This window comes from Thermosediminibacter oceani DSM 16646 (genome assembly GCF_000144645.1).
GTDB lineage: Bacteria > Bacillota > Thermosediminibacteria > Thermosediminibacterales > Thermosediminibacteraceae > Thermosediminibacter > Thermosediminibacter oceani.
In genome coordinates this window covers 342742-458084 of sequence record NC_014377.1, presented here as the reverse complement: position 1 = coordinate 458084, position 115343 = coordinate 342742, and the positions used below count along the sequence as shown (strand labels likewise).

Annotated in this window: 112 protein-coding genes, 1 other RNA gene, 3 pseudogenes and 2 riboswitches (2 of these 118 only partly in view); of the genes and pseudogenes, 20 read left to right on the top strand and 96 right to left on the bottom strand. The window is 47.7% G+C overall.

Translation table 11 applies throughout. The features are described 5' to 3' along the window. Nucleotides 1–314, bottom strand: partial view of an ATP-binding protein gene (locus TOCE_RS02325; protein WP_245523162.1) — the 5' end (the start) only. The gene continues 880 nt to the left of window position 1, outside the view; 314 of the gene's 1194 nt are visible here — the first part of the coding sequence; the start codon lies at nucleotides 312–314; its stop codon lies off the left edge, out of view. A gap of 539 nt (nucleotides 315–853) precedes the next feature. Between TOCE_RS02325 and TOCE_RS02320 the strand changes: the two genes are divergently transcribed. Beyond that, nucleotides 854–2104, top strand: coding sequence for a 2-hydroxyacyl-CoA dehydratase subunit D (locus TOCE_RS02320; RefSeq protein ID WP_041424010.1), 1251 nt, complete (start codon nucleotides 854–856; stop codon nucleotides 2102–2104). Nucleotides 2105–2129: 25 nt separating this feature from the next. Then, nucleotides 2130–3758 (top strand): acyl-CoA dehydratase activase, encoded by a 1629-nt coding sequence (locus TOCE_RS02315; protein ID WP_013275283.1) that lies wholly within the window; start codon nucleotides 2130–2132, stop codon nucleotides 3756–3758. 57 nt (nucleotides 3759–3815) lie between these two features. Here TOCE_RS02315 and TOCE_RS02310 read toward each other — a convergent pair whose 3' ends face one another. Further along, a complete protein-coding gene (locus tag TOCE_RS02310; RefSeq protein ID WP_013275282.1) occupies nucleotides 3816–4256 on the bottom strand; it encodes a MarR family winged helix-turn-helix transcriptional regulator in 441 nt (146 codons plus the stop codon). A gap of 280 nt (nucleotides 4257–4536) precedes the next feature. Here TOCE_RS02310 and TOCE_RS02305 point away from each other — a divergent pair, with 280 nt between their 5' ends. The 5 genes from TOCE_RS02305 to oxlT all read left to right on the top strand — a co-directional run bounded on the left by TOCE_RS02305 (nucleotide 4537) and on the right by oxlT (nucleotide 11420). Beyond that, nucleotides 4537–6663: a CDC48 family AAA ATPase gene (locus TOCE_RS02305; RefSeq protein WP_148218368.1), complete on the top strand. Its 2127-nt coding sequence runs from the start codon at nucleotides 4537–4539 to the stop codon at nucleotides 6661–6663. Between the two features lie 171 nt (nucleotides 6664–6834). Beyond that, a complete protein-coding gene (locus TOCE_RS02300; RefSeq protein ID WP_013275280.1) occupies nucleotides 6835–7782 on the top strand; it encodes an oxalate oxidoreductase subunit delta in 948 nt (315 codons plus the stop codon). 20 nt (nucleotides 7783–7802) lie between these two features. Further along, nucleotides 7803–8990, top strand: coding sequence for an oxalate oxidoreductase subunit alpha (locus TOCE_RS02295; protein WP_013275279.1), 1188 nt, complete (start codon nucleotides 7803–7805; stop codon nucleotides 8988–8990). A 25-nt stretch (nucleotides 8991–9015) separates the two neighbouring features. Then, nucleotides 9016–9963 (top strand): oxalate oxidoreductase subunit beta, encoded by a 948-nt coding sequence (locus TOCE_RS02290; protein WP_013275278.1) that lies wholly within the window; start codon nucleotides 9016–9018, stop codon nucleotides 9961–9963. 170 nt (nucleotides 9964–10133) lie between these two features. Further along, nucleotides 10134–11420, top strand: coding sequence for an oxalate/formate MFS antiporter (gene oxlT, locus TOCE_RS02285; RefSeq protein ID WP_013275277.1), 1287 nt, complete (start codon nucleotides 10134–10136; stop codon nucleotides 11418–11420). 142 nt (nucleotides 11421–11562) lie between these two features. Here the strand turns inward: oxlT and TOCE_RS02280 are convergent, their stop codons facing one another. The 3 genes from TOCE_RS02280 to TOCE_RS02270 form a co-directional block, all read right to left on the bottom strand. Continuing rightward, complete coding sequence (locus tag TOCE_RS02280) at nucleotides 11563–13065, bottom strand: cobyric acid synthase (RefSeq protein WP_041424008.1); 1503 nt, start codon at nucleotides 13063–13065, stop codon at nucleotides 11563–11565. A gap of 315 nt (nucleotides 13066–13380) precedes the next feature. After that, nucleotides 13381–14301, bottom strand: a complete 921-nt coding sequence (locus TOCE_RS02275) for a PDDEXK family nuclease (protein ID WP_013275275.1) — start codon at nucleotides 14299–14301, stop codon at nucleotides 13381–13383. A 100-nt stretch (nucleotides 14302–14401) separates the two neighbouring features. Further along, nucleotides 14402–14722, bottom strand: a complete 321-nt coding sequence (locus TOCE_RS02270) for a hypothetical protein (RefSeq protein WP_013275274.1) — start codon at nucleotides 14720–14722, stop codon at nucleotides 14402–14404. An 805-nt stretch (nucleotides 14723–15527) separates the two neighbouring features. On the opposite strand from TOCE_RS02270, the pseudogene TOCE_RS12855 reads away from it, so the two are divergent. From TOCE_RS12855 to TOCE_RS02255, 4 genes and pseudogenes are all read left to right on the top strand, one after another. Beyond that, nucleotides 15528–15602, top strand: a pseudogene (locus tag TOCE_RS12855) (DUF6262 family protein); the annotation flags it as partial. A 103-nt stretch (nucleotides 15603–15705) separates the two neighbouring features. After that, nucleotides 15706–15766: riboswitch (Fluoride riboswitch) on the top strand. Nucleotides 15767–15829: 63 nt separating this feature from the next. Next, nucleotides 15830–16231, top strand: coding sequence for a fluoride efflux transporter CrcB (crcB, locus tag TOCE_RS02265; RefSeq protein ID WP_013275272.1), 402 nt, complete (start codon nucleotides 15830–15832; stop codon nucleotides 16229–16231). Beyond that, entirely contained in the window at nucleotides 16231–16596 is a 366-nt protein-coding gene (gene crcB / locus TOCE_RS02260) for a fluoride efflux transporter CrcB (protein WP_013275271.1), read from the top strand. The genes crcB (TOCE_RS02265) and crcB (TOCE_RS02260) overlap by 1 nt, the downstream gene beginning before the upstream one ends. A gap of 191 nt (nucleotides 16597–16787) precedes the next feature. After that, a complete protein-coding gene (locus tag TOCE_RS02255; protein ID WP_013275270.1) occupies nucleotides 16788–17129 on the top strand; it encodes a hypothetical protein in 342 nt (113 codons plus the stop codon). Nucleotides 17130–17990: 861 nt separating this feature from the next. On the opposite strand, the pseudogene TOCE_RS12850 reads toward TOCE_RS02255, so the two are convergent. Then, a pseudogene (locus TOCE_RS12850) lies at nucleotides 17991–18122 on the bottom strand (tyrosine-type recombinase/integrase); the annotation flags it as partial. 847 nt (nucleotides 18123–18969) lie between these two features. Here TOCE_RS12850 and TOCE_RS12250 point away from each other — a divergent pair. After that, a complete protein-coding gene (locus TOCE_RS12250; protein ID WP_187286583.1) occupies nucleotides 18970–19119 on the top strand; it encodes a hypothetical protein in 150 nt (49 codons plus the stop codon). Nucleotides 19120–19285: 166 nt separating this feature from the next. On the opposite strand, the gene TOCE_RS02250 is transcribed toward TOCE_RS12250, so the two are convergent. The 31 genes from TOCE_RS02250 to TOCE_RS02100 form a co-directional block, all read right to left on the bottom strand. Then, entirely contained in the window at nucleotides 19286–24757 is a 5472-nt protein-coding gene (locus tag TOCE_RS02250; protein WP_013275268.1) for a PKD domain-containing protein, read from the bottom strand. Between the two features lie 42 nt (nucleotides 24758–24799). Further along, nucleotides 24800–25780, bottom strand: a complete 981-nt coding sequence (locus TOCE_RS02245) for a copper amine oxidase (RefSeq protein WP_013275267.1) — start codon at nucleotides 25778–25780, stop codon at nucleotides 24800–24802. 40 nt (nucleotides 25781–25820) lie between these two features. Further along, complete coding sequence (locus tag TOCE_RS02240) at nucleotides 25821–26165, bottom strand: type II toxin-antitoxin system HicB family antitoxin (protein WP_013275266.1); 345 nt, start codon at nucleotides 26163–26165, stop codon at nucleotides 25821–25823. Next, nucleotides 26158–26412: a toxin HicA gene (locus TOCE_RS02235; RefSeq protein WP_013275265.1), complete on the bottom strand. Its 255-nt coding sequence runs from the start codon at nucleotides 26410–26412 to the stop codon at nucleotides 26158–26160. Before TOCE_RS02235 ends, TOCE_RS02240 begins: the two co-directional genes overlap by 8 nt. Before the next feature lie 469 nt (nucleotides 26413–26881). Further along, nucleotides 26882–27967, bottom strand: coding sequence for a hypothetical protein (locus tag TOCE_RS02230; RefSeq protein ID WP_013275264.1), 1086 nt, complete (start codon nucleotides 27965–27967; stop codon nucleotides 26882–26884). 4 nt (nucleotides 27968–27971) lie between these two features. Further along, nucleotides 27972–28325: a hypothetical protein gene (locus TOCE_RS02225; RefSeq protein ID WP_013275263.1), complete on the bottom strand. Its 354-nt coding sequence runs from the start codon at nucleotides 28323–28325 to the stop codon at nucleotides 27972–27974. A 60-nt stretch (nucleotides 28326–28385) separates the two neighbouring features. Then, nucleotides 28386–29033 carry a DUF6710 family protein gene (locus TOCE_RS02220; RefSeq protein WP_041423829.1) on the bottom strand — a complete coding sequence of 216 codons (648 nt, stop codon included), beginning with the start codon at nucleotides 29031–29033 and terminating at the stop codon, nucleotides 28386–28388. Nucleotides 29034–29079: 46 nt separating this feature from the next. Then, the gene (locus TOCE_RS02215) at nucleotides 29080–29409 is read right to left on the bottom strand and encodes a hypothetical protein (protein ID WP_013275261.1); all 330 of its coding nucleotides are present in this window, start codon (nucleotides 29407–29409) and stop codon (nucleotides 29080–29082) included. Between the two features lie 50 nt (nucleotides 29410–29459). Then, complete coding sequence (locus tag TOCE_RS02210) at nucleotides 29460–30395, bottom strand: M23 family metallopeptidase (protein ID WP_013275260.1); 936 nt, start codon at nucleotides 30393–30395, stop codon at nucleotides 29460–29462. Further along, a complete protein-coding gene (locus TOCE_RS02205) occupies nucleotides 30395–32179 on the bottom strand; it encodes a VirB4 family type IV secretion system protein (RefSeq protein ID WP_013275259.1) in 1785 nt (594 codons plus the stop codon). The genes TOCE_RS02210 and TOCE_RS02205 overlap by 1 nt, the downstream gene beginning before the upstream one ends. Then, nucleotides 32176–32820 (bottom strand): TraC-like domain-containing protein, encoded by a 645-nt coding sequence (locus tag TOCE_RS02200; RefSeq protein ID WP_013275258.1) that lies wholly within the window; start codon nucleotides 32818–32820, stop codon nucleotides 32176–32178. The genes TOCE_RS02205 and TOCE_RS02200 overlap by 4 nt, the downstream gene beginning before the upstream one ends. Next, entirely contained in the window at nucleotides 32821–33114 is a 294-nt protein-coding gene (locus tag TOCE_RS12845) for a PrgI family mobile element protein (RefSeq protein ID WP_013275257.1), read from the bottom strand. Between the two features lie 6 nt (nucleotides 33115–33120). Then, nucleotides 33121–33975, bottom strand: coding sequence for a conjugal transfer protein TrbL family protein (locus TOCE_RS02190; protein WP_013275256.1), 855 nt, complete (start codon nucleotides 33973–33975; stop codon nucleotides 33121–33123). 50 nt (nucleotides 33976–34025) lie between these two features. Then, nucleotides 34026–34268: a hypothetical protein gene (locus tag TOCE_RS02185; RefSeq protein WP_013275255.1), complete on the bottom strand. Its 243-nt coding sequence runs from the start codon at nucleotides 34266–34268 to the stop codon at nucleotides 34026–34028. A gap of 12 nt (nucleotides 34269–34280) precedes the next feature. After that, nucleotides 34281–36122 (bottom strand): VirD4-like conjugal transfer protein, CD1115 family, encoded by a 1842-nt coding sequence (locus TOCE_RS02180; RefSeq protein WP_013275254.1) that lies wholly within the window; start codon nucleotides 36120–36122, stop codon nucleotides 34281–34283. Continuing rightward, nucleotides 36112–38601, bottom strand: a complete 2490-nt coding sequence (gene mobP3, locus TOCE_RS12390; protein ID WP_013275253.1) for a MobP3 family relaxase — start codon at nucleotides 38599–38601, stop codon at nucleotides 36112–36114. The genes TOCE_RS02180 and mobP3 overlap by 11 nt, the downstream gene beginning before the upstream one ends. Beyond that, nucleotides 38598–38966, bottom strand: coding sequence for a hypothetical protein (locus tag TOCE_RS02170; protein WP_013275252.1), 369 nt, complete (start codon nucleotides 38964–38966; stop codon nucleotides 38598–38600). The genes mobP3 and TOCE_RS02170 overlap by 4 nt, the downstream gene beginning before the upstream one ends. 261 nt (nucleotides 38967–39227) lie before the next feature. Next, on the bottom strand, nucleotides 39228–39509 hold the full coding sequence (locus TOCE_RS02165) for a hypothetical protein (RefSeq protein WP_013275251.1): 282 nt from the start codon (nucleotides 39507–39509) through the stop codon (nucleotides 39228–39230). 467 nt (nucleotides 39510–39976) lie between these two features. Then, nucleotides 39977–41002 carry a ParM/StbA family protein gene (locus TOCE_RS02160; RefSeq protein WP_013275249.1) on the bottom strand — a complete coding sequence of 342 codons (1026 nt, stop codon included), beginning with the start codon at nucleotides 41000–41002 and terminating at the stop codon, nucleotides 39977–39979. Continuing rightward, the gene (locus TOCE_RS02155; protein ID WP_013275248.1) at nucleotides 40995–41684 is read right to left on the bottom strand and encodes an HD-GYP domain-containing protein; all 690 of its coding nucleotides are present in this window, start codon (nucleotides 41682–41684) and stop codon (nucleotides 40995–40997) included. Before TOCE_RS02155 ends, TOCE_RS02160 begins: the two co-directional genes overlap by 8 nt. Next, nucleotides 41674–42063, bottom strand: coding sequence for a prepilin peptidase (locus tag TOCE_RS02150; RefSeq protein WP_281054647.1), 390 nt, complete (start codon nucleotides 42061–42063; stop codon nucleotides 41674–41676). Before TOCE_RS02150 ends, TOCE_RS02155 begins: the two co-directional genes overlap by 11 nt. Before the next feature lie 19 nt (nucleotides 42064–42082). After that, nucleotides 42083–42292: a hypothetical protein gene (locus TOCE_RS02145; protein ID WP_013275247.1), complete on the bottom strand. Its 210-nt coding sequence runs from the start codon at nucleotides 42290–42292 to the stop codon at nucleotides 42083–42085. A gap of 456 nt (nucleotides 42293–42748) precedes the next feature. Next, entirely contained in the window at nucleotides 42749–43531 is a 783-nt protein-coding gene (locus TOCE_RS02140) for a hypothetical protein (RefSeq protein ID WP_013275246.1), read from the bottom strand. A gap of 10 nt (nucleotides 43532–43541) precedes the next feature. Then, nucleotides 43542–43985, bottom strand: a complete 444-nt coding sequence (locus TOCE_RS02135) for a DUF488 domain-containing protein (protein ID WP_013275245.1) — start codon at nucleotides 43983–43985, stop codon at nucleotides 43542–43544. Between the two features lie 67 nt (nucleotides 43986–44052). Beyond that, a complete protein-coding gene (gene cpaB / locus TOCE_RS02130) occupies nucleotides 44053–44697 on the bottom strand; it encodes a Flp pilus assembly protein CpaB (RefSeq protein WP_013275244.1) in 645 nt (214 codons plus the stop codon). A gap of 3 nt (nucleotides 44698–44700) precedes the next feature. Next, on the bottom strand, nucleotides 44701–45207 hold the full coding sequence (locus TOCE_RS02125; RefSeq protein WP_187286582.1) for a hypothetical protein: 507 nt from the start codon (nucleotides 45205–45207) through the stop codon (nucleotides 44701–44703). Then, nucleotides 45197–45622, bottom strand: a complete 426-nt coding sequence (locus tag TOCE_RS02120) for a hypothetical protein (RefSeq protein WP_013275242.1) — start codon at nucleotides 45620–45622, stop codon at nucleotides 45197–45199. Before TOCE_RS02120 ends, TOCE_RS02125 begins: the two co-directional genes overlap by 11 nt. A 43-nt stretch (nucleotides 45623–45665) precedes the next feature. Further along, nucleotides 45666–45869, bottom strand: coding sequence for a hypothetical protein (locus TOCE_RS02115; RefSeq protein ID WP_013275241.1), 204 nt, complete (start codon nucleotides 45867–45869; stop codon nucleotides 45666–45668). A 14-nt stretch (nucleotides 45870–45883) separates the two neighbouring features. Next, nucleotides 45884–46708, bottom strand: a complete 825-nt coding sequence (locus TOCE_RS02110; protein ID WP_013275240.1) for a type II secretion system F family protein — start codon at nucleotides 46706–46708, stop codon at nucleotides 45884–45886. Nucleotides 46709–46717: 9 nt separating this feature from the next. Beyond that, nucleotides 46718–47620, bottom strand: coding sequence for a hypothetical protein (locus TOCE_RS02105; RefSeq protein WP_013275239.1), 903 nt, complete (start codon nucleotides 47618–47620; stop codon nucleotides 46718–46720). Beyond that, the gene (locus TOCE_RS02100) at nucleotides 47608–48762 is read right to left on the bottom strand and encodes a TadA family conjugal transfer-associated ATPase (protein ID WP_013275238.1); all 1155 of its coding nucleotides are present in this window, start codon (nucleotides 48760–48762) and stop codon (nucleotides 47608–47610) included. The genes TOCE_RS02105 and TOCE_RS02100 overlap by 13 nt, the downstream gene beginning before the upstream one ends. A 316-nt stretch (nucleotides 48763–49078) precedes the next feature. Here TOCE_RS02100 and TOCE_RS02095 point away from each other — a divergent pair, with 316 nt between their 5' ends. Further along, the gene (locus TOCE_RS02095) at nucleotides 49079–50302 is read left to right on the top strand and encodes an IS110 family RNA-guided transposase (RefSeq protein WP_013275237.1); all 1224 of its coding nucleotides are present in this window, start codon (nucleotides 49079–49081) and stop codon (nucleotides 50300–50302) included. Nucleotides 50303–50338: 36 nt separating this feature from the next. Here TOCE_RS02095 and TOCE_RS02090 read toward each other — a convergent pair whose 3' ends face one another. The 3 genes from TOCE_RS02090 to TOCE_RS12050 are packed head-to-tail and all read right to left on the bottom strand — an operon-like array spanning nucleotide 50339 to nucleotide 52674. Further along, nucleotides 50339–51070: a CpaE/TadZ family protein gene (locus TOCE_RS02090; RefSeq protein ID WP_425358470.1), complete on the bottom strand. Its 732-nt coding sequence runs from the start codon at nucleotides 51068–51070 to the stop codon at nucleotides 50339–50341. Then, nucleotides 50952–52019 carry a helix-turn-helix domain-containing protein gene (locus tag TOCE_RS12385; RefSeq protein ID WP_223156831.1) on the bottom strand — a complete coding sequence of 356 codons (1068 nt, stop codon included), beginning with the start codon at nucleotides 52017–52019 and terminating at the stop codon, nucleotides 50952–50954. The genes TOCE_RS02090 and TOCE_RS12385 overlap by 119 nt, the downstream gene beginning before the upstream one ends. Before the next feature lies 1 nt (nucleotide 52020). After that, nucleotides 52021–52674, bottom strand: a complete 654-nt coding sequence (locus TOCE_RS12050; RefSeq protein ID WP_148218364.1) for a hypothetical protein — start codon at nucleotides 52672–52674, stop codon at nucleotides 52021–52023. A gap of 15 nt (nucleotides 52675–52689) precedes the next feature. Here TOCE_RS12050 and TOCE_RS12045 point away from each other — a divergent pair, with 15 nt between their 5' ends. Next, a complete protein-coding gene (locus tag TOCE_RS12045; protein ID WP_187286581.1) occupies nucleotides 52690–53058 on the top strand; it encodes a hypothetical protein in 369 nt (122 codons plus the stop codon). A gap of 125 nt (nucleotides 53059–53183) precedes the next feature. On the opposite strand, the gene TOCE_RS02070 is transcribed toward TOCE_RS12045, so the two are convergent. The 5 genes from TOCE_RS02070 to TOCE_RS02055 all read right to left on the bottom strand — a co-directional run bounded on the left by TOCE_RS02070 (nucleotide 53184) and on the right by TOCE_RS02055 (nucleotide 54997). Continuing rightward, nucleotides 53184–53513: a single-stranded DNA-binding protein gene (locus tag TOCE_RS02070; protein WP_083768454.1), complete on the bottom strand. Its 330-nt coding sequence runs from the start codon at nucleotides 53511–53513 to the stop codon at nucleotides 53184–53186. A gap of 92 nt (nucleotides 53514–53605) precedes the next feature. After that, nucleotides 53606–54136 (bottom strand): sigma factor-like helix-turn-helix DNA-binding protein, encoded by a 531-nt coding sequence (locus TOCE_RS02065; protein ID WP_013275234.1) that lies wholly within the window; start codon nucleotides 54134–54136, stop codon nucleotides 53606–53608. A gap of 192 nt (nucleotides 54137–54328) precedes the next feature. Beyond that, a complete protein-coding gene (locus tag TOCE_RS12240; RefSeq protein WP_013275233.1) occupies nucleotides 54329–54493 on the bottom strand; it encodes a hypothetical protein in 165 nt (54 codons plus the stop codon). Between the two features lie 94 nt (nucleotides 54494–54587). Next, entirely contained in the window at nucleotides 54588–54770 is a 183-nt protein-coding gene (locus TOCE_RS02060) for a hypothetical protein (RefSeq protein ID WP_013275232.1), read from the bottom strand. A 14-nt stretch (nucleotides 54771–54784) separates the two neighbouring features. Next, nucleotides 54785–54997 (bottom strand): helix-turn-helix transcriptional regulator, encoded by a 213-nt coding sequence (locus TOCE_RS02055; RefSeq protein ID WP_013275231.1) that lies wholly within the window; start codon nucleotides 54995–54997, stop codon nucleotides 54785–54787. A 139-nt stretch (nucleotides 54998–55136) separates the two neighbouring features. Between TOCE_RS02055 and TOCE_RS02050 the strand changes: the two genes are divergently transcribed. The 3 genes and pseudogenes from TOCE_RS02050 to TOCE_RS12840 all read left to right on the top strand — a co-directional run. Then, nucleotides 55137–55544, top strand: a complete 408-nt coding sequence (locus tag TOCE_RS02050) for a helix-turn-helix domain-containing protein (RefSeq protein WP_013275230.1) — start codon at nucleotides 55137–55139, stop codon at nucleotides 55542–55544. A 13-nt stretch (nucleotides 55545–55557) separates the two neighbouring features. Beyond that, the gene (locus TOCE_RS02045; protein ID WP_013275229.1) at nucleotides 55558–56010 is read left to right on the top strand and encodes an ImmA/IrrE family metallo-endopeptidase; all 453 of its coding nucleotides are present in this window, start codon (nucleotides 55558–55560) and stop codon (nucleotides 56008–56010) included. Beyond that, a pseudogene (locus TOCE_RS12840) lies at nucleotides 55991–57073 on the top strand (recombinase family protein); the annotation flags it as partial. The gene TOCE_RS02045 and the pseudogene TOCE_RS12840, both read left to right, overlap by 20 nt. Nucleotides 57074–57507: 434 nt before the next feature. On the opposite strand, the gene ssrA reads toward TOCE_RS12840, so the two are convergent. Together ssrA and TOCE_RS02035 are read right to left on the bottom strand one after the other, a co-directional pair. After that, nucleotides 57508–57856, bottom strand: a transfer-messenger RNA (tmRNA) gene (gene ssrA, locus TOCE_RS11820). 74 nt (nucleotides 57857–57930) lie between these two features. Beyond that, nucleotides 57931–58677 (bottom strand): SDR family oxidoreductase, encoded by a 747-nt coding sequence (locus TOCE_RS02035; protein WP_013275228.1) that lies wholly within the window; start codon nucleotides 58675–58677, stop codon nucleotides 57931–57933. Nucleotides 58678–58917: 240 nt separating this feature from the next. On the opposite strand from TOCE_RS02035, the gene TOCE_RS02030 reads away from it, so the two are divergent. The 3 genes from TOCE_RS02030 to TOCE_RS02020 are packed head-to-tail and all read left to right on the top strand — an operon-like array spanning nucleotide 58918 to nucleotide 60754. Next, nucleotides 58918–59304, top strand: a complete 387-nt coding sequence (locus TOCE_RS02030) for a GntR family transcriptional regulator (protein WP_013275227.1) — start codon at nucleotides 58918–58920, stop codon at nucleotides 59302–59304. After that, entirely contained in the window at nucleotides 59289–59984 is a 696-nt protein-coding gene (locus tag TOCE_RS02025) for an ABC transporter ATP-binding protein (RefSeq protein WP_013275226.1), read from the top strand. The genes TOCE_RS02030 and TOCE_RS02025 overlap by 16 nt, the downstream gene beginning before the upstream one ends. Then, a complete protein-coding gene (locus TOCE_RS02020) occupies nucleotides 59984–60754 on the top strand; it encodes an ABC transporter permease (protein ID WP_013275225.1) in 771 nt (256 codons plus the stop codon). Before TOCE_RS02025 ends, TOCE_RS02020 begins: the two co-directional genes overlap by 1 nt. A gap of 222 nt (nucleotides 60755–60976) precedes the next feature. Here the strand turns inward: TOCE_RS02020 and TOCE_RS02015 are convergent, their stop codons facing one another. From TOCE_RS02015 to murQ, 49 genes are all read right to left on the bottom strand, one after another. Further along, nucleotides 60977–61603, bottom strand: coding sequence for an ABC-2 transporter permease (locus TOCE_RS02015; protein WP_013275224.1), 627 nt, complete (start codon nucleotides 61601–61603; stop codon nucleotides 60977–60979). Nucleotides 61604–61607: 4 nt separating this feature from the next. Next, complete coding sequence (locus TOCE_RS02010; RefSeq protein WP_013275223.1) at nucleotides 61608–62483, bottom strand: ABC transporter ATP-binding protein; 876 nt, start codon at nucleotides 62481–62483, stop codon at nucleotides 61608–61610. 78 nt (nucleotides 62484–62561) lie between these two features. Further along, entirely contained in the window at nucleotides 62562–62939 is a 378-nt protein-coding gene (locus tag TOCE_RS02005; protein WP_013275222.1) for a GntR family transcriptional regulator, read from the bottom strand. A 186-nt stretch (nucleotides 62940–63125) separates the two neighbouring features. Next, nucleotides 63126–63707, bottom strand: a complete 582-nt coding sequence (locus TOCE_RS02000) for an HDIG domain-containing metalloprotein (protein WP_013275221.1) — start codon at nucleotides 63705–63707, stop codon at nucleotides 63126–63128. Nucleotides 63708–63796: 89 nt separating this feature from the next. Then, nucleotides 63797–65287 (bottom strand): glutamate--tRNA ligase, encoded by a 1491-nt coding sequence (gene gltX, locus TOCE_RS01995; RefSeq protein WP_013275220.1) that lies wholly within the window; start codon nucleotides 65285–65287, stop codon nucleotides 63797–63799. 53 nt (nucleotides 65288–65340) lie between these two features. Then, the gene (gene larC / locus TOCE_RS01990; RefSeq protein ID WP_013275219.1) at nucleotides 65341–66516 is read right to left on the bottom strand and encodes a nickel pincer cofactor biosynthesis protein LarC; all 1176 of its coding nucleotides are present in this window, start codon (nucleotides 66514–66516) and stop codon (nucleotides 65341–65343) included. Then, a complete protein-coding gene (gene larB / locus TOCE_RS01985; RefSeq protein ID WP_049817934.1) occupies nucleotides 66497–67222 on the bottom strand; it encodes a nickel pincer cofactor biosynthesis protein LarB in 726 nt (241 codons plus the stop codon). Before larB ends, larC begins: the two co-directional genes overlap by 20 nt. Nucleotides 67223–67254: 32 nt before the next feature. Further along, nucleotides 67255–68082, bottom strand: coding sequence for an ATP-dependent sacrificial sulfur transferase LarE (larE, locus tag TOCE_RS01980; protein ID WP_083768518.1), 828 nt, complete (start codon nucleotides 68080–68082; stop codon nucleotides 67255–67257). Nucleotides 68083–68117: 35 nt separating this feature from the next. Beyond that, nucleotides 68118–68903, bottom strand: coding sequence for an IclR family transcriptional regulator (locus tag TOCE_RS01975; RefSeq protein WP_013275216.1), 786 nt, complete (start codon nucleotides 68901–68903; stop codon nucleotides 68118–68120). A gap of 186 nt (nucleotides 68904–69089) precedes the next feature. Next, entirely contained in the window at nucleotides 69090–69320 is a 231-nt protein-coding gene (locus TOCE_RS01970; protein ID WP_013275215.1) for a MoaD/ThiS family protein, read from the bottom strand. A 64-nt stretch (nucleotides 69321–69384) separates the two neighbouring features. Beyond that, nucleotides 69385–71271 carry an aldehyde ferredoxin oxidoreductase family protein gene (locus tag TOCE_RS01965; protein WP_013275214.1) on the bottom strand — a complete coding sequence of 629 codons (1887 nt, stop codon included), beginning with the start codon at nucleotides 71269–71271 and terminating at the stop codon, nucleotides 69385–69387. A 19-nt stretch (nucleotides 71272–71290) separates the two neighbouring features. Then, nucleotides 71291–71746 carry a 4Fe-4S dicluster domain-containing protein gene (locus TOCE_RS01960; RefSeq protein WP_245523160.1) on the bottom strand — a complete coding sequence of 152 codons (456 nt, stop codon included), beginning with the start codon at nucleotides 71744–71746 and terminating at the stop codon, nucleotides 71291–71293. A gap of 55 nt (nucleotides 71747–71801) precedes the next feature. Next, nucleotides 71802–73052 (bottom strand): benzoate/H(+) symporter BenE family transporter, encoded by a 1251-nt coding sequence (locus TOCE_RS01955; RefSeq protein ID WP_013275212.1) that lies wholly within the window; start codon nucleotides 73050–73052, stop codon nucleotides 71802–71804. A gap of 70 nt (nucleotides 73053–73122) precedes the next feature. Further along, nucleotides 73123–74568: a hypothetical protein gene (locus TOCE_RS01950; protein ID WP_041423999.1), complete on the bottom strand. Its 1446-nt coding sequence runs from the start codon at nucleotides 74566–74568 to the stop codon at nucleotides 73123–73125. 6 nt (nucleotides 74569–74574) lie between these two features. Next, nucleotides 74575–75189, bottom strand: a complete 615-nt coding sequence (locus TOCE_RS01945; RefSeq protein ID WP_013275210.1) for a 4Fe-4S binding protein — start codon at nucleotides 75187–75189, stop codon at nucleotides 74575–74577. A 2-nt stretch (nucleotides 75190–75191) separates the two neighbouring features. Then, nucleotides 75192–76211 (bottom strand): 4-hydroxy-2-oxovalerate aldolase, encoded by a 1020-nt coding sequence (dmpG, locus tag TOCE_RS01940; protein ID WP_013275209.1) that lies wholly within the window; start codon nucleotides 76209–76211, stop codon nucleotides 75192–75194. Continuing rightward, nucleotides 76208–77083: an acetaldehyde dehydrogenase (acetylating) gene (locus TOCE_RS01935; protein WP_013275208.1), complete on the bottom strand. Its 876-nt coding sequence runs from the start codon at nucleotides 77081–77083 to the stop codon at nucleotides 76208–76210. The genes dmpG and TOCE_RS01935 overlap by 4 nt, the downstream gene beginning before the upstream one ends. A 22-nt stretch (nucleotides 77084–77105) precedes the next feature. Beyond that, nucleotides 77106–77879 carry a 2-keto-4-pentenoate hydratase gene (locus TOCE_RS01930; RefSeq protein WP_013275207.1) on the bottom strand — a complete coding sequence of 258 codons (774 nt, stop codon included), beginning with the start codon at nucleotides 77877–77879 and terminating at the stop codon, nucleotides 77106–77108. Further along, a complete protein-coding gene (locus TOCE_RS01925) occupies nucleotides 77854–78777 on the bottom strand; it encodes a molybdopterin-binding protein (RefSeq protein ID WP_013275206.1) in 924 nt (307 codons plus the stop codon). The genes TOCE_RS01930 and TOCE_RS01925 overlap by 26 nt, the downstream gene beginning before the upstream one ends. 5 nt (nucleotides 78778–78782) lie before the next feature. Continuing rightward, a complete protein-coding gene (locus TOCE_RS01920) occupies nucleotides 78783–79583 on the bottom strand; it encodes a nicotinate-nucleotide pyrophosphorylase (RefSeq protein WP_013275205.1) in 801 nt (266 codons plus the stop codon). A gap of 299 nt (nucleotides 79584–79882) precedes the next feature. Further along, entirely contained in the window at nucleotides 79883–82072 is a 2190-nt protein-coding gene (recD2, locus tag TOCE_RS01915; protein WP_013275204.1) for an SF1B family DNA helicase RecD2, read from the bottom strand. Between the two features lie 102 nt (nucleotides 82073–82174). Continuing rightward, nucleotides 82175–83887 (bottom strand): sensor domain-containing diguanylate cyclase, encoded by a 1713-nt coding sequence (locus TOCE_RS01910; RefSeq protein WP_013275203.1) that lies wholly within the window; start codon nucleotides 83885–83887, stop codon nucleotides 82175–82177. 237 nt (nucleotides 83888–84124) lie between these two features. Next, complete coding sequence (locus tag TOCE_RS01905; protein WP_013275202.1) at nucleotides 84125–84580, bottom strand: glycosyltransferase family 2 protein; 456 nt, start codon at nucleotides 84578–84580, stop codon at nucleotides 84125–84127. A gap of 66 nt (nucleotides 84581–84646) precedes the next feature. Next, the gene (locus TOCE_RS01900) at nucleotides 84647–85288 is read right to left on the bottom strand and encodes a response regulator (RefSeq protein WP_013275201.1); all 642 of its coding nucleotides are present in this window, start codon (nucleotides 85286–85288) and stop codon (nucleotides 84647–84649) included. Then, entirely contained in the window at nucleotides 85260–86450 is a 1191-nt protein-coding gene (locus TOCE_RS01895) for a sensor histidine kinase (RefSeq protein ID WP_013275200.1), read from the bottom strand. Before TOCE_RS01895 ends, TOCE_RS01900 begins: the two co-directional genes overlap by 29 nt. A 121-nt stretch (nucleotides 86451–86571) precedes the next feature. Beyond that, nucleotides 86572–88032 (bottom strand): IS1182 family transposase, encoded by a 1461-nt coding sequence (locus TOCE_RS01890; protein WP_425358462.1) that lies wholly within the window; start codon nucleotides 88030–88032, stop codon nucleotides 86572–86574. Between the two features lie 123 nt (nucleotides 88033–88155). Beyond that, nucleotides 88156–89349 (bottom strand): methionine adenosyltransferase, encoded by a 1194-nt coding sequence (gene metK / locus TOCE_RS01885; RefSeq protein WP_013275198.1) that lies wholly within the window; start codon nucleotides 89347–89349, stop codon nucleotides 88156–88158. 22 nt (nucleotides 89350–89371) lie between these two features. Continuing rightward, on the bottom strand, nucleotides 89372–90961 hold the full coding sequence (locus TOCE_RS01880) for a HEAT repeat domain-containing protein (RefSeq protein WP_013275197.1): 1590 nt from the start codon (nucleotides 90959–90961) through the stop codon (nucleotides 89372–89374). Nucleotides 90962–91035: 74 nt separating this feature from the next. Beyond that, nucleotides 91036–91692: a class II aldolase/adducin family protein gene (locus tag TOCE_RS01875; protein ID WP_013275196.1), complete on the bottom strand. Its 657-nt coding sequence runs from the start codon at nucleotides 91690–91692 to the stop codon at nucleotides 91036–91038. A gap of 115 nt (nucleotides 91693–91807) precedes the next feature. Continuing rightward, the gene (locus TOCE_RS01870; RefSeq protein WP_013275195.1) at nucleotides 91808–92611 is read right to left on the bottom strand and encodes an S-methyl-5'-thioadenosine phosphorylase; all 804 of its coding nucleotides are present in this window, start codon (nucleotides 92609–92611) and stop codon (nucleotides 91808–91810) included. Continuing rightward, complete coding sequence (locus TOCE_RS01865; RefSeq protein WP_013275194.1) at nucleotides 92601–93422, bottom strand: arginase family protein; 822 nt, start codon at nucleotides 93420–93422, stop codon at nucleotides 92601–92603. Before TOCE_RS01865 ends, TOCE_RS01870 begins: the two co-directional genes overlap by 11 nt. Before the next feature lie 237 nt (nucleotides 93423–93659). Next, the gene (locus TOCE_RS01860) at nucleotides 93660–95165 is read right to left on the bottom strand and encodes a sodium-dependent transporter (protein ID WP_013275192.1); all 1506 of its coding nucleotides are present in this window, start codon (nucleotides 95163–95165) and stop codon (nucleotides 93660–93662) included. A gap of 234 nt (nucleotides 95166–95399) precedes the next feature. Further along, a complete protein-coding gene (gene fbp, locus TOCE_RS01855) occupies nucleotides 95400–96485 on the bottom strand; it encodes a fructose-1,6-bisphosphate aldolase/phosphatase (RefSeq protein WP_013275191.1) in 1086 nt (361 codons plus the stop codon). Between the two features lie 126 nt (nucleotides 96486–96611). Continuing rightward, complete coding sequence (aroB, locus tag TOCE_RS01850) at nucleotides 96612–97709, bottom strand: 3-dehydroquinate synthase (protein ID WP_013275190.1); 1098 nt, start codon at nucleotides 97707–97709, stop codon at nucleotides 96612–96614. A gap of 21 nt (nucleotides 97710–97730) precedes the next feature. Next, nucleotides 97731–98864, bottom strand: a complete 1134-nt coding sequence (gene aroC / locus TOCE_RS01845) for a chorismate synthase (RefSeq protein WP_013275189.1) — start codon at nucleotides 98862–98864, stop codon at nucleotides 97731–97733. 30 nt (nucleotides 98865–98894) lie between these two features. Beyond that, entirely contained in the window at nucleotides 98895–99644 is a 750-nt protein-coding gene (pstB, locus tag TOCE_RS01840) for a phosphate ABC transporter ATP-binding protein PstB (RefSeq protein WP_223156849.1), read from the bottom strand. A gap of 2 nt (nucleotides 99645–99646) precedes the next feature. Then, nucleotides 99647–100531, bottom strand: a complete 885-nt coding sequence (gene pstA / locus TOCE_RS01835; RefSeq protein WP_013275187.1) for a phosphate ABC transporter permease PstA — start codon at nucleotides 100529–100531, stop codon at nucleotides 99647–99649. Continuing rightward, complete coding sequence (gene pstC / locus TOCE_RS01830; RefSeq protein WP_013275186.1) at nucleotides 100531–101424, bottom strand: phosphate ABC transporter permease subunit PstC; 894 nt, start codon at nucleotides 101422–101424, stop codon at nucleotides 100531–100533. The genes pstA and pstC overlap by 1 nt, the downstream gene beginning before the upstream one ends. 121 nt (nucleotides 101425–101545) lie before the next feature. After that, a complete protein-coding gene (locus TOCE_RS01825; protein ID WP_013275185.1) occupies nucleotides 101546–102502 on the bottom strand; it encodes a PstS family phosphate ABC transporter substrate-binding protein in 957 nt (318 codons plus the stop codon). Between the two features lie 89 nt (nucleotides 102503–102591). Next, nucleotides 102592–104127: a glutamine-hydrolyzing GMP synthase gene (gene guaA / locus TOCE_RS01820; protein ID WP_013275184.1), complete on the bottom strand. Its 1536-nt coding sequence runs from the start codon at nucleotides 104125–104127 to the stop codon at nucleotides 102592–102594. Nucleotides 104128–104223: 96 nt separating this feature from the next. Then, nucleotides 104224–104787, bottom strand: a complete 564-nt coding sequence (locus tag TOCE_RS01815) for a 5-formyltetrahydrofolate cyclo-ligase (RefSeq protein ID WP_013275183.1) — start codon at nucleotides 104785–104787, stop codon at nucleotides 104224–104226. Nucleotides 104788–104928: 141 nt separating this feature from the next. Continuing rightward, complete coding sequence (locus tag TOCE_RS01810; RefSeq protein WP_013275182.1) at nucleotides 104929–105636, bottom strand: ECF transporter S component; 708 nt, start codon at nucleotides 105634–105636, stop codon at nucleotides 104929–104931. 20 nt (nucleotides 105637–105656) lie between these two features. Continuing rightward, nucleotides 105657–107330 (bottom strand): ABC transporter ATP-binding protein, encoded by a 1674-nt coding sequence (locus tag TOCE_RS01805; protein WP_425358469.1) that lies wholly within the window; start codon nucleotides 107328–107330, stop codon nucleotides 105657–105659. Next, nucleotides 107294–108223, bottom strand: coding sequence for an energy-coupling factor transporter transmembrane component T (locus tag TOCE_RS01800; RefSeq protein WP_013275180.1), 930 nt, complete (start codon nucleotides 108221–108223; stop codon nucleotides 107294–107296). Before TOCE_RS01800 ends, TOCE_RS01805 begins: the two co-directional genes overlap by 37 nt. Before the next feature lie 12 nt (nucleotides 108224–108235). Next, complete coding sequence (locus tag TOCE_RS01795) at nucleotides 108236–109096, bottom strand: DUF4430 domain-containing protein (protein ID WP_187286580.1); 861 nt, start codon at nucleotides 109094–109096, stop codon at nucleotides 108236–108238. Between the two features lie 75 nt (nucleotides 109097–109171). Next, the gene (locus tag TOCE_RS01790) at nucleotides 109172–112585 is read right to left on the bottom strand and encodes an S-layer homology domain-containing protein (RefSeq protein ID WP_013275178.1); all 3414 of its coding nucleotides are present in this window, start codon (nucleotides 112583–112585) and stop codon (nucleotides 109172–109174) included. A 241-nt stretch (nucleotides 112586–112826) separates the two neighbouring features. Next, nucleotides 112827–112945, bottom strand: a riboswitch (cobalamin riboswitch). Nucleotides 112946–113037: 92 nt separating this feature from the next. Next, nucleotides 113038–113568, bottom strand: a complete 531-nt coding sequence (locus TOCE_RS01785) for a GrpB family protein (RefSeq protein WP_013275177.1) — start codon at nucleotides 113566–113568, stop codon at nucleotides 113038–113040. A 207-nt stretch (nucleotides 113569–113775) separates the two neighbouring features. Then, complete coding sequence (locus TOCE_RS01780) at nucleotides 113776–115095, bottom strand: 6-phospho-beta-glucosidase (RefSeq protein ID WP_013275176.1); 1320 nt, start codon at nucleotides 115093–115095, stop codon at nucleotides 113776–113778. Continuing rightward, nucleotides 115079–115343 carry the end of an N-acetylmuramic acid 6-phosphate etherase gene (gene murQ / locus TOCE_RS01775; RefSeq protein WP_013275175.1) on the bottom strand. It continues 662 nt past the right edge of the window, so 265 of the gene's 927 nt are visible here — the last part of the coding sequence; its start codon lies off the right edge, out of view; it ends in the stop codon at nucleotides 115079–115081. Before murQ ends, TOCE_RS01780 begins: the two co-directional genes overlap by 17 nt.

The window sequence follows — 115343 nt, the reverse complement described above, 5'->3', positions numbered from 1 at the left end:
AAAGAAAGCAGCATTATAGCTCCAAATACATAGTTCTTTCGTTTATCAACATCTGATATTTTTACCAGAAAGGCAAATATCACATAATAAACTAATGACGGGTAATTAACAGCTAACGCCGTGTCAAAACTTATCCCTTGAAAAAATAATACCGCGGTTCTTACCGCAAATATCGCCAATCCGCTCAAAATTACAATCCAAAATTTCGATACATTATCGACAGCAAGGATGATAAGGTTTAATATAATAACTCCTGCGGAAAACTTAAATTTACCTTCAAAGGGATAAAAATATATTTCTGCGAAAAAAACCACCGGCAATAATAAATAACCGTACCGCTTGATCTTATAAATAAGATCCCTTCTTTCTATCTCAATTACCTCCCAGATAAACTTCGTATATTTTAATTATACCGTACAGCCCTCGGAATTAAAGCCTCCAGCCCCTTTGGCTGTTTTTCCCAAAAGCAGATTGTAACCTCTAAAAAACCATAAGCATATATTGTAATAGACACCATAATAAGGAGGGGTTTTTAAAATGGCTGAAGTCGGCGGCGGAGGCTTCGGAGGAGGCTTCGGAGGAGGTTTCTTCAAGGATCGCCAGGCTTTCCTCGTATTCCTTATCCTGATCCTTCTCTTACTGGGCGACAATTTTTAAACTGAAAGCCGTGCTTTAGAGCACGGCTTTCATTCTTTATATTACATTAACTGCCCGGCTTTATCCCTTCCGAAAGGGAGGGGGATGAAATCCAGGCATTGCTTGTTATCCGTCATTCTGATACAATACCGGTAAGGAATAATATACCAAAAGGAAGTCTTCTTGACGGGAAGGGGGGTAAGGGGTTGTGACAAAAATGGATCCGGTAAGGATGTACAGCAATATTATAAAAAGAAACATGAAAAAATCCGAAAAAGTAAATAAACTGATAAATTTCGGCCTTACCGTTGCTTATTATTACGTGAGCTTTTTCAAAGATAAAAGGCTCCCCAAATCCCTGCAATACCTGAATAAATGCTGCATAAAAAATATAAAAGATTCACTGGAAAATCCTCAAAATTCCGCATGGGTAAACCTTTTTTCCCCCTGCGAATTTTTAATAGCCATGGATATAAGGCCCTTATTCGTTGAAGCATATTCTTCTTTTATGTCGGGTTTTTTTATTGAAGATTACCTTATCGATACCGCCGAATCAAGGGGTATATCAAATACTTTATGCAGCTACCATAAAACTTTCATAGGGGCAAATGAGCTTAACATTCTTAAAAAACCCGGATTTATGATCACTACTTCCATGATCTGCGATGCAAATATACCCACCTTCAGGTATCTTTCAAGAAAAACCGGTGTTCCCCTTTACATCATCGATATTCCCTACAGGTATTCTAAAGAAGCCGTAGCTTATGTGGAAAACCAGCTTGTAGAAATGGTAAAAAGGCTTGAAGAAGCATATAAAAGAAGGCTCGATATTGACAAACTGAGGGAAGTCGTAAAAACAGAAAATAAGACGAGAGCACTCATGAACGAGTATTTAAATTATGCGGCAGAAAAAGCTCTTTTAACTACCATGACCTTTGAGATGTACATGCTATTTGCATCCCACGTATTCATCGGAAGCAGGGAGATGTTAAATTTTTACGAAATGCTCATCGACGACATAAAAAAAGCTCCCGAAAGAAGGGGAAAAAGTATATTTTTCGTCCACCTCCTTCCCATGTTTGAGAAAAATTTCAAAGACTACTTTAATTTCAGCGACAAGTTTCACATTGCCGGAAGCGATATAAACTACGATTTTCTGGGCGAAATCGACGAAAATGAACCATTCAGGGGAATCGCCGAAAAGCTTGTTTTAACCTCTTTTAACGGCGAAATAAATCGAAAAGTGACGAGAATCAGGGAACTGATAGAAAAGACAAAACCCGACGGCATCATACAGTTCTGCCACCTGGGCTGCAAACAGTCCATAGGCGGAACATTTATAATTAAAAATCTTGCCTCGGAAATGGGTATCCCGTTCCTTTACCTAGATGGCGACTGTGTAGATAAAAGGAATAATCAGGAAGGGCAGAACAGGACGAGGCTTGAGGCTTTTCTCGAAATGCTTTAGTAAAGCTCTTCAGGGGGGTCGAAGATTGATAGGATACGTTTGTAAATACACACCCGTAGAAATAATCGAAGCCCTTGGAGAAGAACCGGTGAGGCTTGATTCAGCGTGCAAGTCTTATGAACGCGCTGAAGCCCTTATTCATTCGAATATTTGCAGTTTCGCAAAGGGAGTGCTGGAAAATATTATTGAAAATAATATCGAAGAGGTCGTATTAACCAGCTGCTGTGACAGCATGCGGAGGCTTTACGACGTATTAAAAGATAGAGTAAAATTTATTTATATGCTGGACCTGCCGAGGAAAAAAGACTCTCTTGCAGTGGATCTTTTTTATAATGAAATAACTAAATTTATCGATGTGTATAAAGAATTTAAAAACAGGACTTTTGTTGAAGAAAACTTATTGAAAATTTTAGAAGGCAAATCTTCTTCAAAGAAAAAGCAACCCTCCGAAAGTATCGCCATATTAGGCGCGAGGCTGAAAGATGATGTCGTGGAAAAAATTAAAAATTCCTCTAAAGCAAATATAATAAATTATACGTGTACGGGTGAAGAAAGAATGTTTAATATTGAAGCAAAAGATAATTTATTAAAAGGCTACGCAGAATCGCTGCTCGATTTAACACCATGCATGAGAATGGCAGAGGACCGGAGTAAGCTTACCAATAAAGAATTCAAGGGAATAATATACAACACCATAAAGTTCTGCGATTTTTATTCCTACGAGTACGCCGAACTTAAGAACAAAGTAGATATTCCCCTCTTGAAAATTGAAACCGACTATACCGATTCCAACAGCGGGCAGATTTTAACGAGGGTGGACGCGTTTTTAGAATCAACCGGCATTAAAAAAGTTGAAAAAAAAGGAGCCCAAAAAGGCTATTTTGCAGGAATCGACAGCGGTTCCACTTCGACAAATGCGGTCATAATTGACGAAAATAAAAATATAATATCGTATTCCATTATTCCCACAGGCCCCAGGGCTGTGGAAAGCGCTTCTAAAGCTTTTGAGATAGCTTTAAACAACGCAGGGCTAAGTAAAAAGGATATCGCATCAATAGTTGCGACGGGATACGGAAGAGTAAGCATCCCCTTTGCCGATAGAATCGTGACCGAAATTACCTGTCACGGCAAAGGTGCATTTTTTATAGACAACGCGATCAGAACCGTTATAGATATAGGCGGCCAGGACAGCAAGGTGATAAGGCTCGATGACAGCGGCAATGTCGTTGATTTTGTAATGAACGATAAGTGTTCAGCCGGGACAGGCCGGTTTCTGGAAGTAATGGCAAGGACTTTAGGTGTTCCAATAGACGAAATGGCAAAAGTGCATAAGGAAGTAAAAGAAAATATTACAATCACCAGTATGTGCACCGTATTTGCAGAATCGGAAGTAATATCCCTCATTGCTCAAAATAAGGATCAAAGGGATATAATATACGCCCTCAACAAAGCCGTTGCATCAAAAGCAGTTTCCCTGGTCGAAAGAATTGGGAGAAAAGGAAAATACATGATGACGGGGGGCGTTGCAAAAAATTGGGGAGTGGTTCATGCCATCGAAAGCAAGCTGGGTGAAAAACTCATCATCCCACCCGAGCCCCAGATCATCGGGGCGCTTGGAGCAGCACTGATTTCCCTGGAAGGTAAATTAGGATGAGGCCGGCTTTCCGCACCGGGAAGGCCGGCCTCAATTTTAGGGGATACTCTCCTTTCTTTAACAGCATTTATTTTTTCGGACGGCGTCTATTAAGATCTGGAGGCTCTCGAGAACCTGCTCCCGCTTTTCTTCCGGTATGGTAGTGAAAATCCTTTCAAAATAAGCTTCCATGCTGCTTTCTACAGCCTCATAGACGCCGTAACCCTCTTTTGTCAGTCTTATCCTCACGTATCTTCTATCCTCCGGGTCCGTTTCCCTCACGACGAGGCCCTGCTTCACCAGGTTGTTCACGCTCCTGCTGATGGTACTGTTATCCAGGTTGAGCAATTCCGCCAGTTCGTTAAGCGATATTTCCCCCGCCCTCCCTATCTCAACGATCGTATGGCATTGAGAAAGGGTTGTGCCGCAGCAGGAAGCCTCGCTCTTTTCCAGCACGCCCAGGTTTCTTACCAGCATCCTTATCAATTCCCTCAAATAATGGCTGCCCCTATCTTCCATTCGGTCACCTCCCTATTACAATTGTATCATGAAATTGTTGCATATTGCAACTAATTTTCGGTATTTAATAAGGCTTTTGTGGCCGGCTGTCAGCATATTTTACTAACCATGACATACCGGAATGCCTGCGCCAGTATAAATATTTTTCATAAATTCTATAATTCGTTCATATATGTAAAGAGGACTACCTCGAACGTACCGCATCATGAGGAACGATGATGCGGACTTTACCGTAAGATCAGTTAGTCCCGATAGTATAGCACATGGGGTGATATGGCAAATGAGTGCAGAAAAGTCCCTCCAGTTTAGAGTTTGTGAGGCGGAAATCCAGGACGCACGTAAAGGGATAGTTCGGATACCAGCCGAGGCTTTGAAGGCCCTGGAATTAAACCCCAACGATGTGGTAGCGATAACGGGAAAGCGCACCACTGTTGCCCGGGTACTTCCCGGTTTTCCCGAGAGTTGCCCCGCCGGCTGTATTCAGATGGACGGGATCGTAAGGCAAAACGCTGCCGCCGGTATCGGAGAAATCGTTGTAGTGACCCCGATTGAGTGTGAGCGGGCTAAAGCCGTGGTCCTTTCACCTCTTTTGCCGGTATGGCAGGGTGCGGAGAAGGGGAGTGCTTTCCTCAAAAAAAGCATCCTGGGTCGGGTCGTGATTGTAGGCGATCAGATAACGATTTCACAGTTCAGCGGTGGCGATGAAGCTTTCATGGTGGAGGGCACGGCCCCGCAGGGCGCTGTTGTTATTACGCGCGATACGATCGTGCGCTTTAAAGGTGCGGATAATACCGACAGCAGCAGAGGGGGTGTAACCTATGAGGATATCGGGGGCCTTGCAAAAGAGGTCAAAAAAATTCGCGAGATTGTCGAGCTCCCGCTGAAGTATCCGCAGCTTTTCAACCGGCTAGGTATCGAGGCTCCCAAGGGAATTCTACTGTACGGCCCCCCCGGCACCGGCAAGACGCTGATCGCCCGCGCCATAGCTTCCGAGACGGAAGCCCACTTTTTACTGGTCAATGGTCCAGAAATAATGCATAAGTACTACGGGGAGAGCGAAGCGCGCCTGCGCCAGGTGTTTGATGAAGCGAAGAAAAAGGCGCCCAGCATTATTTTCCTGGACGAGATCGATGCCATAGCTCCCCGGCGCACCGAAGTATACGGGGATGTGGAAAAGCGCGTGGTTGCCCAGCTTCTGGCACTGATGGATGGCCTGGAAGCGCGCGGTAATGTCATCGTGCTGGCGGCTACCAATGTGCCGGATTTGATCGATCCGGCGTTGCGCCGTCCCGGCCGGTTTGATCGGGAGATCCTTATCGATGTGCCCGACCAACGCGGCCGGAAGGAGATCCTGGCGATTCATACCCGCGGTATGGCCCTGGCGGAGGACGTTTCTCTGGAATACCTGGCTGCCATCACCCACGGGTTTGTCGGTGCAGACCTGGCCGCTCTGTGCAGGGAGGCGGGCATGCACGCCCTGCAGCGGGTGCTGGAAAATTTACCACCCGGTTTTCCTCCTCCTGTCGAACTGGACCTTAAAGTGACCATGCGCGACTTTATCAGTGCCTTGGACGAAGTAGAACCTTCGGCGACCCGGGAATTTGCCGCCGAACTTCCCACAGCCCGCTGGGAAGATATAGGAGGTATGACGGCAATTAAAGAGCGCCTGCAGGCACTGGTCCAGTGGCCTTTGACCCACCCCGAGCTATTCAAACAGTTCGGGTTACGACCGCCCAAAGGCATCCTTCTATACGGCCCCCCGGGTACCGGCAAGACTTTAATGGTGCGGGCCCTGGCCGGAGAAAGCGGCATAAACTTTATACCCGTAAACGGTTCCCTCCTCTTTTCCCGCTGGCGGGGTCAGGCGGAAAAAATCCTCCACGAAGTTTTTCGCAAGGCTCGCCAAGCTTCGCCGTGCCTGTTATTTTTCGATGAACTGGACGCCCTCGTCCCGGTGCGCCGCGGCGGCGAGGAAACAGCCGGCCGCCTGGTGTCCCAGTTTCTGCTGGAGTTCGATGCTCTCGAAGAAATGCGCGAGGTGGTGGTCATAGGGGCTACGAACCGGATTGATCTTATCGACCCCGCTCTGCTGCGCCCGGGGCGTTTCGACGAGGTACTGGAGTTTCCCTACCCCGATGAGTCTGATCGGCAGGCTATTTTTGGCATCCACCTGGGCGCCCGGCCCTTGGCTGCGGATGTGGACCTGGAGCTTTTGGCCCTGCAGTCGGAAGGCCTCACCGGAGCCGAAATCGAAGCAGTCTGCCGGCGGGCAGCTTTCATGGCAGCAGCAGAATTTGCATCCCGAAGTGATGCGTCAAAGGAAAGCGGAGCCATCCGGAGACAGCACCTGGAACGGGCATTGGAGGAAGTGCGTAAAAAACGGGACTTGATCCCGGTAAAAGGGTAACCAAAACGGCCGGAGCAAGATACGGCATAACCAAATGCCAAAAATAAATAATTCTGGTTATAAATTTGATAATTGCATCATAAATTTATTTTAGAAAAGACTGATAAAACATAATATTATACCGGTTCAGTCGTATTTAGCATAAATCCATGAGGAGAGGAGGAACGCAAGTTGTCTTCCAATGAACTTTTTCTTGAACCCAATTTAAAACAGGTCACCGTCTGGTCCAGGGGCGTTATCATGAACAAGGACGCCCGTGACGTCGTGGTGGCCCTCACCGAGGCTGCAGCGAAGGAAGGCAAGTACGTCCAGGCCTGGGAGAATTACGTGGACCTACCTGACCGCATCAACGTGCCCGTTCGGGCGTACGCACGTATCAGCAGTGACCCTATAGCCAGCAGGTACGTGTACGAAAATGAAGCCCCAGATATTGTGGTAGTCCTGGAGGAAACTCTTGTAAAAGGCGTGCCGGTGCTTAAGGGTATCAAACCCGGCGCTACCCTTGTTGTCAATACCAAACGCAGCATCGACAGCATCCTGAAGTTCCTGGGTGATACAGGGAATCTGGGTCAGATAGCAACTGTAGACGCCAGCAGCATGGCTGAAGCCGTCGTGACCCTGTCCGGATCCGAGGGCGCCACCGATGCCACAGGTATTGGCGCCGGAATCGCCGCTCCCATTGCCGGAGCCGTAGCCCGGGTCACCGGCATTGTCGATGTAGAAAACCTAGCCCAGGTAGTAAAGAACCCGGCGGCGATGCGCCGCGGCTACGAAGAGGTTCAGGTGAGAAAGCTCGAGGTACGGCCTGTTGCAAGGGAAAGCCAAACGACGGCTAAAGAACTCCTCAAACAGATGCCTTTTGCCGGCACCGTTCCTTCACCACAGGAAGAAAACGAAGGCATGGTAACCGGTAACTGGCGCATGAAGCGGCCGATACTGAACACCGAAGCGTGTACCCAGTGCTGGACCTGCTGGATCTACTGCCCGGATACCTGCATTAAAAAAGGAGAAGACGGACCGCTCTTTAACCTGAAATACTGCAAAGGCTGCGGCCTGTGTGCTGCTGTCTGCCCGACAGGGGCTATAACCGAGGTGCCGGAGCTAGATTTCGAAGACTAGCGGTTCTGGAGGTGAAGAATATGGGTAAAGTAAAGAATATTTCCGGTTGCGTTGCAGTGGCCAACGGTGTCCGCCTGGCCGATGTCGACGTAATCTGCTCCTATCCAATCCGGCCGTATACGGGAATAATGTCCGAACTGGCCCGGATGGTTGCCGATGGCGAACTTGACGCCGAGTTTGTACACGGTGAAGGCGAGCACGCCCAGCTGAGCGTGGTGTACGGAGCCTCCGCCGCCGGCGCGCGTGTCTTTACCGGTAGTTCGGGAGTAGGCGTAACCTACGCTTTTGAGGTTTACTCCCCCATTTCCGGCGAGCGCCTGCCGGTTCAGATGGCGATTGCCGACCGCACCCTGGACCCGCCCGGTGACTTTGGCTCCGAGCATACCGATGCAGAATGCTGCCGGGATCAGGGATGGATTCAGGGTTGGGCTTCTACACCCCAGGAGGCTCTCGATAATACCCTAATCTTTTACCGGGTCGGCGAAGACCCCCGCGTGCTGCTGCCGCAGTTTGCATGCCTTGACGGTTACTTCGTAAGCCACATTCTGGGACCGGTAGACATACCGGAGCCGGAGCAGGTTAAAGAATTTCTACCGCCGTACAAGAACCATCATGTGCTCGATCCCCGCAAGCCGCAAATCATAGGTCCTCAGATCGAACCGGCAATGGGACCGCCGTTGCAGTACCAGCGGTATCAGGTCATGAAAAACGTCTTTAAGGTCCTGGAAGAAGCCTGCGACGATTTTGCCCGGATCTTTGGCCGCCGCTACGACCCTTACATGGAAGAATACTATACGGGAGACGCTGAAGTGGTCATCTTTGGACAAGGAGCCCACATGGAGACGGTCAAAGCTGTAGTAAAGCGCCTGCGCAATTTAGGGGAAAAAGTAGGCGCCGTCCGCCTGCGCACATTCAGGCCCTTCCCGACCGAGCAGGTGAAAGAGCGCCTGTCCCGCTTCAAAGCCGTGGGTGTCCTCGACAACTCCAGCAACTTCGGAATTTCCGGCGGTGGCGGCGTACTCCTGTCCGAGGTGCGCACGGCTCTGTACGACTTTGGAGACAAAGTCAAAACCGTCGGATTCGTTGCCGGTTTGGGCGGCGAAGTAATTACCCACGATGAGTTTTACCGGATGTTCCAAAAACTCAAGGAGATTGCAAAGACCGGTAAAGTAGAAAAAACAGCCTACTGGCTGCCCTTTGAGTTATAGAGGCTGCTTGGAAGGAGGGGAAAAAATGCTTGAACCCATTACTTCATTGCGTAAAGCACCGGAGGAAGAATATTACCTTCCCGGACACCGGACCTGCGCCGGTTGCGGCCCGGCTCTATGCTACCGGCTGGTAGCCAAAGCCGCCGGACCCAACACAATATTCGTAGGCCCGACCGGCTGCATGTATGTGGCCAATACGAGCTACGGGTGCGGTCCCTGGCGGGTGCCATGGATCCATGCCCAGATAACCAACGGCGGAGCGGTAGCCTCGGGTATCGAGGCGGCTTATAAAGCACTGATCCGCAAGAAAAAGACCGACGCCGAGTTTCCCAACATCATTGTTATGGCCGGCGACGGCGGTGCGGTTGATATCGGACTTCAGGCGCTTTCCGGTATGCTCTACCGCGGCCACGACGTGCTCTTCATCTGTTACGACAATGAATCTTACGCCAATACCGGCATCCAGACCTCACCCACTACGCCTTACGGTGCGGCGACAACCTTCACCCCGCCTGGCCCGGTGGTTCCGGAAGGCAAGAAACTGTTCCCCAAAGACAATCCCAAGGTCGTCGCCCACGGACATCCAGAGTTAAAGTATGTGGCAACTGCATCGATCGGCTGGCCCGTTGACCTCATGAATAAGGTTCGGAAAGGCCTGAACCAAAAAGGACCGGCTTACCTGCATATTCATGCACCCTGCCCGAAAGGCTGGCAGTTCCCTGCCAACAAGACAATTGAAATGGCGAAACTGGCCGTTGAGACCGGCATGTTCCAGCTCTATGAATACGAAAACGGCGAGTACAAACTTTCGGTTAAGATTGAAAAGCGCAAACCCGTCAGCGAATACATGCGCCTGCAGGGCCGGTTCAAGCACCTGAAGCCAGAACACATTGAAAAAATGCAGGCCTTCATTGACGCGCGCTGTGCGGAGGTCGGCCTGACCGTCCCCGTAGTAACCCCGAAAGCAAAATAACCGTAAATCCCGGTAGGTCGCCGCACGTTCCCGTTCTCTACCTGCCCCAGGCTTTTTAGCCTGGGGCAGATGTCCTTGTCAGGACCAGGTAGTCCATCATTTCAAAAGGCCAGCTAAAATTTTCATAATTTTATTAATTATTAATAATCACTAACAGGGAGGTGCTTTTGATGACTACGTCAACACCGCAAACCTCAGATCGGAAAGGGGTTTATGGTTCGTTCATCTGGAACACGTGGACGCAGCTTATCCTGGCTATGATCGGTATGATCATGATTGCCAATTTGCAGTACGCATGGACGCTCTTTGTTCCCGAGCTGGAGAAGGGGTTTAACGCCTCCCGCGCGGCTGTGCAGCTGGCATTTTCCCTTTTTATCGCCCTTGAAAGCTGGGGGCAGCCCATAGCCGGTTACTTCATCGATCGCTACAGTCCCCGTTTACTCCTCACCATAGCCGCGCTCATGGTAGGAATCGGCTGGACGGCGATGGGCATTGTTAAGACGCTGTCTGCACTGTATGTGGCCTACAGCCTGGCTGGCATCGGAGCGGCTTTCATTTACAGCGGCGCCGTAGCTGCAGGAGTGCGCTGGTTCGAGCCTTCGCGGCGCGGTTTAGCCTCCGGCCTCGTATCGGCAGCCTTCGGTTCAGGGGCGGCGCTTTTTATACCTTTCATCGCCATGGCACTCCGCAACCAGGGTTACGCATCAGCGTTCGTGACCACGGGGATTATTCAGGGTATTTTAATCTTTATTGCAGCCCAGTTGATGCGTGTACCTCCGAAAAAGCCAGCCAGCGGCGCCAAAGCGGATACGAGCACGGAACAGCACCAGTTTACGACCCTGGAGATGTTCAGGACTTTGCACTTCTGGTTAATTTACATAATGTTCCTATTCATCGTTACCGGGGGTATGGTAGTCACCGCCCAGACCAAACCTTTCGGACAGGATGCCGGCATCCCCGCGGGGATTATCGTCCTAGCCGCCACCGTCAACACCGTGGCCAATGGAGCCGGACGTATCTTCTGGGGTTCAGTCTCCGATAAACTCGGCCGCTATCAAACCATGTTCCTGGCCTTTACCTTAAACGGCGTTGCAATGGCGCTGGTGCCGTTCCTGGGGCAAAGCCCGGCCATGTTTGTCTTCCTTTTTGCGCTGATCATGTTCACATGGGGTGAACTCTATGCCCTCTTCCCGGCGGTGAACGCTGACATCTTCGGCACCAAGTACGCTGCAACCAACTACGGTTTCATGTACAGCGCCAAAGGTGTGGGCGGCATCGTAGGAAGCTACGTGGCAGCTCTTGTAGCCCAGTTGAGCGGTTGGTCCCCGGTGTTTTTCACCGGTGCCGCTATGTCTGCTCTTGCCGGGCTCGGTGCACTCGTCCTGCTCCGCCTGCCCCGGCCGGTGCCACCGAACACCAAAAAAGTCGATACCGGCGCTTCCACTCCGGTGCACTAATATGTCAGCTTAAAATCATGGTCGTATAACTTTTCCCATTAGAAAAAGAAAGAGAGATCCCATACAGCCTTCCCCTTGCCCGCATTCAACTGCTGCGAGGAAAGGGCTTGAGGTCTCTCATGCCGTTGTTGAGTATAACAGTTTATAAACCTATTATTCTATAGATTTCATCCATATTGAGGCATTGCCTTAAAATTTTGGCCCAGTTATTGAATTGTTCTTCTTTAAATCTTCTGAAATCTATATTTCCTCCGGCTTGTTTCAATCCTTTTCTTTCGCATAAATAGTTCATAAACCTTTTCGTAAACTCTCCGCTTTCAAATATTCCGTGGACGTAAGTTCCTATGATATTGCCCGTTTCATCCACGGCACCGTCGGGGAGGTGTTCATCTTCCCCTTTTCTTTTTATCATGGAAAAGTTACTTCCCCCCCTGTTTAACGTCCTCCCCATATGTATTTCATACCCTTCAAAGGGAGAATTTGAAAGATATGCGGCAAGCCCTTTTTCATGTTCCAGCACGTGCCCCGCGGCTTTTTTTGTAACTTTTTCTCCCAAAAGTTCGGTTTCCACGTCTAATAGTCCGATGCCCTCAATTTCCCTGATATCCCCTTCCACGCCGTGAGGGTCCTTTATCAATTTTCCTAACATTTGGAAACCGCCGCAAATGCCCATTATTACCGTTCCTTTTTTTGCCAATTCTTTTATTTCTCCATCCCATCCCCATTCTCTGACTTTTATAAAGTCGCCTATGGTGTTTTTTGTGCCGGGTATTATAACCGCATCCGCGTCACCTATGCTCTGACCCGGCCTTACATATTCGATAGATGCATTTTCAAAATTGGAAAGCGGAACGAAATCCGTAAAGTTTGATATATGCGGCAGCAGAAGGATTTTTATCACAACACCTTCACGAGACCCTTTGAGTTTCAACCTGTACATCTCAAAACCGGGGTTATCTTCCTCATCGATGTAGGAATGATCGAAGGGGACGACTCCCAGAACGGGCCTTTTTATCAAATCTTCCAGCATTTTGATTCCCGGTTCTAGAAGCTTTATATCCCCCCGGAATTTATTTATAATAACGCCTTTTATCCTTTCCCTTTCTTTTTCCTCAAGAATCATTATGGTGCCGTAAAGGGAAGCAAAGACTCCGCCTTTATCTATGTCACCCACCAGAACAACGGGTGCATCGGCTATCTCCGCCATACCCATGTTTACAAGGTCATTTTCCCTCAAATTTATCTCCGCCGGACTCCCGGCTCCTTCTATGACGATAACATCATACTGACTCTTCAATTCTTCGTAAGTTTCTGTCACTACCTTTTTTAACTTGGCTTTGAACTCATGGTAATCCATTGCTGATAAATTGCCGTAAACTTTGCCCCGGATGATAACCTGGCAGTTCTTATCGGAAGTAGGTTTGAGCAATACCGGGTTCATGAGAACCGATGGCTCAAGACCGCATGCTTCCGCCTGGGTAGCCTGAGCCCTGCCTATTTCCAGGCCTTCCCGCGTGATGTAAGAATTTAAAGCCATGTTTTGAGCTTTAAACGGTGCTACCTTGAACCCATCCTCTTTTAAGATTCGGCAAAGCCCAGTTACAATTCTGCTTTTACCGACGGATGAGCCGGTACCCTGAATCATAATGCATTTTGCTCCCACAGGATCTCCTCTCCCATCTTAATTTTTTAAAAAGGCTGGCTTTTGATAAAGGCGAACCGTGCTTAACGATACCTCTTTCCGTGTAAGAAAATATTCTTTGGGATAAATTCAAATTAAAAGAGTTAAAATATTAGTGAAGTTTCGATGATACGAGTGTCCCACTTGCCTTAATAAGTTAATTATATCAAATATTTACGGAGCCGAACAACAACGGCTTTTTTGTTTTCAGCTCATTTGATTGCCCGGCGTCCTCGGTATAATAAATTCTTACATAGCCAGCCAGTCCCGGCCGGCTATTTATTTTACCTCCTCTATATACTCCAACCAAAGGCGCACATGAGCAGGCATTATATGCTTAAAATTAAAGATGAATTTTTCAATATCATCCCTCTTTAAAGTTATTACATGCTCATAGGGATTGGAGGGGGTACTGTAACCGGCGGGACTGAACAGGAATATTTTATGCGGAAAGCGTGCGTAGTAATCGGGATTTAATACGATATTTGCACTTTTAACTTGTACAAAAGCCAGCTCTCCGGTCGACCTGTGAATAAGCTGAAGCTCATAAAAGGGTATGTCATTTCGGCTTGATAGCGAGCTTGGAATAAGCAAATACCCTTCATGTTGCAGGAAAAGGGCTACTATATCCTCTAAATCGGTTTCGGTAAGAAAACTAAAAATATCTCTTTTCCCATAAATTTCGTGTTTTGTATCGTAGATTTCTTGTCCTGCTAACTTATTATAAACAAAGCGTGAAAATAGATTTACCGTTTGGTCATTAATTCCCTGGACCGTACCTCTAGTACGAAAACTGTTGCTCACTCCACCGGGGACATTAGCACCGACTTTGAATAATTTACATTTGCGCACATTTACGATATCAGCCTGCATATATACGGGTTCATCCCGGTATTCCCAATCGCCTTCAATTCTTCCGAGGTAATAAATTCCCATTAAATCCCTTATCCACACCAGGTCACCTTCTTTCATCTGAAAAAGGAAGGGCGTTGCCGCACGTACCCAGTCCGCATCTTTAGCATATATTGCTTTTGCCTTTTCCCAATAGTCTTCCTTGGAAGTCGGCCTGCCGTATACGCGCCAGCCGATTCCGATAATCCCTTCATTAAGGCACAGCTTTACCGGGTCAACCTCTCTTTGAATATCGGGCTTGATATCGATCCGCCAAACATTTATAATTTTTGTTTCAGTAGTATACATAGTTCTTGACCTCCTTTAAAAAAGTGGCATTGCCGGGAGCGCCGCATCGTCCCTGCATGGAGGCAAAACTACCCGGCGGCAAGCCGGGTTGTCGCTTTATTTATTCTTTTATAATCTCCACCGCTCCGTTTTGTTCCATAATCTCCATGACCCGGGCGGCGTTTTTTTCCGGAACTTCCACGCTGACCAGAATACCGTATTTAATTCTGTCCGAAAAAGCATTCGTATAAGGCTCTTTTTCCCCAAGCCCTTCCCGCTCGGTTTTTATATCGATGATCTCGTCGGGATCTTCTTCAAACTTACTCTCTGACTTTACCATATCGGTAATGATCATATCTTTTCTCCTAAAACCCATATTTTCTAAAGAGTCCACCAGAGCACCCACCTGATCCTGCCTCGGGATTACTGCCGTTATCCTCATAAAAACACCTCCAAAAGTAGTTTCCCGAAAAATTTTTAGGGTTATTCCGGTACAAACAGCCTAATCCGGGACATAGGACGTTAATTTGCATTAACAAAAAAATAAAATCTATCCCCGGCGGGATAGATTTATCGCGAAGATATTGATAAAAAGGTATTGATAAATATAAATTAAAGGAGTTATAATATTAGTGAGGTGCCGATGAGGCAAGTGTGGAAAAGTTTAGCACGAATTTAAATTCTTTAAGTAGCCGTTTGAGCTACTTTTTCTTTATCTTAATTTTAACTTCGATTTCAATTTCCAGACCTAACAACGATAGAACGGCGTTTATAGCCCGTATCATATCCCCTCACCCCCTCCCTTGCAGTGTGGTAAAATTCCACACCGCCAAACACCGGCACCTCCTGGTGAGGCTTTTAGGCATTGAACCCTTAAGCCTCTCGAAAAAGGGAGGGTTTTTTTTTCCTGCAAATAAGCAACATAGAAGCACCATAATAGAACAATCTCACTATATGGGCTTTAATCAGATTTCGCCTTATTGTGCATTTTTGATATATTTTGCCAAAATCCTGCTTTGTACATAATCAGAAAAAACTAAAAGCCCGGAAGATGAAAACGTCTCCTCCAGGCTTATGTTCGCAAAGTTTGATTTTATGATGGAGGCAAACCGTGCCTGACAATACCCCTTTCCGTGGAATGGAAAATTATTTACTCCGGTAATTACGTTTAATCCTTGCTTATTCACCCAATCAATTGGCGGATTGAAAGTAAAGAACTTGATAATGAAAGCTGGTATGTGGAGATAAAGTTAGAAGACGATAACAAGCAATTACGAGAACAATTAAAAGTAGCTTACGCAGAAATTTATAAAAAATTATAAACTATTAGGCATGACATCGTATACCCTTCCTTGTTTAACTAAAGGACAGTTTAATTGAAATAGAGAATTGACTTTGTACCATATTTTCTATATAATAATTCGTAATCAAATAGGCGATGGAGTTCGCCCTAACCGTCCGTGCGACTAATGACTCCTACCAGCGATCTCTTGTTGCTGGTAGGAGTCTGGTTATTTTTAGAGGAAAATTAAGTTAGGGGGGTATTGATGTGGATGTATTTGCAGTAGGAGTTGGAGGTTTCTTTGGGGCTATCATGCGTTATTTGGTTGGAATGTGGATTCCAGTAACGAATAGTTTTCCGCTTGGCACATTAACCATTAACCTATTGGGGTGTTTCTTTCTTGCTTGGTTTTATACCATCACTGAAAAACGGTGGCATATCAATCCGACACTAAAATTAGCCATAGGCACAGGATTTACTGGGGCTTTTACTACATTTTCAACTTTTTCAGTTGAAACACTGAATCTTATAAAGAGTAACCATCTTGTAATGGCTTTAATTTATGTTCTATTGAGTATTCTTGGTGGTATTGGATTAGCCATTACTGGCTTTAAATTGGCGACATTGACTGTTCAACCATCTGGGGGAATGGAAGGAGAGTTAGAGTAATGTTCTTAGTCGGTGTTGGAGGCATAATTGGGGCAATTTCAAGGTTTGTGCTTGGGAAATGGATAACAAGCAAGGCATCGTCTGCCTTTCCTTTCGGGACTTGGATAATAAACATAAGTGGTTCTTTCATTCTGGGTATTCTTGCCGTTTTACATTTTAATAATGCAATTTCTGAAGGTTTATGGCTTCTCTTTTGTACTGGTTTTCTTGGAGCATATACAACCTTTTCAACCTTCGGATATGAAACTATTCTAATGTTGCAAAAAAAAGATACAAGAAATGCAGTAATTTATATTTCAACATCAGTATTATTGGGAGTTATATTCGCTTGGATTGGTGGCTCAATTACCCACATAATTCTCTGATTGTGCAACTAACGGGGATCTTTAGTTTAATAAAAGATAAAGGAGAACACATATTATATATACATGACTAATATGTGATCTCCTTTATCTTTTAAAGCTCTTTAAAATTTAGGTCTTGATAAGCAAAAACTGGGGTCTTTTTCTTTCTTACGGTTCTATTTATTGTTTTCATAAGTCTGTTGGCCACCTCTATGAATTCTTTATATTCTTCTCTGATCGCTCCCATGATTCAATGTGATAATAGACTGGCCGAACTAAAAGCAGCTAAATATAGCTGGCTGGATAGCGAAAAAATAATAAACTATTTAAAGCACTGTAAGGAATCCCCTTTAAGTGATAATCCTAAGGCTAAAAGGAAAATAATTGAGACCTTTGTAGATAAAATAATAATCCATCCCGATAGGATAGATACTTCTCTAAAAATAAATATTAAATTCGAAACGGAAAGGGGTAATCTTGGTGGAGGCGAACCGTGCCTGACGATACCCCTTTCCGTGGAATGGAAAATTATTTACTCCGATAATTACGTTTAAGCCTTGCTTTTCATCAATTGACGGATTGAAAGTAAAGAAATTGATAATGAAAGCTGATATATGGAGATTTAGATATTATTACTAAAAATTTAGAAGGTAGTATGATAAAAGATAAACTTTCCAACTCATTTTTCGTTAATAATTTATAGAAGGTTAAATTTGAAAGAGTATACTATAACACGAGGGTCTCAGCTGGCCAAGATAAAAAGCATAAAAGATATGGGCAATTGCTATGAAATCAGAATAAAGAGCCGGAGTTGAATCACTCTAATCCTTAGGCAATATAGTTTAGGGTAGTTTGTTTGCTTATCCGACCTTGGTGTAGGTGTGGGATTATCACAGTTCTTAAGCGATACGTTCTATAATACGGAAGCCCTAATAAAAGCTAATCTGAACTAAGTAGATGCAGTAACAATTGCCCAGGTTCTTGCAAAACTTTCAAAGGATGAATTTTTAAATTTTGTCTATCCTAAAACTTGATTTTTTTTTGAATCGTTTTCTATTATAAAAAAAGAGGATGCTATAATAAAAAAGGCAGGTAGTTATACCCTGGCAAAAACGCAGCAAAGGGGGTGGTAAAGATGACAATAACAGAAGTTATCCTCTTGCTTCAGCTAATTTTAGATGTTATCTCACTCACGATTATGGTCACGAACACGAACATAAAGACAGAAAAAAAAGCTGCCTAAAAGCAGTCTGAAAGTATCCTGTGTATTTATCATTAGTTGGGTATACTACCTACCAGGTTCTCCGATGTTGCTAGCATCGGAGAACCTTCAATACTATAATACAGTATAGAATATAATTCTTCAAGCACTGTCCGAGTTAAACTTCCAGTATATATTATTTTTAAAACTACACTTAGCTATACAATTCATCATAGGAGCCTGAGAAATTCCTATGTATCGTAGAGTGATTTTTTCAGATGAATGATTAAATAAGGCCAATGTTATACCTGCTGGCTTTATGGGTCCAGTGACCCCAGGTCTTTCTAGCTTTTACAACAGGGGCACTTCCGCCAGGGCGTAAGCCCGTTAAGCGGAGGTGCCCTTAAATCAGACCCTGCATGGAGCCGGTTAGAGGCTCGATGTTGGGCCGAGGTTTTGAAGGATACTTTTTATATACCAGATACCGACAGAACCTAACCAAAAAAGCTTCCGGGAAAAATCCCGGAAGCTTTATGTTCTCTGGAGCTGATGGTGGGATTCGAACCCACGACCTGCGCATTACGAGTGCTTGTATAACTTATTCTTTTATATCATGATTTATGGATATGCTAAGAATATCAAGGGTTTAACAATGGCGAATATCTGTTCTATTCGTTAATTTTTCCGTCCAAATTTTAATTTTGGGCGGAAAGACACCTTTCCACGAACCGTACCTAACGATAGTCTTTTTAAAAAACTATTGATAAATACGAATTAAAAGAGGTATAATATAAATGAGGTGCCGATGAGGCAAGTGTGGAAAATACTAGCGAGTCAGTTAGGGTATAGTAGCTTTCTCTAAGCTACTTTCTTTTTTATGATTATTTTTATTTCAATTTCGAACTCAATTTTCAGCAGCGATTTTGCAATGGTGAGTATATATTGCATATCGCATCACCCCCTCCCTTGCGGTGTGAGATTCCACACCGCCAAACACCGGCACCTCTAAGTGAGGCCGTCAGGCTTCGAACCCTTCGACCTCTCGAACAAGGGAGGGGTATTTAACCACTTGCCTTAACAATTTTAATTATACCAAAGTTTTGCAGAGCCGGACAACACCGGCTTTTTTGTTTTCACCTCCTTTCATTGCCCGGCACTCCCGACTCCGTCCCTGCCGGGAGCCGCCTCACGGCTTGGCTACCAAAGAAGGTCCCGGCCAGGCGGAGGCAAGGGGCGCGGGGAGGGATAATTGGAGGGGACCCGCCAAAGGCGGGGCGGAGGCCGTTTATGCTCACCGCGGCGAAGCGGACCCCTTGCCGGAGCTCAAGGCCGGGATGTTATAATAGCAAAGGCCGTGAGGCGATAATTTACCCGGCCGGAGGCCGGGGTTGTTGTTATTTTTATACCGCTTTTGTAAGAGGGCACTTCCGCCGGGGCGTAAGCCCGTTAAGCGGAGGTGCCCAAAATTTTGACCCCGCATGGAGCCCACCAGAGGCTCGCCATTTAATGTCAGAACCGCGGGCCGATGATCTGCGATTTCGAATGGTCGTATATCGTGCCCTTTACCCTCACCGTGATGGTGTCCGTCGCCGTCTTCGTCCCGCCGCCGGCTAACTGCTTATAGGCGGTGAATACTACCTGGTAGTTTCCGTCGGGCATGTTTTTGGGGATAATTACAACAACGTCTCTTCCTTCTGCCTTTGTGTGTTTCGTATGCCAGGTCATCACGTCCTGCGGAGGTGAAGTCAGGGGAGTATCCGGTACCAAGGTTGTAACGTTCGAGGAACTGAATTCATTCTTTGGATACCACATCCTGGCCTCCACCCGGTAAGCTTTTCCTTCGGTCCTGGCATAGAGTATCATGGCTTCTCCGGCTTTGTATGTGGTCTTATTGGAATCGCCGATTACGATTAAACGCCCCTGGACCTGCACAGTCACAACGTATGGGTCGGACCACATCGGCGTTAATGCCGGATGTCGACGGCTTGGATCATCCAAAACTCTTAATTGTATCTTATATGTTCCGTCGTCGCCGAAGGTAGGCTTCCACTGGTTTATCGTTACCCAGGTTCCGTCTGGCTTCTGCACTTTCCACTCTCTGGCCACGATGGGATCGCCGTCGGGGTCGTAGCTGGTGTCGCTTATGGTGTAAGGCTCGTCGGCTACTACGGGGTTGGGGCTGATGGTAAACCTCGCCACCGGCTTGTTGTTGTCCGCTATAACCGTTACCTGCTGGGTATACGGTTCAGACCACAAAGTCGTCCCGAATTGCGGATTGTCCCGGACTTTAAGCTCTATCGTATACGTCCCAACCCCCAGCGAAGGTATGTTAGTCGGCGGCGTGCTGCCGTAATTTATCCACGTCCCGTCAGGTTTCTGGACGCGCCATGACCATTCTGCGATGGGGTCACCGTTTGGGTCGTAGCTCATGTCCGATATGGAGATAGTTTTGTTTACTACCTGCGTATTCGGGTCGACCGTGAACATTGCTATTGGGGCAAGATTTACCTGCATCGTTGAAAGCACCGAGACGTAAGGATCGCTCCAGGCCTCTTCCTTGTCCTTAACCCTGAGCCATACGATATAAGTCTTGTTTACGCCCAGGGTTGACGGTTTACCGGAATTCCAGGATGTGGCTGTAACCTCTTTCCACTTCCATTCTTCCTGGGTGATACCTTTCCCCGGCTCCGACTGATGGTCCAGATCGTAAGAGGTCGAGCTAAGCTGGACGTTGTATGAGGTTATAACCCCATCATGCTGAACAGTGATATTATCTACATAAGCAGCGTCATCGTATCTGTTTACGGATCCGTCTTTCGTATATTCGAATTTAAACGTATATGTTCCGGGAGATAACGGGTAAGAAAAATATTTCCAGCTACCGTAACCTGAATCATGGATAAGCCTGTTCCCGTTTATATAGAAGTTGAAAAAATCATAGTTAGCTTCGGATCTTACGAGGTAATAAAAACTAATCTTTGCGTTTGTCGCGCCCGACGGTATAGTAAAAGTGAACTGCGTCGAGGTTGTCGAACTATGGCTTATTGAGGCGCTTTTATATGAGTACTGCCCTGCATACCTCTGAGCTGTGCTCCTGCCCCAATTACCGGAAAAACTAAACTCATAATTTGTATCCTCGAAATCTTCGATAATCGTCTGTGATGCGGTTCCGACCGGGGTTAAGTTTGCCGTGAATGAGGCAACCGGCTTTCTGTGGACATAAAGCACCAATTTATTAAGCGGCATGTAGCTCCAGAGACGGTAGTTGTCGAAGCGGTTGTCGGCCTTCGGGTTGTCACGGGCCTGGAATTGGACCTCGTATTTACCGACTTTATCGAAGACAGTTACTGGGCCGGAAAGATACTGGCCGCTAAAAGGCGCAAGGCCGAGGCTGTTTTCGAAATAGTTCGGGTCGTGCTGGTATATCCAGCGCTCCTGATATTTCGGGTCGGTTTCGGGATCGCTGTAATAAGTGTTGTAGGTAACTTCTTCGCCGAGGAGTACATACTGCTCCAGGAGCTTAGGTATTGACTCGATCACGCTGATAATGTAGTCTGCGGTCTGGTTTAATGCCGTATCCATGTTTGTGTTGTAGAAGAACGTACCTTTTCCGTCGTTCCTGGCAATGAAGGTTTGATACTGAGCCCTGTTGGTATCCGTCCCGAGACCCACGAAATACGCATCGGCGGAGAGCGTCCTGGATAATATGTCACCCAGTTTAATGGGGTCGTTGAGTTCTGGAAGCTCTATGTCGCTAATATTGACCAGGAACCGGATGGAGTTGTCCCTCCAGGTGGTAGTTTTAAGGGCTTCGTCGAGAGATTTGCCGTTTTCAAAGTTCATTACCAGGTTACCAAATATAAAGGTGGAGGTTTCGTCGCAGTCATGTGAATTATGGTCTGCCACTATACCAAAGCCTTCGCCTATTTTTTGAGGTAAGGTATAGTCAATAATCAAATTATTGTTATCCCAGACCTTTACTTTGATACCGTCTATTTCAACTTTAATATTGTGTACTCCTTTTTGCTTTGGAACACCTATAAGATGCACATACCCAAAGTCACCATCAGTATTGCTATACTGGCTCATGCTCACTCGTGGAATTCTTTTGATGCTGGCGGTAGATTGGTCAAATAGAAGGACATATCCTTCAAAGGTACCATCGGTATATTTTTTTGCCCCGAAAATAAAACCTCCACCATAGAAAGAATGATAATAAACCTGATTTTCATTAAGAACAAAAGTAAAAGTTTTTTTACCAGGTGTCTGATCGTCGCTATACCAGAAGTCCGAATAACCTCTTTGAGTGTAGCCGTAGAAATATATATCGTTTCCGATTACTTTACCCTTGCCATGGTCGTATTTCTCCCATGTGAAATTCGTCTTTGAGTCAATGATTCGTGTTTGTATTGATGAAATCTGGGCATCGATATTTTTGGCTGCTAGTTTTGGTTTAATATATTGATTAATCTTACTATCTAAATCTTGAGTTTTTTGACCTGCTTGCCCTATGGTAAATACCACATCAGCTTTAACTTTCTTCAATACCTCGAAGTCAACCACGGGCCGAAGGTTTATTAATTCGCATACCTTATCGTTTATCGGCTTATCCGAGGTGTCGGCGGTTCTATAGTCTGACGGTGATATGAATTCTGGTATGGTTTCTTCTCCGAATCCTTCCTTTACACTCAATTCAAAAAGATATTTCCCTACGTTTTTTGTCTTTAATATTGGTGACAGGTTGTTCCCATCGTCGAGGACAACCCAGCTTTCATCGTCGAAACTCCCATCATTGTCGCTGTCGTATTTATAGCGCCATATCCGCGAATTTATTGTATCCCCATCGGAGGAATAGCTTATGTCAAAAAGCTGGATGCTGGCGTAGTTTTCATCGTCGGGGTTCCGCAAGACCGTCTTATATACGTAGAAGTCGGCAATCGGTGGCAAGTCGGGATATATGGTGAGGACTTTTTCGTACCATTCGGAATAATGGCCGGCGCTGTTTTTCACCCTTACTCGAACGGTATAATCTCCGGCCTTCTTGAACAGCACCGTCCTGGTCTTCATGTCGGGCGACGAAACTATTTTTATGTCCGACTCCGACCCTCCGGCTGGCGGTATGATCTGCCACTCGGTGGCTTCCCACACCATCGGATAGCGTTCGGAAGTGCGGCTGCCGGAGGCGTCAAGCACTATTTTGCGGTTTTCTTTCAGGGTTCCAGAATAATCGAAGTATGCTACCGGAATTGCGGGTTTCACGGTGATTGTTTTCTGGGTTGTATCCTCAAGGCCGAATTCGTCCTCGACGGTAAGGCTAATAGTGTATTCTCCCGTTTTGTCAAACCATATTGTAGACTTTTCGCCGTCCAGCGTCCCCATTACTCCTTCTGAAGGCAATATTGACCACCGATGGGTGGATATCTCGCCGTCCGGATCGTAGGAATTGGAGCGTATTACCACATCGTCGCCCTGAATAACCTCAACTGGAGCCGATATGACTGCTTCAGGCGGCTCGTTCGTAACTTCGATGGTCTTCGTTGTGCTGTCACTGTCACCGAAGTCGTCCCAGACGGTAAGGGTAACATCGTAAGTCCCCGTTCGGTCAAAGGTTATCGTACCTCCGTCAAAGCCCAGATTTTCATCAACGCCGGAAGAAGGAGAAACGTCCCATTCGACGTCCACTATCTCGCCGTCCAGGTCATAAGACCTGTTCGTGACGTTTACGGTCGTACCCTGGCCGGTTTTCGATGGCATCGAGAACCTAGCAACAGGTGGGGTGTTGGTCGGCCCGGGGTCGGGCTCGGGTTCCGGTTCTTCCGGAGGTTCCACACCTTCTTCCAGAACAGTCCTTTGCGTCTCCGCCTCGCTGGATTTGTTGAGTGAATAATCGTGTACTTTGACCTTAGCCCATATTACGTCGCCGGGCTTTGCTTTTTTGGCCACAATTGAGAAGTATGGGCTTCCGTCGCCAGGGTTGACGCCATCGGAAGGCGTAATATACGTTCCGTTCAGCTTTACCCACCAGCGATATGCAAAAGGCCCGCTGCCGGTGGAAGTGCACCCGCTGGCGTCGAGTGAGACGTTTATATCCCCCGTTGTGCCAGTCTTCAATTTTGGCGGATTAAGAGTCATCTTAAGATCAGCATTGATGTTGCCAGGAGGTGGCGGGGGTGGAGATCCAGGCTGGACCGTGATGGATTTTGTATATGTCGTCGTCCTGCCTACACCGTCGGTTACCTTTAACACCAGGCTGTGGGTCCCGGCGGTCAGAGTCTTGGTTACGGAGTCGTTGAAGGTAGTCTTGGACAGTGTATTTGAGGCGGCTTTTTTCCCGTCTATGTAAAATTCATAACTGATTTTTTTAGTGTCAATATTAGCATAGGCCGTACCCCGCAGTTGAAAGGTAATATTGTCGCCTTCTTTGACCCCCGATGGAAAGGAAATGCCGCCGGTGGGAAATTGCGTTGTCTGGACATAGACCTCCTTTTTATTTTCATCGTATGTTATGCTGGCTACACCTGCTATCTTACCAGCTTCTCTTATATGAAGCCTCTGAGATGATTTGCCGCCATAAGTTATTGTTTTAATATAATATGGATCATAACTTCCTAATTTTTTGGAAAATGTTGCACCGGAGTAATACCCAGTGGGGCTGGGAACTGGAGTAAATGCGTCAAGCCATGCGTTTATGGTGTTCTTGTGGAGCATATTCCATAAATTACCTGTACGTGACAGTTTCAGATCGTCGACAACACACAGGTCGTCTCCGGTTAGTTCACCGTCTACATATATTTTCCAAAAGCCCGCAGAATACCAATCAGTGCTATTACCAACCTTTAACTGAGCCCCCGCAGGTGGGTTTATGTCTTTAGGGTCGCTGATTGTTGCCCCATAGACCTTGGACTGGTATACGAATGACGGTGGAAAAATCCCAACAAGTAAAATAACTATCAGAATGGTCGCAATTGCTTTCTTCGGCATTCATATCCCTCCCAATAAAAAAGACCCCTTTTAGAAAGGGTCTTATTTAGTCTTTATTAGATTTATGGTCCCGTCTTTATATGCAACGTCAAAACCGATATTCTCGGCTATAAACCTGAGTGGTATGAGAGTGCGCCCGTTTTTGATTATCACTGGCTGGTCTAAAATGACTTCTTTCCCGTCTATATAAGCCTTTTTAGAATTTACGGGTAATTCAATTTTATGACCGTCGTAAGTTACGGTTACAATATTTTTCTTAAAGCCGAGGTCGTAACCAAATTCGTCAATGACGCCGCGTATGGGCACCAGTGTCCGACCTCCTAGAGCCAGCGGAGCCACCGAGAGTGTGTTTACCTTTGAAATCCCGTTTTTAGTAATGGTAACTTTTGGACTACCAAGCTTCAGAACTGCTCCGTCTTTGACGTCTGTCTCTATTTTAACCGGTTTACCGCCGTTTAACGGGTTATACATGGAAATTCTATCTTCCCAGAGAACCGGAAAGGATAGAGAGGTTTTGCCCTTAAGTAAAATACTGGCTACGCCGTTGTATTTTGGGTTGCAAAAATACTTCCATGCCTCTCCGTTTTTGTCGTAGAGCAGGTCTCCCGGGTTCAAGTTGTTATGTACCGCTTCTTTTATGTGTTCGGCGTATTCCGTTATCTGCCAGGGTTCCCCGTTGATGGAAATTATTTCTACTGACGGATACATCCAAAAACCTGTTGTTTTACGTGAGAAAAATTCTTTTATGAGGAGATCTCGTTCTTCTTCATCATCCAAATCGTAAACTACACCACTTTCAAGTCGCCACTCCAGGAACTCTGAAAGGTAAGAAGCATAAATTCCCTCCGTGCCTTGTATGACCAGTACCAGATCATCATATTCCTTGCCGTTATATGTGAATTTCCTCATAAGTGCTTCTTTATCAAAGGCCTTATCAGGGGTAATCTCCTGCACTGCCAGCACCGGTGTTGATGCATACAGCATCAGGAGCGCCGACAAAAATAAGACTACAATTTTTCGCATTAGAAATCCTCCTTTAACATTGATTTTTCTGACTTTAACTTTAAACCACCTTTTTTAAAATCTCCTCAACATATTCATCTACAGTTTTCCCTTCTCTTTTCGCTCTATTTTCCATAGCACGATATAAGTCCCCAGGTATTTTTACAGCCTTTTTAGAGCTTCCCGGTTCCGGAATTTCATCGCCGTCCTCATAGGAAACTTCCAACCATGCGTTTTTGGCTTTCTGTGCATCTTCTATAGCTTCTTCAATTGTATCTCCGGTTCCTATACAGAAAGGAAGATCCGGAAATTCTACTGCAAAACCTCCGCCTTCTTCTTCAGTTAAGGGACGAACGATAAAGGGATATTTTAGATTAAGATAGTATTCCAGGTCCTTTTTACTCATTCAGATTCTCTCCTTTCTCTATCAAATCTATTATTTCTATAGCTTCTTTTATGTAAACAGGCTTAACAGGGTTTTCTCGCTTTATGACAAGTTTATGTGGGCCCATTCTATAAATATAATGACTCGAACCTTTGCGTGGCTGTCTTCTGTGAAAACCTATACCAACCAGTAGGTTATCAACTTCTTCAAACCTTATTCCTTTTGGATTTTCTCTCATTTTCTTTATTAACTTCTCTCTTTTACTCACAACCTTTCCTCTCCTTTTCATTTATTATATCACAATTGATAAAATTTTCTATTACGGCTGAAACTACCTTCATGCACCTGACCTCCTTTCATTGCCCGGCACTCCCGACTCCGTCCCTGCCGGGAGCCGCCTCACGGCTTGGCTACCAAAGAAGGTCCCGGCCGGGCGAAGGCAAGGGGCGCGGGGAGGGATAATTGGAGGGGACCCGGACCGCCAGGGACGGGGCGGAGGCCGTTTATGCTCACCGCGGCGAAGCGGACCCCTTGCCGAAGGCCCGCGCCGGGATGTTATAATCACCGGGGCCGTGAGGCGGATTAATACCCGGCCAGAGGCCGGGGTTGTTGTTTTCTATACCGCTTTTGCAAGAGGGCACTTCCGCCAGGGCGTAAGCCCGAAAGCGGAGGTGCCCTAATTTTTAGCCCTGCATGGAGCCCGAAGGTGCTCGATGCAGGGCCGAGGCCTAAAACAGTTAAAGTCCGAAAAGAGATTTCTTTCTTTTTCTATTTGGGAGTATAGGAGCAAGCAGTTTTAAAAAGAGTAAATCATTATCTTTAGAAAAAGGATTTGGACAGTGAGGTAGAGCTGTTCCTTTAATCCCGGCATAAAAAGAAAGGTCTTCAATATCATTCTGTGAAGCTAATGGAAAAATAATACTAAATTCAGAATCAATCTTATCAATAAGCTCTTGCCACCTCCATTTTGCCGCTGAAGCTACAATAAAAGCAAAATCGGCCTTGTAAATTTCTTTGACTCTTACAGGGTCTAAAACACCAATGTCGCGGACAATATACTCATATTGTCCCGCTCTAATCTTTTTAAGGAGTATATCATAATTTGAATTAACATCTGTTGCGCTTTCATCCAGAGGAAAAATGTCTAGCCCATGAATCATAAAAGAGCCCTGAACCCTCCCGCTTCTCGCTTTAAGAACGCTGCATAGAAACCCGAGCGAAGGCCTCTGGCTGTCTTCTATAATAGCCGCGGAATGCCCTAAACGCGCTAGAAAATAAGCTATGGAGAGAGCAGTATAAGTACATCCGAGGCCGTGGGCGGTACCGGCTACAGCGATAGTAACGACACCAGAAGGCCTCTCTTCGATAATAACCTGTTCCTTTACAGGTGGAATGCCTAAAAACTGCCCGGTGTGCCACCTGGCCGCCTGGGCGTAAGTGGCGGGCTGTCTAGCAAGGGCATCTTTGACCAGCTTTCCCCAGTCCGAATCTTTCGACCCTGATATTATATCGTATATACCTAATCCTACTAGGGAAGATACTATTACGTCTCCCGGCTCTCTTGCCGGTGCAAGAATGATAATTCTCGTATGAGGTCTTGCTATTCTGAAACTTTGGAGTGCGGCCACAATATCCCTCCCAGATCCAATATCCAGGTCAAGGATGAGGATATCAGACGCCACCCTCGCCGCAGAATTCAATACGTCTTTTATTCCCTGAGAGTCCAGTGTCCCTACCTGCTCAAGGATAATCTCTCCCAGTTCTTTTGCAGCTTCAATTACCTTTTCCGATCTTTGCTTTGTGAGAATTACTGATATAAGCAAAAATTTATACCCTCCTTTCCAACTCCCTCGCAAAAAGCCTCTCCAACACCCTAAAAACCCTGTCCACACTATATCCCTGCCCTACAGCCACAGACGCCGCAAGAAAAGCCATCTGCGGGGAGATGTTTTTCCTGCCGGGACCTTCACTTCCTCCAAAAAGAACTTCAGCCAGCATCAAAATCGGATGAGATTTCAATAGGGCGTATTCTCTCATAGATAGTTTCAGTATAGGATTATCAGGATCTATTAAAAGTAACTCTTGTCTTGAAATGTTTGCCTTTTCTCCGGCAATCCTTGCGGCGTCCAGGAAAGCACCGTAGAGTTTGGCATCCTCTTCATACTTTTCTAGCGCATCCATATTCAGCCCTCCATTAAATTTAAAAAGCACATCTGCAGAATCCATGCAGAAGTGCTTATCCTATTCAAGTCCTTTTTCTATTTGATATTTCAATTTCGAAAGCTCATAGATAATTCCAATACGGAAATCAAGCAGCTCATCTTCAAACTTCTGGTTGTTGTGGCTGTTGTACCAGTATACTCCATCCGTATACACATGTTTAAAAAGTCCGGTTACGTCATATTCAGGAGCTTCAATACATCCTTTTTTAAATCCTACACCAGCAGTTATAGAATGCTTCCCATTATATATAAAACAGATATTTACAGGTGAAAAATAGAAGGCTTTATGATTATATTTATCGTATCTAAATTCGTTACTTCCTATATTTTTAATACTTTCTCTCATCCTTCCCCTATGCCATGGAAAAACCAAAACACATTCTTTGGCCAAATCCACATTTTTTATTCCAATTTTCCTTTCAAAAATGGAAATCTTTTTTTCTGTTTCATCGTAATAAGAATACGGAAAAGGTGGGGGAATTCTTATTCCTCTATCAAAATATTCTTCCCGATAAAAGATATTTGTGAGAAAATCGTATTTTAGATCTTCCTTAATTACATCAAGCATGAAATCCAATATCAGAATCTTATCTTCCTTCATCTTCTCATTTTCTACAGCCTGATGGGCAAACTCAAGGGCATATTTAAACTCGTAGGCTCGCTCTATTTTATCCAGAAAAACTTTCTTTTTTAATATCTTTTTTATAAACCTCTCAAGTATAATCTTTCATCACCTCTTTCCCCAGCAGATTGAGAATGTTGTAATAAATCCTTCCCTGAAGGAAAGGTTCGTAATGCATTAGAGAAATAAGTTCATTGCACGCTCTCATGTACTTTTTTTCGTTAAGAGCTTTTTTAATTCTTACAAGGTAAGGAATATACGATAAATGCAGTATATTCTTTTCATACTTTCTAGAAGGTTTTAATTTTTTTAATTCCCTGTAAAAATCCTGCAGGGCCTTTCTTGCCTCCAAATTTTTCTCTTCTCCTTCATCATTACACCAGCTGTCATGAGGCTTTAAAATAGAATAAAGCTTATCCATCCCTATGCCTCCATTATAATTTATTTATCCCTTAATAAGCAATTTGAATGTTACTTGAAAAAATCTAAAGGATTTACAGCCTTTCCGCCGACCCTGACCTCAAGATGGAGGTGGGGGCCGGTGCTCTTCCCCGTCGACCCCACATAGCCTATGATATCTCCGGCCTTCACGACGGCACCCTGCCTGACGGCCGTTCCTGAAAGGTGGGCGTATCTGGTCTCCATGCCGTCCCCGTGCCAGATAAAAACTGCGATACCGTAGCCGCCACACCACCCTGCATAGGCCACCCTGCCATCAGCCGCCGCTACTACAGGTGTGCCTGTTGCTGCGGCGATGTCTATTCCGCGGTGAAAACCACTGCCTCCGTAAACGGGATCGATCCTAGGACCGTATCTTGAAGTGATTTTATAAACTCCCGGCAGGGGCCATTTTAAGCTTCCTTCCAAAGGTATCCATCCATCGAGAACACCGGAGTCGGCAACAAAGAGAAACGAAAGGTCAATACTTAGAAACTCTTTAACTTTTTCTTTTTCCTGTGCTGAAAATTTGAGATAATCCAGAACCTCATCCAGGCTCTTGAGCCTGTATATCGGATACCTTTTGGTAACCGGCGGGTCTCCTTCTTTTACCTCTATCTCATCAGTCTTCTCGATAAACATTTCAGCTAGTTTTTCGGCTCCGGCGGGGGTAGACTTGCTGAAGTCCTGCATGAACCTAACAGCGTCAATTGCCACAAGAGGCTTCCAGTCGACTTTGACACCTTCGCTGTATGGGTTTTTAGTGCTTTCGCTGACCTTCACTGCGGCATCGACATAAATTTTAATCTGGCTCGGAGTAGCAAGCGGGACCCTTTCGTATGCGGTTATGGGCCCCGCGAACAGCAGAATGAGCAGTAAAGCCGGTATAAAAAAAGCGATAAGCAAGAATTTGATGATCTTTTCCGGTTCCGGCAAGAAAGCCAAAATCAGTTTCCCAACAAAATGCATCAGCTTCCGCCTCCGGTAAGATACTGTAATTCATAGGGTGCGGCTTCGATTTTCAGATGGATCCTCTGGGAGCCGGCCACCAGGAGGCCTTCACCTCTTTTTGCTGTTGCAAGTAAGTCGTGTTCCGCTTCGGATAAGTTCAAGAGGCCTGTTATAGCCTCCAAATCCTTCTCACCCTGCGCCAGCAGGAGTTTGTAAGTCGGGTTATCGAGAAGTGCCTGGCCGTATCGCTGCACCTCCGGTGCGAGGAAGTCTATAACGTTCTGGCTTATGACAACGAGGCTCCCCATATACTTCCTGATGCGTTTCGAAGTATCGCGCAGAAAGGCCAGAGCCTGAGGCGTCTGCGGATCAACGAGTAGCCATGCCTCATCTACAACGAGAATTGTCCGTTCCTGGCGGTCCCTCTCTATTATGTTCCAGGCAAATGAGAGCACATTGAAATATTGAGCCTTCCTTACCCCTTCGTCGGCGTTCTGGAGGTCGTGAACATCGAGCACGATAAGATCCGACTCTGCTTTCGCCGTGCTAGGGCCTGCCCATAGATTGGCATCGGCACCTTCGGCGCACCTTTTCAAAAGCACCGCAAGTCGACCGTAGGTCTCGTTGTTCGTTTTTGCCTGTCCAATGCAATACTTGTAAAGCTCCTTAGTCGTGGGCCATTTATCCGAAGGGATATCTGCGGGATCGGTATCCCAAGTTATTCCAGCATCGCGGTATACCTCTACTAAGGCATCCTCCAATGCAGCCTTTTCAATATCCGTAAGGTCGCGAAGATACAGGCTGAAGAATGTCCTGAGGGTCTGAATATGGAGGGCGAGGGGACTTTGAAAGATAGCGTCCCCCTCTTCATCTTCACCTACCGGCCTCAGACGCACCTGAAGGGGATTTATCCTCCCTTCTCCACCGGCACAGTTGACCCACGAACCACCGAGCAGCCTGCACATTTCTTTATACTCCCGCTCCGGGTCGATAATTATTACCCTGCTGCCCTGAATGAATTCCCTTAAAAGGAGCATTTTCGCTGCAAAGCTTTTTCCTGCGCCAGGTTTAGCCAGGATAGTCCAGTTGGAGTTCGTCCGGTCGCCGCCGCGCTTCCAGATATCCACCAGCACCAGGCCGCCGTCTCTGTCTTTCCCTAACACAATGCCGCTGCCGTCGTTTATACCGCTGGCCGTAAAGGGAAAGCTAGCGGCCACCGTCTCCGCAGGCATATTCCTTGCCCCTGCTTCTTTAACCTCATCAGGCAGTATGCACCAGGGACCAACAGCTTTCAGACCGTCCTCCTGTCGGAATACCAGAGTCCTTCCCCTCATGCCGGAGGCGGCGAGGGCAGCCTCAACCTGCCTTGTCCTGCGGTCCAGAGTTTGCTGGTCCGGCGCAAGTACCATTAGGACGACGGTGACGTAGAAAACCTGCTGCTGTTCCTGGTCTATTTTCCGCAGAAGGTCCTGGGCATCTTTGAGGGCCTGTTCGGTTCTCTGGATGGTAAGGGCGTTGCCGCCCATCTCCAGCCTTCCGGCGTATTCGCCGATAGCCTTGTTTATGCTTAATACAAGGTTGGTAGGGTCTGTCGGCTCGATGTGGACGGCGCATACTACCCCAGGCATCGAGGCGATTCTTGAAAGCCAAGCTGCGTTTACCTTAGGTGGGTATCCTGAAACGACCATGATTCTCGCGAGTTGGTCGTTGAATGTAAGCTGACGTGCGTTGAATTTGAGGGCCTGTGGCGAAAGCATGTCTATGAGGCCGGTAAGGATGTTAGTGTTTTTTTGTCTTTTCATAATCTGTCACCTCCACTAAAGTATGTCGGCGGAAGATAGGGCCCGGTGAACGCCGGAGGTCTCTCGAACGCCGCCTGGGAAGGGTGAGAGAAGCAAAAGAGAAGGTCAATAATATCTTGATCGGTGCACATTTCCGCTTTCAGTCCGGATTTATCGAGATTTGCGGCAAGCTCGTGGGCTTTTGTCTTTAATTCATCCTTCTCTTTCCCGGAAAGCATGATAAAAAACCGCCTCTCTATCGCTTCGCCGCCAGTTGCAATAGAGGCCACGTATTTCAAATACTCCTGAAGTAACCTTTTCTTTGTGATGTTTATTTCCTCTCTCGATTTTGTATTGAGAGACTGGATATAGGGGTCGAGGTCTACGGGCCTGCCCATGGAGAATATCTGTAGAGGCTCTTTTAAGCCGTTTAGGGCCTCGAATACGGAGTGTATTATCCTCTTTTTCTCGTTGTCGCTTTTCAGCCCGATGTTGAGCGGCCTGACTTTTAAGATGCTTACGTAGCGACCGTCCTTAAGTTTAACAAAGTTTTCTGTAATGTCGATCACCGGTAGCCATTCCTGGACGGACTTCTTTTTCTGATCTTCTATTTTTGCCTTCTCGGCTTTCGATGTTTTATCTTTTAGGAGCTTTTTAAGCATCTACATACCCTCCTGAATATAGAGGTATTTTTTTTGTTTTTTACTCCACTTAAGGTAGCACTTAATAAGGCTTATTACGCTATTCCCGTCGGGGCCCGGGACTGATAAGAAATAAGAAAGCCCTGCCGGGACGAAGATCGCCAAATACCTCGCAGGAGACTGAGTAAAAATGCCTAAAAGCAAATAAAATAAAAAGCCCGTTAAAAGGCCTGCAAGGACAAAGAAAAGCTCCTTCCACCCAAAACCCGGGAAAAACTCAAACTTGGCAGATATATTTTTCGGCACCTGATACACTTATTATCATCCCCTCATCATCATTCTCCTCAGAATATACATACTGCCCGCCGTCTGGCCGGCATGACCTATGGCTGAGCCCATGCCGGAATGGTAGGCAAACTGCCGAAGCACCGCCGGTGTCTTAAACGCTACCCATAGCCAACCGATAAGCATCAGCATATTGAGCATCGGCGAAGAGAAGAAGATATTTGCCGCTGTGGAAAGGAAGCCGCGGATCATGAAGGTCTGCACGGCCTGGGAAAGGGACAGGACTATAAGCTCCCTCCACCATGCGGACCAGACTCCTTCGTCGGGGCGGGTAAGCCCTACCGCCATTATGGGACCCGACACTGCAAGAAATGCGATTTCCACTGCCCTTATGCCGGTCTGTATAAGTATCAGCGCCCAGATAATTACTGCTGCGAATGACGTCACGACGAGGGCTGCCGAGAATGACGCCGAAAGTGAAAATATCGTGTTCAATGGGTTATCTGCATTTGTGGAGGGTAGTTTTGCAACTGCCCTGGCAAGCTCTCCGCCGAATTTGTAGACATTAGTCACTGCCCAGGGACCTGCCCCAATCATAAAAGCTGAAAAAGCGGTGCGCCGGAGTAAGTTCAAAGGATCAGCTCCCGGATCTCCAGAACTGTAAAGTATGTAAGACTTCACCGCCTCGGCGGCCACTTTCACACCCAAAAGGCTCCCCGCCAGTGTCCTGGAAAGCGATATTGCGTTGACTACGTAAGGCGTTTCAAGGATTTTCAACGCCAGAGCCATTTCATCCCCGGCAAAAGCGACAAAAACGCTTAAGATGCTGTCAAGAAGATTGGTTATAAAGTCTGTAATAGCAGTATTAATAAGGTTAGATATAACGTTCATACTAAAACCTCCATTATAAGATAAAGGGGCCCGCTCACGAGCCCCTTTATTTATTGAAAGTAAGAGAGAAATACCTTTACAAGCGATGCGGCGCTCATGCCGATAGCCCCGCCGACCAGGACATTCCTTATGGACCTGTTGTGTGCGGCGGTGACAGACGGGTCGCCGTCCCCCATCTGCTTCATTAGGGCGTGATAGCCTATTGCCGCACCGCTGGCTGCAGGGATAATATATAGGATCCATGTTAAGACGTCGTTTAATAAATCAGCGGCACCGGAAATAAAATCAGGCATAAGATCTCCTCCTTACCTGAGTTTTGATAGTAAGTTTTCGTTTTCCCGGCTCGTAATTTCAGTTTTCTTTTCTTCCTCGCCCGCCGATACGCCGGGGACCCACACCGGCGGGGCGGTGACCACCTCCTTTTCCTTTTCCTCCGAAGAAAAAGATGGTGTTAAATCTTTTGCTGCAGGCCATTTTGATAAGTCCGGCAGTGGAAGCCACGCCGGATTGCACCTGGCCTGAAGCACCAGCGCCCTGTCAGCTGGCCACCTTAACACTTCGTCGGGCAGCAAAAGAGGCCTCCCTGTGAGGCCTTCAGTCGTACTGTGGCTATAGTCGGTATGTCGCACCTGAGATGAATAGCTTTCCGTCCTGACCGTGTACTGGCCGGTCTTCCCGCTTATTACCCTTGCCGTATCCAAATCCGTCGTAAGAATGTAAACCCATGTGGCGCAGTTGCCGGTGATGGTCTGCGAAAGCTCTTTATACTTTGCTTTAATTTGAGAGAGGTCTTGGACAGCCAAAAGGAATCTCATACCCCGGCCGGCGGCCACTGTAATTTTTCTATCGAATTCAGGAATTGGAGGGAGGTTGCCGAATTCGTCCAATAGAAAATTGACTTTCTGCGGCAATTTACCTCCGTTCGCATTCGCAAGGTCCACCAGAGCCTGGTAGCTCTGGGCTATATACAGGGCCGCAATGACATTTCGGGTGCCTCGCTCGTCGGGTATAACGATGAATATTGACGCCTTTTCTCTGCCGGCTATGTTCAAGTTATGGTCCTGACGTGACGTGAGCCATACCACAGCCGGGTCAGCCCAGAGCCTTAATTGGGCGGCAGTGCCGGTAAAAATTGAGCTCCTGAGCCTGTCTTCTGAAAGAGCCGCAACGCCGTAGGCCGATGATGCAGGGTGGCCTTTGGGCAAAGAGCGGAAATAATCATCCAGCATGTCGCCGCCGTTTGCACCGAGACGGTGCAGCATTTCATAGACGCTTCCGAGATGCTTACTGTCATCCGGCGCAAAGGAAGCGACGGCAAGGATAAGGGCGGCGGTTAGGCTTTCCTGTGACTGTGGCCAAATAGAATCGCCAACGTGAAGCTGTTGATTTGTCAATATATTGGCAATATCCCAGGCGGCCTGGCTGGCTGCTGAATAATTACCGTCCTGTAAGGCAGATGCTACAGACAAGAGAGGGTTCCACTGGTTACCTCTATAAGGGTCCCGAAGGTCTATGAGGATCACTTTATAACCAAGGCCTTTCAAGTAGCCTGAGGAAAAATTGAAAAGCTCCCCTTTGGGGTCGGTGATTATCATACTCTCTCCTGACCGCGCCAAAGTCCATATAGTGGGGAGTATTGTCCGCCTGGATTTGCCGCTCCTTGTAGACCCTATGACCATACAGTGGGTGTCTCCGGTGTCAAGCCACGCCTTGAAATTCCTGCCGAGTTCAGCTCCTACTACAAAACCCCCTTTCGGGGGGTTGTCGTTTTTCGTTTCCCATATTGTCAACGTATTTGATATTTCTTTCTTCGTCCTCCACCGAGCAGTGCCGTGCTGTCCCTGGCCGGCAGCCTCCGGCAGGCCCATCTCATCAGTTCTCCTTCTTCTACGGCCGTATATAGGGAAAAGGACTGAAAGCACTGCCGCGGCGACGGCGGGCTGGAGCCAGAGCCAGGGGGTGCGAATAGCTTCTTTATCTAGTAAAAATACACCCGATATGGGATTTTCTATTACGTAAGTTTTCCATGTCTGGAAGCCTTTCTGCAATCCATAATCTTTAGCATAAATCGGCAGGCTGCACAAAAAAGGCATAAAGAAAAGGTCGAAAATAAGTATTATTGCCGCTATTGCCATCCTAACCTTCACGGCTTTTCCCCTCCCTCTCGGCCTCTCTTTTTTTCCTCTGCATCTCCCTTTCAGCCGCAAGAAGGACCTGGGCCTCAGCCCTGAGCCTTTCCCGTTCCAGTGCCCTCCAGGCCGCCTTCCATACATCCGAGGCCACCCTGGCGGACATTGGTATAGGGCTGCCGACCGACCAGGGAAGGTCCGGTGCATCTTTAATGCCGAGATTGGCCATAAGCCTTTCCCAGCTTCGTTTACCGAGCCAAATATCATCCTTCGATATTGTCGTCCTATCCAGTACATCCTTCAATCTTGCTTCCAATATATCCACGCCAGCTCTCTCGCACCAGCCCCGCACAATCCTTTCCCGGCCAGCTTCATCTACCCCTAAAGCTTTGAGCACGGAAGTCATTGTGACCAATGTCCATCGAAGTTCCTTTAGATCTTCCGGCTTTCCACCAGCCTGTTCTAATACGGCAACGGCAGGAGAAACTCTATCTTCGATCAGAGTTACCTTTAATTCTTCTTTTACTCTCTGCTTTTCTTCAGCCTCATTTTCTTCTACTTTTTTTACACCAAACCAGGGGAACAGCAGCTCCTCTTCTTCTAAACCCAGATTTTCGGTGAGCTGCTGCCAGTCGTTCCGGCTCATATGCCTTTGATATTGACCCTTTTCCTGGGACTTGTCGGCTATAAATTGTATACGCTCAATCTCTTTTTCCAGGGCTTTTAGAATTTCATTATGTTGTAGTCCGGCTTCTTTCCCGAATCTCTCTGCAACCTCCCGAGCCTCTTTTTCTTTTCCAAGGTAAGTCAGAGCCCGGTATATGGCGCCTACCGTCCATCTTGCCTCTTCGAGGTCATCCTTGACAAAGTCCGACCGAACGCTTCGTAATTTATTTACCGCTTCTTCCGCCCGGCGGCTGTGGAGCACCATTTCAACATCAGGTACTTCTTTCGGCACAAGATCATAAGCTCTGATAGCTACCTGTTCCGCCATACGCCGAGTTAGCCGTTCGGCTTTTAAGGGGCCAATTTCAGAAAAACGATTCTGAAGTTCCTGGCGGGTAAGGAGCCATTCAGCCGTTTCCCTTGCTTTTTGTTTTAACTCATCAGGGAGATAAGTATATGCAGGTTTTCCCTGCAGGTCCGGCATTGAGCTGGCTATATCCTGGAGGCGCTCGGCTATCTCTTTTCTAAAATTTTCGTTCAGCCGCGGCTTCAGTATGTCGGCCCCCGGGTTTTCCTGGAGATATACCCTGTTCAAGGAATAATGCGTGGTCCTCCAAAGTCTTTTGGCTGCTTCATCGGCGCTGCCTGCACCTATCCTCCTTCCGCCTATAGTCCCTTCTTGTGGTATATTCTCTATTTCCTTTCTTTCTAAGGCCTGTTCCGAAATCTTAACCGCCTCATATTCGGTCGCTTCATGCTCGGTCATCTGCGGCCTGGACTCTATGAAGCTCTCGATCTGCTGGACTTTAACAGCACCCTGCAATACTATCTGAGCTACCCTGTCTCTCATATCTTCGTAAGCCTTCTGTGCAGCTTCGTTTAGCCTTTGCTCTTGAAAAGTATGATAGCCGGCCAGCTGTCTGGCAAGGTCCTTATATCTTTCCACAGACCCCGTAAAGCCAGGCTGGGACAGGATCCAGTCAGCTATTTCTCTTGCTTCTTTTTTCACTTCCACCGGCATGTATTTAAGGGCAACCCTGCCGTGTCCGGGCATGATTTTTGCCAAGCCGTTTAATTTGTTTATAAGCTCTTCTTGAGTAACAGTATGTAATACCGGAGGGAGGCCCGGTTCCTGTCCTGCAAGGGCCCTAACTTCCAGTCTAGCTTTCTCAATCTCTCTTATGACACTAAAAACGTCCTTTCTCGCCGTTTCTCTAATCAGGTCTCTGATGGCCGACTTTTTAGCCGTAAGAGCAAGTCTTTCTTCCGCATATATTTCACGGACAAATACCCTGCGAAGGTCCTTTCGTTCCCCTAAAGAAAGGACACCCCTTGTACGCTGGGGTGTCTTTTCCCACATGACCACGTGGACGTGGGGGTGTCCCTGGGCTTGGTGAAAGGCGGCAACCCATTTCAGATTTGACTCTCGAATACCCATTTTAGCGGCAGCTTCAGGCATCGTGGCCTTGAGGGCCTTCTCCCAGGATTCCCTTGCGGTATATCCCAGTCTTATGGCGTCTTCTTCCTTCAAAGATAAGACCATACGCCAGACAATCCCATTGTGATCTTTAAGTTCCCGCTGGACTTCCCTTAGGTCAGGCGTTTTGTTTTCGGGGCCGAACAGTCCGTGGCTGCCAGGCCTCTCGTCCATATACTTTGCATGGCCAGCGGCGGTACCGGGATCTGCATCTAGGTCGTCACCTATGTTGAATTCGCCTCTATCTGCGCCCGGCCTTGTGGCGATATACTGGATGTGTGCAACGTTTTTTGCCTGATTTTTTTGAGACGCCTTGTAAAAGGCTATTTTTATTATGAAGGGTGCTCGACTCATGCTTCTTCATCCTTTTCCCGAAGGTATGCGACGGCTTTTGTGCGGGCTATCTGATATAACTCCAAAGCATTATTCTTCCCTAAGTCAGCAATGCATTGTGTATTGAGATACATAGCCGTAGCAGCTGCTACCGCAGCCTTGGCTGCAAGTTTGGCTAAGCGGTCCTCGGTAGGCTTCAGGATGTCGCGCATAGCCCTTCTTACGGCGTCCGTTACGGCGTCTATCCCGTCTTTTGCAGCTTCTTCTGTCAGTCCTTTTTCAAGTATTTTTCTTGCGATTAATGACATAGATTCTTTTCTTTTGGAAGATAGATTGTTCAAGACATCGTATGTATTTTCTGAAAGATAAACCGTTACTTTCTTCAAAGTATACCTCCTTTCTGACAAACCGCTTAAAAGCGTCGCCAACGAATTAAATAGTATCAACATATGAACCTATCTTGCACCGCTTTTTTGCCGCTCAAATATCTCAAAAGCGGTGCAAAGTGCGTCGCTTATAAATGCAGGAACCAACAGGCTCTGCCTGTTGTGTGTCGTCGTCATGCGCGGTGCGCCTTATCCTGCATTTAAAAAGAAAGCCATAAAAAGAGAGATTTTACCCCCACGGGGCCGGCATATCGACAGGCCTTAGAAAGATAGGATATTTTCAAGGCTTTCGATAAGCATTTTTTCTGCCGTGTCATAGCCGGCCTGTTCCGGCTCTGCTTCTTCCCGTGGGCCCGGTGGGTAAAATCCGGAAGCTTCAATCTTCTCAAGCATTGCTTCTATTTTTGAAATTTTTTCACCGAAATCTCTATAAAACCGTAGCGCATTTTTTATGTATTGACTTCTCTCATTCCTAGCCAGCCCCTTCAGTAGTTGTTCAATGTCCTCATCTCCTTTTCCAAGCCTAAAGCTGTATACCTTCAATACTCTTCACTCCCATATAAGTTTACACTCTCTAAACTGCATCCAATAAAGGTAAATAGACTGTTAAATCGAAAAATGTATTACACCGTGCTTCAAACACAATTAGAATGTAATACAAAAACGAAAAAATAATCCTGTAAAACCATCTGTATTCAGCGGTTTGGAGGTGTAAACATAAGGTTAGGTATAGTTGTAATACAAATTAAAAATCAATAAACTAGAAACGGTATAAAGCCAGGGTTAGAGGATGTAAACATTATCCTTAATAGAAATGTATTACAAAAAACAAAAATAGCTCTCTTAAACCGTTGTATCATCTGGACTTAAGGCCGTAAACATGTTTATACTCTTCTCGCAAAGTCGAATGATATATTTAAATTCTCTCGAAGTGAGGTAGTTCTTCTCTCTCATATATTCTTCGGCCATCTGCTTCATGAGATTCCAGGCATTCTCGTAGGGGTTATATATCATTTGGCCACCTTCTTTTCCTCTAGCTCTGCTACCTTTAAAAAGCCTCTTGCGTTGGCAAGCTGGGGGTCCTTAACTATTACCGTGTTTTCGTATATATCCGTAAGGAATTCCTGTAGGTCCTTCGCACCACCGCCGGCCAGGAATACGGTGTTGAAAAAGTCTAGCTTATTTCCCCATACTGCTTTGAGTCTGTCCTTTATTACTTGGGCTATTTCAGCTTTTTTAGCCTTTAGTTCTTCCGAAAAATCCAATTGCCTGCCGCGGAAAAATATTCTGCCGTCGCATATGAGACGCATAAGTTCGGGGATATCCAGTTTACCGCCAGTCTTTTGTGTAAAAAGTTTATCGGCCATATTGTAGAGTGACGATATTCCGATATCAATAGTTCCTGAAAGATCCTCCCTGAGCACCAACCGATTATCTACAAGAAAAACAATAAAATCTGTAGTCTTAAAACCTATATCTATCAATCCTAAGTAACTTCCTCTGATAAGATAATTCTGGAGATCTCCCCAGATAGCGTAGTAAACGGCCCCTGCCGCTTGGGGAAAGATGGTGACCTTATCGAATTTGATTACTTTTACCTTTTCATCTCCTTTAAAGCATGCTAGAACCTTATATCCCTTTAACATCTCTTTAAACTCGTCTTTTTTATGGATATATTCCTCAAGTGGAAGTCCAGAAACTAAATGAATTGGTAAATCCTCTGCGGGAAACAAAAGAATTGACGCCGCGGCAAGAAGGGCCCTGGTATTCGGATGATTTATCTTGTTCTGGTCAAAAGCATACGAAACGTTCCTGCTTTCCCTCCTTGCCAACTCTCCAACAAAAAACTCCAGCTTTTCACCGTTCACAACTACCAGATGCATGTTATCAATTACTTTTTCCTGATTATTCTCAAATAAGCTTTTCAAAGGCCTTTCATATGCATTTCCTACAAGCGAAGGAAATACCGCAACTTTACCGGCCTCGTTCACGCCCTTCACGTACCCATACCCTAAGTCCAAACCAATTTTAAACATTTACGACCGCCTCCTCGTTTATAATTTCGACCATTACATTTACCACATCAGGATCAAACTGGCTCCCTGAATTCCTTAAGAGTTCATCAATTACCATTTTTCTACTAATAGCCGCTCTGTAATGTCTGCCTACCAACATTGCATCAGCGGCATCACAGACAGCAATTATCCTTGCTAAAAGCGGTATGTGGTCTCCTTTCAGACCGTCAGGATAGCCGGCTCCGTCGTACCTTTCGTGGTGATGTTTAACTGCTTCCGTCACACTTGCCGGAAACCCCCGACCCTTTAAATAAAAAGCACCCAGCACCGCATGACACTTGACCACCTCAAATTCTTCGGGCGTCAGCCTTCCCTTTTTCATAAAAACAGCACTAGGAATAAAGATTTTTCCTATGTCGTGCAAGAGTGCAGCCTGTATAAGTACTGTCGCTTTTTTTTGTTCCAAAGCTATATACTCAGCTACTTTAGCACAAAGTCCTGCGACTCTCGCCTGGTGATTGACGAAGTGTTCTTCGTAGAAATCAGCCTCATACGAGTTTACCGGCTTTAGAATATCTCGGTTTTCGTAGCACCTCCTGCAAAAAACGCATTTTCCGTCACAGTATCCCCTTGTGATTTCGACGGAATACAGCCCGTCCTCTCCTCTCGCCATAGTGGTGAAGAGCCTCATACTATCCTTCAAAAAAACACCCCCATGAAATGAGAAATGAGAGAAATAAATACGGCACTAATGGAATTGAATATCTCAATCCCTTTCCGGTGACCAAAGCATATATGAGCGTTGCTAACATTAACCCGGCCAACGACAGGGTTATAAGGAAGAAATCACGGCCCATCAAAAAAGCTAAGACGCTTATGAGCTTGATATCCCCGCCACCAATACTTCCGCTGGCCGCTATTGCAACCAATAAATGAGTAATAAAAACAAAGCCTCCTATAATAAAGCCTTCTTTAAGATTACGGCAAGCAAACAGGGAATAAATAAAGAGGGCAAGTACTGCCCAGTCCGGCACTTCCCTCTTTTTAATATCAACCCAACTTAAATAGCCTAAGACAACTATAACGAATAGGTATGTTATCTCAATTACCCCCTTTAAGGGATTCCAATTTACTTAATAGATCCTCCAGATACTTGCCGCTAGTGACGAAATGTTTGTTGTAATATTCTACCGCCCTTTTTAAAGGTTCAACCGCCTTCTTATCTCTTCTTTCGATAGCTTTTTCAAGAGCATCATGTATACCTCGCCATAAGATATAACTCAATTCGTAATCCATTTGATGACCTTTCATTTACACCCCTCCAACATTTTTACTTTTTTCCCCGTGCTTACGGCCTGGCTTCGAGAGCCGGGGGTTAAGGTGCTGTCGACGGGGTCATGCACTCCCGACCCCGTCCTTGCTGTGAGCCGCCTCACGACTTGGCTACCCAAAAAAAGGGCGCGGGGAGGGATAATTGGAGGGGACCCGCCAAAGGCGGGGCGGAGGCCGTTTATGCTCACCGCGGCGAAGCGAACCCCTTGCCGGAAGCCCGCGCCGGGATGTTATAATCGCCGGGCCGTGAGGCGATAATTTACCCGGCCAGAGGCCGGGGTTGTTGTTATTTTCTATACCGCTTTTGCATTTATAAAGGGCACTTCCACCAGGGCGTAAGCCCGAAAGCGGAGGTGCCCAAAATTTCGGCCCTGCATGGAGCCCGAAGGTGCTCGATGCAGGGCCGGAATCTCTAGTATATCCTAAATACCTTTTTTAACTTTTTGGGGGGTAAAATGTTCCTATAACTACAAAAGTGGCAAACCTATGAAATTTATGTACCGTTCCAACGTAAAAATATAAGTCTCGATTTTTGAAATAATCGAAATATTTGTTTTTGATTTTATTAAGTACCTTATCATTATATTTCTTTCTCCAGCTACGGTAACTTTGATATATTTCCCAATCAACATACGACAATATATGTTCCCTATTGCATTTTTTATCATCACAAATGAACTTATAAGCAAAAGACCAAGGTATTTTTTCTAAAACTTGTTTTTGTACCGATGAAAATAAGCTTATTTGTCTTAGGTATATTTCCTTTTCTGGCCTCCAATTTTCTGGTTCTTCTTGTATAATAAGATCAAGTACTTCTTTTGGTTTAATTAATCCAAGAGATATATTTTCATTCTTGCATTTTTCTATTAATTCTTCTAATGATTTATTTAGCAAGGGAAGAACAATCTTTTTCCTTTCAGCCCAATTATCTTTAGTGTCTACAAAATGTAATTTCCTTATACTATCTGGATCAACATGATAACTTTCGGGCCTCGTATCATCAGATGATTTTATAACTTTAGCTTCTATCCATTCATATTTCCTAAATTGCTTTTCTTGTGGGAGATCCCTGAATTGAACAGGATATAATCTTATCCATTTACCTTCATCGGTTATCCCTGCCACACATACAGCCTCGCCATATCTTCTTGAAGGCTGTGGATATGCTTTAACAGTAATTAATATTCTTTTTGTCTCCCATTTGTAGGTAGAACCCATTAAAACCACCTTATAAATGCTTTATTATCAACCCATTACCATCCATTTTTTTTATGTTCCATGCTAATATACTTCTGTGACATTTAGAATAGTTTTTTTCATAACACAATAGACAGCAATTTTCCTGATGAATCTCATTTAAAAGCTCTTCCAGCAAAGACATATTTGATTGCAGCATTTTCTCGTATTCATTAATAAACATAATAAAATCTTTTGTTCGGTATAGCTTTTCACGAAGGTCTTTTGGAGTCCCAAGTTCTTCTATATGCTTATATTTAATGCCATTTTCAAATAATATTTTATTTAAAATCGATTTAGAAAAACCTTTTTTTCTACTTACAGGATTCTTTCTGACATCTATAATAGTATCAATATGATTTTTCTTAATAATATTTATAAACTGTTCTAAATCAATTCCTTCGTATCCGATTGTGTAAACAATATTGACTGACATAACAAACACCTCTAGTTTATATTATCTTCTTCAAAAAAATAAAAAATCCTCCATCCCGGTTCTAATATTAATAACCTACCAGGAACAAGCTACCGATGACTTCGTGATACTTTATCATCACTGCTTGTTCCGGTGTAACAATTAAAGTTACCGCGGAAGGAATAAGCATATCTTTTTCATACTGATTCTTTTTATCGCCTTTTTTAGTCGTGTCTTCTCCCATTTTATTTACGACATCGTATATCTGAACTTTTTGAGCTATTACTTTAGAACCAGCGCCTTTTTCTTGCTCCTTAGGCACCCATCCCACATCCACCACATCACCCGGCCTAATCTTACCAGCCAGGGAAGATGTGAGGTTGACGCCTATAGTTACCCTCCTCATGCCGTTTTCCACTACAGGAACTTTTTCAGTAGAGACCATTTCTTTTAAAATATAGGATCCGGCGCTTATGTTTACCTTCGCATAACCGCTTACTTTCTCGTTCGGTAAATACATGCCTTTTACGTAAGCTGATTGAGGAATTGTTTTCAAGCCTATCCTTCCAGTTATATCTTCTCCAGCTTCAATGTCGGCTGCTGCAACAACTACCTGTATCTTTCTATCGCTTTCTGCCATACTTTTAAAATATCTGTACTGCAAAAACGTTAATCCCGTAGCAAGTAATAAACTAATCACAATTAAGACCGTTTTTCTTTTAAATGCAAACATCCATTACTCCTCCTGCAGATTGTAATAATTGTCAACATCCCGGTGTATAGTTATATCCACATACTCACCGAAAAGCCCTTTTAAAGCCGCCCTCCTGGTTTTAAACCTCACCACCACATGGATGGCCGTGTTTTGTATGTAAGTTCCTCGGGAGCAAAATGTAGGGTAGCTTCCCGGATTATATACCGTAAACTCCTCCACATATACCGCCCCCGCAGCAATGCTTCCCGGCAGGGGGTTCATGCCGGCGTCGAGCTTCATATTTTTCCGGAGGTATTCATAAAATGTTTCTCTTGCGGTGTTGATATCCAGCATGTACTCTCCGTAGGCTATATCTACAGGATTTGTGCTTTTGAGTGCCGCCAGGGCCGCCGCAGTAACGGCATCGTCGGCTGCGTTTTTGACTGTATAAAGCAGCCTGCTCTCTATCAGAAACAGGCTGAATGTCATAAAAGGGATGAGGAAAAGCAGGCCGAAGATTATCGTCCCACTGCCCCTTTTATCTTTCATACTTCTTGCTAACCGAGCTGATAGGCCCGTAAACCATTGTAGCATTCTGGTCAATCCTCCGTATGCCACCTAAAGTGATCGTGTAACGCCTGATCGTATAGTCGTAGGCAAGCCGTAGCCTGACTTCTTCACCATAGCTTACGGGGTAGGGAGTGTAGTCTATATGGACTTTGTTCAGGTCTATACCTTTCGTCTGGAGGAAGGCCTCTAATGCATATAGCGCATCCTGCGTCATGCCGCCTTCTATCTCCATTCGTAGAATTGCCTCTCTTGCTGTCTGGCGCAGGACGTCGTATCGCGTAAGGTCCGTGAGCATATTGACCGTGTTCGCAATCGGCAGTATGAGAAAAGGTAGTATCAGTACAAAGGCGACTATTTCGGCGCTTCCCCTTTTCCAGAAGCTTTTATCTAGCATAGTTCAGTAGGGGGCGGTTCACCCGCCCCCTCTTTGCACCTCCTTACTGGCCGTTTAGTACCTGCTCCATCTGCGTGTTTAAGTTGCTTATACCGGTGCTGGTTGTCTGGCCAAGGTTGCGGATATACGGAGCGGCAGCGAGGATGATGAACAAGAGTATCAGCGCTATTGCGACAATTTCGTTGCCTTTCTTGTTGCATACAGCCTCCTTAACCCTTTGAAAAAGATTCCTTAACATGTTAAACATTTATACCAACCTCCTTAAAAGAGTAATTTTAGCCCACCTTGAATATTCGTAAAATATGGATACATATAAAGCGTCACGATAGACGCCATAAGGAAAAAGGTCGCCGCAAGGACCTTGTACTCCATAGCCTTATCCTGGCGAGCTATTTTGGCCGTCGCGGTGTTGAAAAGTGAGGATGACAGAGTGGAGAGGATCTCAAGCGTCCTTCCGGTCCTTTCACCCTGCAGTAAAGCCATCGCCAGTATGTTAGCTTCGGGTAGATTTACTTCATTGCAGAACCTTCTCAGGCATCCCTCCTTTTCCCGCGTCATTACATATTCGGCGGCGAGCCTCGTAAGGGCATTTCTCACCTCCTTCGTTTGGGCTGATTCGGCTGTGATGAGGAATATATCTTCCAGCGGCACGTCGGCCGCCGCTCCTAGCTCGAAAAGGTCCACTATTTCCGGCATTTCCCTGCGGAAGGCCTCCAGCCGCTCTTTTTTGGCGAAATGGATGTATATGTCTAGACCGAACAGTCCTAAAAAGAGCATCATTACTGCCTGGATACCTTCCATGTGGGTGAGGTATACATAAATCAGCGAAAATAAAAAGAGCCCGGCACGGGCGAGGATGTAGGCCTCGGCGGTGAGCCCTAAAGGCCTGCCGGCGGCCTTGAGGTTGGCGTTTATTCTTTCCAGGATATCCCGCCTCACCGTTTTACCCACTAACTTTGAAATTTCATGGACCGACCTTATCCGGTAAATTCTTTTTTTGAGAGAATAGATTTCATATTCCCTTAAAAGGTTGTATAATGCATATGCCAGTACGGGTACGAGTAAAAGGCTGTAAATAATCTTCATCCCTCCTTTTTATGCGGAAGAATTGATGTTTTTGATCATATAGAGTCCGAAGATAATAGCGGCGGCGTTGGAAATTGCTATAGCCTGTCCAGTTACCGTATTCCTGATCGCAAGAGCCACTTCCGGATCGTTTGATACATTCAGCATGAGGACAAGGTTTATCACGATCATAAAAAGTATTACTAAGCTTCCCACGAACGCGTTGGCCGACTCAATAGCCTCGAGAGAATGTAGCTTCTCCGCCTGCTCCCGGAGTTTTGTTAGTGCCTTCCCGAAATTGCCGCCGTATTTTGCGTTCATTTTGGCGAAGTTTATGAATTTCCTGAACTCCTTATCTCCTACTTCGAAGGCTATATTGTCCAGACATTCAGCAATGCTCCGCTGGGTCTTTTCAAACAAAAAGACGTTTCTTTTTAGGAAAGATCTCAACGGCTCCGAAACGTAAGCCGCGGTGGATTTTAGGGCATTGATGATATTTCCTTCGATATTGTAGAACCCAGTGAACGTAGACAGAAAAGTCAGATATGCCGCTTTTACTTTTTTCGCATTCATCGTTGCAAGGAACATCATGCCGGCATATGGGATATAAACTAAGGCAGCGGCATAGAACAGCGCCGCAAATCCAAGCCGGCCGAAGAAGTAGATGCCGGCCAGGAATAATATGCAGCTGGCAAAGACCATGTTTTTGGCGTCGAGGAAGGGTAATTTGCCTTTTATACCGGACCTTGCCACAAGCGCGTCTATGCCTTTCAGGACGTTGCTTCTGCTTTCCAGGAAACCGAAGGCTTTCCTGTATCGTGAAAAATAGCTTTCGAACAACCGCCTCCTGAATTTTGCCCGTAGAATTTCGGTAGCAGTGATGTATATAAGTGTGGATAAAACAGCAAATTGCAGGAAAGCTACATAGTGCAAAAGCCGCCGCCTCCTTTCGGCTCAAATATTTCCTTAACCCGATAGTCCTCCATAAACACTATTAAATCAAGAGACGCATAGAGCATTTCCCGCAGGTCATCCACCGGTACGTCGGTTCCGGACCTTTTCATGAGCAGGATCAACCTGTTGACAACCTCACCAGCGGAATTTGCGTGGACCGTAGCCATACTGCCACGGTGGCCGGTATATACGGCGTTAAAGAAGTCCATGGCCTCTTTATCTTTTATTTCACCTATAAAGATGCGGTCTAGACTCATTAAAAGGCCTATTTTGGTCAACTCGAAAAGGGTGTAGTCCTTCACCTCCGGGTTATCGGATATCCTTACCAGTTTACATATTACGTCCGGATGCCGCGGCTTTATCTCGAATGTCTCCTGAATCAAAAGGCCCCTTTCATCATGTGGGACCATATCAATGAGAGCACCCAAAAGAGTCGTTTTACCGCTGCCACCCTTGCCGGCTATGACTATTGTCTTTTTCTCCAGGACCGCATTTCGGAAAAAATCAGCCTGTTCGTCCGTTAACATGTTTCTCTCCACCAGCTCGGGAAGAGAAAATCCTGTAGTCGGCTTTCTGATTGATATTGAAGGGGAAAGAACGTTGATAGGCTTTAGGGAAATAACTATCCGCAGGTTTCTCTTCCTGTCCGTAAGGATCGCTTCGGCGTTATAGTTTTCGTCCAGCTTGCCGCCGCATAAGGCAGCTACTTTGTAGCAATATCTCGTTAGATTTTCTTCGCTTCCGAAATCTACAGATACACGAAATTTTTTGCCGAATTTTTTGATATAGACGATATTAAAAGCATTTACAAGTATGTCTGATACCTCAGGGTCTTCAATATAAGGATGTAGCGGTCCATATCCAAAAAGCGCATCCATAACTTTCCGAACAAACGCATCTATACTGCCGCGATATATTTTCTTACCAACGATAACGTCCTTTATTTTGCTCTCCAAAAGTGCTCTGGAACATGCCCCGCTTTCGACGCCGGCAACCAGCTCGGGGCATTCGGCTACAATTTCAGCAACAACCTCTTCTACGGCACTATTGACGGTAGAGTCTATTTCCAGTTCAGGCTGATAATCGGTATTTTCCGGTGCAAAAGGATTAATTAATGCCAAAACTTCTCACCTCCTTGTACAATATAGTTAGCTTTAATAATGTAATTAAGGGTCATTCAAAGTTTTTTGACAACCACACAGGAATTCTGATAAAACTTAGCTAATATTTCTCGTAGCGGCAGGGGACTTCGATCTTCCTCCTTGGGAAGCTCTTTCGCTGTCCCGAAATTAAGAGTGAAGCCCCTCCTCTATGAGATGTCTCGAATGAGCACGTTGCGGATGTAGCTTGCTGCATGCCTCGAGTTACGCGCAAGGTTGAGACTTATAGAGGATTGCGGGAACCCTGCCTAATTCAGTGAAAGCGAGGATGTAAATCATGTTCTATGGCGGTATTGATGTGGCTAAACACAGTCACGAAGTATGCCTCGTAAACGACTCCGGTGATATAGTCTTAAAAATGCATCTAGACAATAACCATAAAGGAATGAATAAGCTTTTGCAGGCATTGGAAAGACTCGGTTTAAAGCCTGATGACGTAAAGTTCTGCTTAGAGGCTACCAGCCATTACTGGCTCCCTATCTACTGCTACCTCACTAACCAGGGATTTGAACTTCATGTCATCAATCCCATTCAGTCGGATGCTTTGCGGAATCTCTATGTGCGTAAAACTAAAACCGACCAAAAAGATGCTCTGCTCCTTGCTGACTTGCTGCGATTGGGAAGAGCCCCCGAGACCAGACTCCCTTCCGAAACAACCCTCAAATTGCAGTCGCTCTCCCGACTCCGCTTTGAGTTCGTACGCCAGGTCGGTGGCCTTAAGAACAGGGTGCTTGGTATTTTGGATAGGATTTTCCCTGAATACCCAGACTGCTTCTCCGATGTGTTTATCCGGACTTCAAGGGAGCTGCTTAAATCTTACCCGGAGCCGGAAGAATTAGCCGAAGTGGACCTTTCAGAGTTATCTGCTTTCCTGAAAGAACATTCCCGCGGTCGGTTCGGTGAAGAAAGAGCTAAAAAGATTCAATCTCTGGCTAAGGGGACCTTCGGTATCACCATGGCTTTAGACGCTTTCACATTACAGCTTCGTTTGTTGGTTGAGCAAATTGAATTTATTGAAGAACAGATAAAGGTTATTGAAGATGCAATTAACGAGGTTATGGAGGAGCTTCGTCCTAGTAAGGATACCCCTTATCGCCACGTAATTGAAACTATTCCAGGTATTGGCCCTGTCCTGGCTGCCGCAATTATCGGTGAGATAGGTGATATTTCTCGTTTCCCTAACCCCCGGGCTCTCGTAGCTTATGCCGGTTTAGATGCTACAGTCAGGGCTTCAGGATTGTTTGAGGGTACTCGTAACCGTATGTCTAAACGCGGTTCCCCTGTTTTAAGAAACAGCTTGTGGTTAGCCGCTGTTTCAGCCCGCCGTTTTAACCCGGAGTTGAGGGCTTATTATGAGCAAAAACGCAGCCAGGGAAAGCACTCGAATGTTGCTACAGGAGCCGTTGCAAGAAAACTTGTTCACCTGATCTACTCTCTCTGGAAGGATAACCGGCCGTATGACCCGGATTATCAATGGTCTCCTCCCGGCAAAAATGCGTGAACAGAATTTCTATGTGATTGTCAAGAAATTTTTGCTCTAGCCTATTGACTTTTCATAGCACGTCTTGGTTGCTCTAATTGGGTATCCCTTTACAGTTTCTTTCTCAAATAAAACTTTCGCTAACCTATCGACATCGTGGGTTATATGTTTTTGTCCGTGCCTTACGCTGAAGGCCTCGACCTCCAATACCCTTTCAACAGTATGAACGTCTATTTCTCCAGAATCCGCCATATTTAGAAGTGCTTTAAATCTGCTTTTCTCTACATTCCACCTACTGTAGATAAAGTCTATCATCATGGCGGTGTCTTCGAGGCTCCAGCGGTTAGAGAGTAAAACGGCATATACAAGATCGCTGTTTTTAAGGGATGCATAGGTGGACGAAAAAAATATCCCCGGGCTGGTGTCGATCACAATATGGTCAAACTCTTTCTTAAGCACTTCGATTATGGCCGAAAAGTGTTTTACCTCGAATTTTGCAAAATCTTCAAGTCCCACACCCGGGAAAATCCATATACTCTGCTTTTTATACAGGTGTCGTTTGACTACCTCAACTACTTCCTGCCCATTTTCTATGGCTTCGTATATGTCTGACTTCTCCCGAAAGTCAATCCCGAAATACTTATGAATGTGCGGCGTGACCTCCTTAAAGTCAGCCAGGACCACCTCGGTTTTGTGTTTCCTCAACGCCAGTGCGAAGGCTATCGCCAGGGAGGTCTTGCCCGCGTTCCCACCCGCACTCCAGAAGGATATCGTTTTTGGATTCAACATCATCACCTCGCAGTTTTTGCTTTATTAACTTCAGGTATTTTTGCGCTGTCTCGGGTGAAGCCCGAATGTTCATTAGTTCCTCGAGCCGCCTTCTCTGTTCTTCCTCTCGCTTGCTTCTTTTCTCTTCCATGTGCCGAATTTTATCGAAAGTCGAGAGGTCCCAGTCTTCCTCCAGCAAACGGACCAGGAAACCCTCAGGACGTGCGATGTCGTTTCTTTTGAGCTGTTCGCGGAGGTATTCGATAGCCTTTTGTACTTTTTCGCAGCCGTGTTTAGCCGCAAGCGTTTCTATCAGCCTGCCTTTATCCCGACCAGTGATTTCAAAATACAGAGATTTTAAGTAAACAACAACCCCGGCCTCCGGCCGGGTATCATTGCCGCCGTCCTGTGACGGCGGGTTGTTGTTATTTATATATTCTTCTTCTGTTTGTATATTCTTCTGTTTGTGTTCTGAAAAATTTTCAGATAGGTATCTGAAATTTTTACAGATAGTATCTGAAAAATTTTCAGATACCCCCCTATCTGAAATATTTTCAGATACCCTTTCGTCATCTTCTAATTCAGTTTCTTCAATCGGATTGGCTGTATTATCTTTACCGTCTAAGAGCTCTATAATTGCATCAAAAAGGGGAGAAAAGTCATAGTAGTTCGTATCTTTTCTGCCCGTCCTATCTAAACGATTTTGAAGAATAAGGTACCCTTTCTCAATAAGCGAATTTTTGTAATTATGGAGGGTCCTTTCGCTCACGCCTGTATATGCTGCCATTTTTCGCAAAGAAGGCCGCGGTAGTTCAGTGGTCCATTTAAACCGCAGTATCTGGGCCACGAACCAGCATTCGCCGACACTTAACCCGAGCTCTTTCTGGAAAGAGAATATGGCGTCGGGGATACTGGCTATTCCGTTGCGGGCTATAATTTCACCGAAGCGGGCGAAGTAATTCCCTGCCATTTTAATCATCCTTTTTCGTATAATAATTGCTTTCATGCAGTAAATAAATACGGGAAAAAAACAAAATCCCCCAGACCATCAGAAAAAATAAAAAGTTGAAAATTGTTCCAGGCGTCAGATATTTTATTGTTGAATATACAGGAATTGAAAGCATGAGTATAGAAAAAAAGACATCATAAACGATTAGCAGTTTTTGCGGCCACCGCTCCGGCAGTAGTATGCATCTTATGCCAAAAATAACACCGCATATTCCCATCCACAAAATAAATTGAGGAAAATAAAAATCATCCTTTGGAAAATATTTCCCCAACAAATGCGGATTTTCGATGAAATAATAGACGATTTTGCCGTTGGGTATTGATTTGCCCCTCGTAAATAAATAAAACGCTATCAGGTTGCCCAGGCCCATCGACAGATCTTCTGACCCAAAAAACTCACAATGAAAAGGAGGTTTTTTATGGGCATTGTTGATTTTATCGGTTTTTTGGTTTATGGAGTCGGGATTAGAGGGATTATTTTTTGGATTTTGACAGGTTTTATTATACTCAATTTCCCCTGTAACTTTTCCAGGTATTTCCTTTGGCTCATTTTTTCCCTTTGGCTTGCATTGAAGCCCATCAGCAGATTTTTTGTCTACATCAGGACGGGTAAACATAAAATATCACTCCAAATGAATACATTTTCTTCATTTCCTATCATCATAGGAAATCCTATAAACCGTTCGCTAAATCTAATTTATAAAGACTTTGTAAATTCTGCCTTCCCGGAAATAATGAAAACTGCAAAGGAAGGTGATGAAATTATAGTAAAAACTCATCTTATACCACACAAATTCATTAAGAAATTGCCAGGAAATCCGAAAATAAAGGAAATAAAAGCTAGTATGCTGACCATAATAATAAATATATCGCTTGCCGCAATATCTTTTATTATTAGAAAATACGTGTATAAGCTCAACAAAGGAAACCTTTTGGAATATTTAAGAAAATTAAACAAACATAGATATTACGTTGTAATTTGGAAAAAAGTAAAAAAATAGTAGCAGAGGCTGTGTGATATGTGGGCAGCTCGGAGAGCTGCCCAAGCAGCTGTGGGCCCTGTGGGTAACCCGCAGGGCCCACAGCTGCGTCATATCCACAGCCTATAAATAATAAAAAGGGCTGTCTACTGCCCTTCATCTTTTTTACCCCTGTCCAGAAACCTCACGCTGTCCGCAACTACTTCCATTTCCCGACGTTTTTTACCCTCTTGCTCCCATTGCCGGACCTGGATCCTGCCCGTCACACCCACCAGTCGGCCCTTCTTGAGGTTATTGGCGCAGGTCTCCGCCAGCTTCCTCCACGTCACAACGGGTATAAAATCAGTCTCCCGCTCGCCTTCGCCGTTCAGGAAATCCCTGTCCACCGCCAGGGTGAAGGAGCATACAGGAACATCGCCAGCCTTCCGGAGCTCTGGATCCCTGGTGAGCCTGCCGACAAGAGTTACGTTGTTGATCTCATATTGCCCCTCCTCTTCAAATTACGGCAATAATAAAAAGAGCCTTTCGGCTCTATATTTTGGGCATACTACGCCTGTTGGCATTTTTTCTATATTTTTGTTAAGGATTTGATCCTGTTGAGCTGCACATATACAACTTCTCTAGATATATTCAGCTTAGAAGCGATTTCCTTAGGTTTTACACCGCGACTATAAAGTACGTAAATCTCCTTCTGCTGGGGGCTTAGACCCGGTGGAATACCCTCTTTTTTCTTCCGCTTAGCCTGTTTTAGTTTTCGTACAGCCTGCTGATATATGTAAAAGACCGTGTTCACCGCTAGCCCGGTTTTTTCGGCAATCTCTCGATAGGAATATCTCTGTCTCAGTTCAGCAATTTGCCGCTGTCGGTCTGTCAAAAGGGCAAGCTCGTCTTCAGACAGCGACCCGAATTCATACAGCACCTTCCTCTTCAATACCCTGGCAGTATCCTCCAGATCCCGTATCATGCTGCCCATAATCTCTCTATCTGCAATGGTTCTTTGATAGTCTTCGTCTTTCAGTCTATCCCGCGCCGTTTTCAGTGCCAAGGCTCCTTCTCTATACTGATCCTCCATCTCAGACCAGCTGGACCATCTTTGCATCTTCCTTCTTCTCCTTTCCTAGGAACATACTCAGTTTCCATCCTTACGGTACACTTTCAAGTCTAACAGGTTTAATTCTCATCAAACTTTCTGCAAGTTCGAATATCATCTTTCTGTTTTTTACCGGCGAAAATTCCACCCAAGCATCCACATCATGCTACCCCCTGTTCGAGCCATAGAAAATATTCTATTTCATTCTTTCCGCTTAGGTCTGGTCTCTGCAACATTTTGGTTCTTTATATCTCTTGCTAATATTCGTGCAAATGCTAATAGATTTGGCCGGAGAAGTTTTTCTAGTTGCTCTTCCGTCATGCCATCTGGAAGATCGGCTTCCATTTCGATAATCTTTGGTATCATCGAAGTACCCCCTTATATGATCGCTTTTAGGAAAAGTGGTAAGTCATTCATCGATTGATCATGTTCAGAAGGAAAATTATTCCATAAGTCGAATTTAATTAGAGACAGATTCTTTGTACGCTTCTTTTAGCTTTTGAGAAAACAGCCTAACTAGCGGTCCGTAAAATTCGTCTTCGTCTACTTCTTCATAGCCGACAATTTCTTCGCTGTCAGGGGTAAAGTCGCCTTTTAGGAGTTTTTTGCGGGATATGGTGGTCTTCAGGATAGCGATTTTCATGAGAGATCACTTCCTTAGCTGGACGATCCGTCCAATTTTTCGTCAAAAAAAAGTTCTTCAATATCTTTTTCAAGCAACTCACTGATCTTTTTTGCCAGACTTATCGTCGGATTACGTAAACCTTTTTCAATTTTATAGTAAAATGACTCTGAAATACCTAACTTTGTGGCAATATCTTTAACCGTGAATCCTTTAACTTTTCTTGCGGTATTTAATGCTTCTCTCAAGGTAAGTTACCTCCGTTTTGTTATCTCAATTGTAATTATACTAGACATTTAGTCCAACGTCAATATATATTTACCCATTTCGTCCAAATTATTTTCAATTGGACATTATGTGATAAAATTATTATAAGAGGTGGACGTAATGGATTTCGGCGAAAGATTACAAGAATTAAGGAAAGAAAAAGGAATTAGTAGGGAAGAACTTGCACGAGCATTACAAGTATCGTACTCCGCTATCGCAAAATACGAAACAAATGTAAGGAAGCCAGACCAGGAGACCCTGAAAAAAATCGCCGACTATTTCGATGTTACCGTGGACTACCTCCTGGGCCGCTCCAATCACCGCCAACTCACGCGCAGGGATGAACGAGACATAGAAAAGATAATCGAAGAGACGAGGCATAGGATTGAGAATACGGAAGGCCTCTTGCTTGATGGCGAAATACTCAGCCAGGAGGATGTCGACGCCATTATAAACGCCATGCGTGTGGGACTGGAGATGGCGAAGTTAAGAAATAAGGAAAAGTACGGAAGGAAGAAGAAAAAATAGCGGGGTGGCCCGTTTGGACGTCAAGAATGTTGTCAGAAAACTTGTAAAAAAATATAAAACCAGCGATCCGTTTGAAATTATGGACGCGCTGGACATAATATACATAAAGCACCCTCTGCCTGAAAACGTCAGAGGATTTTATTTTAGCAAACTTCGCAGGAAAATCGTGGTAATAAATAGCATATATGAGAAAAGACGTCAAATAGTGACTGCGGCCCATGAACTGGGACACTGCTTACTGCACCCGAAAATGAATGCAATTTTCTTGGAACTAAATACTCTCCTGGTTACAAGTAAATATGAAAATGAAGCCAGTAAATTTGCAGCAGAGCTGCTGATGTATAACATTGACCTTACTAAATACGAAGGGTATGTTATGGAACAGATCGCCTGTGCCTTAGATATTCCTGAGAATGTACTCAAACTAATCGTTAGGGAGGGATCTTATGAGCGAAGCAAAAGTTAAAGCTGCAGCTTACGCCAGGTATTCAAGTGACAACCAGAGAGAGGAAAGCATTGAGGCTCAACTGCGGGCTATAAAGGAATTTGCAGAAAAAGAAGGTTACGTCTTAGTAAAAATTTATATAGATGAAGCTAAAAGCGCAACCACCGATGATAGGCCTAACTTCTTACGAATGATAGAGGACAGCTCTAAAGGCATGTTCGATGCTGTCATCGTCCATAAGCTCGACAGGTTTTCAAGAAATAGGTATGACTCCGCGTTTTATAAGCGAATCCTGAAAAAAAACGGCGTTAAACTCATAAGCGTGCTTGAACCTCTTGATGACAGCCCTGAGAGTATTATCTTAGAATCCGTTCTCGAAGGCATGGCGGAATACTATTCTCGGAACTTAGCCAGGGAAGTAATGAAAGGAATGAAAGAGACAGCTCTACAGGCAAAGCATACGGGCGGTTTGCCACCGCTTGGATATGATGTAGATGAAGAAGGTTATTATGTAATCAATGAGCAGGAAGCAGTTATAGTAAAAAAAATTTTTTCTCTTTATTTAGATGGCTATTCATATCAGGCAATAGCCGATATTTTGAACAGACAGGGATATAGAACTAAATTGGGAAATCCTTTTGGGAAAAACAGTATTTACGATATCCTTATAAATGAGAAATACAAAGGCACTTACGTTTTTAACAAAAGATCGAGCAAAGACAGCTTAGGTAAGCGAAACAATAGAAGATTCAAGGATAATGAAAATATTATAAGAATCCCGAACGGTATGCCGGCTATAATTGATGAGCAAACTTTTGACAAAGTCCAAGAGAAAATACAGGCAAGGAAGAGGGGTCCTCGTATGAGTGAAAAGAGGTTTTATTTGCTAACTGGCAAAATATTTTGCGGCGAATGCGGCAGTCACTATGCTGGAAACAGCTACAGGGGAGGGCGTAATGGCAAAAAATACGCTATTTACACCTGTACCAGACGTGTACGGACAAAAACCTGCAAAAATAAATCCATCAGACAGGATGTTATAGAGAAATACGTAATGGATCAATTATTAAACAAAATATTTGAGGAAAATATGATTCACGAAATCACTCGTAAGGTTCTGGAGTATGTCAGGCAGTTTGAAGCTGAAAAAAGCGGCGAAATCAAATACCTAGAAAGCAAAATAAAGGACCTTGAAGCTAAGATCGAAAGGCTGATAGACGCCATTGCAGAAGGATATGGTGATAAAGAAATGATAGATAAAAGGATGAAAGCCTATAAGGCCGAAAAAATACAGTGCGAGAGTAGGCTGAGCGAATTAAAATTAAAAGAGTATAGCTGGATAAACGAAGAAAAAGTAGCGGATTACCTGAGAATTTGCAGGGAAGCCCTTTTAAGCGGGGATCCTAAAGCCCAAAGAAAAATAATAGAAACTTTTGTAGATAAAATAATAATCTATCCTGATAGGATAGATTTGTCTTTGAAAGTGGATATGAAATTCGAAACGGAAAGGGATAAAGCTGGTGGAGGCGAGGGGAATCGAACCCCTGTCCGAAGGCGCATCGATAAAAGCCTCTACAGGCTTATCCCTCGTTTTGATCTCGCCGGCCTCACTCCCGAGGGCAGGATTGAAAGCCGGCCAGCTTTGTCAGTGTTCTCTCCGGCTGCCAAAGCTAACAGCAGGAGAAGAGCCCGGAGCTATGACACCCTTTTCCGACAACCGGGCATGCCGGAAAGGGCGTGCTGCGTTTTAATTAAGCAGCAAGAGCTAATTCTTCGTTGGCACTTATTCGTGCTTCCGGATTTACGAGTCGGAAAGCTCGGCCTGCAGCTTTTATCTCCGCCGCCCCCGTCGAGACCAAACGCCCCCGTATTCACTTTTCGCCAATATTATTATATAACAAAAAGAAGAATATATCAAGAAAGGTCAAAGAAAAGGACAACCTATGGTTCATAGATCATCTTCCGGGTCATGCCTCCGTCGATCACAAGGTTTGCTCCGGTGATGAAGCCGTTCTCATCGGCTGTAAGAAAAAGGCATGCTCTGGCAATATCTTCGGGCTTTCCCACCCGGCCTGCCGGGTGTTGAAGGTGGTCGATTTCCCGGAGTTTTTCATAGTCCCCTGTCTCGATCCATCCGGGGCTGATGGCGTTCACCCTTATACGGTCAGGACCCAGAGAAACCGCCAGCGCATGAGTGAGGGCAAGTATGCCACCCTTTGAAGCCGCATAACTTTCGGAATCGGGCTCGGACATGATGGCTCTGGTGGAGGCTATGTTCACTATGGAGCCTCCACCATTTTTTCTCATGATTTTCGCCGCTTCCCGGGAACACAGGAATGTACCGCGAAGATTGGTGTTTATGACACTGTCCCATTCCTCCACCTTGAGGTCATAGGGAGATTTCCAGCAGCCGAACCCGGCGTTGTTTATGAGTATATCCAGCCTGCCGTACATTTCCTCGGTCTTTTCCATTAATTTTACGACGTCCTCGGGCCTGCTGACATCGGCAAGGACGGCAAAGGCTTCGCCGCCTTCCTCTTTTATAAGCCTTTCCGTTTCCTGCGCATCCTTGAAATTCCGGTCGGCGATAACTACTTTCGCACCATGACATGCATACATTCTGGCGATGCTCCGCCCTATGCCCCGGCCGGCGCCCGTTACCACCACCACTTTGTCTTTGAAATCCATACCAGTTTTCTCCTCCTCATTGGATTTTATCTTCCCTGTCTTCGGTCATTCTTAATATGATATCAATTTTTAGACAGTTTGTAAATAAAGCCCGAACCCTTGTGCTAACGCTATCGCTATTATTTGGTGTGATCACTTTTTGAATAATAATATTGTCATCTTAAGAATCATTTTGTATTATAATAGTAATACACTAAAACATTATGTGGCTAATATAACAAAATGAGAACGGGGTGAATCATGATTATAGAATTTGATGAAAAACAGCCTATATATTTGCAGATCATGGACCTCATAAAAAGGGATATAGTGTCGGGTAAATTAAAGGGCGGTGATAAATTGCCATCGGTTAGAGAAATGGCGGAAAAGCTAAAGGTAAATCCAAATACGGTTCAAAGAGCCTATCAGGAACTGGAGAGGGAAAAAGTAACATTCACCCAGAGGGGCATGGGAACATTTATTACAAAGGATGAAGGAATGATTTCGGCACTAAAAAAGAAAATGGCAAAGGATGTGCTGGATGCTTTTATAAACGGGATGAGAGAATTGGGATTTTCCGGAGATGAGATCTTGCACATTGTAAAAAATTACGTAGAAAAGGGGGATCCTGATTGGATTTCATACTAAAAGCAAAAAAACTGTCAAAGAACTATTATTCAAAAAAGGTCCTCAAGGATATCGATATTGAAGTCCCAAGGGGGAAGATACTGGGTCTTCTCGGGCCCAACGGCAGCGGCAAGACTACTTTTATCAAAATTGTTGCGGGACTTATTCGCCCTTCTTCGGGAGAAATTTTGATAGACGGTCAAAAGCCTGGTGTATATACGAAATCCATAGTATCTTACCTCCCGGATGTGAATTTTCTATTTAAATGGATGAGAATAAAAGATGCCATGAGTTTTTTCAAAGATTTTTATCCGGACTTTGATATAGAAAAAGCAAGAAGGCTCCTGGAATTTATGGAACTTACGGAAGACAAAAGGATAACCACTTTATCCAAAGGCATGGTAGAGAAACTTCATCTAACATTGGTACTTTCCAGGAAGGCAAAGCTTTACATCTTGGATGAACCGCTGGGAGGGATCGACCCTGTTGCCAGAGAGAAGATCATCGATGCCATAGTCGATAACCTCAATGAAGAAAGTTCTATGATAATATCCACCCACTTAGTGAAAGATATCGAAAGGCTGTTTGACGAGGTGGCGTTCATTTCCAAAGGAGAAATCGTTTTGAGAGGCAACGCGGAAGAACTAAGGGTCGAAAAACATAAATCCATTGAAGAAATATTTCGGGAGGTATTTCAATAATGTTTACATTGTTTAAATATGAAATGCGGGGAAGATATAAGGGGATCCTGGGCGTCTGTGGCGCTATCATCTTGTGGAGCTTATACCTCTTTACGATATATGACGGTGGGTGGAGATTTATAAATATTAGTTTATTTTATCTAATGAGTATTCCCGCTGTATTAGTGGGTGTGTTCATATCCGGAGTCAACCTTTTCAGGCGGGATTTATACCAGGATACAGGTTACCTGGTGTTTTCCCTGCCTCAGAAGGCTTACGCCATTGTCGGTTCAAAACTTTTGACTTCCCTCGTAGAATTCATCATATTTTCGTTTCTTTCGGGAAGCATGGTGCTGATTCACGTTCTTAATTTTCAGGAATTCTCAAGGCATCATCTTTTAGAAGCACTGAATCAATTATGGCCGGAATTCATATATGTTTATTTATATCCCATAATTGTACTTCTCTCTGCGCTGATAATCGCATATTTCGCATTTACATTGGGCAAAGCGGCTTTCTGCAACAGTAGATTTGGCCTGATTGTATCCTTCGGGGTCTTCATAATTTCAGTTATTCTGATAAATAAGATCCATCTTTACCTGACAAAGGTCTTTCCGTATAATCTGATGCTCCATATAGGGACGGTAGTAAATGAAATCAACGGACAACATATAAGCACAATACCGGTGACGGTTTCGGTGAATGTAGCCGGTCTCATTTTCCAAGTGCTGGTACATTTATGCCTCTTTATAGTCACGTTATATCTTCTGGACAATAAAGTAGATATATAAAAAATAAAAAAAGGCTAAAGAATGGCAAGGCAATTCAAAAGCAGGTTTGAACATGTTTCGGCAATATTATTATAACAAAAAGAAGAATATATCAAGAAAGGCAAAAGAAGTCTTTCCCACACCGTTTTCTCTGATCTTAACAAAATGCACGGTGGCAATGCTATATTGAAAACACAAAATCCAAAGTCGGATATTGTCAATTCTCAGTGACTTGTAAAAATTCTAGAAATCTTTCCTGCCGTAGATCCGGATCGACAAGGCCGCGGATATTACCATCAAGACTATGGTCATCCCCAGCACCAGCGCAGCTAAGAGATGGTCCGGCATGGCCAGAAATAAACCAAGTATGCCCCAACAATTTTTCTTCATTGCGATATTGACTAATATAGGTGCGACCGCAAAGACGAATATAAAGAAAGCAAAAATCCCGATCCGGACGAATTGAGCTCCCAGCCAGAAGTACAGCGGATAAAACGCGGCCGTAAAGAAACAGATTGCCGAAACGGCATATATGATTTCCACAAAGCCGTTTCCCGATGGATACATGGGCATCAGCCATTGAATCACTACCGTCAACCCGATCAACAGTAAACCGACCAGTATGCTGAAGAGATATTTGGCCACAACCACCTGCTTCCGGGTAACCGGCAGGCTGTTTATGAAGATATGGCTGTTGTTTTTATCTTCCTGCCCTGCCACCATGAATTGGAAAAAAGTCGCAAGCATAGTGACAAGGGGAAGCGGGGGTCCCGGCGAGAGGATGTTAAAGTTGTAGAGCAGGGAAATCACAATATAAAAGATGAGAGTTATTCGAGTAATCAGAAACTCTTTATAAATCAGGGTGAGCATCTTTTCACGCCTCCTGGTGTTTTGTATTACCCTTTACGGTGTATACCATGATTTCATCAAGAGAAGGGGCTTCGTAAATTGCCCGGTCCCCGAAAATCTCCCGGGCCTTTTTCATCTCCTTCGTCAGGCCCTCGAAACCGTACGGTGTTTCCCGCAGCCCTATGAAGAGCTTCCGGTTTTCCCGATTGAGCAGGTCCGGACCGCCTTTAACGATCCCGTAAAGGTCGGCGATCTCCTCTTTGGTCAGGCTAAAGTAAATGCGGCCCTCGTGAATGAAAGTAATATAATCAGCAATCTGTTCAAGATCGGATGTGATATGGGTGGAAAAGAACACAGTTTTTTCTCCATCCTGGATAAGTTCAGACATCAGTTCCAGAATTTCACGGCGGACTACAGGATCAAGGCCTGACGTAGGCTCATCCATAACGATCAGGTCTGCGTTGTGCGATAATGCCAGGGCTATAGAAAATTTCACTTTCATCCCCTTGGATAGATGCTTGATCTTTTTCTTAAGTGGAACGTCGAGCAGCTTTAGATAACGCTGAAAAGTCTGTTCATCCCATTTTCTGTAAAAGGAGGCCACCACCCGCTTCATCTGTTCAACGGTTAGCTCCTCGTAAAAGTGATTTTCTGCATAAACGAAGCCGATTCGCTGTTTAATTTCCTTCTCGTGCATCCGGTTATCCAGGCCGAATATCTGGATGGTCCCGGCATCCCGCTTGACCAGGTTCATCATCAGCTTGATCGTGGTGGTTTTTCCCGCCCCATTTCGGCCGATAAAACCGTGGATAAATCCTTTCTTAATGGTAAACGAAAGGCTGTCCAGTTGAAAACCCGGATAGATTTTAGTGACCCCGTCCAGGACAACAACGTCCTCCATAAAAATTCCCCCTTTGCTGAGTTTCCATGAACTTTTTCGCTACAGCTTCTTCTTCTTTAAGATCGCCTCCCCTTTCCCTTAAGTATCTTCCTCATATAAAATCCGCAGCATTTCCTGCAGTTCTTCCAGCGTAATGTTTAAGGACTTGCTCTCGGAGACGATCTCGGCCATCTTTTCCTCTATCCACTTCAGCCGAATCTCCCGAAGAGACTCCTTGCTCTGTTTTGCCACAAACGACCCCTTGCCTACAACGGAGGTAATATATCCTTCCCTCTCCAGGTCATCGTAGGCCCGTTTGGTAGTAATCACACTGATGTGCAGGTCCTTCGCCAGCTGGCGGATCGAAGGGAGAAGTTCCCCTTCCTTCAATTCGCCCTTTAAAATGCTTTCTTTGAGCTGTCTTTTAATCTGTTCGTAGATCGGTTCCCCGCTGGTATTTGAAATAACAATTTTCATAGCCGGCCTTCCTCTTTAAAGTGATTATAGTGTTTATAGTGTATATAGTGTTTATATACATGTTAAACTATTTTTCCTTTATAGTCAATTATTTTTTTGCGGTCTCCGCCATAAATGGCAAATAAAAAAAAAGGGCGCAAAAAACGCCCTTAAAAGATTCAAAGCTGTAATACGCCGGCATGTTTTCTACCCCTGAAAATCGCCTTTTAATCCTATTTCACCGGCAACTTTTTGCATGCCCTTTATGGTCTCTTCGATGATCCAGTCCAGGTCCATACCGAGCATCCCGGCGCCTTCTTCGATGACCTCCCGGTTTACGCCCGCTGCAAAGCTTTTCTGCTTCCACTTCTTTTTTACGGATTTTACCGTGGTGCTCATAATGCTCCTGTCGGGCCGCATCAGAGCTGTGGCGGCAATAAGGCCCGTCAGTTCATCGATTGTATAAAGTACCTTTTCCATCCTTTCAGTGGGTTCAACATCGACGCAGATTTTCCAGCCGTGACTCTGAACGGCCTTTATGTATTCTTCAGGCCATCCTTCTTCTGCAAGGATCTCCCTCACTTTCCTGCAGTGCTGTTCGGGGAATTTTTCGTAATCCAGGTCGTGAACAAGGCCTATAATTCCCCACTTTTCAACGTCTTCACCAAAGAGTTTGGCAAAATGGCGCATCACGGCTTCCACTGCCAATGCGTGCTTGATGAGGCTCTCATTCTGGTTGTATTTTTTCAAAAGCTCGAAAGCTTCCTGGCGCGTAGGAATTTTCCCCATATCACAACCTCTCTCCCTTAAAAGCTCGATATTAGCACGGCGAAAAAGCCGGCCGGAGGGACCCGGGGTAACCGGCGATGGCATCTAAATCAGGAAGCAGAGGCGCCGGTCCCGTGATTTTTTATCCAATCTGCCGCCTTTCTCATGCGTTTTACGGTTTCCTCTTTTCCAAGAAGCACTATTATCTCAAAAAGCCCGGGACCCACGGTCCTTCCGGTAATGGCAAGGCGCGTGGGATGGATGAGCTCCGCGGCTTTAAGTCCAATGCTGTCGGTCAGGCTCCTGAAGGCGCGTTCCGTAGACTCGTGGGTGAACTCATCCAGCCTTTCCAGCGCTTCGGCCCCTTTAATCAGGAGCTCGGCGGCATTTTCTTTAAAAAAGTGCTTTTTTACACCTTTTTCTTCGTATTCCGCCACATCTTTGAAGAAGAAGGCTATAGCATCGGCCAGTTCGTCCAGAGTCTTGGCCCTATCTCTGGAAACGGCTACCACCTGCTTGATATATTCGTATCTTTTGCCGGCGTCTTCTTCGGCGATGATACCTTTTTTGACCATGAAGGGGATTACCTGATCTGTTATATAATCCAGGTCCAGCTCCCTCAGGTAATGGCCGTTTATCCAGGTGAGTTTTTTGATATCGTATATAGCGGCGGTCTTGTTCACCCTCTCGAGCGTGAACTCCCTGATGGCTTTTTCCATGTCGAATATCTCTTCACTGTCCAGCGGAGACCAGCCTAGCAGCGTCAGGTAGTTTATTATCGCCTGGGACAGGTATCCCTGGTCCCGGAATTCCTCCACCGAAGTGGCGCCGTGGCGCTTGCTCAACTTGCTCCGGTCGGGGGCGAGTATCATCGGCACGTGGGCGAACCGGGGAAGCTCGTACCCCAGGGCCTTATACACCTGTATCTGCTTGGGGGTATTGGAGAGGTGCTCCTCCGCCCTTATAACGTGAGTTATTTTCATGGCGTGGTCGTCCACCACGCAGGCGAAGTTGTAGGTGGGCATGCCGTTGGATTTCATGATTATGAAGTCGTCCAGCACGGAATTTTCAAATACAACGGTGCCGCGAATGATGTCCTCGACAACCGTCTGTCCCTCCTGCGGTACCTTCAACCTTATGACGGGCTTCCTGCCCTCGGCCTCGTATCTTTTTCTATCTTCGTCGCACAGGTTCCTGCACAGACCCTCGTACCTGGGGGCCTTTCCGGCCTTCATCATCGCCTCACGCCGGGCAGCCAGTTCTTCCGGGGTGCAATAGCAGTAGTAGGCCTTGCCTTCGTCCAGGAGCCTTTGAGCTTCTTTCCTGTAAAGCTCCAGACGCTGGGATTGGAAGTAAGGCCCGTAGTCCCCGCCCTTCTCGGGGCCTTCGTCCCAGTCGAGGCCCAACCACTTCATGGACCTCAATATCTGGGCCACCGATTCCTCCGTGGAGCGTTCGGTATCGGTGTCCTCTATCCTCAATACGAAAACACCGTTGTTGTGGCGGGCGAAAAGCAGGTTGAAGAGAGCGGTCCTGGCGCCTCCGATGTGAAGGCTGCCGGTAGGACTTGGAGCAAATCTTACCCTGACTTTATCCGTCATGTAGAACACTCCCAACATTTTGTTTTTTTAGTCATTATAACATATTTGCAGCATTATTTACATTTATCTTTATTCAAGAATCCCACGATATCCCGGTATGCTTCAAGCACGGGGATTCCAAACTTGCGGGATATTTCCCTTATGTCGTCGTATTCTGGGGTGACCCTCACGATTTCGCCGCCCCTTTTCGATACCTTTACCCTCACTTCTCCTAGGGGCGTACTTCTCGTTTCTATCTCCCTTTCAAGTTTCATCCGGTGGGCTTCGTAGAATCTTACACCTATAGTGGTGGTCTCCTTTAATATAGCTTCCGCCAGTTCCCGTCTTTTATCCGGGGGAGCGATGCAGGAAAGTTTAACAGCCGGACGGCTTTTTTTCATAATGATAGGCGTGAGGAACACGTCCAGCGCACCTTTTTGGAAAAGGCTCTCCATTATCTCCTCGTAGAGTTGGGGATTCATATCATCTATGTTTGCCTCCATCACCACTACCCGGTCGGTTTCCGCATCATCCTCTTCGGCTTTTAGGAGCACCGCCCTGAGCACATTGGGAATCCTCCGGTCTTTCTTTCCGAGGCCGTAGCCGATCTTCGCGGGAATGCCCCGAGGCATTGGGCCGAATTCCTCGGCAAAAACCGAGAGCAGCAAGGCCCCGGTAGGTGTCGCAAGTTCCCCTTCTTCGCCGGAGGAATACACCGGCACACCCTTTAGGAGCTCCATAGTCGCCGGAGCGGGCACCGGCAGCACGCCGTGGGCGCATGCCACGGTGCCGCACCCCACGTTCACCGGCGAGGCCGAGACTTTAGCCGGGTTCAGCATATCCACCAGAATGCAGGCACCCACTATATCCACGATGGAGTCGACCGCACCCACTTCGTGGAAGTGGATTTCCTCCGGGGGCTTTCCGTGAATCTTGCCCTCCGCAACGGCCAGCTTCAAAAAAGCTTCCTTGCTTTTTTGTTTTACCTCCGGTTTCAGCGAGCTTCCATCGATTATGCCGTAAATCTCTTTCAGGCCGCGGTGGGGATGGTGTTCGTGGCACTTTATGTAAACATCGGTGCCGAAAATGCCCTTTTTCACCGATTTTTTGATTTCAATTTCGTAACCCGAAAGCGGCAATTTTTTAAGTTCCGCCAGGAACTCCCTCACATCCACTCCCAGGTCCAGCAGGGCCCCCAGGAACATGTCGCCGCTGATCCCCGAAAAACAGTCAAGATAAAGCACATCCATCCGCCTGTCCTCCAAGCCTGTTTATCTGGTGTGCTGCAAACCCAGCGCCGAATCCGTTGTCTATGTTGACCACGGTCAGCCCTCCGGCGCAGCTGTTGAGCATTGTGAGCAGTGCCGACAGCCCGGAAAAGTTGGCCCCGTACCCGACGCTGGTGGGCACGGCTATTACGGGTTTGTCCACCAGCCCTGCGACGACACTGGCCAGAGCGCCTTCCATCCCGGCCACAACTATGATTACCTGGGCCCTTTTTAAAACCTCCATGTTCATAAAAAGCCGGTGTATTCCGGCAACCCCCACGTCGTACAGCCTTTCCACCTTATTCCCCAGTAATTCGGCGGTGACCGCGGCTTCTTCGGCCACGGGTATATCGGAGGTACCGGCCGATACGACGGCGATTGTGCCCTTATTTTGCACTATTTTTTCCCTTTTCACGGCGAAAATACGGGCATCCTTGTAATATTCGGCGTCGGGTGCTATTTTCCTTACCTCTTCGTAAACTTTTAAATCGGCCCTGGTGCCCATTATGTTGACGCCCTTTTCGAGCATGCGCCGGGTTATCCGGGCTACCTGCTCCGGGGTCTTACCCTGGCAGAATATGACCTCCGGCACCCCGCGCCTCAGGGCCCTGTGGTGATCGATCTTTGCAAATCCAAGATCCTCGTACGGTAGGTCCCTGAGCAGCTGAATGGCATCATCAACCGCCATCTCCCCCCGGTGGACTCTTTCCAGTATCTCCCTTAATTTTTCCAAGGCGCTTTTTCCTCCTCTTCAAGACCTTCGTTCATGCTGCCGGTCCTGTATCCGGCAAGGTCCAGCGAGACGTAAATGAAGCCGAGCCCCTTCAGCCCAGATACCACTTTTTCCCTTAAAGTCTTGTCGAAAAATCTATCTATCTCGTCGGGAGAGACCTCGATGCGGGCCAGGTCCCCGTGACTTCTCACTCTGTACTGGATAAATCCGAGCTCTCGCAGTAAATCCTCGGCTCTTTCCACCCTGCTGAGCTTTTCTGCCGTTATCCTCTCGCCGTACGGAAACCGGGACGCAAGGCACGCAAAGGAGGGCTTGTTCCAGGTGGGAAGCCCCATTTCCCGTGACAGCGCCCTTATATCGGCTTTGGTAAGCCCTGCTTCCTTCAGCGGGCTCAATACCCCCAGCTCATCCTTCGCTCTCATGCCGGGCCGGAAATCCCCGGTATCGTCCATATTGGAACCGTCCAGCACGAAGTTAAAGCCCCTTTCCCGGGCTATTGCAACCAACTTGCCAAAAAGCTCCTTTTTGCAGTGGTAGCAGCGCTCCGGCGGATTTTCGGAAAACCCGGGTATATCAAGTTCCTCCGAAACGATTATCTCATGGTTGGCTCCAAACTTTTCGGCGAGTTTCCGTGCTTCCTCCAGTTCCCTAGCGGGATATGTGCTGGACCGGGCGGTAACCGCCAGTACGTTTTCTTTTCCCAGCACATCAAGACATACCTTCAAAAGAAAGGTGCTGTCAACCCCTCCGGAGAAGGCAACTACTACCCTTCCGAGATTCTTTATACAACTTTTTAGCCTTTCTAGTTTTTCCATTTCAGCCAAAATTCAACCCCCCACTTAACATATTCTCAAACCCGGATGGACTTGTCCGCCTGATACCCCAGGTCGGCGGATATCTCCGCCGCCGTCCGGGTTACCTGTTTTATAGCTAATGCAAGCTTTTCCCCTTCGAGCCGGGCAACGGGGCCCGAAATACTGATTGCAGCGCATACCTTGCCGCTGTGGTCGCGGATAGGAGCAGCCACACACCGAAGACTATCCATAATCTCTTCATTATCTATAGCGTATCCCTGGGCACGCACTCTGGCCAGTTCTTTTTCTAGAGTCTCAAGGTCGGTAATGGTATTCTTGGTGAAACGCGGCAAGCCTTTAGCAGCAACAATCCGTCTGACTTCGTCCGGCGGCAGTGAAGCCAGAAGTACCTTTCCCACACCGGTGCAGTGGGCAGGCAACCTCATACCCACCTGGGAAACTATTCGCAAAGAGTGGCGGCTTTCCCGCTTGTCGATATACAACACTTCTCCCTTGTCTAAAACAACCAGGTGGACGGTTTCCCCCAACTCATCCACCAACCTCTGAATATAGGGGGCTGCTACAGAGTGCACGTCCCAACCATGCGCGACTATATTTCCTAGCTCAAACAGGCGCAAACCCAGTTTGTATTTCCCGGTAAAGACAGATTGTTCCACGTAACCAAAATCCCGCAAAGTGGACAGCAATCCGTGGACAGTACTTTTGGCCAGCCCCAGCTTGGTGGCAATTTCCCCCAGAGCCAGTTCTCCTTTCGCTTCCGCAAGGACATCTACGATTTTCAGGGCTTTGGCCACCGACCTTATTTGAGAAGTCTTCTCCATGTAACAGGCCCCCTTACCACTGTTAATTTATTAATTCGCTTTTTAAATCAATTTTCCCTTTCTCTTTGGGGACATTTTCATTAAATCAAAAATCTTAGCGAGGTGTAAAGAAGTTTTTAAACAAAAAAATATTGCTGGCATCACGCAGTATCCCTCCCAGCCTCGATAATTTCCATCCGTCCTTTATCATCCACCGCTCGCTGCCGGGATGAATATAACTTCATCTCCTTCTGCCAGCTCATGTCCTTCCTCAACCACTTTTCCGTTGACGGACACAAAGCAAACCTCTCCCGTTAATCCCAAATATTCCCGCAAATCCCCCACCGTCTTTTTTTCTTCCAGCTCAAGGCACTGAAACCTGCTAAATGCCGGACAGCGAAGTGATAGTATGCCCAGCAATTTTACTTTTACCTTCATTTGACACTGAGCCCCCACAGCACTTCTTAATCACCGAAACAACAAATATCGCGCCAATCGCACCTTAGGACTCGATAGCAAAATCCAATCCCAATTCCTTTAACTTTTCGGGAGTTGGAAGGCCGGTGTCTTTGTCCCAACCCATGGCCTCGTAATATGCATCCAACATCACATCCAGATTATCCACCCTGGCTCCCGCCGAAGGGCCATCAGGAATAGCCTGTGAGAAACGCTTGGGCAACCTGTCATCCTTCCGCGTGAAACCTTCACGGGCATTGAAGCAGCGCTTTAGGTTCCAGGAACGTTCCGCTGCCAATAACAATTCTTCGGCAGTCACGTCCCACCCCGTAAGCGCACTGACAATTTCAGCGTAAAGCTGCGGCGTAATGCAACTGCCCTCGGTCCCCCATGAATAGAAAATGCATGCTCCTAAAATTTCGCTGATCTCACCCTGCAGAGCTACATAACGATAAACCATACCTTTCTGGGAAGTTTCTTCGGGTATACCGGCCGGAGGCCACGGCAAGCCAAAATCTTTCATACCACCGTCAAGCTGGCCGAAATCCCACGTGCTGGCCCAATTGGGATGCATGTGACAAGCTCCTCTCGGGGAAACCGCATACTGGATGGCCAGCACTTTAGATTCGGAGCGAGGCTCATGAGCCGGTGCTTCAAGGCCTTTCACATGCACGGCTAATTCTTCGGCCTCCGGACCGAGTTGCTCGGCCATCCGTTTCACACCTTGGGCCAGAAATTCACCAATCCCCTCCCGGTGGGCGATTTTTTCCACCAGTTTTACCACTACCTCACCATCGCCCCACCGCAAAGGCATCCCTTCTGTATCTTTGTCGGTCAATAAGCCCTTTTCATAGCACTCCATTGCAAAACCGATGCTCATTCCTGTACTGATCGTATCCAACCCGTACGCATTGCATAAGTAGTTGGCTTTGATAACCGTCTCCAGATCATCCACGCCGCAATTAGCTCCGAACATGTTCACTGTTTCGTATTCCGGGCCCTCCATGGGAGGAGTGGCAAACTTTCCGCTGTTGACAGAGGTATATCGGCCGCATGCAAAAGTACAGCCATAACATGCCCGCCGTTTTATCTGATACTTTCGGTTGAGATATTCCCCGGAAATCCTGTCAGCCCCTTCAAAATGAGCGGTTTGAAAGTTTTTGGTCGGAAGCATTCCCAAGCTATTGAGCAGAGATACCAGGCCGACCGTGCCAAAAGCGGGAATTGAGGCGAAGGGATAATTTTCCAGCCACTGCTCTGCTTTCTCAACGGCCTCAGCGAATTGTTTCGGGCGCGACACCTTAATTCCGCCACGGCCCTTTACCGCAACAGCTTTCAGGTTTTTGCTCCCAAATACAGCCCCGATGCCGCCGCGACCCGCAGCCCGTCCCCTATCGTTGATCAAAGCGGCATAGAGAACCCCCTTTTCTCCCGCAGGACCTATAGCGGCGATAGAGATTTCCGGATCGTCGAGTTCCCGAATCAGAGCATCCGTAGTCTCTTCAACCGTGAGGCCCCAGAGGTGCTTGGCAGATTTAATTTCTGCATGGCCGTCGTTTATGTAAAGGTAAACTGGTTCTGCCGCTTTCCCTTCGAGGACGACAAAATCAAACCCTGCATACTTTAGCTTGGGGCCAAAAGCCCCACCAGACCGCGCCTGATTCCACGTACCGGTCAAGGGCGACTTGTAACAGACTTCGTAACTTCCACCGCTCGGACAAAGAGTGCCGGTTACGGGCCCCGTGGCTACTACAACTTTAGCCTCAGGAGCCAGCGGGTCGGTGCCACCGGGCATTTCCTGATAGAGTATTTTGGCTGCAAAGCCTGTACAGCCCATGTACTTGCGCAGCTCATCTCTATCCAGTTCCTCTGTTTTAACTTCACCGTTTGTCAGATTCACCCGCAAAAGCTTACCTGCAAACCCGTACCACATGAATCAGTCACCTCCCCATTTAGTCCCTGATTTTAACCGCATGGGCCCTAGCCCAGAGCTCCCGGCGCCTGGCCGCAGCTTTGTCTACATCTTCGTACCTGATAGCACCATGCGGGCAGTGGCCGGCGCATGATGGCGAACCACCGCACAAATCGCATTTAGCTGCCATTCCGGTTTCATCGTCTATCCTCAGTACTCCATAAGGGCACACCCGGACGCAGATGCCGCAGCCCGCACAGAGATCCGGGTCCACCACCACCGCATCAGAAATTCTATCCCGCTTGAGAGCCCCTATAGGGCAGGCATTTATACATAAACCACACTGTATGCACACTACCGGCACATCTACCGCCGGCTCCCGTCGTATTACATATATGTGGCTGCGGGAAGGGTTGATTTCGCCGTACTTGGTAAAGGAGCACCACATTTCACAGCGGTGACATCCGGTACATAAAGAGGGGTCCACCATTAACATCTTAGACACACCGGAACACCTCCAAAAATTAATTCATTGGATCGAAAAACCCAACTTAGCGCTCGAAGTCATCCGGTTCCATTATGAGCGAAGCCAACACACCCCCTACCAATGACCAGAAAGGAGCACTAATTTTAAACAGTGTTAAACCAGACATGGCGATAATCAGCGCGAAAAACGCCCCAAATTTGAACTTCCTGGCGGCAAATGCCTGTTCGAAAGCGCTTATCAGCACCCCTATCATGGCAAGACCGGCCAGCATGCTGACAAGATTCGACGGTAAAGCTTTTACAAAAGGCACGGCTGCGCTGGCAAAAAGACCGAAGGATCCAAAAAGAATACCGTTCACAATGGTGGCGGCATAACGTCCCGATTTATCGGGTCCCGCTTCTTCTGAGCTGCAGATGGCGGTCATAGGGCCAGCGATGTTGGCATTGTGACCTCCAAAAAATGAAGTTACTATACCTCCTATGCCACTTATCACCGTCATTGCGTTTATGGGAGCCTTATATCCCTGGGCCGTCAGCACCCCATAAGCCTGGGCGTTCTCCGCACCGATGACCAGTACAGCCAAAGGAATGGCGATGCCAAAGAAAGCCCCCATCGAAAAAGTTGGCGCAAAAATCCGTGGCATTATCCAGGCTATTTTGATATTTTCAAACTCAAAACCTCCGGTCAATAAGGCTGCAACAACCCCCACGATTAAAGACCACAAAATAGGCGATATTTTTTTGTTGAGCCTGTAACCGATAAAATAAGCCGCCAAGGCAGCACCGGCGATTACCGGAGCTTTTTGGGCGGAAGTAACGATCTCAAGCCCGAACCTGAACATAGCGCCGGCAATCATAGCCATAACGATGGGAAGCGGTATCCAGCGCATCACCCTTCCTATCAAGCCCGAAAATCCCAAGAGTAAAACCAGCACTCCTGCTATAAAATAAGCGCCTACGGCCTCATTGAATGAAAACAGGGGCAAAGCCGAAGCAAGCATAACCGCACCCGGGATCGAATAAGCTCCATTTATCGGCATCTTATAATAAAAACCCAAAATAATACTTATAAGTCCTCCGAAGAAATAAACCGAGAACAACCAGGAAATCGTTTGAGCATCCGTCAGTTTCCCGTTCTGGGCAGCATTCATTACAATAAGCGCCGGGCCTGTACAGCCAAAGATGGCGGCCACAACGCCAGCAGTGAAGGTATTGGCGTTTAATTTGCTTCGAAGATCCCTCAGACCTTCCTGAAATCCCGGACCTTTTTCCCATACGGGTTCGTTTTTCAAAGACGTCTTAATTACCACAGACAATTTACGTTTCCCCCTATCCTTATTCGTCAGGTGCCCCTCCGGGGACTAAACCGGAGGGGCTATGCCTTCTCTAACCGGCACATTTTTTGAGTTCCAACAAATCCACGCCCCGCTGGCGCAGCCATTTTGGCAGCAATTCGCTTTCCACCCGTTCGTTTACTTCCGGAGCTTTCTTGAGGAGGAATTCTGCCAGCGGTTCGCTCAAGTTTATCCCGCCGACAGCCCCGTCGAAAATCAAGACCTTGCGGGTACCGGTCACCCTGTAGGCGAATTCCATGGCTGCCTCCGTGGTCTCGGCCACCACTGCATGCTTCATATAGTTGAGATTCTGCGGGTCACGGTTGAAGAGGTCAGCCTGCTCATAGCCGACAACCACCGTAGGAATGTGCTCGCTGAAGAAAGCGCTCGGGTATCCCGTCCAGGCGTAGTTGTGGACGCACATCTTTATAGCCGGATTGAGCGGTGGAATCTCCTTTAAGAGCGGCTTACCGTTTTTGCCGTAAAAGGCTTCCGTATACCAGGTATAAGCCGGCAGGGGCATGTCGAGATCGTAAAGGTCGGTGTTTGCTCCGGCAAAGTTAGCATAAATAACTCCGGCCGCGAATACGTATACCACCGGGCAGGGGAAGTCCAGTGCAGCGATGCACTCATCTATCTCGCCAAAAAGGGTCATCATTTTGCCATAGTAGCGGCACCCGAGCACCGTAATGCGGTCGTTTAAAGCGTAAAGGTCGTTATCCGCGTCCACTCCAACGATTCCGTTCGGGGCCACCGACAGGAAAGAGGCAAAGGCGAATTTGCTCTGCACAAAGGGAGAATCGAAGATAGCTCTGGCCGTAAAATTGGCCGCCCGGGGTCCCAGGTTCTGGTGATAGGTGGACCTGGTCTCTATTCGGGCATAGGACATGCCGAAAGGCTTTACTGCCCGGTCGACCTGCCGGTGGAAATGGACTTCGCGCACGTCGGAGTTATGAGCATGGACAATCCAGTCTGCGTCGTATACCTTCTTAATGCCGTATAAAGTGCCTATTTCCGTCTCTATGGGTATGCCTTCGTCAATGGGAGCAACGCCTATGGCCTTCCCCTCGAAGTGCTTATCCAGGCCGTAGCGCTTGATGTATTCCTCCGTCTCCCGGAAGCGCAAGCCCACACCAGCCCGCAGGCGGATGTCCTTACAGCCCGTCCGGGCCTGGATGACATCCTTCAAAGTCTTTAGCATCTCGGCATAGGGCTCACCGCCCAGTAAAGTAAAGCCGTGATGCGAAGCCAGGATGTTGACCGAATGCTCCGGCTTGATCATGCTCATATCGACTTTTTTTAACGCTTCTTCGGTGGCTCTGCGCACTGCGGCAATACCCCGTTCACCGGGGTAAATGACCTCCGGCAGGTCCGGGAAAAGGTCCTTGAGCAATACCGAGGTCATCCCCGGCAATTCGGAAACCCGCTTCTTCACCAGTGACGGATCAATGCCGTACTGGGATTTGCGCGGAGGTATGGGAGGAATTGGAGGACGCATCATGAATCACTCCTCTCCTTGCAGGGGTGCTGCTGCCACCCCGTCCAGCAGTTTTATATCCTCATCGAAATAGAAGCCCCGGCTGGCATACTTCTTTTTCACCTCATTCGGCACTTCCCACACAGTGGGAGTACGGCCGTACCACTGCCAGCCTCCTTTTGGCGGTTCCGGTTTGATGCCGGCGGTCTCCAACAGGCGCAAAATAGGCTGGATGCATTCCACTTTGCACCCGGTACGGGCTCCCGTCACCAAAGACACGTCCTCGGGGGAACGCGCGCCCTGCAAGACGGCAGCCGCCACCTCTTCCGCCCTGGTAGCGGTGCAATAGCATACGATCTGTTCCGGGTGAAGTTTGGCTCTGCGGCACAGCTCTTCTACCCTTGAGTAATCCACACCGCTTACATCTACGCCTACGGCAACCGGCTGTTCGCGCTTTGCCATGGAAATGGCGTAAAAGGGGCACCGCTGCTCGCAGGCCGCACAACCCCGGCACTTTTCCTCATCAACTTTGGCCTTTCGGTCCACCATTTTGATGGCCAGCACCGGGCAGACCTTTTCACAGGTCTTACAGCCCCGGCACTTTTCCTCATCCACCACCGCGAGCAGGTTGACGAGCTTCACTTTTAATTTCCCTCCCTCTGTTTTGCCAACTGGTAAGCCACGTCGACGATCATATCTTCCTGCCCTCCGACCATCCCCTTCCTTCCCAGTTCTACCAGAATATCCCGGGGGTCAAGGCCGAACTTCTCGGCCGCCCGGTAGGTGTGGAGTAAAAAGCTGGAGTAGACCCCTGCATACCCCAACATGAGGGGCGCATTGCGGACTACCTGCGGCCGCTGCATGATGGGCTCCACTACGTCTTCGGCCACGTCCATGATCTTGTAAAAATCGACCCCCGTCCGGTAGCCGGCTTTATCCAGCACGCCTATCAGGGCTTCCGTCTGGGCGTTCCCTGCACCGGCACCTAAGCCCCGGCAGGCTCCATCCAGGAATGTAGCGCCGGCCTCCAAGGCCGCCAGGCAATTGGCCGTCGCCAGGGTCAAATTATTGTGCGCGTGGAACCCGACAGGCACCTTGACTTTCTCTACCACAGCTCCTACCCTGGCCTTTACATCTTCGGGGAGCATTGCTCCGGCGGAGTCGGCTATATAGATATAGTCCGCCCCGTAACTTTCAAAAAGCAGCGCCTGCTCCACCACCTTTTCCGGTGGCGCCGTGTGGGCCATCATAAGAAATCCGAAGGCTTCCAGGCCCATCTTTTTAGCCATGCCGATGTGCTGTTCGGCGATATCCGCTTCGGTCACATGCGTAGCTACCCTTACCGCCTTTGCGCCGCATTCAATGGCAAGTTTCAAGTCTTCCCGCGTACCTATGCCGGGAAGCAATAAAACGGTCAGTTTGGCTTTCTTTATTACTTCGGCCGCCGCCTTCAGCATCTCTTCATCGCTCAAAGCAGCCCAGCCGTAGTTATAAGAAGATCCCGCCAGGCCATCTCCGTGGGAAACCTCGATATATTCAACGCCCGCCGCATCCAGCCCACCGGCAATAGCCTTAATCTGCTCCCTGGTGAACTGGTGGGCCACAGCGTGGCTCCCGTCTCTAAGGGTGGTATCCACTATGTGTACGAATTTGGTGCCGTTCACGCCACTGCCTCCTTCCCCATAATTCTGGCCGCCAGTTTCTCGGCTACCGCCACCGCCGCCGACGTTATAATATCCATGTTGCCGGCGTATTTGGGCAGGAAATCCCCCGCTCCTTCTACTTCGACGATGGTAGTTACTTTATTTCCCTCCAGAATAGGCGGCACTCGCAGCCGGTAACCCGGTACATAGCTCTGGACTGCCCTGACCATTTTATCGACGGCTTCGCGTATGGCTTTTTCGTCCGGGTTTTCCACATCCACGTATATAGTGTTGGTCATGATGATAGGTGGGTCGGCAGGATTTAGAATAATAATGGCCTTGCTCTTCTTGGCCCCGCCGATGGCACAAAGGGCTTTTGCCGTCGTCTGGGTAAATTCGTCAATGTTCTGCCGCGTGCCCTGCCCGGCGCTTTTGCTCGCTATGCACGCCACTATTTCCGCATAACGGGCGCCGGCCACCTGATTGATGGCGTAAACTATGGGCACGGTGGCCTGACCACCGCAGGTTACCATGTTGAGGTTTGGCTCCTCATGTAAATCTTTGAGATTGACCGGCGGTACCACATAGGGCCCCACCGCAGCCGGCGTAAGGTCGATGGCAATTTTACCGGCTTCTTTCAGCAAGGGAGCGTGTTTCAGGTGGTGTTTGGCTCCTGTGGCATCAAACACTATTTTTATGCTTTCATCTTCCAGTATGGGCTTTATTCCCTCGGTAGTGGTGCGGATTCCCAGGGAGCGAGCCCTCTTGATTCCCTCGGACTCCACGATTCCAGCCATCATTTCCATACAGAGGTATTCGCTGCGCAGGATTTTGTACATCAAATCCGAACCGATGTTGCCCGGACCTATTACGGCAACTTTGATTTTGTCCATTAAACAAACCCCCTTTACGTGGTTAAATAAAGCGCAGATTAAGGGTGCCCAGCCCGTAGAAGGACACAGTAAACACATCTCCAGCGGCAGCGTCCACAGCTGCAGTTATTGCTCCGGAGAGTACAATCTCTCCCGCCTCCAGGGCAATATCAAAGGCAGCCAGCTTGTTGGCCAGCCATGCCACCGCTGCCGCCGGGTGGCCCCATACGGCCGCTCCCGTACCGGTACTTACAACTTCGCCGTTTTTCTCCAGCACCATCCCCAGAAGGCGCAAATCCAGGTCTTTAATGGGCACCATCCTGCTGCCCAGTACAAAGCGGGCGCTGGAAGCATTGTCAGCTATAGTATCCGCCAAGCTTATTTTCCAGTCCCGGATACGGCTATCCACTATCTCTATGGCAGGCATTACGCCCTCGGTGGCCCGGAATACATCGGCGATGGTCACCCCAGGACCTTTTAAAGTATCCTTCAGGACAAAGGCCAGCTCGCCCTCAACGCGCGGCCAAATGAAATCTTCCCTCCGGCAGGGCTCGCCCTCCAGAAGCAGCATATTGTCCAGCAGATGACCGTAATCCGGTTCCTTCACTCCCAGAAGATCCTGCATGGCTTTACTGGTAAGGCCAATCTTTTTCCCTATTACCCGCCGGCCCTGTTTAAGTCTCATTTCTACTCCGGCAAGCTGGATGCGGTAGGCATCCTCTACGGTTAAATTAGGGTAAGTAGAGGTGAGAGGTTCAATTGCTTTCCGGGTTTCCTCTGCCTCCAAAAGATTAGTAGCTATGGCCTGAAAATCCATGGTGTTCGCTCCCTCCTTTTCCCATGCGCTCATACCAGCGCCGACGCAAGACTCCAGCGATTTTCTCGGCTAAACCGGCATCATCCAGGCCCTGAGACAGGCCCTCCAGCAAAGCCCGGCACGCCAGCCGTACCTCCTCATGGGGGCCCGGCAGTGCTATCAGCCGCGCCATCCCCACCCGGCCCACGGCTATACGTACACCTTCCTTGTAGTGGCGTTTATAGTCGGGGGTAAATTTCAGTATCCAGGGCGTGTGGGCCCGGGGATCAAGTCTAAGGACAGCCTCTATGTTACAGTCCTTATCCTCAGCCCCCACGCCCCCGGTTGTAATGATGAGGCCATACCCCCGCTCCAGGGCTCCTTCCAGCCGGTTGACCACCGCTACAACATCGTCTTCTAAAATTCCCCCGAATTCGGCCCGAAAACCGGCCCCGGTCAGAGCTTCAATGAGATACGGGGAATTAGTATCGCGAATTTTCCCCGCCAGCACCTCGCTCCCTGAAGCAAAGACCAGGGCTCTTCGCGCTACAGCCTGGCTAATTTCAGATGTCATTCGGGCTGAAGCGGAAAGTACCTCTTGCGCCTCATCGGGTTTCAGGGCAATCAGCCCCAATACTCCTTCCGAGTGCACTCCAGCCTTCGGCCCTAAAATTACACCCGGCACTTCTTGAAGCCGTTTTAAAATCTCCCCTTCCCTGCCGGCTACGGATTCCGCCTGTACCCGGCGGCGCAAGACATCAAAGGCCACCAGGCCCGGCCGCACGTCCACTACCATTACCTCGTGAGCGTCAAGACCTAAAGCCTTTGCCGCCGCAGCAGCCACCTGCCCCAAGTCGGCTCCGCGAAGATCTACATTTTCAACCCAAAAGGTAGTTTTCTCCAGCAAATCCCATTCCATCGTTTTCACTCCAATTTTTTAACATCCAGGGTGAAGTCCAGCAAAGGGGCATCGATGATAGCCCGGCCTACATCCACAATGTCGGCACCCGCAGCAATGATCTCGTCCAGTTCATCCTTTACGACACCCCCGCTGAAGGCCAGCCTTATCTTTTCACGAAAGCCTTTTTTCGAAGCTACATCCCTTACCAGCACCAGATCTTGCAGCCTACCAGTATCCACCATAAGTATATGGGCTCCTTCCGCAGCGGCTTCTACGGCTTCTTCTGCCAGGGATGCCTCTTCGCCCCGCAGCTGAACCACCACTACCCTCCCCTCCAGCTCCCGGGCTCTGCGGACCGCCGGGCCCACACCTCCGAACATGCGGACATAATTCTTATCGAGGTACACGAAAGGCTCATCCACAATGCGGATTCCCGCGCCTCCCGTGGCTATGGCCTGGCGCAAGTCGTGCCTCACCTCAGGAGGTACTTTCTTCCAAGCACCGCAGACAACGCGCGCCCTGCTTCGGGCTTGATACACCATCTCGGCTGCCGCCGTGGCTACACCCGATGCCTTGCCGATAACTCCCAAGAGCTGCTCTTCAGCACGCGCCACCTGCCACGCATCGCCCCGGGCCCGGCATATACATGAGCCTTCTGCCATCTTTGTGCCGTCAGGAGACAGGTCTTCGAGCTTCAGTCCCAATTCCTGAGCTATTTTTTGCAGCCTGTCGGTGCCAGCCAGCACTCCCCGTTGCCTGGCTGTTATTTCCAACATAAAAGTGCGACCAGTTAGAGGGGCGAAGAGAAAATCCCTGATATCCACCTGCAACCACCTTCGTTCGACATTATAGAATGTTATTCGATATTTTTTTATTTAATTATTCGTCAATACTTTTTATTTTTCCTGCTAGACCGCAGGCAAAAGCGTTCGATATTATCAAAAATTATTTATTATAGATGAATATAACCCCTCTTTATCTCTAGCCAAACCTAATAAAAGTAAAAAAAGAGGGCTTTTTCAGATCGCCCTCGTATAAAAGCTATTCCTGTTTATATGTTTTCGCCTTACGGTATTTCCTTCCCTACTAAAGAACCAGCCCCGAAAAAACATGTCGCCCCCATTTACAGCAAACTTTCTTCGAATTCCCGGGCTATCCTTTCGGCCAAGCGGCTGTACCTCATGGCCGCCCTGCTGTTGCGCACTGCGATGGCCAGGGCTTCCTTGGAGCCGACAAGCACCATTAGCTTTCTGGCTCTGGTTATGGCGGTATAGAGGAGGTTTCGCTGGAGCATGACGAAGTGCTGGGTGGTCACCGGCATAACCACCACGGGAAACTCGCTGCCCTGGCTTTTATGCACCGACAGGGCGTAGGCCAGGGAAAGTTCCTCCAGTTCCTCGCCCGCGTAGATTAAGGTCCTCTCTCCGCGGGCGTCGGGAAAGGATACCAAAACCCCCTCATCTTCATCTATCTCAACTATTCGGCCAAGGTCGCCGTTAAATACTTCTTTCTCATAGTTGTTCTTTATCTGCATCACCCTATCCCCTTCGCGGAACACAAAAGATCTGAAGGGGAACTCCTTTTTCCCCGGCGCCGGAGGATTCAGTCTTTCCTGCAGCTGCAGGTTGAGGGAAAGCACCCCCACCGGGGTCTTCTTCATGGGCGTTATAACCTGGATGTCCTCCATAGGGTCATAACCGCCGAACCTGGGAAGCCTCGTGCACACCAGATCCAGGGTTTTATTCAGTACTTCCTCGGGCTCGACGGCCTGCTCAAAGTAAAAATCCCTGCCTTTCACGTTCAGGTACGGAAAAAGGCCCCTGTTTATCCGGTGGGCATTCACCACGATCATGCTCTCCCTGGCCTGGCGGAAAATCTCGTCCAGCATGACCACCGGAATTCGGCCGCTATCGATTATCTCCCGCAGCACACTCCCTGGCCCCACCGAAGGCAGCTGATCCTTATCGCCGACCAGCACCAGCCTTGCAAAGGGCTTCAAAGCGGAGAGCAGGTGGTGCATCATGATTATATCCACCATGGAAGTCTCATCGATTATTACCACATCTTCGTCCAGGGGATTATCCCGGTTTCTGCCGAAGGCCATGCCGCCTTCGCCGTAAGCCTTGTATTCCAGCAGGCGGTGGATGGTCTTGGCTTCCATCCCCGTGGCCTCGGTCATCCGCTTGGCGGCCCTTCCCGTCGGTGCCGCCAGTACCACTTTCAAATTCCGCCCTTGGAAAAACTCGATGAGGCACCGTATTACTGTGGTCTTTCCGGTGCCGGGGCCACCGGTGATGACCAGAACCCCGGACGAGGCGGCTTTTTCGATGGCTTCCCGCTGTCTTGCGGCAAGTTTTATACCGCACCTTTCCTCTATCTCGCTTATCTCTTCTGGAGTCACTTCTAAAGACCGGGTTTCGCCCAGGCCTGCCAGGAGGAATAACTTCCTGGCCACGGATTTCTCGGATACGTAAAAGGGCGCAAGGTAAACTTCCCGTTTTTCAGGCGGGCCATCCGCCACTATGTCTCCCTTTTCCTCGAGAGCCGGCAGTACCTCGCTTATCCGGTCCTCGTCTACCTCCATCAGGGAAGACGCCCTCTTTAAAAGCTCCTTTTCGGGAAGAAATACGTGGCCCTCGTCGGCCGCCCGGTGAAGGGCATATTTGACCCCGGCGGCCAGCCGCTCCGGCGAATCCATTTCAATACCCATCATCCGGGCTATCTTATCGGCGGTCTTAAACCCGATGCCGTAGACCTCATCGGCAAGCCTGTAAGGGTTTTGCTTTACCACCTCTATGGCCTTTTCCTTATAGGCTTTATACACCTTTACGGCCACACCGGGACCGATGCCGTACTGCTGCAGAAATAGCATTATTTCCCGGGTTTCCTTCTGCTCGGCAAAGGAGCGGACTATCATTTCGAGGCGCTTTTGCCCTATTCCCGCTATTTCCATAAGCCTGTGGGGCGATGAAGACATTATCTCGAGGGTGTTTTCTCCGAACCTCTCTACGATCTTTTTGGCGGTAGCGGGGCCTATGCCCTTTATCGCTCCGGAGGCCAGGTAGTTTTCTATTTCCCTCACCGTGGCGGGCACCAGGGTCTCGTAGGATTCTATTTTGAGCTGGCAGCCGTGCTTTTCATGCATGACCCAGCGGCCCCTGAGCCTCAGCACCTCCCCCACTTCCAGGGAAGGGAAATATCCCACGGCGGTCACTATTTCATCGGTATCCCTAACTTGGACTCTCGCCACGGTGAAAAAATTTTCCTCGTTATAGTAGGTGATCCTTTCTACAATTCCCTCGAGCTCTACCATCAAAAGCACCTCATCACAAACTTTCTTACACTTTTATATCATTTTTGCCATCACCATGCAACAACAAAAAAAGCCCCGGAAGAGGGGCGAAAAAATTTTTATTCAATTCATTTTTTTGAATTCTACCACTCTGTTCCTGCCTTTCTGCTTAGCGCCAAAGAGTAAAGCTTGGTCAGCCTTGCGCACCAGTTCCTTAACGGTCAGGGCGTCGTCGGGACAGGATGCCACTCCTGCGCTTATTGTTATGAATATCTTTTTTCCCGTATCCGTCTGGGCGAATTCGGTGCTTTCCACTACCTCCCTTATCCTCTCGGCAATAGCATAAGCCTCAGCACCCGGAGTATCCGGTAGTATAATGACGAATTCTTCTCCCCCGTAGCGGCCCACTATATCGTTGTCCCTCACGTTGTCCTTCAGGACTTCGGCAAGTTTCTTTAATATGCTGTCCCCCACCAGGTGGCCGTACCTGTCGTTGTAGGACTTGAAATGATCGATGTCTATTATTATCAGGCTAAACACCCCACCGTTGTTCTTAACCCGGTTGACCATCCTTTCCAGCTCTTCGTAAATGTACCGTAGATTGTAAAGCCTGGTCAAGCTGTCGGTGACGGCCAGCTTGCTTGTCTTGTCGAAAAGCCTGGCATTGCTTATGGCAACGGTTGCTTGATTTGCCAGAATGCTCATTATTTTCAGGTGTTTGCTATTATACGCGTTTTTCTTATTGGAGGTTAGTGTTATGGCGCCGATTATTTCGTTGTTGTTGATCATCGGCACCGACATGACTGATTTGGTATTGGGCGGCAATCCGGGATCATCGCGGAATCTGGAATCTTTTTTATAGTTGTTTATTATTTCACCTCTTCCGCTCACAAGTGTACTGCCGGTTATTCCCTCGCCGGGTTTAAGCCTGAAATCCTTTATCGAATCGCTGTAAAACCCCTCGTACATCAAGGGCACCAGTGCGTCCTGCTGGTATACGAAAAGGCTGATGGTGTCCCAGGGAGCGACGTTCTTCACCGAATCGAAGATTATCCTCAGTACTTCCTGGGTATTTAAAGTTGAGGTCATGGTCGCCGCTACATCGTAAAGGGCTGTAAGCTCCCGGTTGGTAGTGATCAAGCCCATGTAGATTTTATATATATACACAAGAACAATATAAGGAATAAGTCCGAGAAGTACCGCCAGGAACCTAAGGTGCGGAAAACTATGATGATAATAATCGAAATACCGATAAAGCTCGACCATCAATAGACCTCCGGGCACGGAAATGGCATAGGTGGTGAGGTCGGCGCACAGGGACCTCAGCGACTTGCGAAAAGTGTTGTCTCCGGTCCCGAAGGTTACGTAAATCTCTACCAGCAGGTTGTTGATGATAAAATATATGAAAATACCCACTGCCTGTGCAAAAGCCTCGGTCAGCCCAGTTCTTTTTAAAAGTAAGTATGCTCCGGCACCTCCGAAAAAGCTGATCATATACTGGCCCACGTTAAAACAAATCAGATCCAGGGTTTCCCGTAGATTGCCATTGTTGTACCTTATGTATCCCTGGCTCAAAAGGGTGCTGATGGCCTTCATAACCGCTGCAGGAATGAATCCAAAGATGAAAATCGCCGCGTATATAAAGCCGAACTCCATGGTGAGGTAGGTGTTGTTGAACTGAATAGCGTTAATCTCTGATATAAACATAAAAAGGAGAAATAACAGATACTGCCACCAGGGTTGTCTCAGTTCAAAGCCGTATAAAGCAATAAAGATTATCAAAAGCCCCGTTCCCACAATGCCAAGCACATTTGTATATCGAGCCCTTGATATCATATCTATCCCCCGTGCCCCCGCCGATAATTATTATTGGTAAATATTATAGTGTATATTATTCTACACGAATAGTGCATATCCTTTTTTTGTATAAAAAAAAGACCCTTTTTTTCTCAGGGCCATACCAAGAAAGAAAGGGGGGCACAAAAGAACTAAGGGGTAAACTTTGAGAAAGAATAGGGCTTTACAAGCATTATTATACTCGTTCGACAACATTTTTAAAATCAAACAGTTGTCCTAATTTTCATAGGATTTCAGACCCATTTCGACTTTTTTCGGCGAAGTGAAACATCCGAGGAAAGCCTCTATTTCTCTAGGTTCGAGCCTACAGCAGTCCAATAACACGGTAAATGGCGATTTTTGAAAATCCAGCCTACATTTTTCCGCAATTTCAAACCCGAATTCTGACGAAAGCCTCTTTAAAATTTCAAGCGTACCATCCATCGAGCCCTCATCGACGACCACCACCGTCTCCGAATTCTCAAAAATACTCCGCCTTGCCAGGCTCCTGATGATTCCCTCTATTTTCTCCTCCATGTCCCTCACGATCAACACAATTTTTGGTTTTCGTCTCGACGTGGTTTGACCGAAAAAACTGATTGCCAAAAGTTCCAAAACCCGGTAGATACCTATAACCGCAAAGACCATCAGGATGGCAAGCGCGGGATCCAGTTTTTCCCCTACGGCCGGCACCTCAATCCCTCCCCTTAGATAAACCCTTATAAGTCTATATTTATTCGGGAGGGACTTTTTTTGTGCTTAAACCAGATTATTCTTCAGAGCATAAACGGCCACCTGGGTCCTGTCCATGAGGTTCAATTTTCTGAGGATACTGCTCACGTGGTTTTTCACGGTTTTTTCGCTGATTCCCAGTTTTTCGGATATCTCGATATTGCTCATGCCTTCTGCTATGTATGCCATTACTTCCTTTTCTCTAGCCGTCAGCGGCCGGCTGGCCCTGGATATCGGCTGGCTCAGCCGGTTGTACTCGGCGATCAATGCGCGGGTAAGGGTCGGCTGTATGTAAGTCTCTCCCCTGCTCACCGCCCTAACCGCTTCTACCAGAGCCTGGGGATCTATGTCTTTCAAAATGTACCCGGATATACCGGTCTTTAAAAGTTCCAGCAGGTATTCTCTATCATCGTAGATGGTCAGGATGATGACTTTTGTCTTCAGGCTTTCCTTTTTCAGCACCCGCGTCGCTTCCACGCCGTTGAGTTTGGGCATATTAATGTCCATCAGCACCACGTCGGGAGCCTTGGTCCTGACCTCTTCGACGGCTTCCAGGCCGTTGGATGCCTCTCCTACCACTTCAATGTCGCTTTCCATTTCCAAGATCTTTTTCAGGCCCTTGCGCACCAGCACATGGTCATCAGCCAGAACCACGGAAATCTTTGACATTTAAATTCCTCCTTTCGCTCAGGGGTATAGAAATGTAAATGCCGGTTCCGCGGCCTGGTTCAGACTTGATCTTGATCGTACCCTTCAGGAGATCGACCCTTTCCCTCATATTCACCAGGCCGAAATGTTTGCTGTCTTCTGAAAGCAGTTTTACTTCTTCAAATTCGAAACCTACGCCGTCGTCCTCGATACGCAAGTTTACCACATCCGATGCGAATTCGAGCTTTACCGACACATTTTTGGCACCGGCATGCTTTTTTACATTGCTGAGAGCTTCTTGGATAACCCGAAAAAGGGTTATTTCAACTGTGGAATCCAGCCTCCTCTTATCTCCAATTATCGACAGGTCTACAGAAATGCCCGTGTCCTCCTGGAACTCGGCGCAGTATCTTCTGGTAACGGCCTCCAATCCCAGGTCGTCCAGCGCCGCCGGTCTTAGATTGAATATTATCTTCCTCATTTCCCTGATGCAGTTCCTGACCAGTTCCTTTAAGTCCCTCAATTCCTTCCTGGCCCTGTCCGAATCCTTTTCGTAGAGCTTCTCGCATACATCCACCTGAAGCAGAACGTTGGCCATTGTCTGGGCCGGCCCGTCGTGGATTTCCCGGGCTATAAATTTGCGCTCCTCTTCCTGAGCTTTTATTATTTGGGCGGCAATGGCCTGTTTTTGGTTTATGTCCGTCAGCTTTTCCGAGAGGTCCAGCAGGTTGCCCTTTAAGAAGTTGAGCGCCACCCCCATCTGGAGGGTAAGCTGCTCCGCCTGTTTTAATATATCCTGCATGTTTTTTAAACTGCGCTCCATCTGGTCCCTTTTCTCGCGGAGCTGTATTTCCCTTTCCCTTTGAACGGTGAGCTTTATTTGAATTTCCCGCGCATGTTCGTACGCCGCCTTTATATCCTCTTCACTGTATTTGTTGAACTCCCTGCTCACAACCATGAGTTTGTTCCGGGATGCCCTCTCCTTTTTTTGCAGCTCGTCCACCGTCTGGATGGTCTCGGAAATCCTCACCTTGAGCTGCTCAACTTCCTTCTGGAGGCGTTCGCACTCTTTTTTAGCGTGCTCGGCTATCCTGAATGTCTCCTCATGACCTTTCTCTACGGCTTCTATAGTGGTTTTTATTATGCTATCCAGGTATTTTACATCCAGGCGGTTTTTTTTCAAAAATATCCCTCCCGGAATTTTTCACTAATATATTTTGACAAAAATCTCCAAAATTCCTGCTAAAGCGCAAAAATTTAGCAGCCTATTTAAAGGCTGCTCCAGCTTGTAGACAAAGCCGCTTTTAGGATGCATAACCTAAAAGCGGCTTTTTGTTGAAGGCGAAGAAAATTTTTAAGAAAAACGAATGTAAAGCGGGGACTGTTGGCGGAAACGTTCCCCGTCTTTTCTTCCATAAAGCCAGCTTTTTTAAATTCATGCATGCGAAAAGAAGCGTGAGGTAATGTCCAACTTTCCTCAAGCCTCGTAGATTTGTATAGCGCATGCCATGCTTTTCCTTCGCATCGGCAAATACCCGCTCGATGGTCTGGCCGCGCATTTTGTATAGTTCTTTACCCCATTGGGTGTGTCTTATATCTTCCGCTATTTCTATGTAATGCTCCCATATATGCCGAGTTATGATTTTTGTGTAATTTTTACTTTTGGTGCACTGTAGGCGCATGGGACATTTACAGCATATTTGGGGGTTGCTCCTATATTCCCGGTATCCCGCCCGGTTGGTGGTGCTGTATTCTAATATTTGGTTGTTGGGGCATATGTAACAATCATAATATTCGTCATAGACGTATTCGCGTTTTTTAAAGTAACCATCTTTGGTCATCGGCCTCTTGTAGGGCATAACGGGAAGCGCTCCTGCCTCAATGATTTCTCTGCATATCCCGGGGGTTTTGTAGCCTGCATCAACCACTACCGCCTCTATTTTAGAAAATTTATCGTTTACTTCTTGAAATAAATCGGAGAATACCTGGCTGTCATGAACATTTCCAGGTGCTATTTTGACACCAAGGACAAAGTTGTTCCGGTCACAGGCTACAGAAGCTGTGTAGGCAAAGCAGCGCTCTTTTTCCCCTTTTTGAAACATCCCACTTTCAGGATCTGTGGTGCTTACCCTGACTTTTTTAGAGCTATTTTCTCCTTTGTTGTTATCGTCATCATCATCTTCTTCTTCAAAGGGCTTTTTACCGTTTGCTTCCCGTTCGGCGTTGATTTCTTTTAAAAGTTCTTCCTTATATTTTTGAGTCCGTTGCTTAGCGACTTTCTCGATATATTTATTCTTATTGGCACTGGCTTTTATGTGAGTAGCATCGATAAATACTGCATCTGTTTTAACAAACCCGCATTCTATTGCTTCCATCAACACCCGCTCGAATATCTTTTCAAATAGATCACTTTCCTTAAACCGCCGTTCATAGTTTTTTCCAAAAGTTGAAAAGTGAGGTATTTTTTCTTGTAATCCATAGCCTAAAAACCAACGGTAAGCTACATTGACTTCTACTTCTCTGATGGTTTGGCGCATGGAGCGGATTCCATACAATGCTTGGAGCATGAGTAGCTTAATTAACACTACCGGGTCAATACTAGGTCTTCCTGTATTTTCGCTATATAGGTCTTTTACTTCATCATAAATGAAATTAAAGTCGATGCTTTCTTCTACTGCCCTAAGGAGATGGTCTTGAGGTACTAAGCTATCGATGCTTACTAATTCTACCTGCTCTATTATTTCTCGATTTTTCTTCGTTAACATTTCATCGCCCCACAATATTTTTGTATCTTCTTTAATTTTACTAAAAAGCTGATGATTTTTGTACTAGCTTTTGCAAAAAAAGACTGTCGACAGTTACTTTGTCGACAGTCTGTAGCAGCCTATTTAAAGGCTGCTCGCTTGCTTCCTGAGTATTTCCGCCTTGTCGGTTCTTTCCCATGGCACATCCAGATCCGTCCTGCCGAAATGGCCGTAGGCCGCCACCTGTTTATATATGGGCCTTCTCAAATCCATGTCCCTAATAATGGCTCCGGGACGGAGGTCGAAGTTTTCGATTACAAGCTTCTGTATTTTTTCTTCTGGTATTACCCCGGTACCGAAGGTATCCACCATTATTGAAACCGGGTGGGCTACACCTATGGCATAGGCCACCTGCACCTCGCACTTTTTGGCCAGGCCCGCAGCGACGATGTTTTTGGCAACGTATCTTGCAGCGTAGGCTGCGGAACGGTCTACTTTCGTAGGATCCTTGCCCGAGAAGGCGCCGCCGCCGTGCCGGGAATAACCGCCGTAGGTATCCACTATTATCTTGCGCCCGGTAAGGCCGGAGTCTCCGTGGGGACCTCCCACCACAAACCTGCCGGTGGGATTGATGTAGAATTTGGTGTTTTTATCTATGAGCTCCTCCGGAATCACCTTTTTTACTACAGCCTCTATTATATCGTGCCTTAAAGTCGTAAGATCCACCGTGGACTTGTGCTGTGCCGATACCACCACCTTGTCCACTCTGACGGGCCTTCCGTCCTCGTATTCTACGGTAACCTGGGTCTTTCCGTCGGGCCTTAAGTAAGGCAAAAGCCGAGTTTTTCTTACTTCGGCGAGCCTGCGCGCCAGCTTGTGGGCCATCATGATAGGCATGGGCATAAGTTCGGGGGTCTCGTCCACCGCAAAGCCAAACATCATGCCCTGGTCACCGGCACCTATCCGGTCCAGCTCGTCCCCGCAGCCCTCTTCCCTTATCTCGTATGCGGCATCGACACCTACTGCTATGTCGGGCGACTGTTCGTCGATGGAGGTTATGACCGCACAGGTATCGCAGTCGAAACCGTACTTTGCTCTGGTGTAGCCGATTTCCCTGATGGTTTCCCGGGCAATCTTAGGTATGTCTACGTAACAATCACAGGTAATCTCACCCATAACCAGTACAAGGCCTGTAGTTACTGCGGTCTCGCACGCCACCCTCGCCATCGGGTCCTTTTCCAGTATGGCGTCCAGGATCGCGTCGGAAATCTGATCGCATATTTTATCCGGGTGCCCTTCGGTAACCGATTCCGAAGTAAACAAAAACTTCCTGCCCATTTTGATACCTCCTGTTATGCTTCTAGTCAAAGGCCTCCGGATTCACCCTCATGTCGAAACCGTTTTTCATGTTTACGAGGGCCACCCGCAGGCTCTCTATAATCATTCGCTGTATAAAGGGATGGTGGTGAAGGGGTTTTATATCCATGTGCAGCATCGCTGAAAGCACCACCTTTACCAGTTCCCTTTCCCCCATCTTGTTCAGAAAATCGGACGCTAGCTCCAGCATGCGCATGAGCACAGCCGCCCGGGGCTCTATCAGCTCGGATGTGAACCTGGCAAAGAGATTCTCGGCCTTTGAAATCGTCATCTTCTTTATATAAAACCCGTTTTTTGACTTGTGCTCTTCCGCGTAATCGTAGACTCTGGGTTCGGCCACAAACCAGTCCTCAAAAATGCGGTAGTTGAAAAGGTCGAAGGTATTTTTTAAATAATCCTTGTTCTCTTTTATGGCCTCCAGGTCGTACTCGCTGAAATCCGGCTTGTAAATCTTTGGGGTTATGTGGCACGACATGCTCTGCTCTATAATGCCCTTCCAGAAAAAGAACTGGTAAGGCACCGGATTGCCAACCTGGCAGTTCCAGAAATACGCATCGCGGATCAACGAGACGGCGTGCTCCGCGTTCGTCTCCATAATCACAGTGCTCCTTGAAAGATCCCTCACAGAGTTGTTGAATTCCCGGCTGGTTATCTGTAATATACTCCAGCAATCTTTAATGCCCGCCGAAGAATTCAGGAGCAGGTTCATGGAGCACAGCTTGCGGTTTTTGGAGGGATTTCTCCATGCGATCCAGAGGGCCCTGCTCCCCAGACCGTCTATGGAGGAGAGCACTATTTTGGTAGGTTTTTTTAAGGTCACCGGAGGATCGTACGGCTCTTCGACGACGCCGCTGAACTTTAGCCTCAGACTTTCCCTTTCGACGGTCTTTTTCACCCTGTCGTTCGTGACTTCCCGGGACAGCTTGTTCAGGGCGTAAAGCGCTCTGCCGGTTTTTATCCTGCCCAGGGCTCGGGCGGCCTCTTCGGCTACAGGAACGTCGTCGGTTTTTGCCAGGATTTCCAGCAAAACCACCGCTTTCTCCAGCCGGTGCTCACCTATGTCCTTTATGTACGCCAGCCTGGCTTCCAGGGGAAATTCCTGCAGGTCATCCAGGATATACGGTATTAAAAAATAATCCCTGTTAATATCTTCTATCATCTCCACCAGGGACTGGGTGGCAATTCTTTCGAAGTCGCTCATTATATTGTTCAGCGGTAGATCCCCGGTATCCACGCCGTAATGGGAAAGTACCGTCAGGATCCTGGCTTTCACCTTATCCGACACCTGGGGCATAACCAGGATGTCCATCAGCGGACCTACAAGCCTGTAGTCGTTGGCGTATTCCAGTGCATAACACACTATAGGTGCCAGCTCCTCGTCGCTTTCCTTTAGCTTGGAAAGGCAAACGGGGACGACCAGGTCGCCCATGCTAAACAGCTTTTTCATTGACTTATCAAGCTGTCCTACCGTATAATCCTTATTCTTCAAAGCCTCCAGATAGGCTAGAATCTCTCTTTTTATCAGCAAGCTGTAATCGACCTTGGAGGCCTTCTTTCGAGACTTCCTCTGCATTTTGTACTCCTTTCCCAGAGGCAAAGTAAGATCTTATTAATTATATTATAGTCGGGCTTTTTGTGCAATGCCGTTTATTTTTTATCGCCCTGGCCATAGGATGTACGGTAAAAATTCCTGAGGAACTGCACTTCGCTTTCGTTAAGGGAAAATGGAAACCTTATAAGTTTTGCCTTAATGAAAATCTCCGCACTCTTTTCTACTAGAAGGCTGAGCTTGAAGGCTTCTTCCAGATCCCTGCCGACGGTAACCACCCCGTGATTCGCCAGCAGCACTGCATTTCTATCCCCCAGGGCTTTCACCACGTTCCTGGCTAGTTCCTGGGACCCGGTTGGAGCGTAATCTGCAACCTTGACGGGCCCTCCCACCATGCATGCCATATCCTCCATAATACACGGGATGTCCATCCTGGCGACGGCGCAGGCGCAGGCATTGGTGCTGTGGGTATGGATTATCGCCCGAACGTCGGGCCTGGCCCGGTAGATAGCGGCATGCATCGGTGTTTCCACCGAGGGCTTCCTGCCTGGAGATAGGGGATTTCCGTTGATGTCGACTTCCACTATATCATCCGGCTCCAGGATAGTGTAGCTCATACCGCTGGGCGTTATGACGAAAACGTCGTCATGCCCGTTGCGGGCGCTTATATTGCCCCAAGTAGCAACGACGAGCCCTTCTTTAACTATTTTTTCGCCGTATTCTACCACCTTCTGCTTTATCTTCAGGAGAAGCATTTTAAAAATACACCACCTTAAATCTATCTCCACTGATTAAGACCCGTTACCTCGTTGCTTTTACTCAAGGACAGGTCCCTGTTTTAATACCCTTTTTCCGAACCACGAAAAGTCTTCAACCCATCCGGGCGGTCTTCAACTCTTCTTTGCATCTGCAGCCGCGATTTTCGGGGATCCTCTCGATTATGGAATATATGAGGTCCTTCAGCTTGCCCAGATTTTCGTTGAAGACCTTGAGCACCATTTCGTGGCTCACCGGCTCCACATCCGGATGGCCTTCCAGGCCTACGTCGTAGTCGGTTACCAAAGTAATATTAGCATAGCATATTTCCATCTCCCGGGCAAGGACAACTTCCGGGTACTGGGTCATGTTTATTACTTCCCATCCATGGCTGGAAAACTCGCGGCTCTCGGCTTTTGTCGAAAACCTGGGGCCCTGGACCACCACAACGGTTCCCCTTTCGTGAACCGGCAGGCCCATATCCTTCGCCGCCTCGATGGCAATCTTCCTGAGCTCGGGGCAGTACGGCTCCGCACCGCCTATATGGGTAGTGATGGGGCCGTCGTAAAAGGTGTCCTTTCTCCCCCAGGTGCGGTTGACGAACTGGTCGCAGATAACAAAGTCCCCCGGCTTTATATGGGGCTGCAGGCTGCCCGATGCACAGGGGCCAAGGATTCTGGTCACGCCCAGCTGTTTGAGCGCATAGATATTCGCCCTGTAGTTTATCATATGCGGCGGATACCTGTGATCCTTGCCGTGTCTCGGCAGGAAGGCCACGGTCTTATCCTTGATCCTGGCAAGAGCTATTTTGTCGCTGGGAGCTCCGTACGGAGTTTCGACGGTAATCTCTTTTACATCGTCCAGGAAGGCGTAAAAACCCGTGCCCCCTATAACTCCTATATCCGCTTTATACTCCATATATACCCCTCCCCAATTCAGGTTTTATATAAGCTATTTTACTATTTTTTTGCCACACTTTCAAAAGTTTTTCTAGAATCTTTATGTTGGCCTGTTCGTTGAGGCCTGTTTTTTCTACATCCTCTCTGTTTAAAAACACCCGGTCAACCGGCACCCTCCACTCGCCGCATACGTCGGCACCGGCAACGGGAGCGGTTTCGCCTATTACCTCGATGAAATCCAGGAGTTCGTCTAGGCTCATGCAGCCCTGGTCCCAGTTGGTGGCGGCATCCTTTTGTGAAAGCACGTCTTTGTCTATGCTTATATACACAGGGCCTCCCGATTTTACGAGCTCCTCTACGATTGCCGACACCACCTTATCGTGAGGCAAGTCCTCCGGTAAAAAAACAGCCCTGCAGTCGGAAGAAACCTTAAACAGAGCCTCGTCCTTGGAGCTTATCCCTGCCACCAGACATTTTTTCACCTTGCCTTCTCTGAGGACATGAGCAACCCATGAACCGCACGTGACAAAACCGTCGGGTGAACCTAGCATATCCGAATGATGATCGAAAAGAACGAGCACGGGCTTGGGTTTTATCCCGTCTATGAAGTGTGCGGACAGGTGGTGAAAATCCCCCGGGCCAAGAAAGGTTATCCCCGGTTTTGAAGGCGCAAGTTTTTGCTTCACCTTCATGAAATGCTTCTTTTCACTGCAAAACCGGAGGCCCGTCGCTCCTGTCAGGTCTAAAATAACGTTTGCCTTTTTCATCAGGTTTTTCTGGAAAGATAAGCTCTCATCACTCCTCACTATATTCACCGCAGGCAATGCCATAGGACATGCCTCCCAGGTTTTTGTATATTCTACTAAATATTATACAGCAGTTGTCCAGAAATTCCAGACTATACGGAAAAAAGAAAACTCCCGCCGCTGATTTATATTTTCAGCGGCGGGAGTTTTTATATCCTTAATTGTTTGCCTTCTTTCCGCTCCCATCCTGTAAGGCGAAATAAATAAATCCACCGAAATAAATAAAAAGCATTAAAATCATCCATATAACAGCCGTGGTACTCATTTTCTTCCCTCCCCGCGATCGGCGGAACTTTCTCGAGCAGATACCTCCTTGTAAGGAGCCTTTATCTTTTCTGCCAGCCAATTATTAGCAAGGTAAAACACCAGCGCGACGACAGACCATTGGATCACCATGGTGGCAGGGCTGTACTGCTCGAACGGGTTCCACCAGGTTTTGGGATACCAGGTAATTGATTGCAGGATCCACCAGCCAAAGACAAAAGCAAACATGATTGGGAAACCGCCTATAGCATAATTCCACCATTTGCCTATATGCACATAGCTGTTAGGATTTATAATCTCCGTCCTCACCCTGTCGATGCCGTATCTATATGCCGCCAGGGAGTAAAGCACACCCGCTATCAGTAACCCCACACCCCATACCATGTCCTGGTTATCGAGGAACCATGAACTGTATGCCGAAGGGATACCGAGTAAGAATGTAACCACCGTTACCAGTATTGCAGCCTTCTTCCGGTCGATGCCCATATCCTGCAAATTAAGCGTTGCAAGCTCTACCATAGAAAGAAGCGAAGCTAGGGCAGCTATAGAAAGGGCTAAGAAGAACAGTGCAGCAAAAAAGGTTCCGCCCGGCAGATTCGGGAAAAACTTTGTCAGATAAATAAACGTCATGCCGGTGTGTCCGGACTCCAAAGCCTTTTTGGCGACTTCAACACTCGGCGATACGGCAAACACTAAGGGTAGTACCGCCATTGCCGAGATCAGGGACGAACCCGAATCGGCAAAGGCCACGACGAACGAGTTGGCGCCGATATCATCTTCATCCCTCATATAAACCGCATAGGTGAGCATCAACCCCCAACCGGCACCTACGGACCATGCCGCCTGTGTAAAGGCGTTCAGCCAGACTTTTGCATCTAAAAGCTGGGATAAGTTTGGATTATATAAATATTCAAGGCCCTGGACGGCGTTGGGTTTGGTTAGAGCCCAGACCATTACCACAATAAGGAGCACCAGCATGCTGGGTACTATAGTCTTGTTTGCAATCTCAAGGCCTTCTTTTACTCCCCTGTAAATTATAAACCCGGCTATTGCGATTGAGATAAAGTGGAATAATATCGTCTGGCTAGGATCGTTTAAAAATGCTTTCCACATTGTCTCGGAATCAATGCCCGGTTTTATAGCCCCGGTTATTCCGTATACAAAGTACCGTAGAGCCCAGCCCATTACGACTGAATAATAAAACATGATAGCCACCGAACAAAAACCGATCCATGCTCCAAACCATGTATATTTTTTGCCGCAGAAATTCCTAAAAGCACCTACAGTTCCAAGCCGCGTGGTTTTTCCCATCACCATCTCCATCATTAGAAGCGGTACCGCCCACAATATTGTAGCTATTAAAAATGCAATCAAAAAGGCTCCGCCACCGTTGGCCGCCGCGACCCTCGGAAAACGCCATATGTTTCCGGTACCGAAAGCCATTCCCAGAGAAGCCAGGATAAATCCTACTCGACTGCTCCATTGTGCTTTTGATTCTTCCATAATAGCCCTCCTTAAGTTTTTGTTAGTACTAGCACAAGCGGTATTTTGGCTGGGACTTATGCCGTGGATGCTTTTTGGGGGCTCCTATTAAAAATGTTTCCCGTTAGAATGTAGTATTATTTCTGCATAAAATAAAAATATCCTGCTTTTTTTATGCAATTTTTGGCAAAATTTAAGGGGAATTTTTATAATTATACAATATTAAAGCCCCTCTTTTCAAGAGGGGCCATTTTTTTATTCGAACCTGTCCTTTAGTTTTTCCATAACCTGAGGCAGGGTTGTATACTCCATTTCGTCCAGCGGGAGGCGGTGGGGTTCAAAGGGGCCTAGTTGCCTAAAGTAATCGGCCATTTCCAAGGCTTTTTCCCTTGCTCTATCAAAGGACACATCCGCAAACATGTCCTGAGGACCTACCAGCTTGCCGCCGGCCAGCTGGAACCCCAGCGCCACCACCCTCGGCGGACCGTCAAACCTGCTGGGGGTTGCACCGTTGCAGGATACCGGCATCAGCGGCCCGAAGTGCGAGCCCCTCATCCAACCAGCCACCAGGTGCGGGTTGGCAAAAGGTTCCAGTGCCTCTCCCACAGCGGGCAAACCGCTCTGGCAGCGAACTATAAGCACGGGGTCATCCTTGCCCACGTATCTGCCGGCCATAAGGTTCATCCTCTGCGTGGAGGATACGGCGGCCGGTTCTCCGCTCTTACTGTACACGGCTTTGACCGCATACCGGTTCGCGGCTCCCAAAAATACGAGCAGGTCGTAAAGCTCTTCCGGACAAGAGAAGACGATCTTTTTATTTTCTATAGTGTCCAGAACTTCGAACTTGAACCCTTGATGCATCTTGGGATCTATCACAAGGCCGATGGTGTTGAACGGGTCGGCAAACATCTTGTAAAGCGGCAGGTTCCATGCTCCAGGCTCGGTCTTATCGGCCATGAAAACTATTACGGGTTCGCTGGGGCGTTCCTCGAATTCCATTTCCGCAACTCCCGGCCCCATTCCCTTTATGTTGCCCGAGAAAGAATCGGATAACAGGTCCTGTCCTGCCCCGTAAAGCTTCAGCTTCTTCGCAATCTGGGTGCATGAAAGGAAAGTGTCCCATGCCAGCTTGTGGATTTCAGTATTATCTACACCCTTCCTGTGGGTCATAATGAGGTTGATGTCATCACCTACATGAGTTACAACGTAGTCCTCCAGCAAGCCTTTTCCTTTTTCCTCAAGAACGCTTTTAGCTTCTTCGATCAGGTCGGGATGTACGCTGCAGTGCCCCACATATCCGCCGATATCGGCTTTAATAACTGTTAATGTTATCTTTGACATATAATTGTTGACCCCCTAATACTTAATAATCCTAAATGAGTATATCACATTATCCTGCTATTACGTAATTATTATAGCATATTGGGACTTTGTTTAACAACATTTTTGCAGAAAAAAACACCGTTTTTACGGAACGGTGCTTTTTTTAAAAAATTGGTCTAAGATTTTATATAAAATTTCCCCCGGAATGTCATAATAAAGGCCCGCCCTGCCCGGTTTCTCCGGCAGCACAAAAGCTACGCGCCGGCCTTTGTTTTTCTTGTCCCGGGCCATCGCTTCAATTAGATCGCTCGTATCTACGGGCCCCGGTATTTTAACCGGTACGGCCTGTTTCAGGATTGTCACGATCCTTTCATAATCCCGCCGCCCGAGCAGACCTATTTCCAGCGCGATGGCCGCCTCAATTATCATCCCGGCGGCAACCGCTTCGCCGTGAAGCAGCGCACCGTATCCCAGCAGGGATTCCAGAGCGTGGCCCACGGTGTGGCCGTAGTTCAGGAGCATCCTGGTGCCTTCGTCCCTTTCGTCCAGGGAAACTACCGCCGCCTTTATGGCGCAAGATTTTTTTATTGCGTATATTAGTTTTTCCCCGCCCTGCCGGAGGATCGTAACGTTTTTCTCAAGCCACTCGTAGAAATCCCCGTCCCATATTATCCCGTATTTAATCACCTCCGCAAGGCCTTCCCTGAATTCCCTGTCGGGCAGGGTCTTCAAGGTGAGGGGATCTATTATCACGGCCACCGGCTGGTGAAAAGCCCCCACTATGTTCTTAGCCAGCTTAAGATTTACGGCAACCTTTCCTCCGACACTGCTGTCTACCTGGGCCAGCAGGCTTGTAGGCACTTGAACGTATCTTATCCCCCGCATATAAGTTGCCGCTACAAATCCCGCCAGGTCTCCTACAACGCCTCCGCCAAGCGCTATGATGGCGGAATTCCTGTCCAGGCCGTAATCCAACGCTTTAATGTAGAGTCTCTCGGCCTCTTTCAGGGTCTTGCTGGGTTCTCCCGGAGGAATTACCGCAATGTGCGCATCGAAACCGGCTTCTTTCAGCGATTCCAGCACCCGACCGGCGTACAAATCCCTGACATTTTCATCCGTTATAACCAGGATTTTTTCCGGGCCGATCAACGCCCTCAGGATTTTTCCAATTTCATCGAGGTTGCCCGGCCCTATGTGGATGAGGTAAGACCTGGCGCCCAGTTCAACGGTTAAGCTTTCCATGGGAAACCTCCGTCTTTTTATTTAGAATTCCTGTAGATACTTCATCCACCTTTCGAAGCCCTCCCGCATCTCTTCCACCGTGTCGCCTCCGAACTTCTCCACCAGCGCACCTGCCAGTACCCAGGCCACCGCCGCCTCACCCACAATGCTGGCAGCCGGTACGGCGCATACGTCGGAACGTTCCACGCCGGCGGCAAATTGTTCTTTCGTCTTTATGTCAACGCTCAAAAGGGGCCTGTAGAGGGTGGGTATGGGTTTCATTGCCGCACGAACTACCAGCGGGCACCCGTTGGTAATGCCAGCCTCAAGCCCGCCGGCGTTGTTGGTCTTCCGGTAAAAACGGCGGCTTTCGCTGTCGTAAAAAATTTCGTCGTGAACCTGAGAACCCTTCCTCGCTGCGGCCTCAAAACCCAGCCCGATTTCTACACCCTTTATGCCCTGCACGCTCATAAGCGACCACACTATCCGCCCGTCCAGTTTTCTATCCCAGTGCGCGTGGCTGCCCAGTCCCACCGGCACATTAAAAGCCACTACCTCAAAAACGCCTCCCAGAGAGTCCCCATCCCTCTTCGCATTGTCGATGGCTTCCATCATTTTCTGCTCTGCAATCCGGTCGAGGCACCTTACGGGAGACTCATCGGCCCTCCTCAAGTCTTCCAGCAAAGGGTCTTTAACATTTGCTTTTATCCCGCCAATGGCGATCACGTGACTTAAAACCTCTATGTTAAAAATCGCTAAAAGCTGTTTTGCCACTGCTCCCACGGCCACCCGGGCGGCCGTCTCCCGGGCGCTGGCCCTCTCCAGGATGTTTCTTATATCGTCCTGCCGGTATTTTAATGCCCCGGCAAGGTCACCATGACCCGGCCGGGGCCTGGTTACTGGTTCTAAAGCTTTATCCTTCCAGTTGGGATAATCCAGATTCGGTATGATAAAGGCAACAGGACTTCCGGTAGTCCGTCCTTCTCTTAAACCGCTTATGACTTCCACCGCATCCTTTTCGATCTTCATCCTGCCGCCGCGGCCGTACCCCATCTGGCGCCTCGAAAGTTCCCTGTTTATGAAATCAACATCAACGGCAAGGTTTGCCGGCAGTCCTTCTATAACGGCAACGAGGGCCTTCCCGTGGGATTCACCGGCGGTTAAAAACCGTAGCACTATGGATACCTCCGATCTATCCCGTATTTATCAGCCGAACCTGCCGGTTATAAAGTCTTCCGTTCGCTTGTCTTTCGGAACCGTAAACATGGCGCTGGTCTCTCCGAACTCCACCAGCTCCCCCTGCAGTAAAAAGGCTGTATAATCGGCCACCCTTGCCGCCTGCTGGATGTTATGGGTTACAATAACTATGGTAAGCCGTTCCTTGAGCTGCCTGATCAGTTCCTCCACGTGCATGGTGGAAATCGGGTCCAGGGCCGAACACGGTTCGTCCAGAAGCAAAACCTCGGGCTCTAAAGCCAGCGCCCGCGCTATGCACAGCCTCTGCTGCTGACCTCCGGAGAGCATATACGCGTTTTCGTGCAACCGGTCCTTCACTTCGTCCCATAGGCCCGCCCTCTGCAGCGACTGCTCCACCAGAGCAGAAAGGTCCCCTTTATAGCCGTTTATCCTGGGGCCGAAGGCCACATTTTCGAAAATACTTTTCGGGAAAGGGTTGGGTTTCTGGAAAACCATGCCTATCCGAAAGCGTATATGAGCCGGGTCTACCTTTGGAGAATATATATTCTCGCCCCTGTAAAGTACCTGACCTTTGATCCGCGCCCCTTCTGAAAGGTCGATCATCCTGTTCAGGCATCTGAGCAGGGTGCTCTTTCCGCAGCCCGACGGTCCCATAATCGCGGTGATCCGGTTTTTGTATATATCGAGGTTGATTCCTTTTAAAACCCTATGGTGCCCGTAACTCACAAAGAGATTTCTGACTGTAATAATCCTTTCCAAATTCATACCTTTTTTATCCTTCCCTGGTATTTATTCCTGAGCAGTATGGCAGCCGAATTCATGCCGAGCAGCACCACCAGAAGCACCACTATCCCCGCCGCAGCTATGGCCCTGAAATCATCCTGAGGCCTGGAGGTCCAGTTATAGATCTGGATCGGCAGTACCGAAAAAGAATCGAAAAGACTCCTGGGTATAACGCGGACAAAAGTCAGCGCTCCTATGGGGATCAGCGGCGCCGTCTCCCCAATTGCTCTGGAGAGCGCGAGAATAATGCCGGTCAGTATCCCGGGCAGCGCCGAAGGAAGCACCACGTAGCGGATGGTCTGCCACTTGCTGGCCCCCAGGGCGTAGGATGCGTGGCGCCATGACTGTGGGACGGCCCGAATAGCTTCCTGAGCGGTGACTATTATGACCGGAAGTATTAGAAGTCCCATGGTAAGGCCCCCTGCGAGGAGGCTTCGCCCCAGCATCATCCACCGGACGAAAACCGTCAATCCCAGTATACCGTATACTATTGATGGGATACCCGCCAGGTTATAAATGTTAACCTGTATGAAGGATAAAAATTTGCTCTTTTTCGAGTACTCCTCAAGAAACACGGCTGCTGCAATGCCGAGGGGTATCGCAAAAACGGCCGTTATTATCATTACGTAAATAGTACCGTATAATGCCGGAAGTATACCTGCTTTTTCGGGAGACCTGGAGGGAAAGGAAGTAATAAATTGAAGGTCCAACCATCCCCAGCTGTCCCGCAGTACTTTTGCCAGGAGTACGACGAGCACCAGCAGGCCCAGGAGGTTTGCGCTCAAAAAGAGCCACATAAAAATCCGGTTGCGGCGCTGGCGATTTTGGAGCCCCGGGGAAAACATTTCATCCTGAACGGTCATCAATACACCTCCTTGTAGCGGCGCACGATCCAGGTCCCTATCAGATTCAGTGACAGCGTGACAACAAACAGTACACCGGCAACAGCATAAACGCTCTTATACTCAATGGACCCGAAGGGCGCATCTCCCAGCATTACCTGGGCGATAAAAGCCGTCATTGTCTGAATGCTGTCCAGCGGATTGAACGTCAGCTTGGGAGTGCTGCCCGCCGCTAGAGCTACAATCATCGTCTCCCCTATGGCTCTGGAAATGGCGAGGATGAAGGACGCCACTATTCCCGAAATCGCCGCAGGTATCACTACTTTGTAGGCAACTTCGAGCTTGGTGGCACCAAGCGCATAAGCCGCCTCCCTGAGGGAATTGGGCACTGCCGTCATGGCGTCTTCGCTGAGAGACGAAATCATCGGTATAAGCATTATACCCATTACAATCCCGGCGCTGAGGGCGTTAAATACGTTGGTCTGCGGCAATATGGCCCTGATGATGGGTGTCACGAAAGTTAGAGCGAAATACCCGTAAACGATGGTGGGGATGCCAGCCAGTATTTCCAGCACCGGTTTAATTAAGCGCCTTACTCCATCCGGAGCGTATTCGCTGAGGTAAATTGCACTTGCAAGCCCCAGCGGTGCGGCGACTATCATAGCTATAACCGTGACCAGCATCGTTCCTGCAACAAGAGGAGCTATACCGTAATGGGCCGGGGTAAAAAGCGGAGTCCATCGGGTTTCGGTGAAAAACTCCTTCACCGAGACTTCTTTGAAAAAACCGGCTGTCTCGCTGAAAAGGGAGACGACTATGCCAATGGTGACCAGCACCGAAACCGAAGCGGCCAGGGCAAGCAGAATTTCGATGCCCTTTTCCCCGCGAAAACCTTTACCAGCAGAATCGACCATTTAATGATTCCCCCATTTAACATAGAATTAATGGAATTTAACACACAAAACTGACGGCCGTCAGGGCTTACCTAAACCTTGGGCCGTCAGACAGTTTATATTAAATCCATGGGAGGGGGCTTTACTCTATCTTATTGAGGTTCTCCTGATACTCGCTTTCGGGCATGGGGACGAAACCGACTTCTTCAACCAGCTCGGCCGCATTTTCCATATAAAATTTGACGAATTCTTTAACTTCGGGGCGCTCGAGGGATTTTTTGTTGACATAGATGAAAATGGGCCTTGCGAGAGGTTTATAGGTGCCGTTTTTTATGCTTTCTGCGGTAGGCTCCACCGGCCCGCTGCCCCCATCGATCGGCACCGCCTTGACTTTGTCCGAATTTTCCAGGTAGTAAGCAAAGCCGAAGTAGCCCAGGGCGTACCTGTCACCGCTAACGCCCTGCACCAGTACGTTGTCGTCCTCGCTGGCGGTGTAATCGGAGCGGCTTTTCTTGGCTTCACCGTTAACCGCTTCGGTGAAGTACTCGAAGGTACCCGAGTCGGTGCCCGGTCCGTAGAGGTTGATCTTTTCATCGGGCCAGCCGGGCCTAATGTCGCTCCACTTGGTAACTTTACTTCCCGGTGACCATATTTTTTTGAGTTCTTCCACGGTCAGATGGTCGACCCAGTCGTTTTCTTTATTGACAACTACGGTAATGCCGTCGTAAGCCACGGGGAGTTCGATGTATTCGACGCCGCTTTCTTTTGCCTTGGCGGCTTCCTCATCGCTGATCGGGCGTGAGGCGTTGCTTATGTCGGTCTCACCCGCGGTAAAACGCTTGAAACCGCCGCCCGTGCCGGACACTCCGACGGTTATGTTCACGTCGGGGTAAGTATTCATGAATTCTTCGGCTACAGCCTCGGTAATTGGATATACCGTGCTGGAACCGTCGATCTCTATTGAACCGCTCAAGTTTGCCTGACCGCCCTGGTTCCGGTTTGATGCACCGCAGGCAGTCACCACCAGAACCGCCGCCAGGCTCAAAGTGAACAGGGCTAGTACATAGCCGGCCTTCGCACCTTTAAGCTTCGATGACATACCATCTCTCCTTTTTATAGTTTCCACTATTAATTGTACGAGCCCTGTGTTAAATTATAATTAATCAATTGTTAAGGTTACGTTAATTATTATTCCCATTCGATGGTAGCCGGCGGTTTTGAGGTTATGTCGTAAACGACCCTGTTGACCCCGGGAACTTCGTTTACGATCCTGGTAGACATATTATCCAGCAGGTCGTACGGAAGCCTGGCCCAGTCGGCCGTCATGCCGTCTTCGCTCGTGACGGCCCGGATCGCCACCGTGTATGCGTAAGTCCTCTCGTCACCCATCACTCCCACGCTCTTTACGTCGGTGAGCACCGCAAAGGCCTGCCAGAGCTCCCTGTCAAGTCCGGCTTTTTTTACTTCTTCGGTCACTATAGCATCGGCTTCCCGCAGGATAGAAAGTTTCTCGCGGGTCACTTCACCCAGAACCCTCACAGCAAGCCCTGGTCCCGGGAAGGGCTGGCGGTACACGATTTCCTCGGGTAGTCCCAGCTGGAGTCCCACCTTTCTGACCTCGTCCTTGAATAGGTCCCGAAGGGGTTCGATGAGCTCGAAATTGAGGTCCTGGGGAAGTCCGCCCACGTTGTGGTGGGTTTTTATAACCGCCGCCGTCTGGGTACCGCTTTCAATGACATCGGGGTATAGGGTCCCCTGAACCAGAAAGTCGATCTTTCCCAGTTTCTTAGCCTCGTCTTCGAATACCCTGATGAATTCTTCACCGATAATCCTGCGCTTCGCCTCCGGGTCTGTAACACCTTCCAGCCTTTTTAAAAACCTGTCGGATGCATCAACGGCAATCAGGTTTATATGGAACTTGTCTTTAAAAGTCTCTATAACCTTCCTGGCTTCGTCTTTTCGCAAAAGGCCGTGGTCCACGAAAATACAGGTCAGGTTATCCCCCAGGGCCCTGTGGGTGATCACCGCAGCCACCGAAGAATCCACCCCGCCGCTCAGGGCGCAGAGGGCTCTTCCGTTACCCACCCTTTCCCTGATCAGCCTGATCTGTTCCTCGACAAAGGTTTTCATGGACCAGGTCCCGGTACAGCCGGCTATGCCGAAGAGGAAATTGTTGAGAATTTCCCTGCCCCTGGGCGTATGGACGACCTCCGGGTGAAACTGCACCCCGAAGAGGTTCCTGCCGTTACCGATAGCCGCATGGGGGGTGTTTTTCGTGCGCGCCAATGTCCTGAATCCTTCGGGCAGCGTTATTATGGAATCCCCGTGGCTCATCCAGACGGTAAGGTTTTTTTCCAAACCGCTGAATATACCGTCCTCCTCTTCAACCACAAGTTCGGCCCTGCCGTACTCGGCTGTTTCGGCCGGTTCAACCCTTCCACCCAGCATATGGCACATGAGCTGCATACCGTAGCAGATTCCCAGGATTGGTATGCCGGTATCGAAAATCCTCTTATCGCATACCGGCGCATTTTCCGAGTATACGCTGGCCGGGCCGCCGGAGAAAACTATGGCTTTCGGCTTTCTCTTTAAAATTTCGTCCATAGGGGTATTGTAGGGCAGAATCTCGCAATAAATACTTGCTTCCCTGACCCGGCGAGCTATCAGCTGGCTGTACTGCCCGCCGAAATCGAGAACGATCACGTTTTCCTGGTCTTTAATCATCAATATTCCTCCTACCCTGTTGCGTTGATTGTGTCAATAATATTATTCCATAAAAGCTGGTATTTTTCCATCCCGGCGGGCAAACAAGATCGCCTTTCAATTAAACCTGTATACGCCCTTTTCGGTCACTATGGCGTCCATCCTCACGTCGTGTTTTTCCACCGGGATGTAATCGGCAAGCTGCAATTCAAAGGCGATGGCGATTTTCTTCGCCTCCGGCCGCAGCTTCGGCAAAAAACCGTCGTAGTAACCGCCTCCGTACCCCAGCCGGTAGCCTCTCCTGTCGAAGGCCACCCCCGGTACCACGACCAGGTCGATCACTTTCGGATCAAGGCCTTCATCTTTTTCCGGTTCGAGTATGCCGAAGGTGCCGGGCACCAGTTCACCGAGACTTTTTATCTCTACAGCTAGAAGCCCCTTACCTTTTATGGTTTTGGGCACCACAACCCTTTTGCCCATGCTCAAAGCCTGCTCTATGGCTTTACGGGTCTCGACTTCGTTTCTGGCATTCACGTAGAACATTACAACTTCGGATTTTTTAAGCTCCTCAAGGGCAAAGAGCGTCGATATTATCTTCTCGCTCTTATCTTTTACATCTTCCCTGGATAAACCTTCCCTTTTTTCAAGAAATGTGCGCCGGAGCGTTTTTTTGTCCACCACAGCATGCCCTCCTCACATTTAATAAAATTTAAAAAGGCGGCAAGGTTAACCCTGCCGCCGCACTTTCTATTCTTATTATATATTATAAACTGTAATATAATAATATTCTTTACATTTATTATATCATTTTCACCAGAACCGTCAAGAAATTTTTTGGGTCGCTGCCATTTTGTGCCGAAACCGCTCGAGTATTTTCATAAAGCTGGTGCCAAACAGCAGGTAAAAGGCCGCATTGCCTACAGCGTGCAAAGTGTCAAACCAGAAACTTGCCGTGCAGACTGCGAGAAAACTCTGCCAGTTTAACGGCTTAACAAAGGCGATCCAGGACCACAGGTTTAATATCCATCCAAATAAATACCCCCATAAAAGGCAGAAAAATGCCATACCCCATTTGCCTATATGCGGTGACAGGCGTTTTACGATGCCTGCCGATGAGCCGGCAAGGCCCCAGGCAAACATCTGCCACGGTGTCCAGGGCCCATGCCCTAGAAAAAAGTTTGAAACCAGGGCCGCAGTTGAACCCACCATAAAACCGGCGCTGGGGCCGAAGACATACCCCGAAGCGATCGCTATAAATGTGGTGGGCTGGATGTTGGGAATGGCAGCAAAGGCAATCCGCCCCGCAGCCCCTACGGCACCCAGCACGGCTATCACGGCTATTCTTTTGGGAGACGAAGTTTCAAGTTCAAACCCCAGGTACATCAAAGCGATGGCGGCAAAGATGACAATGTAAGATGCCACGCCCCATTCCCCGGAGATAGTAGTCTTTCCCGACATGGCAGCCGCCATAAAAATCGGGATAATCCCAAAGCCGAGCCAGAACAGAATTTTTGACAGCATCTTTTTCATAACCATCTTCCTTTTAATACTTAATTAATTATTTTAGCCAACGCGGGTTTAAATACAGCTAAAGCTTCCTCCGGAGTCAGAATACCGTCCGCGAAACCCCGGCACATCCTGCCGATCTGGGTGGAATAAAAAATTGAATCCGAAAGGACCTGATGCACCGGGCCGTCACATATCACCCTGCCGCAGAACAGCATGATCACCCTCGATGCGTATTTCGCCGCGAATTCGACATCATGGGTGGTCAGCACGACAGCTGCCCCCTGTCTACAGAACTCCGCCAGCACCTCCCCCAAGTCACTTTTCAGGCGATAGTCCAGCCCCTTGGTGGGCTCATCCAGCAGCAAAAGCTTCGGCCCGGTGACCAGCACCGAAGCCAGAGCCACCCTCTGGCGTTCACCGTAGCTCAGATCCCGCGGGTTTACGCGCCGAAAGTCTCCCAAAGAAAGCTTTTCTATTATTTCATCAACCGCTCCGTTCGAAGCGATACCAAAGTTTTTTAATGTGTATAATAATTCTTCCTCTACAGTATCCTGAAAAAGATAATCATTTGGATTCTGGGAAAGGTAACCCACGCTGGGGTCCCAGGTGGTTCGAGTGGCGCTTTTTGGCTGCTTGTTGCCCATCATTATCACCCGGCCGCGCCCGGGTTTTAACAGGCCCGCCATGTTTTTGAGGAGTGTGGATTTGCCCGACCCGTTGGGTCCTATCACTGCCACTAGCTCTCCGGCGCAAATCTCCAGGTTTATATCCTGAAGCGCTTCCCTGCCGTCGGGATATGTAAACCAGACTCCTTCCATGCGTATGAGCGGTTCCCTTTCATGCATCCCTTCTGAAGAGCTCATGGAAAAATTTCCCGGAGCAGGGTTAAAATTTTGTTTCAGCATTCTCCGTCCATCTTTTACAGTGACGGGAATGGTATTAAAACCCACCTTACCGAAGAAGCGAGCTACCGGTGGAATAAAGGGGTTTTCACAAAACGCCGCCCGACGCGCCACCTGCTCAGGTGTGCCTTCAAACCTTATTCTTCCATCTTCCATAATCAAAACTTTGTCGGCAAGATGAAAACATCTTTCCAGCCGCTGTTCTATTAAGATCACGGTGAGGCCCATATCTTCATTCAAACGTTTTACGACATTTAAAAAATCCTCCGCCGCCACCGGGTCCAGCTGTGAAGTGGGCTCATCGAGAATTAAAACCGAGGGTTGCATGGCCAGGACTGCAGCCAGGGCAAGTTTTTGTTTTTGGCCGCCGGACAATTTCGCCGTAAACTCTCGCCTCAAATCCGCAAGGCCCAAAAAACTCATGACTTCGGCAACCCGGCGGGCCATTTCCTGCTGAGGAAGGCCAAGGTTTTCCAGGCCGAACGCAATTTCTGCCTCCACGCTCGTCTTCACCAGCTGTTTTTCCGGATCCTGGAATACTATCCCTACCTCTCCTGCCATAGTGCGCCGGTCAATTTGCTCTATATCTTTTCCCCGAAAAAAAACGCTGCCGCTGATGCGGCCGCCGGAAAATCCGGGTATCAGGCCGGCCAGCACCCGCGCCAGAGAAGATTTCCCCGAGCCGGAACCGCCGGTAACGAGCAAAAACTCGCCCTCTTCAATGCTCATGTTTACGTCTTTCAATGCGGGCCTTTGGCTTTCCGGGTAAAAATAAGTCAGATCTTTGATTTCAAAAATGGGCAAGTGTGCCACCCCCAGCTCAAGAGTATCGGAAAGCATAAAAGAAAAATTACGGCAAAAAGGAGCCCGATACCCGTATGCCCATCAATAAGATTGCCGGACTGCGGGTAAAATCTAAAGGTGCCTAAGCCTTTCTCCAAACCGTATGCCGCCGTCGCCAGTGCGGCAAGACTCGCGGCAAGGCATGCGGTATCCCTTGGTCGCAAGTTTTCGCGAACGTAGTATGAACGCCTGCCGCTGCCAAAAGCCCTTGCGTACATGGCCTGTGCTGTCTCCATAGAATCTTCCAGAGAAGTTAAAAGCAGTATTTTCATTAATACGGCGTATTTTGCCATTTTTTCTTTTAATGTTCCGGCATTAAAATCGACTCCTCTCGCAGTCAGCACCTCCCTGATGCCGTCAAGTCGACTTACCATAGCGGGAAACATCCTGGCAGCCAGGGAAAGCACCAGCCCGGACTTGGAAGAAAAGCGGGAAAGCATATCCAGCACGCGGTCGGGATGAATCATAAAATTGTAAAGGCAAAATATGCTCATTATTAAAAGGAGCCTTAATCCCATGACCGCACCAAATAAAACGGCCTCTAATGAAACGTTCAACCTTCCGAAAACCGGAATGTACGGCCCCCGCCATAGGACGGTTTGTCCGGCGCGCACGGTAACCGCATTCACAATTATGATAACAAAAGTCGCCCCCAGGCTTACTTTCAAAAAAGTCTTCCAGGCATCAAACCCATCAACAGCTTTGACGGCCGCAACTGTAATCGATAGCAACCCCAGGAGGTATAGCGGGTGGTTGAACATCAATGCCAGCGTCAGCAAAACCGCGATATAGACGAGCGCTGACAACGGGTGAAGGCTCTGCAGAAAGAGCCCTTTTTCTCTATAAAAAAAGCGGTCAAGCATGATGATTTTCCCCTATTCTGCCAGGCTATCCCAGGTGGGAGGGGGGTTATTAATGCTCTCATTGTACCACCATATTATCCTGTCGCCCGGTTCGATTTTTTTCTCACTGGCCGCTGCCATCGGAACTTCATCATTGACGCTGTACATCCAGCCCGCCATGCCTTTGTTCGTCTCACCCGCTATGCTTACAACAAAACCGTCGTACCCCTGGCCGGTCTTGTAATCAATTCCGGTGGAATCCAGAGCGCCCAGTGCAGTCAAACCCCACCGGTTGTTCTCTTTTACCGTCACGGTTTTAGGGCCGTACAGCACCCGGCCTCCCTTTCCGACAATGGCAATTTCAATCCGGCATCCACCGGCACCGGCGGAACTCGAATCGGTTTCCTTTGTGGAATCACCGCTGCTATCAGTGTCTTTTTTTTCCGGAACATGCCGTGGGGCATCATCGCGAGAAGAACTCGCCGCACCGCCCGTGGAAGCAGCCCCTTTGCCGAAAGGTTCCTTTTTTGTGCCGGAAGTCTCTTCCTTTTTGGTCTTTGATGACCCATCGGAAGGCTCAGCCTTTTCGATGACCTTCTTTTCAACCTTAGTGCCACCCGAACCGGTGCCCGTTTCCAGTTTAGGGGATGTGTTTGTAAGGACTCCGTCTTTCTGCACTGCAAGGCCTTCTATTGAAGCATTGGGAGCTTCACCGGTGCCGGCCTTTGTCGGGTTTGTATTCGCTTCACCGGGTACTAAAGCCTGATTCTCTTTAACCGCTGTCAGGGGCCTTTCTTTCGTGTCATAAAAAATCTTTGGAGCATATATTACACACCCCACCGCTACGGCCAACAAGAACGCCATAATTGCAAGCTTTACAGTTCGCTTTTTCACTGAAATCACCCACTGAATAAGTGTTGCAAAGCCGGGAGCGCACCATAGAGCGCGCCCCGGCCTCAAATTAATCTACTATTCCCCCAGGAAGCGGTAGATTACGACAGCGGCTTGAGCTCTGCTGACCGCCGCTTTGGGCCGGAAGGTCCCATCTTCAAATCCTTCGAGCAACTCACCGGCTACGGCAGCTGCAACGCTCCCCCTGCTCCAGGGCGAAATCGATTTTCCATCTTTAAAATCCGGATTTTCCCCGGAGGGAGTAAAACCGACCGCCCGGGCAAGGATAACCGCGAGTTGTTCTCTAGTAATTTTGCCGTCCGGCCGGAAGGTGCCGTCTTCGTATCCGGTTACAAGCCCCGCATCTACCGCGGCGTATACGGCTTTCTCGTACCAAGCGCCTTTTTTTACGTCTTTGAATTGTCTTCCTTCGCCCGCCTTAGGCTCGAGGCCCAGGGTTTTTACAATCATGGTGACGAACTCAGCCCTGGTCAACGCTCGACCCGGCTCGAAGAAAGTCCCGTAAACTCCCGTAACAATCCCGGAACCGGCCAGGGCTTCAACGGCGTCTTTGGCCCATCCGAAGGACGCGTCGCTCACATCCGCAAAGGATTTTCTGACTTCCTTTGCAAACACGGCAACTTTCGAGAAATGTTCTATCCTGGCCACAATGACGCCTTTTGCCATGTCGGCCACGGCAGGGATGACAACCCACCTGCCTTCTGTATCATCATACCGCGCCAGGACCAGATTTTCCGGCTTTACCAGGGGAGAGACGGCCGCTCTTATTGCCAATGTTGCGGGCATTGAAAGAGAGGTTGCTTCAGGGGCAATTTCGTAAATGCCCGATAAAGCTTTGAAACCAGGGGGAATTGTACCGTCGGTCTCTTTGATCGATATTTCTAAATCCTTTTTCAATGCACCGGCCGGAACGAGGAGGGCAACTTCCTCTTTTCCGTCGACGATGGCTGCACCTTCAGAGGCAGCTACCTCTTTCTGCAAATCTACCCTGTTTTGCAGAAGCTTTTCTTTTAACTTCAAGAATTCGTCGCGTTTGAACGGTCCGCGGCTTCCGATGACTACAACCGCTTTGTCTATCTCTTCAATACCCGCTGCTTTTTGTAATTCGAGCAATTCCTCCACATTTTCAAGGGCTTTCAGCGCTTCTTTGGAAACCCGCAAGGTCTCCGGAAGTCTTTCGTTCTGCTCTTCGAGGTCCTCGGAAACGACCCCCTCCTGCTCCGGAACCGTATTTTTATTTATCAGGTCTTCCCACGTGGGGCCTGATGATCTATAATCCGTGCTGTACCACCAGATGATTTCATCCCCGTCGCCAATCGCCTTTTCCGATGCCGCCACCGACGGCACTTTTCCGTTGACCTTGTACATCCACCCATTCATTCCCTGGTTGGCCTGGCCTTCGATGCTCTTTACAAAACCGCCGTCACACTCGTAATCAAGGCCGGTGGCATCCAGAGCACCTAAGGCCGTCAATCCCCACCTTCCGTTCCGGCTTACGGTGACGGAATCGGGGCCAAAGAGCAGCTCACCATCCCTGCCCACAACCGCGATATCCACGGTGCACTCAACCTCACCGGGAACCGGCTCGGAAGATCCCGGCTCTGACCCCGGCGATCCGGTCTCGCCCTTCAAGAGGATAAATGCGTGCAGGGCTTCCGCAGCACCCAGAATATTTTTGACGGAACCGAAACTGCCGTCGGAATTCAACGCTTTCTGCATCATATAGTCGACGGGGGTAAGGCCCTGGCCGCTCTTCCATTCCTTCGGATCGACGCCCAATTTTTTCAGCGTAACAATTACCTCGGCCGTATCCACCACCGGATCGTCCGGAAACGGCTGTGTAATATAGACGCTGCCGTCGGGCTGCAATTGTCTTTTGAGATAAGCCAGGCCTTTTTCTATGGCATTCTGAACCTTTGTATCCCCTGAAGCGGATAGGTAGGTGAGCGCCCGAATGGCCTGAGCGGTCGACATAAAGTCGGGGTAAAATGCGTCGCCCCATTTTTCTCCCCAGGAACCTTCATCGCTCTGCTTACCCAGTATGTAGCTTTTGGCTTCCTCCGCATTTATTTCTTTTATCTTCCCCGCTTCGCCCAGCGCTATATACGCCCAAAAGTCGGTGTAAACGCTGTTGTCAAAGCCGTTCGAAGAATGCCTTTCCGTTAAAAGATTTACCAGCCTGTTTACCCTATCCTCGTCCCCCATGCGGCTTAAAGCTAGCAGGTGCTGGGCAATGGTCTTCGTCCCCGATCTTTTCACCCAGCCGGAACCTGCTCCGGCATAATCTTCATATTTCTTCCCCAGCGATTTTAAAGCTATGAGGGTTTCGGCGGTGGCAAAAGTGTTGTCGAACCGGGCTTTTATGGCCGCCGTGTCAGCGTCCTGGATATCCTTTAGATAAGCAAGGCCTTCCTCGATGGCTTTATAGACATCGCTACCGGTATCGCGAGCCTCCTCAAAATAGCTTAAGGCCGTAATCACCTGGGCCGTAAGGTCGGGCTCTTCGTCTTCAAAGTCACCCCATGCGGCCCCGGCGGGTTTTCCCCAGGCGTCCTTATGCTCATGTTTGAATTTTTCCAGATAATTAAAAGCCTTTTGCCGGTCAATAAGGCTAAGTTTGTCCGCTTTGCCAAGAGCGGTCAGTACCATCACATCGTCATAGATGCTGTTCCCAAACCAAATCGAATCGCCGTCGGTATTCTTCTTATCCGCAATAGCCTGAGCAAGAGTTGCAATTTTATCCGATTGCGGTTCTACCGCGTAAAGGGCGGTCAGCTCTTTCGCAAGGTAAACGGCATCAAGGACTGCAGCGTCATCCGCCGCGGCTTCGGCGGATTCGATGACTATATTTTTAAGCGACTTATCACCATATACCCATCCGGACAGGTCTTCACTGGCGTCGGCCAGTGCCTCCACACAGCGATAGTCGAAGTTAAATCCCTGGGCGTCATAAGCCAGGCTTCCCTTCATATAGCGGCCTTTAAAATAGTCGATAGCCTTATTGATGGCTTCCTGCACCTGCTTGGAAATATCCCCTTCCGGCAGGTCGCCTTTCACCATCGCCAGCGCCTGCAGGGATGCTTTTGTGCCGTATTCATTGGCATAAGGACCAAAACTGCCGTCGACGTTCTGCGTGGCCAGGATGTATGTTATGAGACTGTTTTGATTGCCGAGGAGATCCGCCGACTTTTGAATCTCCTCCTTCAGGCTTAAATCATTCCTGGTCCACTTTTCGGACGAAAGATCTTCCCCTGCCAGTGCGAGAACGTACGCGGTGTAGCCGTCGACTTTTTCTCCGGATTTGAATTTGCTGTTAATAAACTCCACGGCCTTTTCGGCCAGCTGGTCGGCAGTATAACTTCCCGAGGCAGCTAGAGCTGTAGTCAGGACCTGTCCATCTATAGAAATGCTCAATAAAAGACCAAAGACCAGAATCAGCGCTACCAGGCGTTTTTTAATTTTATAGTGCATAATCTCGACCTACCTTCCACTGAGTATTCTTTGCTTATCGTACTTCACTCTATGGCGATACCGCGAGAATCATTGCAATATAAAAAACGGCTTCATTCCAACACCTCCCCTTTAGGGCTCCCCTCAGGGGGGTTGAAAACGCCGCCGCTGAAGTAAAATAAAAACCCTGGCTCCAACATAAACCAGGGGTAAGCTGATTCCCCATCCTGCGTAGGGAGCTCCAGTTCGACGGCAAGCCCCAGGTATCCTGGCTCGGATTCACCGCTTCCCCACGCCTTCCCGGGGTATTCCCAGTGGCATTAAGTGGGGTCGCTCCTCCTCACAGTGGCGCGGACCGCGCCGGATTTTCACCGGCTTCCCATGGTTGCCTGCCTATTAAATTTGTTTATATGTTCAGAAATTTTAGTTCGTCCTCTTTAATAATATATTAAATATTCCGGGTTGTCAATAACTTAATTTCTTTCTAATTTTTCCCCATACCATTTCAGCGCCTTCTGTTCCAATTCCTTGACAAATTGATCTTTACCATCCATATAGGCCTCGATATCATCGGGGAAGCGTTTTGCTAACTCCTCTTTCAATTTTCCGTACCTTTCTGCCGCATCTTTATGTTCTCGTAAATAATCCCGGAATGCCAGATGTCTTTCCACTTCCGCCTTATTGTCGAACTGGTATATGTGTACGTGATGTGTGCGGTTATCCCCACCCTTTCTGAAATACCTCCTTCCGGGAAGGCCGAATTCACCCATGGGTTCATATCCGAGTTCGATCATTTTATCGTTAAATTTATCGACCGCATTGATGTCCCTGACCAGAGGCATTATATCGATGATGGGCTTTGCCTTCATTTCCGGCACCGAGGTGCTGCCGATATGATGGATGGCAATCAATTCATCGCCAAAAATTTCCTTAATCTTAGCCGCTTCGGCTTCAAACATGGCAGGCCACATAGGATTATAATCGGTGACTACTACTTTCCGCATTATGAAAAACCTCCCCCATTTTTTAGACTATTTCAACGGCCGCCAAAAGACATTCTGTTTATGTGCAGTGCAAGGTATCCCGGTAGGCGGATGGAATACTTCCATCCGCACGCACTTATTTATTAGATTTTTATGTAAGGCCGTTTTTAAAATCATGTTTTACTCTGTAATCCGTCGCCGAAGCATATGAAGCGTTTATGATGCTTTTTATTTAAAAAACTGCGGTAAATATTCCCTATTTTCGGCAAGGATATCATCCAATATTTTTTTCGCAATCCCCGCAGACGGTACCAGAGGATGGATGGTTAAGGCTTGAAGAGCTGCATTATAATCTCCGTTGACCCCTGCTTCTATGGTTAACTCTTCATAGGCCTTCACCACCTGTATCAGCCCTCTTATCTTGGCCGGCAGGCGACCTACACTCAACGAATGGGCTCCGTTTTTGTCTATAACGCAATTTGTCTCAACGACCGCATCCTCGGGTAAGTCTAAAATCGCGCCGCTGTTTTTTACATTTACTACTTGAATATCTCTTTTGTCGTTTACTATGGAACTAATCAAGTTGCAGGCAGTGTAGGAGTAGAGGGCCCCTCCTCTTTTCTCGAGCTGCGGTGGCTTTTCATCCAGCTTGGGATCCTTATAAAGTTCAAAAAGCTCCCGTTCGACTTTTTTGACCACTTCGCCGCGAGTACCCTCATGGGTAGCTTTTCTTTTTTCTTCCTCCAGCATAGTGTCTTTCATGTAATAGTACCGGTGATAGGGACACGGAAGCACCCCGAGGGATTTTAGCAAATCTTTATCCCACTGCATACCCGGGATGTTCTTCATAGTCATATTCTCGTCGGAAGCAAGCTGCTCTATCAATTTTTGTGTTATATCTTCACCGTCGAGATATACCCGCAATCCCCACACCAGGTGGTTTAGACCCGCAAATTGAATATAAACTCTATCCATTTCCACTCCGTAGGCTTTTGCCACGTAGTTTACCATATTGACGGGCACATTGCACAGCCCCAGTACCTTAACGCCGGTGTGTTTTATTACCGTTTCCGTAATAATCCCCGACGGATTTGTGAAATTTATCAGCCATGCATCAGGAGCCAGCTCCTCTATATCCCTACATATATCCAATATCACGGGGATCGTCCTTAACGCTTTGGCAAAACCGCCGGGCCCGGTAGTCTCCTGGCCGATGACACCGTACTTTAGAGGGATTTTCTCATCCCTGATGCGGGCGTCTATGCCCCCCACCCTGAACTGGGTTATTACAAAGTCGGCGTTGGAAATGGCCTCCCTTCTATCCAGAGTCAGATGGACACTGATATTAAGGCCTGCTTTGTCAAGCATACGCTTCGCGAGGTTGCCCACTATCTCCAGTTTTTCCCTGCCCTGTTCCACATCCACGAGGTAAATTTCACTTACGGGAAGTTCCGGAGCTCTTTTTATAAAACCCTCTATGAGCTCGGGCGTGTAGCTGGACCCGCCGCCTATGACAGCAATCTTCAATTTTTTAACCACATGACTCAACCCCTTTAACACCTTCTATTGATTCCAGGGCTTTTCTTATATTCCCGCCGTGAAATGTCAGGATTTTTTTTGCCTTTTCCCCGTCCATTCCGGAGAGTATCATGAAAATCGAAAGTTTCACATTGTATTCCGTTTTACTCAGCACGGCGTCTATTCTTTCGTCATCGACGCCCGTGGCCAACTTAACAATCCGCCTGGCCCTCTGCTGCAGTTTTTTGTTGGTCGCCTGTAAATCTACCATAAGGTTA

Bases quoted from the DNA above. Each gene is read 5' to 3' on its own strand.
- TOCE_RS02320 (WP_041424010.1), top strand. From the start codon at position 854: ATGGATCCGGTAAGGATGTACAGCAATATTATAAAAAGAAACATGAAA.
- TOCE_RS02310 (WP_013275282.1), bottom strand. From the start codon at position 4,256: ATGGAAGATAGGGGCAGCCATTATTTGAGGGAATTGATAAGGATGCTG.
- TOCE_RS02305 (WP_148218368.1), top strand. From the start codon at position 4,537: ATGAGTGCAGAAAAGTCCCTCCAGTTTAGAGTTTGTGAGGCGGAAATC.
- TOCE_RS02295 (WP_013275279.1), top strand. From the start codon at position 7,803: ATGGGTAAAGTAAAGAATATTTCCGGTTGCGTTGCAGTGGCCAACGGT.
- TOCE_RS02290 (WP_013275278.1), top strand. From the start codon at position 9,016: ATGCTTGAACCCATTACTTCATTGCGTAAAGCACCGGAGGAAGAATAT.
- oxlT (WP_013275277.1), top strand. From the start codon at position 10,134: ATGACTACGTCAACACCGCAAACCTCAGATCGGAAAGGGGTTTATGGT.
- TOCE_RS02280 (WP_041424008.1), bottom strand. From the start codon at position 13,065: ATGATTCAGGGTACCGGCTCATCCGTCGGTAAAAGCAGAATTGTAACT.
- TOCE_RS02275 (WP_013275275.1), bottom strand. From the start codon at position 14,301: ATGTATACTACTGAAACAAAAATTATAAATGTTTGGCGGATCGATATC.
- TOCE_RS02270 (WP_013275274.1), bottom strand. From the start codon at position 14,722: ATGAGGATAACGGCAGTAATCCCGAGGCAGGATCAGGTGGGTGCTCTG.
- crcB (WP_013275271.1), top strand. From the start codon at position 16,231: ATGTTCTTAGTCGGTGTTGGAGGCATAATTGGGGCAATTTCAAGGTTT.
- TOCE_RS02255 (WP_013275270.1), top strand. From the start codon at position 16,788: ATGAATTCTTTATATTCTTCTCTGATCGCTCCCATGATTCAATGTGAT.
- TOCE_RS02250 (WP_013275268.1), bottom strand. From the start codon at position 24,757: ATGCCGAAGAAAGCAATTGCGACCATTCTGATAGTTATTTTACTTGTT.
- TOCE_RS02245 (WP_013275267.1), bottom strand. From the start codon at position 25,780: ATGCGAAAAATTGTAGTCTTATTTTTGTCGGCGCTCCTGATGCTGTAT.
- TOCE_RS02240 (WP_013275266.1), bottom strand. From the start codon at position 26,165: ATGAGTAAAAAGGACCTGGAATACTATCTTAATCTAAAATATCCCTTT.
- TOCE_RS02225 (WP_013275263.1), bottom strand. From the start codon at position 28,325: ATGGATGCGCTAGAAAAGTATGAAGAGGATGCCAAACTCTACGGTGCT.
- TOCE_RS02215 (WP_013275261.1), bottom strand. From the start codon at position 29,409: ATGGATAAGCTTTATTCTATTTTAAAGCCTCATGACAGCTGGTGTAAT.
- TOCE_RS02210 (WP_013275260.1), bottom strand. From the start codon at position 30,395: ATGCATTTTGTTGGGAAACTGATTTTGGCTTTCTTGCCGGAACCGGAA.
- TOCE_RS02205 (WP_013275259.1), bottom strand. From the start codon at position 32,179: ATGAAAAGACAAAAAAACACTAACATCCTTACCGGCCTCATAGACATG.
- TOCE_RS02200 (WP_013275258.1), bottom strand. From the start codon at position 32,820: ATGCTTAAAAAGCTCCTAAAAGATAAAACATCGAAAGCCGAGAAGGCA.
- TOCE_RS02190 (WP_013275256.1), bottom strand. From the start codon at position 33,975: ATGAACGTTATATCTAACCTTATTAATACTGCTATTACAGACTTTATA.
- TOCE_RS02185 (WP_013275255.1), bottom strand. From the start codon at position 34,268: ATGCCTGATTTTATTTCCGGTGCCGCTGATTTATTAAACGACGTCTTA.
- mobP3 (WP_013275253.1), bottom strand. From the start codon at position 38,601: ATGAGTCGAGCACCCTTCATAATAAAAATAGCCTTTTACAAGGCGTCT.
- TOCE_RS02160 (WP_013275249.1), bottom strand. From the start codon at position 41,002: ATGTTTAAAATTGGTTTGGACTTAGGGTATGGGTACGTGAAGGGCGTG.
- TOCE_RS02145 (WP_013275247.1), bottom strand. From the start codon at position 42,292: ATGAAAGGTCATCAAATGGATTACGAATTGAGTTATATCTTATGGCGA.
- TOCE_RS02140 (WP_013275246.1), bottom strand. From the start codon at position 43,531: ATGGGTTCTACCTACAAATGGGAGACAAAAAGAATATTAATTACTGTT.
- TOCE_RS02135 (WP_013275245.1), bottom strand. From the start codon at position 43,985: ATGTCAGTCAATATTGTTTACACAATCGGATACGAAGGAATTGATTTA.
- cpaB (WP_013275244.1), bottom strand. From the start codon at position 44,697: ATGTTTGCATTTAAAAGAAAAACGGTCTTAATTGTGATTAGTTTATTA.
- TOCE_RS02125 (WP_187286582.1), bottom strand. From the start codon at position 45,207: ATGAAAGATAAAAGGGGCAGTGGGACGATAATCTTCGGCCTGCTTTTC.
- TOCE_RS02120 (WP_013275242.1), bottom strand. From the start codon at position 45,622: ATGCTAGATAAAAGCTTCTGGAAAAGGGGAAGCGCCGAAATAGTCGCC.
- TOCE_RS02115 (WP_013275241.1), bottom strand. From the start codon at position 45,869: ATGTTTAACATGTTAAGGAATCTTTTTCAAAGGGTTAAGGAGGCTGTA.
- TOCE_RS02110 (WP_013275240.1), bottom strand. From the start codon at position 46,708: ATGAAGATTATTTACAGCCTTTTACTCGTACCCGTACTGGCATATGCA.
- TOCE_RS02095 (WP_013275237.1), top strand. From the start codon at position 49,079: ATGTTCTATGGCGGTATTGATGTGGCTAAACACAGTCACGAAGTATGC.
- TOCE_RS02090 (WP_425358470.1), bottom strand. From the start codon at position 51,070: ATGTTGAATCCAAAAACGATATCCTTCTGGAGTGCGGGTGGGAACGCG.
- TOCE_RS12385 (WP_223156831.1), bottom strand. From the start codon at position 52,019: ATGGCAGGGAATTACTTCGCCCGCTTCGGTGAAATTATAGCCCGCAAC.
- TOCE_RS12050 (WP_148218364.1), bottom strand. From the start codon at position 52,674: ATGTTTACCCGTCCTGATGTAGACAAAAAATCTGCTGATGGGCTTCAA.
- TOCE_RS12045 (WP_187286581.1), top strand. From the start codon at position 52,690: ATGAATACATTTTCTTCATTTCCTATCATCATAGGAAATCCTATAAAC.
- TOCE_RS02065 (WP_013275234.1), bottom strand. From the start codon at position 54,136: ATGCAAAGATGGTCCAGCTGGTCTGAGATGGAGGATCAGTATAGAGAA.
- TOCE_RS12240 (WP_013275233.1), bottom strand. From the start codon at position 54,493: ATGATACCAAAGATTATCGAAATGGAAGCCGATCTTCCAGATGGCATG.
- TOCE_RS02060 (WP_013275232.1), bottom strand. From the start codon at position 54,770: ATGAAAATCGCTATCCTGAAGACCACCATATCCCGCAAAAAACTCCTA.
- TOCE_RS02050 (WP_013275230.1), top strand. From the start codon at position 55,137: ATGGATTTCGGCGAAAGATTACAAGAATTAAGGAAAGAAAAAGGAATT.
- TOCE_RS02035 (WP_013275228.1), bottom strand. From the start codon at position 58,677: ATGGATTTCAAAGACAAAGTGGTGGTGGTAACGGGCGCCGGCCGGGGC.
- TOCE_RS02030 (WP_013275227.1), top strand. From the start codon at position 58,918: ATGATTATAGAATTTGATGAAAAACAGCCTATATATTTGCAGATCATG.
- TOCE_RS02020 (WP_013275225.1), top strand. From the start codon at position 59,984: ATGTTTACATTGTTTAAATATGAAATGCGGGGAAGATATAAGGGGATC.
- TOCE_RS02015 (WP_013275224.1), bottom strand. From the start codon at position 61,603: ATGCTCACCCTGATTTATAAAGAGTTTCTGATTACTCGAATAACTCTC.
- TOCE_RS02010 (WP_013275223.1), bottom strand. From the start codon at position 62,483: ATGGAGGACGTTGTTGTCCTGGACGGGGTCACTAAAATCTATCCGGGT.
- TOCE_RS02005 (WP_013275222.1), bottom strand. From the start codon at position 62,939: ATGAAAATTGTTATTTCAAATACCAGCGGGGAACCGATCTACGAACAG.
- TOCE_RS02000 (WP_013275221.1), bottom strand. From the start codon at position 63,707: ATGGGGAAAATTCCTACGCGCCAGGAAGCTTTCGAGCTTTTGAAAAAA.
- gltX (WP_013275220.1), bottom strand. From the start codon at position 65,287: ATGACGGATAAAGTCAGGGTAAGATTTGCTCCAAGTCCTACCGGCAGC.
- larC (WP_013275219.1), bottom strand. From the start codon at position 66,516: ATGGATGTGCTTTATCTTGACTGTTTTTCGGGGATCAGCGGCGACATG.
- larB (WP_049817934.1), bottom strand. From the start codon at position 67,222: ATGGCGGTTGATGATGCCATTCAGCTGCTCAGGGACCTACCGTACGAG.
- larE (WP_083768518.1), bottom strand. From the start codon at position 68,082: ATGGAAAAACTAGAAAGGCTAAAAAGTTGTATAAAGAATCTCGGAAGG.
- TOCE_RS01975 (WP_013275216.1), bottom strand. From the start codon at position 68,903: ATGGAGAAGACTTCTCAAATAAGGTCGGTGGCCAAAGCCCTGAAAATC.
- TOCE_RS01970 (WP_013275215.1), bottom strand. From the start codon at position 69,320: ATGAAGGTAAAAGTAAAATTGCTGGGCATACTATCACTTCGCTGTCCG.
- TOCE_RS01965 (WP_013275214.1), bottom strand. From the start codon at position 71,271: ATGTGGTACGGGTTTGCAGGTAAGCTTTTGCGGGTGAATCTGACAAAC.
- TOCE_RS01960 (WP_245523160.1), bottom strand. From the start codon at position 71,746: ATGTTAATGGTGGACCCCTCTTTATGTACCGGATGTCACCGCTGTGAA.
- TOCE_RS01950 (WP_041423999.1), bottom strand. From the start codon at position 74,568: ATGCGTCCTCCAATTCCTCCCATACCTCCGCGCAAATCCCAGTACGGC.
- TOCE_RS01935 (WP_013275208.1), bottom strand. From the start codon at position 77,083: ATGGACAAAATCAAAGTTGCCGTAATAGGTCCGGGCAACATCGGTTCG.
- TOCE_RS01930 (WP_013275207.1), bottom strand. From the start codon at position 77,879: ATGGATTTTCAGGCCATAGCTACTAATCTTTTGGAGGCAGAGGAAACC.
- TOCE_RS01925 (WP_013275206.1), bottom strand. From the start codon at position 78,777: ATGGAATGGGATTTGCTGGAGAAAACTACCTTTTGGGTTGAAAATGTA.
- recD2 (WP_013275204.1), bottom strand. From the start codon at position 82,072: ATGGTAGAGCTCGAGGGAATTGTAGAAAGGATCACCTACTATAACGAG.
- TOCE_RS01910 (WP_013275203.1), bottom strand. From the start codon at position 83,887: ATGATATCAAGGGCTCGATATACAAATGTGCTTGGCATTGTGGGAACG.
- TOCE_RS01900 (WP_013275201.1), bottom strand. From the start codon at position 85,288: ATGTCAAAGATTTCCGTGGTTCTGGCTGATGACCATGTGCTGGTGCGC.
- TOCE_RS01890 (WP_425358462.1), bottom strand. From the start codon at position 88,032: ATGTTAACGAAGAAAAATCGAGAAATAATAGAGCAGGTAGAATTAGTA.
- metK (WP_013275198.1), bottom strand. From the start codon at position 89,349: ATGGGCAGGAAGTTTTTGTTTACTTCGGAATCGGTTACCGAAGGGCAC.
- TOCE_RS01880 (WP_013275197.1), bottom strand. From the start codon at position 90,961: ATGCAGAGGAAGTCTCGAAAGAAGGCCTCCAAGGTCGATTACAGCTTG.
- TOCE_RS01875 (WP_013275196.1), bottom strand. From the start codon at position 91,692: ATGCTTCTCCTGAAGATAAAGCAGAAGGTGGTAGAATACGGCGAAAAA.
- TOCE_RS01870 (WP_013275195.1), bottom strand. From the start codon at position 92,611: ATGGAGTATAAAGCGGATATAGGAGTTATAGGGGGCACGGGTTTTTAC.
- TOCE_RS01865 (WP_013275194.1), bottom strand. From the start codon at position 93,422: ATGGCATTGCCTGCGGTGAATATAGTGAGGAGTGATGAGAGCTTATCT.
- TOCE_RS01860 (WP_013275192.1), bottom strand. From the start codon at position 95,165: ATGGAAGAATCAAAAGCACAATGGAGCAGTCGAGTAGGATTTATCCTG.
- fbp (WP_013275191.1), bottom strand. From the start codon at position 96,485: ATGTCAAAGATAACATTAACAGTTATTAAAGCCGATATCGGCGGATAT.
- aroB (WP_013275190.1), bottom strand. From the start codon at position 97,709: ATGGAAAGCTTAACCGTTGAACTGGGCGCCAGGTCTTACCTCATCCAC.
- pstA (WP_013275187.1), bottom strand. From the start codon at position 100,531: ATGACCGTTCAGGATGAAATGTTTTCCCCGGGGCTCCAAAATCGCCAG.
- pstC (WP_013275186.1), bottom strand. From the start codon at position 101,424: ATGGTCGATTCTGCTGGTAAAGGTTTTCGCGGGGAAAAGGGCATCGAA.
- TOCE_RS01825 (WP_013275185.1), bottom strand. From the start codon at position 102,502: ATGTCATCGAAGCTTAAAGGTGCGAAGGCCGGCTATGTACTAGCCCTG.
- guaA (WP_013275184.1), bottom strand. From the start codon at position 104,127: ATGATTAAAGACCAGGAAAACGTGATCGTTCTCGATTTCGGCGGGCAG.
- TOCE_RS01810 (WP_013275182.1), bottom strand. From the start codon at position 105,636: ATGAAAAAGATGCTGTCAAAAATTCTGTTCTGGCTCGGCTTTGGGATT.
- TOCE_RS01800 (WP_013275180.1), bottom strand. From the start codon at position 108,223: ATGCTTGACCGCTTTTTTTATAGAGAAAAAGGGCTCTTTCTGCAGAGC.
- TOCE_RS01790 (WP_013275178.1), bottom strand. From the start codon at position 112,585: ATGCACTATAAAATTAAAAAACGCCTGGTAGCGCTGATTCTGGTCTTT.
- TOCE_RS01785 (WP_013275177.1), bottom strand. From the start codon at position 113,568: ATGCGGAAAGTAGTAGTCACCGATTATAATCCTATGTGGCCTGCCATG.